This is a genomic window from Micromonospora yongxingensis, assembly GCF_052601155.1.
The window spans coordinates 1-114,996 of record NZ_JBQXEO010000001.1; the positions used below are offsets into that span (position 1 = coordinate 1).

Annotated in this window: 99 protein-coding genes, 3 tRNA genes, 1 other RNA gene and 2 pseudogenes (1 of these 105 only partly in view); 59 read left to right on the forward strand and 46 right to left on the reverse strand. The window is 71.9% G+C overall.

The window, feature by feature from the left end; all coding sequences use genetic code 11:
• Positions 1-389 precede the first annotated feature (389 nt).
• Complete coding sequence (locus tag ACTWLT_RS00005; protein WP_445316616.1) at positions 390-2,207, reverse strand: VanW family protein; 1,818 nt, start codon at positions 2,205-2,207, stop codon at positions 390-392.
• 183 nt (positions 2,208-2,390) lie between these two features.
• Here ACTWLT_RS00005 and nudC point away from each other — a divergent pair, with 183 nt between their 5' ends.
• Positions 2,391-3,311 carry an NAD(+) diphosphatase gene (nudC, locus tag ACTWLT_RS00010; protein WP_445316617.1) on the forward strand — a complete coding sequence of 307 codons (921 nt, stop codon included), beginning with the start codon at positions 2,391-2,393 and terminating at the stop codon, positions 3,309-3,311.
• Here nudC and ACTWLT_RS00015 read toward each other — a convergent pair.
• Positions 3,208-4,479, reverse strand: a complete 1,272-nt coding sequence (locus ACTWLT_RS00015; protein ID WP_445316618.1) for an MATE family efflux transporter — start codon at positions 4,477-4,479, stop codon at positions 3,208-3,210. The two genes, nudC and ACTWLT_RS00015, sit on opposite strands and share 104 nt — an antisense overlap.
• A 260-nt stretch (positions 4,480-4,739) precedes the next feature.
• Here ACTWLT_RS00015 and ACTWLT_RS00020 point away from each other — a divergent pair, with 260 nt between their 5' ends.
• The 5 genes and pseudogenes from ACTWLT_RS00020 to ACTWLT_RS00040 all read left to right on the forward strand — a co-directional run.
• On the forward strand, positions 4,740-6,434 hold the full coding sequence (locus tag ACTWLT_RS00020; RefSeq protein ID WP_445316619.1) for an MmpA family trehalose lipid delivery protein: 1,695 nt from the start codon (positions 4,740-4,742) through the stop codon (positions 6,432-6,434).
• Positions 6,431-6,592, forward strand: a complete 162-nt coding sequence (locus tag ACTWLT_RS00025; protein WP_445316620.1) for a hypothetical protein — start codon at positions 6,431-6,433, stop codon at positions 6,590-6,592. The genes ACTWLT_RS00020 and ACTWLT_RS00025 overlap by 4 nt, the downstream gene beginning before the upstream one ends.
• A gap of 30 nt (positions 6,593-6,622) precedes the next feature.
• Positions 6,623-7,432 carry a glycosyltransferase gene (locus ACTWLT_RS00030; protein ID WP_445316621.1) on the forward strand — a complete coding sequence of 270 codons (810 nt, stop codon included), beginning with the start codon at positions 6,623-6,625 and terminating at the stop codon, positions 7,430-7,432.
• The gene (locus tag ACTWLT_RS00035; RefSeq protein ID WP_445316622.1) at positions 7,429-8,886 is read left to right on the forward strand and encodes a glycosyltransferase family 4 protein; all 1,458 of its coding nucleotides are present in this window, start codon (positions 7,429-7,431) and stop codon (positions 8,884-8,886) included. Before ACTWLT_RS00030 ends, ACTWLT_RS00035 begins: the two co-directional genes overlap by 4 nt.
• A gap of 47 nt (positions 8,887-8,933) precedes the next feature.
• Positions 8,934-12,110, forward strand: a pseudogene (locus tag ACTWLT_RS00040) (alpha-(1->3)-arabinofuranosyltransferase); the annotation flags it as partial.
• Positions 12,111-12,995: 885 nt separating this feature from the next.
• On the opposite strand, the gene ACTWLT_RS00045 reads toward ACTWLT_RS00040, so the two are convergent.
• The gene (locus ACTWLT_RS00045; RefSeq protein ID WP_445317028.1) at positions 12,996-14,468 is read right to left on the reverse strand and encodes an acyltransferase family protein; all 1,473 of its coding nucleotides are present in this window, start codon (positions 14,466-14,468) and stop codon (positions 12,996-12,998) included.
• Between the two features lie 152 nt (positions 14,469-14,620).
• On the opposite strand from ACTWLT_RS00045, the gene pgfA reads away from it, so the two are divergent.
• Positions 14,621-15,661: a cell envelope lipid trafficking protein PgfA gene (gene pgfA, locus ACTWLT_RS00050; protein WP_445316623.1), complete on the forward strand. Its 1,041-nt coding sequence runs from the start codon at positions 14,621-14,623 to the stop codon at positions 15,659-15,661.
• Between the two features lie 93 nt (positions 15,662-15,754).
• On the opposite strand, the gene ACTWLT_RS00055 is transcribed toward pgfA, so the two are convergent.
• A complete protein-coding gene (locus ACTWLT_RS00055) occupies positions 15,755-16,489 on the reverse strand; it encodes a class I SAM-dependent methyltransferase (RefSeq protein ID WP_445316624.1) in 735 nt (244 codons plus the stop codon).
• A gap of 415 nt (positions 16,490-16,904) precedes the next feature.
• Here ACTWLT_RS00055 and ACTWLT_RS00060 point away from each other — a divergent pair, with 415 nt between their 5' ends.
• Positions 16,905-17,519, forward strand: a complete 615-nt coding sequence (locus tag ACTWLT_RS00060) for a DUF6230 family protein (RefSeq protein ID WP_252417457.1) — start codon at positions 16,905-16,907, stop codon at positions 17,517-17,519.
• Between the two features lie 76 nt (positions 17,520-17,595).
• Complete coding sequence (locus ACTWLT_RS00065; RefSeq protein ID WP_445316625.1) at positions 17,596-19,092, forward strand: DUF6114 domain-containing protein; 1,497 nt, start codon at positions 17,596-17,598, stop codon at positions 19,090-19,092.
• Positions 19,093-19,163: 71 nt separating this feature from the next.
• Here ACTWLT_RS00065 and ACTWLT_RS00070 read toward each other — a convergent pair whose 3' ends face one another.
• On the reverse strand, positions 19,164-20,834 hold the full coding sequence (locus tag ACTWLT_RS00070; RefSeq protein ID WP_445316626.1) for a DUF885 domain-containing protein: 1,671 nt from the start codon (positions 20,832-20,834) through the stop codon (positions 19,164-19,166).
• Between the two features lie 142 nt (positions 20,835-20,976).
• On the opposite strand from ACTWLT_RS00070, the gene ACTWLT_RS00075 reads away from it, so the two are divergent.
• Complete coding sequence (locus ACTWLT_RS00075; protein ID WP_445316627.1) at positions 20,977-21,957, forward strand: DMT family transporter; 981 nt, start codon at positions 20,977-20,979, stop codon at positions 21,955-21,957.
• Positions 21,958-21,974: 17 nt separating this feature from the next.
• On the opposite strand, the gene ACTWLT_RS00080 is transcribed toward ACTWLT_RS00075, so the two are convergent.
• A complete protein-coding gene (locus ACTWLT_RS00080; RefSeq protein WP_445316628.1) occupies positions 21,975-23,045 on the reverse strand; it encodes a PHP domain-containing protein in 1,071 nt (356 codons plus the stop codon).
• Between the two features lie 29 nt (positions 23,046-23,074).
• Positions 23,075-23,836 carry a M23 family metallopeptidase gene (locus ACTWLT_RS00085; protein ID WP_445316629.1) on the reverse strand — a complete coding sequence of 254 codons (762 nt, stop codon included), beginning with the start codon at positions 23,834-23,836 and terminating at the stop codon, positions 23,075-23,077.
• Between the two features lie 64 nt (positions 23,837-23,900).
• Between ACTWLT_RS00085 and ACTWLT_RS00090 the strand changes: the two genes are divergently transcribed.
• The 4 genes from ACTWLT_RS00090 to ACTWLT_RS00105 all read left to right on the forward strand — a co-directional run bounded on the left by ACTWLT_RS00090 (position 23,901) and on the right by ACTWLT_RS00105 (position 25,843).
• Entirely contained in the window at positions 23,901-24,293 is a 393-nt protein-coding gene (locus tag ACTWLT_RS00090; RefSeq protein ID WP_445316630.1) for a hypothetical protein, read from the forward strand.
• A gap of 111 nt (positions 24,294-24,404) precedes the next feature.
• Complete coding sequence (locus tag ACTWLT_RS00095) at positions 24,405-24,572, forward strand: hypothetical protein (RefSeq protein WP_252417451.1); 168 nt, start codon at positions 24,405-24,407, stop codon at positions 24,570-24,572.
• A gap of 118 nt (positions 24,573-24,690) precedes the next feature.
• On the forward strand, positions 24,691-25,218 hold the full coding sequence (locus ACTWLT_RS00100; RefSeq protein WP_445316631.1) for a tRNA adenosine deaminase-associated protein: 528 nt from the start codon (positions 24,691-24,693) through the stop codon (positions 25,216-25,218).
• 178 nt (positions 25,219-25,396) lie between these two features.
• A complete protein-coding gene (locus tag ACTWLT_RS00105) occupies positions 25,397-25,843 on the forward strand; it encodes a nucleoside deaminase (protein WP_256482873.1) in 447 nt (148 codons plus the stop codon).
• Between the two features lie 49 nt (positions 25,844-25,892).
• Here ACTWLT_RS00105 and ACTWLT_RS00110 read toward each other — a convergent pair whose 3' ends face one another.
• Positions 25,893-27,047, reverse strand: coding sequence for a sensor histidine kinase (locus ACTWLT_RS00110; protein ID WP_445316632.1), 1,155 nt, complete (start codon positions 27,045-27,047; stop codon positions 25,893-25,895).
• Positions 27,044-27,700 carry a response regulator transcription factor gene (locus ACTWLT_RS00115; protein WP_252417447.1) on the reverse strand — a complete coding sequence of 219 codons (657 nt, stop codon included), beginning with the start codon at positions 27,698-27,700 and terminating at the stop codon, positions 27,044-27,046. Before ACTWLT_RS00115 ends, ACTWLT_RS00110 begins: the two co-directional genes overlap by 4 nt.
• Before the next feature lie 159 nt (positions 27,701-27,859).
• On the opposite strand from ACTWLT_RS00115, the gene ACTWLT_RS00120 reads away from it, so the two are divergent.
• From ACTWLT_RS00120 to ACTWLT_RS00135, 4 genes are read left to right on the forward strand one after another with little or no spacing between them, the layout of a single operon-like run.
• On the forward strand, positions 27,860-28,384 hold the full coding sequence (locus tag ACTWLT_RS00120; RefSeq protein ID WP_445316633.1) for a hypothetical protein: 525 nt from the start codon (positions 27,860-27,862) through the stop codon (positions 28,382-28,384).
• Complete coding sequence (locus ACTWLT_RS00125; RefSeq protein ID WP_445316634.1) at positions 28,381-29,463, forward strand: peptidoglycan-binding protein; 1,083 nt, start codon at positions 28,381-28,383, stop codon at positions 29,461-29,463. Before ACTWLT_RS00120 ends, ACTWLT_RS00125 begins: the two co-directional genes overlap by 4 nt.
• A complete protein-coding gene (locus tag ACTWLT_RS00130) occupies positions 29,460-30,161 on the forward strand; it encodes an ABC transporter ATP-binding protein (protein WP_445316635.1) in 702 nt (233 codons plus the stop codon). The genes ACTWLT_RS00125 and ACTWLT_RS00130 overlap by 4 nt, the downstream gene beginning before the upstream one ends.
• A gap of 32 nt (positions 30,162-30,193) precedes the next feature.
• Positions 30,194-31,396: an ABC transporter permease gene (locus ACTWLT_RS00135; protein WP_445317029.1), complete on the forward strand. Its 1,203-nt coding sequence runs from the start codon at positions 30,194-30,196 to the stop codon at positions 31,394-31,396.
• A gap of 83 nt (positions 31,397-31,479) precedes the next feature.
• Here ACTWLT_RS00135 and ACTWLT_RS00140 read toward each other — a convergent pair whose 3' ends face one another.
• The 3 genes from ACTWLT_RS00140 to deoD all read right to left on the reverse strand — a co-directional run bounded on the left by ACTWLT_RS00140 (position 31,480) and on the right by deoD (position 33,403).
• The gene (locus ACTWLT_RS00140; RefSeq protein WP_252417443.1) at positions 31,480-31,935 is read right to left on the reverse strand and encodes an acyl-CoA thioesterase; all 456 of its coding nucleotides are present in this window, start codon (positions 31,933-31,935) and stop codon (positions 31,480-31,482) included.
• Positions 31,932-32,570, reverse strand: coding sequence for a TetR family transcriptional regulator C-terminal domain-containing protein (locus ACTWLT_RS00145; RefSeq protein WP_445316636.1), 639 nt, complete (start codon positions 32,568-32,570; stop codon positions 31,932-31,934). The genes ACTWLT_RS00140 and ACTWLT_RS00145 overlap by 4 nt, the downstream gene beginning before the upstream one ends.
• Before the next feature lie 125 nt (positions 32,571-32,695).
• Positions 32,696-33,403, reverse strand: coding sequence for a purine-nucleoside phosphorylase (gene deoD / locus ACTWLT_RS00150; protein ID WP_252417441.1), 708 nt, complete (start codon positions 33,401-33,403; stop codon positions 32,696-32,698).
• Positions 33,404-33,478: 75 nt separating this feature from the next.
• On the opposite strand from deoD, the gene ACTWLT_RS00155 reads away from it, so the two are divergent.
• Positions 33,479-33,565: transfer RNA gene (locus ACTWLT_RS00155), tRNA-Ser, on the forward strand.
• Positions 33,566-33,622: 57 nt separating this feature from the next.
• Here ACTWLT_RS00155 and ACTWLT_RS00160 read toward each other — a convergent pair.
• The gene (locus tag ACTWLT_RS00160) at positions 33,623-34,372 is read right to left on the reverse strand and encodes an SDR family oxidoreductase (RefSeq protein WP_445316637.1); all 750 of its coding nucleotides are present in this window, start codon (positions 34,370-34,372) and stop codon (positions 33,623-33,625) included.
• A 128-nt stretch (positions 34,373-34,500) separates the two neighbouring features.
• On the opposite strand from ACTWLT_RS00160, the gene ACTWLT_RS00165 reads away from it, so the two are divergent.
• The gene (locus ACTWLT_RS00165; RefSeq protein WP_445316638.1) at positions 34,501-35,133 is read left to right on the forward strand and encodes a TetR/AcrR family transcriptional regulator; all 633 of its coding nucleotides are present in this window, start codon (positions 34,501-34,503) and stop codon (positions 35,131-35,133) included.
• Between the two features lie 196 nt (positions 35,134-35,329).
• Here the strand turns inward: ACTWLT_RS00165 and ACTWLT_RS00170 are convergent, their stop codons facing one another.
• Both ACTWLT_RS00170 and ACTWLT_RS00175 read right to left on the reverse strand, forming a co-directional pair.
• Entirely contained in the window at positions 35,330-35,824 is a 495-nt protein-coding gene (locus tag ACTWLT_RS00170; RefSeq protein WP_445317030.1) for a hypothetical protein, read from the reverse strand.
• A 92-nt stretch (positions 35,825-35,916) separates the two neighbouring features.
• Positions 35,917-36,471, reverse strand: coding sequence for a hypothetical protein (locus tag ACTWLT_RS00175; protein WP_445316639.1), 555 nt, complete (start codon positions 36,469-36,471; stop codon positions 35,917-35,919).
• 152 nt (positions 36,472-36,623) lie between these two features.
• Between ACTWLT_RS00175 and ACTWLT_RS00180 the strand changes: the two genes are divergently transcribed.
• Positions 36,624-37,859 carry an MFS transporter gene (locus ACTWLT_RS00180; RefSeq protein ID WP_445316640.1) on the forward strand — a complete coding sequence of 412 codons (1,236 nt, stop codon included), beginning with the start codon at positions 36,624-36,626 and terminating at the stop codon, positions 37,857-37,859.
• On the opposite strand, the gene ACTWLT_RS00185 is transcribed toward ACTWLT_RS00180, so the two are convergent.
• The 3 genes and pseudogenes from ACTWLT_RS00185 to ACTWLT_RS00195 all read right to left on the reverse strand — a co-directional run bounded on the left by ACTWLT_RS00185 (position 37,834) and on the right by ACTWLT_RS00195 (position 39,068).
• The gene (locus tag ACTWLT_RS00185; protein WP_445316641.1) at positions 37,834-38,025 is read right to left on the reverse strand and encodes a DUF397 domain-containing protein; all 192 of its coding nucleotides are present in this window, start codon (positions 38,023-38,025) and stop codon (positions 37,834-37,836) included. The two genes, ACTWLT_RS00180 and ACTWLT_RS00185, sit on opposite strands and share 26 nt — an antisense overlap.
• Positions 38,026-38,119: 94 nt before the next feature.
• Positions 38,120-38,311 carry a DUF397 domain-containing protein gene (locus ACTWLT_RS00190; RefSeq protein WP_445316642.1) on the reverse strand — a complete coding sequence of 64 codons (192 nt, stop codon included), beginning with the start codon at positions 38,309-38,311 and terminating at the stop codon, positions 38,120-38,122.
• A pseudogene (locus ACTWLT_RS00195) lies at positions 38,302-39,068 on the reverse strand (Scr1 family TA system antitoxin-like transcriptional regulator). The gene ACTWLT_RS00190 and the pseudogene ACTWLT_RS00195 overlap by 10 nt, the downstream one beginning before the upstream one ends.
• A 218-nt stretch (positions 39,069-39,286) precedes the next feature.
• Here ACTWLT_RS00195 and ACTWLT_RS00200 point away from each other — a divergent pair.
• Positions 39,287-39,553 carry a hypothetical protein gene (locus ACTWLT_RS00200; RefSeq protein WP_445317031.1) on the forward strand — a complete coding sequence of 89 codons (267 nt, stop codon included), beginning with the start codon at positions 39,287-39,289 and terminating at the stop codon, positions 39,551-39,553.
• Between the two features lie 94 nt (positions 39,554-39,647).
• Entirely contained in the window at positions 39,648-39,797 is a 150-nt protein-coding gene (locus tag ACTWLT_RS00205; RefSeq protein ID WP_445316643.1) for a hypothetical protein, read from the forward strand.
• Positions 39,798-39,804: 7 nt separating this feature from the next.
• Here ACTWLT_RS00205 and ACTWLT_RS00210 read toward each other — a convergent pair whose 3' ends face one another.
• Complete coding sequence (locus ACTWLT_RS00210) at positions 39,805-40,641, reverse strand: class I SAM-dependent methyltransferase (RefSeq protein ID WP_445316644.1); 837 nt, start codon at positions 40,639-40,641, stop codon at positions 39,805-39,807.
• A 92-nt stretch (positions 40,642-40,733) separates the two neighbouring features.
• Between ACTWLT_RS00210 and ACTWLT_RS00215 the strand changes: the two genes are divergently transcribed.
• Positions 40,734-41,243 (forward strand): SigE family RNA polymerase sigma factor, encoded by a 510-nt coding sequence (locus ACTWLT_RS00215; RefSeq protein ID WP_445316645.1) that lies wholly within the window; start codon positions 40,734-40,736, stop codon positions 41,241-41,243.
• A 2-nt stretch (positions 41,244-41,245) separates the two neighbouring features.
• A complete protein-coding gene (locus ACTWLT_RS00220) occupies positions 41,246-42,241 on the forward strand; it encodes a hypothetical protein (protein WP_445316646.1) in 996 nt (331 codons plus the stop codon).
• Between the two features lie 143 nt (positions 42,242-42,384).
• Here ACTWLT_RS00220 and ACTWLT_RS00225 read toward each other — a convergent pair.
• Positions 42,385-42,469, reverse strand: a tRNA-Ser gene (locus ACTWLT_RS00225).
• An 82-nt stretch (positions 42,470-42,551) separates the two neighbouring features.
• Between ACTWLT_RS00225 and ffs the strand changes: the two genes are divergently transcribed.
• Both ffs and ACTWLT_RS00235 read left to right on the forward strand, forming a co-directional pair.
• An RNA gene (gene ffs / locus ACTWLT_RS00230) (signal recognition particle sRNA small type) lies at positions 42,552-42,641 on the forward strand.
• A 182-nt stretch (positions 42,642-42,823) separates the two neighbouring features.
• Positions 42,824-45,592 (forward strand): DNA polymerase III subunit gamma and tau, encoded by a 2,769-nt coding sequence (locus tag ACTWLT_RS00235; protein ID WP_445316647.1) that lies wholly within the window; start codon positions 42,824-42,826, stop codon positions 45,590-45,592.
• A gap of 9 nt (positions 45,593-45,601) precedes the next feature.
• Here the strand turns inward: ACTWLT_RS00235 and ACTWLT_RS00240 are convergent, their stop codons facing one another.
• Positions 45,602-46,285: a DUF998 domain-containing protein gene (locus ACTWLT_RS00240; protein ID WP_445316648.1), complete on the reverse strand. Its 684-nt coding sequence runs from the start codon at positions 46,283-46,285 to the stop codon at positions 45,602-45,604.
• 443 nt (positions 46,286-46,728) lie between these two features.
• Between ACTWLT_RS00240 and ACTWLT_RS00245 the strand changes: the two genes are divergently transcribed.
• The 7 genes from ACTWLT_RS00245 (at position 46,729) to ACTWLT_RS00275 (ending at position 53,862) form a co-directional block, all read left to right on the forward strand.
• The gene (locus tag ACTWLT_RS00245; RefSeq protein ID WP_252417486.1) at positions 46,729-47,037 is read left to right on the forward strand and encodes a YbaB/EbfC family nucleoid-associated protein; all 309 of its coding nucleotides are present in this window, start codon (positions 46,729-46,731) and stop codon (positions 47,035-47,037) included.
• 7 nt (positions 47,038-47,044) lie between these two features.
• Entirely contained in the window at positions 47,045-47,638 is a 594-nt protein-coding gene (recR, locus tag ACTWLT_RS00250; RefSeq protein WP_252417424.1) for a recombination mediator RecR, read from the forward strand.
• A gap of 314 nt (positions 47,639-47,952) precedes the next feature.
• Positions 47,953-49,614: an ABC transporter substrate-binding protein gene (locus ACTWLT_RS00255; RefSeq protein ID WP_445316649.1), complete on the forward strand. Its 1,662-nt coding sequence runs from the start codon at positions 47,953-47,955 to the stop codon at positions 49,612-49,614.
• 82 nt (positions 49,615-49,696) lie between these two features.
• Positions 49,697-50,701 (forward strand): ABC transporter permease, encoded by a 1,005-nt coding sequence (locus ACTWLT_RS00260; RefSeq protein ID WP_252417422.1) that lies wholly within the window; start codon positions 49,697-49,699, stop codon positions 50,699-50,701.
• Complete coding sequence (locus ACTWLT_RS00265) at positions 50,698-51,660, forward strand: ABC transporter permease (protein WP_252417421.1); 963 nt, start codon at positions 50,698-50,700, stop codon at positions 51,658-51,660. The genes ACTWLT_RS00260 and ACTWLT_RS00265 overlap by 4 nt, the downstream gene beginning before the upstream one ends.
• Before the next feature lie 8 nt (positions 51,661-51,668).
• Positions 51,669-52,682, forward strand: coding sequence for an ABC transporter ATP-binding protein (locus ACTWLT_RS00270; protein WP_252417420.1), 1,014 nt, complete (start codon positions 51,669-51,671; stop codon positions 52,680-52,682).
• 76 nt (positions 52,683-52,758) lie between these two features.
• Positions 52,759-53,862, forward strand: coding sequence for an ABC transporter ATP-binding protein (locus ACTWLT_RS00275; protein ID WP_445316650.1), 1,104 nt, complete (start codon positions 52,759-52,761; stop codon positions 53,860-53,862).
• Positions 53,863-53,948: 86 nt separating this feature from the next.
• Here the strand turns inward: ACTWLT_RS00275 and ACTWLT_RS00280 are convergent, their stop codons facing one another.
• Complete coding sequence (locus ACTWLT_RS00280) at positions 53,949-54,341, reverse strand: hypothetical protein (RefSeq protein ID WP_445316651.1); 393 nt, start codon at positions 54,339-54,341, stop codon at positions 53,949-53,951.
• Positions 54,338-54,979, reverse strand: coding sequence for an HNH endonuclease family protein (locus tag ACTWLT_RS00285; RefSeq protein WP_252417417.1), 642 nt, complete (start codon positions 54,977-54,979; stop codon positions 54,338-54,340). Before ACTWLT_RS00285 ends, ACTWLT_RS00280 begins: the two co-directional genes overlap by 4 nt.
• 107 nt (positions 54,980-55,086) lie before the next feature.
• On the opposite strand from ACTWLT_RS00285, the gene ACTWLT_RS00290 reads away from it, so the two are divergent.
• Entirely contained in the window at positions 55,087-56,580 is a 1,494-nt protein-coding gene (locus ACTWLT_RS00290; RefSeq protein WP_445316652.1) for an MFS transporter, read from the forward strand.
• Positions 56,581-56,607: 27 nt separating this feature from the next.
• Here ACTWLT_RS00290 and leuA read toward each other — a convergent pair whose 3' ends face one another.
• The 3 genes from leuA to ACTWLT_RS00305 form a co-directional block, all read right to left on the reverse strand.
• Positions 56,608-58,359, reverse strand: a complete 1,752-nt coding sequence (gene leuA, locus ACTWLT_RS00295; RefSeq protein ID WP_445316653.1) for a 2-isopropylmalate synthase — start codon at positions 58,357-58,359, stop codon at positions 56,608-56,610.
• A gap of 295 nt (positions 58,360-58,654) precedes the next feature.
• On the reverse strand, positions 58,655-59,185 hold the full coding sequence (locus ACTWLT_RS00300) for a nitroreductase family protein (RefSeq protein ID WP_445316654.1): 531 nt from the start codon (positions 59,183-59,185) through the stop codon (positions 58,655-58,657).
• Between the two features lie 84 nt (positions 59,186-59,269).
• A complete protein-coding gene (locus tag ACTWLT_RS00305) occupies positions 59,270-60,061 on the reverse strand; it encodes a hypothetical protein (RefSeq protein ID WP_445316655.1) in 792 nt (263 codons plus the stop codon).
• A gap of 275 nt (positions 60,062-60,336) precedes the next feature.
• Between ACTWLT_RS00305 and ACTWLT_RS00310 the strand changes: the two genes are divergently transcribed.
• Together ACTWLT_RS00310 and ACTWLT_RS00315 are read left to right on the forward strand one after the other, a co-directional pair.
• Positions 60,337-61,602, forward strand: coding sequence for an aspartate kinase (locus tag ACTWLT_RS00310; RefSeq protein WP_252417410.1), 1,266 nt, complete (start codon positions 60,337-60,339; stop codon positions 61,600-61,602).
• A gap of 5 nt (positions 61,603-61,607) precedes the next feature.
• The gene (locus tag ACTWLT_RS00315; protein ID WP_252417409.1) at positions 61,608-62,666 is read left to right on the forward strand and encodes an aspartate-semialdehyde dehydrogenase; all 1,059 of its coding nucleotides are present in this window, start codon (positions 61,608-61,610) and stop codon (positions 62,664-62,666) included.
• 156 nt (positions 62,667-62,822) lie between these two features.
• Here ACTWLT_RS00315 and ACTWLT_RS00320 read toward each other — a convergent pair whose 3' ends face one another.
• On the reverse strand, positions 62,823-64,244 hold the full coding sequence (locus ACTWLT_RS00320; protein ID WP_445316656.1) for a GGDEF domain-containing protein: 1,422 nt from the start codon (positions 64,242-64,244) through the stop codon (positions 62,823-62,825).
• Positions 64,245-64,442: 198 nt separating this feature from the next.
• Here ACTWLT_RS00320 and ACTWLT_RS00325 point away from each other — a divergent pair, with 198 nt between their 5' ends.
• From ACTWLT_RS00325 to ACTWLT_RS00335, 3 genes are all read left to right on the forward strand, one after another.
• Positions 64,443-65,222 (forward strand): phosphodiesterase, encoded by a 780-nt coding sequence (locus ACTWLT_RS00325; protein ID WP_445316657.1) that lies wholly within the window; start codon positions 64,443-64,445, stop codon positions 65,220-65,222.
• Between the two features lie 11 nt (positions 65,223-65,233).
• Positions 65,234-65,902, forward strand: a complete 669-nt coding sequence (locus ACTWLT_RS00330) for a histone deacetylase (RefSeq protein ID WP_445316658.1) — start codon at positions 65,234-65,236, stop codon at positions 65,900-65,902.
• A gap of 348 nt (positions 65,903-66,250) precedes the next feature.
• Positions 66,251-67,978, forward strand: a complete 1,728-nt coding sequence (locus ACTWLT_RS00335) for a bifunctional metallophosphatase/5'-nucleotidase (RefSeq protein ID WP_252417405.1) — start codon at positions 66,251-66,253, stop codon at positions 67,976-67,978.
• A gap of 311 nt (positions 67,979-68,289) precedes the next feature.
• On the opposite strand, the gene ACTWLT_RS00340 is transcribed toward ACTWLT_RS00335, so the two are convergent.
• Positions 68,290-69,573, reverse strand: coding sequence for an MFS transporter (locus ACTWLT_RS00340; protein WP_445316659.1), 1,284 nt, complete (start codon positions 69,571-69,573; stop codon positions 68,290-68,292).
• A gap of 151 nt (positions 69,574-69,724) precedes the next feature.
• Here ACTWLT_RS00340 and ACTWLT_RS00345 point away from each other — a divergent pair, with 151 nt between their 5' ends.
• The 5 genes from ACTWLT_RS00345 to ACTWLT_RS00365 all read left to right on the forward strand — a co-directional run bounded on the left by ACTWLT_RS00345 (position 69,725) and on the right by ACTWLT_RS00365 (position 81,161).
• Positions 69,725-70,198, forward strand: coding sequence for a hypothetical protein (locus tag ACTWLT_RS00345; RefSeq protein WP_445316660.1), 474 nt, complete (start codon positions 69,725-69,727; stop codon positions 70,196-70,198).
• Between the two features lie 108 nt (positions 70,199-70,306).
• Positions 70,307-72,922: a right-handed parallel beta-helix repeat-containing protein gene (locus ACTWLT_RS00350; RefSeq protein ID WP_445316661.1), complete on the forward strand. Its 2,616-nt coding sequence runs from the start codon at positions 70,307-70,309 to the stop codon at positions 72,920-72,922.
• 183 nt (positions 72,923-73,105) lie between these two features.
• Positions 73,106-75,721 (forward strand): DUF1565 domain-containing protein, encoded by a 2,616-nt coding sequence (locus ACTWLT_RS00355; RefSeq protein WP_445316662.1) that lies wholly within the window; start codon positions 73,106-73,108, stop codon positions 75,719-75,721.
• Positions 75,722-75,756: 35 nt separating this feature from the next.
• Positions 75,757-78,384, forward strand: a complete 2,628-nt coding sequence (locus ACTWLT_RS00360; protein WP_445316663.1) for a right-handed parallel beta-helix repeat-containing protein — start codon at positions 75,757-75,759, stop codon at positions 78,382-78,384.
• Positions 78,385-78,527: 143 nt separating this feature from the next.
• Positions 78,528-81,161: a NosD domain-containing protein gene (locus ACTWLT_RS00365; protein ID WP_445316664.1), complete on the forward strand. Its 2,634-nt coding sequence runs from the start codon at positions 78,528-78,530 to the stop codon at positions 81,159-81,161.
• An 88-nt stretch (positions 81,162-81,249) separates the two neighbouring features.
• Here ACTWLT_RS00365 and ACTWLT_RS00370 read toward each other — a convergent pair whose 3' ends face one another.
• The 4 genes from ACTWLT_RS00370 to ACTWLT_RS00385 all read right to left on the reverse strand — a co-directional run bounded on the left by ACTWLT_RS00370 (position 81,250) and on the right by ACTWLT_RS00385 (position 84,118).
• On the reverse strand, positions 81,250-82,065 hold the full coding sequence (locus ACTWLT_RS00370; RefSeq protein ID WP_445316665.1) for a class I SAM-dependent methyltransferase: 816 nt from the start codon (positions 82,063-82,065) through the stop codon (positions 81,250-81,252).
• 394 nt (positions 82,066-82,459) lie between these two features.
• Positions 82,460-82,822: a hypothetical protein gene (locus tag ACTWLT_RS00375; protein ID WP_445316666.1), complete on the reverse strand. Its 363-nt coding sequence runs from the start codon at positions 82,820-82,822 to the stop codon at positions 82,460-82,462.
• Between the two features lie 138 nt (positions 82,823-82,960).
• Positions 82,961-83,037 (reverse strand) — tRNA-Pro (locus ACTWLT_RS00380).
• Between the two features lie 187 nt (positions 83,038-83,224).
• Positions 83,225-84,118: a metallophosphoesterase gene (locus tag ACTWLT_RS00385; protein WP_445316667.1), complete on the reverse strand. Its 894-nt coding sequence runs from the start codon at positions 84,116-84,118 to the stop codon at positions 83,225-83,227.
• Between the two features lie 25 nt (positions 84,119-84,143).
• On the opposite strand from ACTWLT_RS00385, the gene ACTWLT_RS00390 reads away from it, so the two are divergent.
• Complete coding sequence (locus tag ACTWLT_RS00390) at positions 84,144-84,599, forward strand: GatB/YqeY domain-containing protein (RefSeq protein ID WP_252417395.1); 456 nt, start codon at positions 84,144-84,146, stop codon at positions 84,597-84,599.
• A gap of 88 nt (positions 84,600-84,687) precedes the next feature.
• On the opposite strand, the gene ACTWLT_RS00395 is transcribed toward ACTWLT_RS00390, so the two are convergent.
• A complete protein-coding gene (locus tag ACTWLT_RS00395) occupies positions 84,688-87,132 on the reverse strand; it encodes a penicillin-binding protein (RefSeq protein WP_445316668.1) in 2,445 nt (814 codons plus the stop codon).
• A gap of 404 nt (positions 87,133-87,536) precedes the next feature.
• On the opposite strand from ACTWLT_RS00395, the gene ACTWLT_RS00400 reads away from it, so the two are divergent.
• A complete protein-coding gene (locus ACTWLT_RS00400; protein ID WP_030328078.1) occupies positions 87,537-87,857 on the forward strand; it encodes a WhiB family transcriptional regulator in 321 nt (106 codons plus the stop codon).
• Positions 87,858-87,863: 6 nt separating this feature from the next.
• On the opposite strand, the gene bagB is transcribed toward ACTWLT_RS00400, so the two are convergent.
• Genes bagB through ACTWLT_RS00415 form a run of 3 tightly spaced genes read right to left on the reverse strand, consistent with a single transcriptional unit; the run spans position 87,864 to position 90,571 of the window.
• A complete protein-coding gene (gene bagB, locus ACTWLT_RS00405) occupies positions 87,864-89,015 on the reverse strand; it encodes an ArsA family ATPase (RefSeq protein ID WP_445316669.1) in 1,152 nt (383 codons plus the stop codon).
• 54 nt (positions 89,016-89,069) lie between these two features.
• Positions 89,070-90,047 (reverse strand): ATPase BagA, encoded by a 978-nt coding sequence (gene bagA / locus ACTWLT_RS00410; RefSeq protein ID WP_445316670.1) that lies wholly within the window; start codon positions 90,045-90,047, stop codon positions 89,070-89,072.
• 26 nt (positions 90,048-90,073) lie between these two features.
• A complete protein-coding gene (locus ACTWLT_RS00415) occupies positions 90,074-90,571 on the reverse strand; it encodes an Rv0361 family membrane protein (protein ID WP_445317032.1) in 498 nt (165 codons plus the stop codon).
• Between the two features lie 691 nt (positions 90,572-91,262).
• On the opposite strand from ACTWLT_RS00415, the gene ACTWLT_RS00420 reads away from it, so the two are divergent.
• From ACTWLT_RS00420 to ACTWLT_RS00450, 7 genes are all read left to right on the forward strand, one after another.
• Positions 91,263-91,745, forward strand: a complete 483-nt coding sequence (locus ACTWLT_RS00420) for a hypothetical protein (RefSeq protein ID WP_445316671.1) — start codon at positions 91,263-91,265, stop codon at positions 91,743-91,745.
• A 44-nt stretch (positions 91,746-91,789) separates the two neighbouring features.
• Positions 91,790-91,945 carry a Sp36 family protein gene (gene sp36, locus ACTWLT_RS00425; RefSeq protein ID WP_007466198.1) on the forward strand — a complete coding sequence of 52 codons (156 nt, stop codon included), beginning with the start codon at positions 91,790-91,792 and terminating at the stop codon, positions 91,943-91,945.
• Positions 91,942-92,403 carry a RidA family protein gene (locus ACTWLT_RS00430; RefSeq protein WP_252417390.1) on the forward strand — a complete coding sequence of 154 codons (462 nt, stop codon included), beginning with the start codon at positions 91,942-91,944 and terminating at the stop codon, positions 92,401-92,403. Before sp36 ends, ACTWLT_RS00430 begins: the two co-directional genes overlap by 4 nt.
• Positions 92,404-92,522: 119 nt before the next feature.
• Entirely contained in the window at positions 92,523-93,359 is an 837-nt protein-coding gene (locus tag ACTWLT_RS00435) for an MBL fold metallo-hydrolase (protein WP_445316672.1), read from the forward strand.
• Positions 93,356-96,976 (forward strand): adenylate/guanylate cyclase domain-containing protein, encoded by a 3,621-nt coding sequence (locus ACTWLT_RS00440; RefSeq protein ID WP_445316673.1) that lies wholly within the window; start codon positions 93,356-93,358, stop codon positions 96,974-96,976. The genes ACTWLT_RS00435 and ACTWLT_RS00440 overlap by 4 nt, the downstream gene beginning before the upstream one ends.
• Positions 96,977-97,101: 125 nt before the next feature.
• Positions 97,102-97,614, forward strand: a complete 513-nt coding sequence (locus ACTWLT_RS00445) for a hypothetical protein (RefSeq protein WP_445316674.1) — start codon at positions 97,102-97,104, stop codon at positions 97,612-97,614.
• Positions 97,615-97,644: 30 nt separating this feature from the next.
• Positions 97,645-99,144, forward strand: coding sequence for a serine/threonine-protein kinase (locus ACTWLT_RS00450; RefSeq protein ID WP_445316675.1), 1,500 nt, complete (start codon positions 97,645-97,647; stop codon positions 99,142-99,144).
• Here the strand turns inward: ACTWLT_RS00450 and ACTWLT_RS00455 are convergent.
• Entirely contained in the window at positions 99,131-99,472 is a 342-nt protein-coding gene (locus ACTWLT_RS00455) for a hypothetical protein (protein ID WP_445316676.1), read from the reverse strand. The genes ACTWLT_RS00450 and ACTWLT_RS00455 overlap by 14 nt on opposite strands.
• Before the next feature lie 169 nt (positions 99,473-99,641).
• On the opposite strand from ACTWLT_RS00455, the gene ACTWLT_RS00460 reads away from it, so the two are divergent.
• Together ACTWLT_RS00460 and ACTWLT_RS00465 are read left to right on the forward strand one after the other, a co-directional pair.
• The gene (locus ACTWLT_RS00460) at positions 99,642-100,583 is read left to right on the forward strand and encodes a transporter substrate-binding domain-containing protein (protein WP_445316677.1); all 942 of its coding nucleotides are present in this window, start codon (positions 99,642-99,644) and stop codon (positions 100,581-100,583) included.
• Positions 100,580-101,755, forward strand: coding sequence for a hypothetical protein (locus ACTWLT_RS00465; protein ID WP_445316678.1), 1,176 nt, complete (start codon positions 100,580-100,582; stop codon positions 101,753-101,755). The genes ACTWLT_RS00460 and ACTWLT_RS00465 overlap by 4 nt, the downstream gene beginning before the upstream one ends.
• A 16-nt stretch (positions 101,756-101,771) precedes the next feature.
• Here ACTWLT_RS00465 and ACTWLT_RS00470 read toward each other — a convergent pair whose 3' ends face one another.
• The 9 genes from ACTWLT_RS00470 to ACTWLT_RS00510 form a co-directional block, all read right to left on the reverse strand.
• Positions 101,772-102,935, reverse strand: coding sequence for an acyl-CoA dehydrogenase family protein (locus ACTWLT_RS00470; RefSeq protein WP_445316679.1), 1,164 nt, complete (start codon positions 102,933-102,935; stop codon positions 101,772-101,774).
• Positions 102,932-104,956 (reverse strand): acetyl/propionyl/methylcrotonyl-CoA carboxylase subunit alpha, encoded by a 2,025-nt coding sequence (locus ACTWLT_RS00475; protein ID WP_445316680.1) that lies wholly within the window; start codon positions 104,954-104,956, stop codon positions 102,932-102,934. Before ACTWLT_RS00475 ends, ACTWLT_RS00470 begins: the two co-directional genes overlap by 4 nt.
• A 74-nt stretch (positions 104,957-105,030) precedes the next feature.
• On the reverse strand, positions 105,031-106,632 hold the full coding sequence (locus ACTWLT_RS00480; protein ID WP_445316681.1) for an acyl-CoA carboxylase subunit beta: 1,602 nt from the start codon (positions 106,630-106,632) through the stop codon (positions 105,031-105,033).
• A gap of 55 nt (positions 106,633-106,687) precedes the next feature.
• On the reverse strand, positions 106,688-107,884 hold the full coding sequence (locus ACTWLT_RS00485; RefSeq protein ID WP_445316682.1) for an acyl-CoA dehydrogenase family protein: 1,197 nt from the start codon (positions 107,882-107,884) through the stop codon (positions 106,688-106,690).
• Entirely contained in the window at positions 107,881-109,590 is a 1,710-nt protein-coding gene (locus ACTWLT_RS00490; protein WP_445316683.1) for an acyclic terpene utilization AtuA family protein, read from the reverse strand. The genes ACTWLT_RS00485 and ACTWLT_RS00490 overlap by 4 nt, the downstream gene beginning before the upstream one ends.
• Positions 109,587-110,396 carry a TIGR03084 family metal-binding protein gene (locus ACTWLT_RS00495; protein ID WP_445316684.1) on the reverse strand — a complete coding sequence of 270 codons (810 nt, stop codon included), beginning with the start codon at positions 110,394-110,396 and terminating at the stop codon, positions 109,587-109,589. Before ACTWLT_RS00495 ends, ACTWLT_RS00490 begins: the two co-directional genes overlap by 4 nt.
• Before the next feature lie 11 nt (positions 110,397-110,407).
• Positions 110,408-111,013, reverse strand: coding sequence for a TetR/AcrR family transcriptional regulator (locus tag ACTWLT_RS00500; protein WP_252417374.1), 606 nt, complete (start codon positions 111,011-111,013; stop codon positions 110,408-110,410).
• 84 nt (positions 111,014-111,097) lie between these two features.
• Positions 111,098-111,841, reverse strand: a complete 744-nt coding sequence (locus ACTWLT_RS00505) for a metallophosphoesterase family protein (RefSeq protein WP_445316685.1) — start codon at positions 111,839-111,841, stop codon at positions 111,098-111,100.
• 132 nt (positions 111,842-111,973) lie between these two features.
• The gene (locus ACTWLT_RS00510) at positions 111,974-112,651 is read right to left on the reverse strand and encodes a Crp/Fnr family transcriptional regulator (protein WP_007466162.1); all 678 of its coding nucleotides are present in this window, start codon (positions 112,649-112,651) and stop codon (positions 111,974-111,976) included.
• Between the two features lie 143 nt (positions 112,652-112,794).
• Here ACTWLT_RS00510 and ACTWLT_RS00515 point away from each other — a divergent pair, with 143 nt between their 5' ends.
• The 3 genes in view from ACTWLT_RS00515 to nth are tightly spaced (at most 56 nt apart) and all read left to right on the forward strand, a layout consistent with a single transcriptional unit that may run on beyond the window.
• On the forward strand, positions 112,795-113,457 hold the full coding sequence (locus ACTWLT_RS00515) for an adenosylcobinamide amidohydrolase (protein WP_445316686.1): 663 nt from the start codon (positions 112,795-112,797) through the stop codon (positions 113,455-113,457).
• Positions 113,458-113,513: 56 nt separating this feature from the next.
• Complete coding sequence (locus ACTWLT_RS00520; protein WP_445316687.1) at positions 113,514-114,692, forward strand: CapA family protein; 1,179 nt, start codon at positions 113,514-113,516, stop codon at positions 114,690-114,692.
• A gap of 40 nt (positions 114,693-114,732) precedes the next feature.
• Positions 114,733-114,996 carry the 5' portion of an endonuclease III gene (gene nth, locus ACTWLT_RS00525; protein WP_445316688.1) on the forward strand. It continues 525 nt past the right edge of the window, so only the first 264 of its 789 coding nucleotides appear in the window; it begins with the start codon at positions 114,733-114,735; its stop codon lies beyond the right edge, outside the window.

A 114,996-nucleotide genomic window follows, 5' to 3' on the forward strand; every position in this document is an offset into this window, starting at 1 on the left:
TCCCCATTTGGGGGTGGCCCTGACGCATTTCCGTATCCAGGGACGCCGGCGTCCCGCAACATCCGGCGACCCGCGACGACCGATGGTGCCGCCAGGAGAACGGCCGGGGACGGCACACCAATGAGCGTGATACCTCAGAGTCATATTTATGCCTCTGAGGTATCAGCCTTCTTGAAGCGTGCGGCGCCAGCGACGTAACCGATAGCGAGAGCGCAGCCCAGACCGTCGCCCAATGCGCCGGCCTCGCCGCGGGAGGACGGCGGACCGAACTCCCCCACCGGCCACTCCGCGCTGGTAGCAATCTCACAGCCGGCGCGCAGGCCACCAGTTCAGGGCCGGTACTGGCGAGACGTGCCCGGTCATCTACCGCGCCTGCGCTGAGCCAGGGATCAGGACGGCTTCGGGCCGCAGACGTAGCGGGGCTCCGCGTCGTAGCGCCAGCTGAACTTCTCCCGCTTGACCACCGCACCGTCCTTCTTGATGACCCGGAAGGCGTCCTGGGTGAAGCCGTTGATGCCGTTGCTCGGGATGCAGGACGGGCCGGGTTCGAGGTGGATCAGCTTCGGCGTGGTGATGTTGCGGCGTGGCCCGTACTCCGTCTTGACGCTGTCGTAGATCTTCGTGCTCCAGATCGACACCGTGATCGTGCTCGACGTGTACGAGGTGTCGATGAGCAGGCCGTACTGGGTGTTGTTGCGGAACTTGAAGTCCAGGTCCGGCCAGAAGATGGTCGACTCGATGACCGCCGGGTACCGGTCGAACCAGTAGGAGTGCGGCTTGTGCTCGACGTCCTCGAGCCCCGCGTAGTAGGTGGCGTTGAACAGCGTGGTGGTGAACTGCGAGGTGCCGCCGCCGACGCCCGGCACCAGTTTGCCGTCCAGGATGACCGGCGCGTCGCGGTAGCCCTGGGCGTAGCCGCGCTCACCGGTGTGGCCGTTCAGCGAGAACGTCTTTCCGGGCAGGACGACCGTGCCGTCCACCTCCCTGGCGATCGTGGCGATGTTCTGGCTGCGTGACGAGGCCATGCCCCCGGTGAACCGGGTCGTGAAGGTGGAGACGCGTTCCTTGATGCCCAGACCGGCGAGCTTCTCCGCGGTCAGCTCGGGCGGCGTCGGCTTCAGCTCGCCGGTCACCTCGCGGCCGTCCGACTTCGGCAGCACGGCCAGCATGTCACGGCCGAGGGTTGCGGTGTCCAGCTGCTGCCCGGCCCTCCCGTCGGTGACCGTGGGACGGCCACCGGCGATGGTCATCGTCGCGTCCTTCGGGGGCACCTCGATGGCGGCCAGGTCGTCGCCGAGCGCCGTGCGCAGTCTCTTGACGTCCACCGTCGGGGTCAGCAGGCCGGTCTTGTCGGCGGTGAACCGCAGGCTCTTCGCGATGGCGGCGGGCGGGATCTTCAGCGAGCCCTTGTCGGTGCGCAGGGTGACCGGTGCGGCGACCGCCGGCTTTGCCAGCTCGGCGACCAGCCGGTCCAACTCCTCCGCGCTGGTCGCCGGGTGGCTCTCCACCAGGGGCACGGTGACCGGGGCACCGGCCAGCCAACCGGCGCGGACCGCGTCCGCGGAGCGCTGCGGGTCGAGCGCCAGCCCCGGCTTGGGCTGGACCACCTTCGGTGTGGTGCCCTGGTAGGTGATCGCCGGCATGGTCATGCCACGTGCCTCGTCGCCGAGCGCCTTGCGGAGCGCGGCGTCCAGCCGGTCCACGTCGACGGTGACCACCGGGTCGACGGTCCGGGAGCCGACCAGTCGGCTGACCGGGTGCGCGTCGGCCTCGGCCGCTGCCGCCACGGTGGCCGGAACGTCGACACCCAGGCCCACCTCGGCCGGGTTGATCTCGGCGGTGCGCTGCCCGACGGTGACCCGCAGCGGCGCGGCGAGGGCCGCCGCCCGCCGGTCCAGTTCCGCCCGCAGCTCCCGGTGCGCGTCAGTGCGACTCCGGCCGCCCAGCTCAGTGCCGAGCACGTTCGTCCCCCGGGGTACGTCACCGGCGTACGCCCAGGCGCCGGCACCCGCCACGGCGGCGAGCACCCCGCCGGTGACGCCGGCGGCGAGCAGCATCCGCATCCGGCGCGGGCGGCGCCGGCCGCCCTCCGGAGCGCCCGTGGGCGCCGTGCCCGGTTCCGGCCCGTCATCGGGCCAGGTGACCGCGGTGACCTGCACGGTGGGCCGGTCGTCGGCGGGTGGACTCTTTTCGCCGTACAGCGTCACTGCAACCTCGATCGCCAGGTGCTGCGGGAGGTCCCCCCTCCCGGAGGACACCTACGGTAACGAATGCCCGGCCGTCCTCGCGGGCTGCGCCCACCCGCGCGGGTACCGCGTGTCGTTCCGGCGTGTCGCGAAACGGCTCGGGGCGGTGGAAGGGCCGGGTCGCGGACGTGGCACGGTGGCCCCGTGGACACTGCGGAGCGCGTGTTGGCGTACGGCGGCGGGTGGCTGGACCGGGCTGGCGCGCTGCGCACCGATCCGACCCGGTTGGGCGAGCTGGTCACCGACCCGACCAGCGTGGTGCTGCCGCTCTGGCGGGACCGCTGTCTCGTCGACGGGGACGGCCCGGTCCGGCTGACCGCTGACCGGGCGGCTCTCGTCCGGTCCGCCGCCGGTGAGACCGTCTTCCTGGGGCTCGACCGGGATGGCGCCGCCGTGTTCGCCGTGGACCTCTCCGGGCTCACCGAGCAGTCCGCCGTCGAGATGGCCGCCGCGGCGCGGGCCGTCGACGTACGGGCTCTGGTCGGGCGGCTCGACGCCGGCGTCGCGGCCGTCCAGGCGTACGCGCGAGGGTTGCTGCACTGGCACCGGCAGCAGCGGTACTGCGGCACGTGCGGTGCCCCGGCCGTCGCCGGCGGTGGCGGGCACGTCCGGACCTGCACCGGCGGGGAGTGCGGGCGGTTGCTGTTCCCCCGGATCGAACCGGCGATCATCGTGCTCGTCGAGGCGCCCGGGCCGCCCGGGCGCTGCCTGCTGGCCCGGCACGCCGGCGCGTCCGAGGACGGGTGGTCCACGCTCGCCGGGTTCGTCGAGGTGGGCGAGAGCCTGGAGGACGCGGTACGGCGGGAGATGGCCGAGGAAGCGGGGATCACCGTGACCGACGTGACGTACCAGGGGTCGCAGGCGTGGCCGTTCCCCGCCGGCCTGATGGTCGGCTTCCGAGCCACCGCCACCTCCGAGGAGGTACGCGTCGACGGCGACGAACTGCTGGCGGCGCGCTGGTTCACCCGGGCGGAGCTACGGGAGCGGGTGGCCTCCGGTCGTACGCTCGGCCGGGTCGACGCCATCGACCACCAGCTGCTCGGCCAGTGGCTGGCGGCAGGCTGAGGACCATCACCAGCGCCGTCGACGCAGCGGTGGCGAGAGCGCACCACATGATTCCCTGGAAGGTGCGCGGCGCGATGAACATCGTCAGGACGCCCAGGACACCTGCGGCCACCCAGAGCGGCGCGGAGGGCCACCGCGCACCCGCCGCGATCTTCGCGTTGACGACCGCGAAGACCAGCGCGTAGAGCGCGCCCGTGGCGGCGAAGAACGGGGCGTACTCGCCCAGCGACGCGTAGTCCTCGCCGCCCACCAGCCGGAACGCGAAGCCGCCGGCCAGAGCCGAGGCGGCGACGAGCAGAGCACCGCAGGCCCCGACGATCGCCAGCAGGACGGTGCGGACCCGGCCTTCCCCGACGGCCAGGCGGGGCAGGGCCAGCACCACGATCACCTGGGGTGCCCAGAGCGCACCCTTGGTGAGCACCGTTCCGACGGCGTACGCGCCGGAGTCCGCGGGTGACAACAGCTGTCGGGCGAAGATCAGGTCGGCGTACGACACCGCGAGCATCGCCAGCGCTGCCGTGCCGGCGCTCGTCACCTGTCGGAGCCGTACGGCGGCCCCGACGATGGTCGCCCCGCCGGTGGATCCCGGTCGGGCGATCCAAGCCAGCCCGGGCAGCACGAGGTACGACGTCACCATGCCGGCCACGAGGGTGTCGACGACATCGGCGCCGAGGAGGAGCGCGATGATCATGCCGGCGTAACGCCCGACTGCGACCATCCCCATTGCCCACGCGAGGCGGAGAAAGCGTTGCTCGCCCTGCAACTCGCCGAGCCAACGGCCGGCCAGGACGACCGCGACGGTCGTGGCGGCGACCAGGGCCACGACCGTCAGGGGCAGTCGGAGAGCGGTCATCATCAGCGGCGCGGCCACGATGACGGCGCCACCGGCGGAGGCCGTGGTGATGAGGGTGACCAGGTTGGTCGGTGCGCCGGGATGGCGGGCGCGGTGCACGGCGACCGCCATCTGCAGGCCCACGCCCGCGACGCTGGCGATCGCGACGAGAGCCAGCACCGTGGCGAGCACGCTCAACTCCTCGACCGCCAGGTGCCGGGCGCCGAGCATCGGCAGCAGGTAGGCCAGGCCGTTCGTCATCATCGCGGCGCCCGCCACCGCGGCGCCTGCCGCTCCCAGGCGGCCCACGCCGGATCCGGCCGTCGTCTCTGTCATCGCGCCTCATGTCGGTTCCGCCGGAGCACGGCTGTCGCCCCGAGCCTCGCGTCGTCGCCGCAGGTCGCTCATCGGCGTCGTCAGGCAAGCTACCGCCCGTCCTCTCCCTGTGCCTAGAGTGCTGTCCGGAGCCCCGGGCGCGACGTCGGGCCCGCTTCACGTCCAGGTTTGTGGGGGTCCGTGTGCGCCGACCGATACCGGAGTTCGGTCCGGCGCTGCTGCGGGCTGCCGTTGTACTCCGTCGTTGGTGGCCTGAGTCGGTGCTCGCCCTCGGCGTGGTCCTCGCGATCCTGGGACCGGTGCTCCGTCGTGGCTACGTCCTCCGTTACGACCTGGTGTTCGTGCCAGACCCGCCGTTCGGCGCGATGGTCTGGGGCAGCGGCTCCGAGTTGCCCCGTGCGGTGCCCAGCGAACTGCTCGCGGTCGGCCTGTCCCAGCTGATCCCCGGCGACGTCGCGGAGAAGGCGCTACTGGCTGGCTGCCTCGCGTTGGCTGCGGTGGGTGCCGCACGGCTGGCTCCCGTCAGCCACCCGATGGCGCGGATCGCGGCCGGACTCGCATACTCCTGGAACCCCTGGATGTACGGGCGGCTGCACCTTGGGCAGTGGGCGATCATTGCCGGGTACGCCGCGTTGCCGTGGGCGTACGCCTGGGTGCTCGGAATGCTGCGCCCTCCGGACGACGGCGCTGGCCCGGGTCGGCGCTCCGCCGTCGCCGGTGGGCTTTCGGTGGTGCTGGGCGGCCCGGCGATGGTGTTGGCCGCGGTGCTCGCCTGCGGTCCGGCGTTGGCCCTGGCCCGGCGCTGGCGGGCGGTGGTCGCGGGTGGGGTGACGCTGACCGGCCTCACCGCTCCGTGGTGGTTGGCGCTCATCAGCCGTCCTGGGGCCGTCGATCTCGACGAACGGGGCGTCGCCGCCTTCGCCGTCCGTGCGGACACCCCACTCGGCGTGCTCGGTAGTGTCGCCACGCTCGGTGGCATCTGGAGCCGGCATGCTGTTCCGGTAGGACGTGACCAGTGGCCGGTCGCCCTGCTCGCGCTGGTGCTCACCGCGGCGGCGCTCTGGGGGTACGTGCTGACCCGTCGCCGTTGGCCGTCGGCGGCATGGTGGGGTCTGCTCGTTGGCGCAGTCCTGGGCACCGTGATCGCCGTAATCCCGGCCTGGTCGGTGGGTGCGCAGTGGATGGTCTCGCTGGTCGAGCACGTTCCACTGGCCGGCGCGGTCCGGGACGGCACCCGGCTTCTCGCTCCGCTGGCGTTGGTGCAAGCGGTGGGTCTCGGAATGCTGGTGGAGTCGCTCGCGACGGCGGGTGCCCGAGCGTTGGCCCCGTTGGTGATGGTCGCTCCGGTCCTGCTTCTGCCGGGGCTGGCGTGGGGTCTCACCGGTCAGCTCGACACGGTGCGGTACCCCGCCGAGTGGTCGGCGGTGCGTGCGGTGGTGAACGGGGATTCGGCCGGAGGCAGCCTGATCTCCCTGCCCTGGTCGTCCTTCCGGGCCTACCCGTGGGCGGGCAACGTGCCCGTGCTCGATCCGGCGTCCCGGGCGTTCCGTCGACCGGTGGTTGGCGACCAGGACGTGTTGGTCGGCCGGGACCGGATCCGCGGGGAGAGTCGCGAGGCCAACCGGGTGGCGGCGGCGCTGGCGGCGCCCGGTGATCCGGGAACAGCCCTGCGTCGGCTCGGTGTGCGGTACGTGCTCATCCAGACCGATCAACCTGACGCTGCCCAGGTGGAGGGCCGTTTCGCGGACGCTGAGCTGGTCCGGCGGGATGCGGTGTTCACACTGTTGCGCCTGGCTGGTAACGATTCTTCGGGCTCAGCCGGACGTATCGGCATAGGTCCTGCGCTGGGGTATTCGGTACTCGGGGCCACCCTGCTGATCAACCTTTTGCACCCCGCGACACGGCAGCGACGCATGTTACTGTGCGGTCACTTTTGTCGAAGGGATCGTCAATGAAGGCATCCTTCAATCCCCTCCTGACCGCGGTCGTCGCCGCGGCGGTGGGTGCCGTGCTGGGAATCCTGGCCGTCTCGATCGGGGCGTCCACCATCGTCAACAGCGACACCAAGCCTGCCAACGTGGAGCAGCCCATCATCGTGTACGGCGAGCGTTGACGGCCCTTCATGGAGGTCCTTCCTCCTGACGTGTCGTCAGATGCGGTCGTACTCGATGTCGTGGTACCCGCCTTCAACGAGGCGCTTCGGCTGCCCCGCACCCTGATCCTGCTCCGGGCGGCGCTGGCCGACCTCGGTGTGCCCTGTCGGGTCACCGTGGTGGACAACGCCAGCACCGATGGGACCGGCGAGGTGGTGACGGGTGCACCGGCCGGCCCGGTCCCCGTCCGGCTGCTCTGGTGCGGCGAGCCCGGCAAGGGCTTCGCGGTGCGTACCGGGGTGCTGGCGAGCGACTCGCGCTACGTCGGTTTCTGCGACGCGGACCTGGCCACCGCGCCGGACAACTTCGGACAGGTGCTCGGTCACCTGGTTGAGGGCGCCGACGCGGTGGTCGGTTCGCGCGCACATCCCGATTCGGTGGTCGAGGAGCGGCACAGCCTGCTCCGGCGATGGGGCGCGGTGGCGTTCCGGGGCGCGGTCCGGCAGGTGGTGCGCGGCGTGGGTGAGACGCAGTGCGGATTCAAGTTCTTCCGCGGCGACGTCGCACGACGGGCGTTCGCGCCACTGCGATGCGGCGGGTTCGCGTTCGACGTGGAGGTGCTGGGGCGCGCCGAGCGGGCCGGAGCCCGGCTGGTGGAGATCCCGGTCAACTGGGTGGACGTGCCCGGCTCACGCTTCTCTCCGGTCCGTCACGGCTGGCAGAGTTTCGTGGACGTCGCGAAGATCCGGTGGCGGCTCCGCAGCGCAGATGTCGCCCCCGTGGTGCCGATTCCGGCAGTTGCTCTTCCGGTCAGCCCCGACGTGACCGGTGGCGCCGCCGCCGTTGGATTGCGGCCGTGAGTGTCGGATCCGCCCGGACCGCTGCGGCACCCGTCACTGACACCGTGGTCGTGGGCCGGCGGATCGCGGTGCTCAACTGGAAGGACCCCTGGCATCCGGACGCCGGGGGTGCCGAGGTCTACGCCTGGCAGGTCGCCTGCGACCTGGTGACCGCCGGAGCGAAGGTCACCTTCGTCACGGCGCGTCCGGACGGCCAGCGCGCCGACGAGATCCGGGACGGAATCCAGATCATCCGGGTCGGCGGCAGGTGGAGCATCTACCCTCGGGTGCTGGGCTGGTTGGTGCGGCGCCGGCGCCAGTTCGACGCGGTCGTGGACTGTCAGAACGGCATCCCGTTCTTCAGCCCAGCGGTCCTCCCGGCAGATGTGCCGGTGATCTGCGTGATCCACCATGTGCACGACCGCCAGTTCCGGCTGTACTTCGGCCCGATCATCGGTCGCTTCGGGGCGTGGCTCGAGGGTCCCGTCGCCCGCCGCGTCTACCGCCGTGGGGTTACGCTCGCGGTCTCACCCTCCACGGCCGTGGCCGTGCGGGACCGGCTCCGCTGGGCCGGCCCGGTGGTCGTGGTGCCCAACGGCGCTGACGCGTCGTCCCCGCCAGCCGTCGGCCCCGGAGGTGGGGCTCGCGACGCGCGACCCCGTCTCGTCTGCGTCGGCCGGGTGACCCGGCACAAGCGGGTGGATCTGGTGCTCGACGCCGTCGACCAGATGCGGACGCAACGGCCCGACCTGCGCCTGGACATTGTCGGTGGTGGGCCGGACGTGGCGACGATCCGCCGGCAGGTCGACGAGCGAGGGCTGGCCGACCTGGTCACGGTCCATGGTCACCTGCCCTCCGACGAGCGGGACGCGCTGCTCGGCGCCGCGTGGTTGCACGTGGCCGGCTCGTGGGGGGAGGGCTGGGGTCTCGTGGTGGTGGAGGCTGCCGCAGCCGGGCTGCCCACGGTCGCCTTCGACGTGGACGGGCTTCGCGACGCCGTGCGATCGGGCCGGACCGGGTGGCTGGTGAGCGAGGGTGAGGATCCCGCGAGCAATCTGGCCGTCGGTCTCGACCAGGCGCTGAACTGCCTCGCGGCGCCGGCGGAGGCCGACCGGATGGCGTCCGAGTGTCGACAGTGGAGCAGCGCGTTCCGCTGGGCCGACACCGGCCAGCGTGTTCGCGCAGTCCTCGGGGATCTCCTAGCGCCGCGCGCGGTGCCGTGGACGGCGGGGAACGCCTGTCTCGTGGTCCGGACGGATCAGCCGGAGAAGCTCCTCGCCCGGGTGGCCCCCCTCCTTCCGCAGACGCGACACGTCGCGATCCACGAGCGCGGTCTTTGGATCCTGGTGCCGGGAGCAGACCCTGCGGCGGTTCGGCGGGTGCTGGTCGGGGCGGGCATCGGAGATGACGACATCAGCGAGCGGGACGTCGGGCCGGACGAACTGCTCACCGGAGTTCCGGTACGGCAGTGCTGACCGCTTGGTCGACCGCTCGTCGCGCCCCCGGGATACCGTCCGCCACGGTGTCCCTAGCGGTCTGGCGCCTGCGTGAACTGCTGGTCTGCCTTGCGCTGATCGGTCTCTGCGTCACCCAGGAGCCCGGGCTCATCGTGCCCGACACGAAGCTGGACATGGCCTTGGACCCGGGCGGCTTCCTCGCCCGGGCGACTCACCTCTGGACTGCGGACTGGCAGTTCGGCACGCTCCAGAACCAGGCGGCCGGCTACTTCTTTCCGATGGGGCCGTTCTTCCTCCTCGGCGACGCGATCGGCTTCCCTGCGTGGCTCGTCCAGCGCCTCTGGATGGCAGCCCTGCTCTGCGTGGCCCTCACCGGTGTCGTGCGCCTGGCCCGCGCCCTCGACCTGGGTGGTCCGGCGTCCCGCCTGGTGGCGGGCGCGGTGTTCGCTCTCTCGCCCCGGGCACTGTCCCTGGTTGGCACAGTCTCGCTGGAGTTGCTGCCGTACTGCGTCGCCCCGTGGGTGCTGCTTCCGTTGGTCAAGGGAGCCGCGGGCGGTTCGCTGCGGCGGGCAGCCGCGCTCAGTGGACTGGCGGTCGTCTGTATGGGCGGAGCGAACGGGGCCGCCGCCGCATGCGCCGTACTGCCAGCTTTCCTCTTCGTGGTGACACGTGCCCCGGGCTGGCGGCGGATCCGCCTGCTGGCCTGGTGGTCGGTCGCCCTGGTCGCGGCCACCTTCTGGTGGCTGGTGCCGCTGGTGCTCCTGCAGCGGTACGGGTTCCCGTTCCTGCCGTACACCGAGAGCGCGGCGGTAACGACGAGCGTGACGTCACTCCCGTCGGCTGTCCGTGGCGCCACCCACTGGGTGGGTTACTTGGCCGTCGACGGAGTGCCCTGGTGGCGCTCGGGATGGGCGCTGGTCACGGTGCCCTGGATGGTTCTGCTCACCGGTCTGATCGCCTGCATCGGTCTTGCCGGCCTCGCCCGTCGGGATCTGCCGGAGCGGCGGTTCCTGCTCATCGGGGCCCTGGTCGGGTTGTTGACCCTGACCGCGGGCAACCTGTCGGACGGGGGGGCGGCCTTCGCGTCCACGGTGCGAGAGGCCCTCGACGGCCCGCTCGCCGCGCTCCGCAACCTGCACAAGTTCGATGTCGTGCTTCGCCTGCCACTGGCCCTGGCTACCGCGCACATGCTGGACACCGTCGGCCGGATCGCCGTCATCCGCCGGTTCACGCGGCCCACCAACATGGCACCGCGGCGGGTGGCGCTGGGCATCACCGCCGTCGCACTCCTTGCGGTCACCACCGGTGCGGGGAGTGCAGGGCTCCCGGCGGGCGGTGGCTTCTGGGCGGTGCCCGAGCACTGGCGGCAGGCAACCGGATGGCTCGACCGGCACGCCGGACCGGGCACGACGCTGCTGGTGCCCGGGTCCAACTTCGCTGAGTACGGTTGGGGGCGCTCGTTGGACGAGCCGGTCCAACCGTTGATGGATTCGCCGTGGGCGGTGCGGTCACTGGTGCCCACGGGATCAGCGGGAAACGCTCGGCTGCTCTCCGCGATCGACCAGCGGCTCGCCTCGGGCACCGCATCGCCAGGGCTGGCGGATGTGCTCGCTCGGCTCGGCGTGCGTTACCTGCTCGTTCGTAACGATCTTCGCCAGCCCGTCGGAGGCATCGCCTGGCCCGTTCTCGTGCACCGGGCACTGGACAGTGCCCCCGGGTTGTTCAGGGTTGCCGCGTTCGGCCCGAGCAGCGGCGTGAAGCCGGATCTTGGTGGCGCGTGGGACTACGGGCTGCACGAGCCGTACCCGGCGGTGGAGATCTATCAGGTGGACCGGCCAACCGCCCGGGCCTCGCTCGCTGACGCGACCCAGCCGCTCGACCTGGTCGGCGCGCCGGAGACGCTGTTGGACCTCAGCGACGCCGGTGTCCTCGGCAACCGGCCGGTGATCCTCGACGGCGACGCCCCTACGGGGACCGGCACGGGCACCGTGCTAGCCGACAGCCTCCGCAACCGCGAGCTCGATTTCGGACTCGTCCGTGGCAACACCTCGCGAACGTTGACCCCCGAGGACCGGCCCCGGTTGGCGCGTACGGCCCATGACATCGTCGACCCCGCATGGAGTTCGTCGGTCACCTCCGCGGGTTACGCCGGCGTGGCCGACGTGCTGGCCTCCTCCAGCGCGGCCGATGTCGCCGGGCCGGCCGGGCTGCGCGACCCCTCCGCCGCGCCGTTCGCGGCCGTGGACGGCAACAGCGGTACGTCGTGGTTGACCGATGGTGCGCGCAAACCCGTGGGCCAGTGGGTGGAGGTCCGGTTCAAGGACAAGATCCAAGCCGGGTCGGTGGAACTGCAGGTGGTCGACGACGAGATCGTCGGGGCGCCGGTGACGCGTGTCGAGGTCAGCACCGCCGGCGGGTCGTACGTGCACCTGGTGGTCGGCGCCGGCCGCGCGCCGCTGCGATTGGCGCTGCCCTCGGGCCGCACCACCTGGCTCCGCGTGACGATCGGGGGTGTCGCGGGTCCGGACGTTCCGGGCCGTCGAGCGGGCATCCGGGAGCTGCGTGTCCCCGGGGTGCGTCCCGAGCGTTACCTGCGACTGCCGGCACTGTCTGATGCTGCCGCCGCCCCGGAGGTCATCGCGCTCGCCCGCACGGCCGGGGACCGGCCAGCCTGCGCCGTCGCCGGTGACCACTACCTTTGCGCTCCCGATCTGATTCGCCAGGGCGAGGAGAGCGGGCTGGTGGCCCGCCGCTTCGAGCTGCCGGCCGCCTCCACCCCTCGCCTCACCGGCCTGGCTCGCGCCACGCCGGCCACCGCGCTAGCCGTGTACGACGAGCTGATGGGCGGACAGACCTTCACCACGTCGAGTTCGTGGTTCGCCGACCCGGTCGCCTCGTCGAGGTCTCTGGGAGACGGGGACGATGGCACAGCGTGGTGGGCGGATCCGAACGACCCGCAGCCGTCCGTGCAGCTGCACTGGGCCAAGGCCCGGAAGGTGAGTTGGGTGCGGCTGCGGTTTGCGGCGAGCCTCGTCGCGGCACCGCCGAAAACGGTCCGGATCACCGGCGACGACGGTATTCGGGAGGTGACGGTCGGCCTGGACGGCGTCGCCCGTTTCCCGGCCTTGCGGACCCGCAGCCTCTTCGTGGCCGTGACCTCGACTGTCTCGCGGGTCAGCCGGTCGACGGCCCTGTTCGAGCCGCAGCCACTCCCCGTAGGCCTCAGTGGTATGGATGTGGAGGGCGCGCCCGAGGCCAACCAGTCCCGCGACCTCGCCCGCACCGTTACGCTGCCCTGCGGTGCGGGGCCGACGATCGTGATCAACGGATTGACGGTGGCAACGACGGCGTCGGGCAGCCTGCGGGACCTGAGGGATCTGCGGCCACTGCGGTACCGGGCGTGCACCCTCGACCCGAAGCCGGGGGCCAAGGCCAAGCCGAAAACGGACGACGACCGGGTCCCACTGCGAGCCGGTCCGAACGAGGTTTCCGCCCCGCCGGACCGGTTCGTCGTCGACAGCGTGATCATGACGGGCGAGCCATCGGACCGACCTGCCGTCGCTGGAGCGGGCGCCGAGCCGCCCCGCAGCAGCTTGACGGTCCTCGGCTGGGATGACCAGCGCCGGTCGGTCGAGGTCGGTGCGGGTGGTGGCGCCTACCTGGTTGTCCCGGAAAACGCGAACCCCGGCTGGCGGGCCACCCTCGACGGTGTCCGGCTCGTGCCGACCCGCGTCGACGGGTGGAAACAGGCCTGGTTTGTGCCGGCCGGGGCCGCCGGCCGCGTCGAGCTCGTCTTCACGCCCGGCGAGCAGTACGGGCTCATCCTGCGCATCGCCGGAGGGCTGGTGCTGCTGCTGGTCGTTGCCGCCCTGCTTCCCGCGCGCCGGCACCGACCGTCGTACCCGGTGGTTCCGGCTTCGATGCCGACCGCGCCGGTGCTCGCCATCGGTGTGCCGGCGCTGCTCGGGGGTCTGGTCGGTCTGGGCTGCGCCGTAGTGGTCGTGGCACTGCATCGGCGCCGCACGCCCGGGCCCGGGTGGATCTGGATGCCCGCCGCTCTTGGTCTCGCGGCCTACGGGTCGGAGCGGTGGTGGCTGCCGAGGGTTGGCTCCGAACGGGTCGGGGAGCTACTCGTCGCGCTCCCGACCGGTCTGCTCCTCGTTGCGGTTGCCGCGCTGGTGCTGCGTTTCCGCCGGGTCCGTGGGAGGTACGAGTCGCGCCGGGAGGGCCGGGCGTTCGGCTGGGCCCGCCGTCGTGGCCTGCAGCGCTGGCACGTGCGCGGGCGACGCGACCGGTTGCCCGGGCACGACCCCGGGCCTACGTTCGGAGCCCCGCCTATCCACGAACCGCCGAAGTCGTTGCGTCGGTCGCTCGATGAGGAAGTAGCTGGCGGTCGCGACCGGGATGGTGAGGACCAGGGTGAGCACGAGGAGCACCCAGAAAGAGCTGTTCATCCGGGTGAATCCAAGCAGGCGGAAGCAGACCTCGAGCGCGAGGAGATGCCACAGGAAGATTCCGTAGGAGATCCGACCGAGGAACTTGATCACCGGCTGGCCGAGGAGCGCGCGCGGTACCCCGCCCGAGCCTGGGCCGACGAGGGGGGCGATCACGCACCAGGCGACGAGCAGGAACACCAGGTGTTCGGTGATCGACTCGATCGGCTTGGCGGGTTCGACCCCGCGAGGGCCGGCGATCGGGGTGCTGGCGATCCAGAGCAGCGCGCCGGCGATGAGCCACGATGTCCCGGGGGCGAACGTGAAGACGCGCAGCCCGCGCGGCGTGGCGGACCACAGGTCCTCGTCGCCTCGCCCGGGCCCGCTTCCGCCCAGTTCCGTGAGGAACGGGAACGAGGTCGTGCTGGAGGGCCACGAGGCGAGCACGGCCAGCATGATGCCGATGCCGAACCAGTCCAGAAAGGCGGGCAGCCAGAGCACCGCGAGTCCCGGTAGTGGCGAGTCGGGACCGTGAGCGTAAACATTCCAGGTGAGACCGACAAGGACGAGTACGGTGCCGAGTGCCAGTTGGCGTCGGGCTCGCCCGAGCGGGGTACGACCGCCCATCCGGCGGCCGAGTACCGCTATCAGCGGCAGTGCCAGGTAGAAAGTCGCCTCCGTGGCCAGGCTCCAGGTCTGCTCCATCCCGACCGGCAGTCGCAATGGCTGATAAATCTGTGTCAACAGGAGGGGGATTGCCCAGTCCCAGAGTGACTTGAGGTAATCGATGTTGAGCCAGGTGAGTGCGACAACCGCCATTGCCCAATACCCGGGCAGAATGCGCAACGCACGATGCCAGAAGTATCTCCGAACTGGCGGGTGTGACTGTGCATGAATGGCGGCGAGTGCGAATGGTCGGTAGAGGAGGAAGCCGGACAGAGCGAAGAAGACTGCCACCCCCACATCCAGTCTGGCCAGCAGACCTCCGAGGCGGGCGAACGAGTTGGTCAGCCCGCTGAGAAAGGCGACGTGGTGGACAACCACCCCGAGCACCGCCACGGCTCGGAGCCCTTCCAATGCGGGCAACCAACCATCCGAACGGCGGGTATTTGGCGCGGACAGGCCCTCCTGTCCGCTGATCGGGTCCGGTCTGACAGGTCGGCTCACAGTTCCTCAACATCCCATTTGATGGGGCAGCCGGACGGCTGCGTGGCACCGGGGTAGACGCGCCTCGGGAGGCCGCATCGGACCATATCCGAAAACGGCCTCGTCATGTACTGTCAGCCGACTAGTCGAGTCTTTACAAGGGGAGGAGTTACATGCGACCCACGTCGGGTGCCATCTTGGTGGCGGCAGGCGCGTTCCTGATCGTCGGGGCCGTGGCGACGCCGCTGATCGTCGCGCCCGCTCTCGTCAAGGTGCCCCTTGACCAGAGTTCGGTAACGGTTTCGGAGGCCAAGAACGCGACTGTCCTTGACTTCAGCACCCTGTCGGAGCGGAGCGGCGCCAACCTGACCGCCCACCGCGCCGTGCGGGGCGATGTCGAGGACGGCAACGCGGACCGAGCGGTCTTCAACGTCGGTGTTCGGGTGATCGACGACGCCGGCAAGGAGATCACGGTCAGCACGGACCGGGTTGCCCTCGACCGGCGGACCGCGGAGGCGGTCGCCTGCTGTGCCGAGGACATCAACGGCGCGCCCTTCAAGCACGAGGGCCTGACCTACACCTTCCCGTTTGGCACCGGGAAGAAGACCTACCAGTACTTCGACAACACCGCTCGGAAGGCGTACCCCGCCAAGTACGTCAGTACCGAGAAGCTGCAGGGGTTGACCGTCTACAAGTTCGAGATGACGGTCGAGCCGATCAAGATCAGCGAGATCCAGGTCCCCGGCAACCTGCTCGGGTCGACGGAGCCCACGGTGACCGCTGGCCGCTTCTACGCCAACACCCGCACGCTATGGGTGGAACCCGACAGTGGCGTGATCGTCAAGGGCCAGGAGAAGCAGCTGCAGACCCTCCGTGACGGGGCTGGCGCGGACAAGATCAGGATTATTGACGCTGACCTCGCCTTCACCGAGGACACTCAGAAGCAGCAGGCCAAGGCTGCCAAGGACGCGCGTAATCAGATCAACCTGTTGACGAACGTGCTGCCGATCGTGCTCGGTCTCCTGGGCCTCGCACTGCTCCTGCTCGGTCTGTTCATCGTCATCCGTGCGAGCCGGCGCGGGCCCGGCCCGGCGCCGGTGGACGCAGACGATCGACCGACCAGTGACCTGCCCTCGCAGGCGTCCACCGAGCCGGTCGAGGAATCCACGGTGCCTGCTGGCGGGCGCCACGCTGCGGAGCGCAGCGAGCCGTAACGCGGCACGCCTACCGGTGCCTGGGCCGGTCGACCTGTAGGGTCGGCCGGCCCCGGCATTTCCCGGGTCTGTCGGGATGGTGCCGCGGCCTGGCTAGCCGCGCCGCACCGCGTACCGGGTGCACACCCAGTCTTCGGTGTACGGCAGATCCGGCCGCTGTGCGACGATGCCCCCGCCATGCGCGGCCATCAGCCGCACCATCTCGGTGTGCGGTACGGCAGTCATGCTCATTGGCGCCGGATAGTTGAGCAGCCGGCGTTGCGCCCAGCTGATGAGGCGAAATGGCACGACCTGCCAGATGATGCCCTTGGCCGTACGCGCCGGCTCGGTCGGCAACCCCACGACCGCGATTCCGCCGGGCCGCAGGACGCGCAGGAATTCGGCCAGGTAGCGGTCGATCGCCGGGCGGGGCAGGTGCTGCAACACCAGAGCGCTGTAAACCAAGTCGAAGTGACCGTCGGGAAACTGGCTCAGGTCCGGCGCGTCGTTGAGGACGAACCGGATGTTTCCGGCGCCGCGGTCCAGTTGACGGGCCGTCTCCAGCATGGATGGAGCGATGTCGACGCCAACTACCATGTCAGCGTGGAGGGCGAGCGCCTGTGACAGCCGCCCGGCACCGCACCCGAAGTCCAACACCTTTCCCCAGTGGGTGGGCAGGCCGAGCTGACCCAGCCAGTCAACCGTCTCCTCGACGTCGGCGCGTCCCGTGGCCAGGAACTCTTCGACATCCCACCGTCTGCCGCGCTTGCCGGGCTGAACGAGTACGGCCCAGAGCGGATCTTCGGTGCCTAGTTTGGTCCAGTCGCGCCGCACGTCGTTCAGATTCACGCCGAAACCCTAGGGCATCAGCGCAGCCTTCGGGATCGACCCGATCCCTGGTCGCTCCGTTGTTCGGACGAGACCTGGCACCCAAACGGCTCGCCCCTGACCCGCCTACTTTACATTCGTTACCTGATTGTAATTCGTCGATGCCTGCTCACTCTGCGTTGCTCGATCGCGGGCCTATGTCGGCTTTGCTGCTGATTCGGGAGTTCTTGGGTGCGGACGATCCGACGATTGGTAACTCCGTGATATCGCTCGCTCGGCCGACTGTTACCGCCGGGTAATCAGGGGCTTGTGAGCTGCGCCTCGACGGGTGCACCATCAAGCTCGGTCGTTACCCGCCGGTAACAGATGACGGGCCCGGTGCGGGCCGCCAGATCGGGACCGGCCACCCCGCGCGCATCCACCTGAGGAGGAACCCGTGCAGGATCGGTTTGACAGTCAGGGTCGTACCCGGTGGCGGCGGTTCGCCGCGATGCTCGTGCCCGCCACGGCCGCCGCCGGCGCCATCCTGTTCGGTATGTCGTCCGGCGCCATCGCGTCCGACATCACCGTGTCCGGTCAGACGTTCAAGATCGGCGCCGACCGCCTTGAGGGCGACGGCTTCACCCAGTACGGCGGGGTCGTCCGGGAGAAGGGCAAGGACGGCAAGGTCCACCCGATCGCCCTCTCCGAGATCAGCAGCGCCGAGCTGTACAACCTCTGCCAGTCCGTCCGCGCCGACCTGCCCGGCATGCCGGTGGTGCTCACGATCAACGCCGGTCAGGGCAAGGAGCCCGCGCGGGCCAAGGACCTGCTGATCGCCATGGACTCGCTCAACGGCAACGCGACGTTCACCAACATCAAGATTGGCCGGGACGCGACCGACCTGAACCCGACGGCGCAGAAGGGTTCGTTCGGCCAGAACTCCGACCACGTCAGCATCACCAACCTCCAGCAGGTGTCCCGATACACCACGGCGGCCACCTTCAACCTCGTCGGACTCAAGCTGAAGGTCAACGTGGGCGACGACGCCAAGGGCAAGGAGTGCTTCTGAGGTGAGTCGTGGCCCGCGGTGGCCGACCACCGCGGACCACGTCCCTGTTTCGCCCCCGCTGCGCCAGGAGGAGTACGTGACAACCGCCAACCCGTCCCACGCCCGGCCCGGCGGTACGGCCCAGGCGTGGCGGACCTTCCGCCGCTGGCAGCGGAGCCGACCGTTCTGGGGTGGCCTCCTCACCGCCCTGGCGGGGGTGGAGATGTTCGCCTCCACCCGCATGACGATCAACGGCCTGAGCTTCCACAGTGGCGCCACCGGCCTGCTCTCGCTGTTGATCCCGATCATCCTGATGACCTGCGGCCTGTTGCTCTGGCTCAGCCCGGCGCAACGACCGTTCTACTCGGTCGTCGCGGCGGTCACCGCTGTCTACTCGCTGATTGGGCTCAACCTCGGCGGCTTCTTCATCGGTCTGTTGCTCGGCATCGTCGGCAGCGCGCTCGCCTTCGCCTGGACGCCGGCCCGACCGTCGCCGGCCGCAGCGGACCAGGCCGACTGCGAACGGGCCGACGCCGACCTGGCCGACGCGGACCAGGCCGACGCCGAACAGGTCGAGGCGGAAGAGGTCCACCCCGAGCAGGTTGGCGTGGTGCCGGCCACGACGTCGGCCGTCGACGAGCGGGTGGATCGCCCGGCGGGCGACGCGACCGGCGCGGACGCCCCGCCCGAGTGGCCGGGACGTTCGGCCGATCCGCGGGCCTTCGGCATCGCGCTGGTGGTGCTCGGCCTCGCCGCCATCGGGCTGGCCACCCAACCCCGAGCGGTGCAGGCCGCACCGAACCGGCCCACCGCGGCCGCCTGTCCCACGCCGTCCCGGACGGCCACGCCGTCGCCCAGCCGCAGCGCGCCGACCGCGACGCCGACGCCCAGCCCGAGCCCGGAGCGGGACGGCAACGTGATCACCGACATCCTGGACGGGATCGGCGACCTGCTCACCGGTGGACGCCACAGGGACACCCCGACGCCCTCGGTGAGCCCCACCGCGCAACCCACCGCGCAACCCACGGCGCAGCCGACCGGCACGCCGACCCGCCCCGGGACAACCGCCTGCCCGTCGTCGACACCGGCCCGGCCGGGCGGCCCGGGCACCACGACACCGCCCACGGTGGAGCCGGGCAAGCCCCTGCCGCGTATCGCCGCCGACCCGAGCCTGCCCAGGGTGGCGCAGACGCCGTCCAAGCTCACCGGTTCCAAGGTGACCATGACCGGGCTGCGGTTCGACGGGACCACCGAGTTGCAGACCGAGAAGGGCAACCTCAAGGTGCTGAAGTTCAGCATGCGCGAGGCGGTGACCGACGACTTCCTGCTGGTCGCGGACGGCCCGCAGGGGCGCACCCAGCGGTACGCGACCGACCGGCTGACCGTCCGCGGTGACGTGGCCTTCTACTCCACCCGGTTCGTCGGCCGGCTGCTCGGCATCAAGATCACGCTCACTCCGGATCTGCCGCTGCCGGACGGTCTCCCGGTCACCTCGCCCATCCCGATCACGTTCACCGACCCGGTCATCGACCTGGCGTTCGTCACCAGTGACACGCTGACCGCCCGGCCGGGGTTGGCCCTGACCCTCGGCTGAGCGGCACGCCCGTCACCACGGCCCCGGGTGCCGGCGCGGTCGTACCGCCGGCGCCCGGAGCCGTGACCGGCTCAGAGCCGGGCCAACGCCCGACGCAGCGGGTCGAGGCCCAGCGCACCCAGGTCCAACGCCTGCCGGTGGAACTCCCGCAGGTCGAAGTCGGCACCCTTGCGGGCCTTGGCGTCCTCGCGGGCCTGCAACCAGATCCGCTCACCGACCTTGTACGACGGCGCCTGCCCCGGCCAACCCAGGTAGCGGTTCAGCTCGAAGCGCAGGTTCTCGTCCGGCACCCGGCAGTGCGCCCGCATGAACTCCCAGCCCAGCTCGGGCGTCCACCGCTCCCCGGGGTGGAAGCCGAACGGGTTGTCCTTCGGGATCTCCAGCTCCAGGTGCATGCCGATGTCGACGATCACCCGGGCCGCGCGCATCGCCTGGCCGTCGAGCATGCCCAGCTTGTCGCCCGGGTCCTCCAGGTAGCCCAGCTCGTCCATCAGCCGCTCCGAGTAGAGCGCCCAGCCCTCGCCGTGCCCAGAGACCCAGCAGAGCAGCCGCTGCCAGCGGTTGAGCAGGTCGGCCCGGACGGCGGTCTGCGCCACCTGAAGGTGGTGACCCGGCACGCCCTCGTGGTAGACGGTGGTCACCTCCCGCCAGGTGGAGAAGTCGGTGATGCCCTGCGGCACCGCCCACCACATCCGGCCGGGGCGGGAGAAGTCCTCGCTGGGCCCGGTGTAGTAGATGGCGCCGTCGCTGGTCGGTGCGAGGCAGCACTCGATCCGGCGGACCTGCTCCGGGATGTCGAAGTGGGTGCCGTGCAGCTCGCTGATCGCCTTGTCGGCGAGCGTCTGCATCCAGTCCCGGAACGCCTCCTTGCCCTGGACGGTGCGCGCCGGGTCGGCGTCCAGCGCCCGTACGGCGTCGTCGACGCTGGCGCCGGAACCCGCGATGCGCCCGGCGACGACGCGCATCTCCGCCTCCAGGCGGGCCAACTCGGCGAAGCCCCAGGCGTACGTCTCGTCCAGGTCGACCTTGGCGCCGAGGAAGTACTGCGAGGCGAGTTCGTAGCGCTCGCGGCCGGCGGCCTGCTTGTCCCGCCCGTGCGGGGCCAGCTCGGTACGCAGGAACTGGCCGAACTCCGCGGTCGCCGCGGTGGCCGCCGCCGCGCCCCGGCGCAGGTCGGCGCCGAGCGTGCCGTCGGCGCCCAGCCGCTCGACCAGCCCGTGGAAGAAGTTGTCCCCATCGGGGTCGACCCAGATGTCGCACTGCTTGGCCACCTCGATGAGCTGCACCTTCGAGCTGACCTGGCCGGCGGCGACCGCCTCGCGCAGCGTGGTCTTGTAGCCCTCCAGCGCGCTGGCGAAGCCGCTGAGTCGGGCCGCGATGTTGGCCTTGGCGTCGGCCGTCTCGGTCGGCATGAGGTCGAACACCATGCGGATGTCGTGCAGCCCGCTGGTGATCACGTTGACCTCGCTGGTCGCCTCGCCCGCGTCGTACCGGGCGAGATCCAGGCCGAGCCGTTCCTGCATGGCCTCCTTGGCGGTCCGTTCCGCCTCGGTGGCCGGCTCGGTCACCTCCAACTCGGCGAGCGTGCGGCGGGTCAGGTCTGCGCGTGCCTGGTAGCCCTCGGGCGACAGGTCGTCGAGCTGGTCGTCATGGCCGGCGATGCCGACGTAGGTGGCGCCGGTGGGGCTCAACGGCGCCCACTCGGCAACGTAGCGGTTGGCGAGTTCATCAATTCGTCCCACGGTGCGACCCTACGTGACCGACCCGCCCCGATGTCGACGCCGTTTGTCGTGTTCGACCAGCAGAACCGGCGGCATGGTGGTGGTCGCCACGGTGTCCGAAAGTCGCGGGACTTTGTCGTACGGCTCCGGCAGAGTGTCAGGGGTGACCGCCGATACCACTCCTGACAGGGCACCGCTGCGCGCCTGGCTGCCCGGCTTCGTCGCCCTCGCCGTGATCTGGGGCTCCAGCTTCCTGTTCATCAAGGTCGGGGTGGCGGAGCTGCACCCCGTCCAGCTCACCCTCTACCGGGTCTCCGCCGGCGCGCTGACCCTGTTGGTGGTGCTCGCGATGCTGCGCGACCGCCTGCCCCGCGAGCCCCGGGTCTGGGCGCACCTGACCGTCGTCGCCGCGTTCGGCGTGGCCGTGCCCTTCACCCTCTTCGGCTACGGCGAGCAGCGCGTCGAGTCGATGCTGGCCGGCATCTGGAACGCCACCACGCCACTGATCGTGCTGCCGCTGGCGGTGCTGGTCTTCCGCACCGAGCGGCTGACCGCGCGCCGAGCGGTCGGGCTCGCACTGGGCTTCCTCGGCGTCCTCGTGGTGCTCGGTGTCTGGGAGGGGCTCGGCGGAGCCCACTTCACCGGGCAGCTGATGTGCTTCGGCGCGGCGGCCTGCTACGGCGTCTCCATCCCGTACCAGAAGCGGTTCGTCGCGGGCAGCGCGCACTCGGGCCTGTCGCTCTCCACGGCGCAGTTGCTGCTCGCCGCCGTGCAGTTGGCCATCGTCACCCCGTTCGTGGCGGGCGCGCCGCCGCTGCCCACCGACCTCTCGCCGAAGGTGCTGGCCAGTGTGCTGACTCTCGGCGCGCTGGGCACCGGGCTCGCCTTCGTCATCAACATGCGCAACATCCGGGTGGCCGGGGCGAGCACCGCCTCCACCGTCACCTACCTGATCCCGATCTTCGCGGTGCTGATCGGGGCCGTGGTGCTCGGCGAGCGGCTCAACTGGCACCAGCCGGTCGGCGCGCTCATCGTGCTGGTGGGGGTCGCGGTCTCGCAGGGCGTGTTCGGCCGGCGGCGGCCCCGACCGGTGGTCGGCGTCGGCGCGCCCGCCGAGCCCGCCGCGGAGCCCGTCGGCCGCTGAGGCTCCGGCGGGGCGCCTCAGGCCCGCGCGCCGGTCCACGCCGTGAGCTGCTCCGCCGACCAGGTGTTGACCACCCGGTCGGCGGGGACGCCGCAGAGGGCGGCCCGCTCACAGCCGAACCGCTGCCAGTCGAGCTGGCCCGGCGCGTGCGCGTCCGTGTTGATCGCGAACCGGCAGCCGGCCTCCAGGGCACGGCGGATCAGCCGCTTCGGTGGGTCCTGCCGCTCGGGCCGAGAGTTGATCTCGACGGCGGTGTCGTGCTCCGCGCAGGCGGCGAAGACCGCGTCCGCGTCGAAGTCGCTCTCCTTGCGGGTGCGAGCGCGGTGCCCCCGATCGCCGGGCCCGGTCACGCCGACCGGTCGGGACGACACCATCCGGCCCGTGCAGTGGCCGAGGATGTCCAGGTGCGGGTTGGCGACCGCGGTCACCATCCGCCGGGTCATCTTCGCCCGCTCGTCGTTCAGGCCGCTGTGCACCGAGCCGACCACCACGTCCAGCCGGGCCAGCAGCTTCTCGTCCTGGTCCAGAGAGCCGTCGGCGAGGATGTCCACCTCGATCCCGGTCAGGATCCGGAAACCCTCCGGCAGCGCCTCGTTGACCTGCGCCACATGGTCGAGCTGGCGGCGCAGCCGGTCGGCGGTCAGCCCCCGGGCCACCGTCAGCCGGGGCGAGTGGTCGGTCAACACCAGATACTCGTGGCCCAACTCCACGGCGGCCAGCGCCATCTCCTCGATCGGAGAGCCACCGTCGGACCAGTCCGAGTGGGTGTGACAGTCGCCGCGCAGGGCGACGCGCAGCGCCGTCGCCTCCGCGTCCAGGTCGCTGCCCTCCGTCGCCACGAGGCGGCGCAGGTAGACCGGCTCCTCGCCGGCCAGCGACTCCGTCACGCAGCGGGCCGTGACGTCACCGACCCCGGACAGTTTGGTGAGCGTGCCGTTGCCGGCGCGCTCGGCCACCTCGGCCGCAGGCAGGCCGGCCAGCGCCTTCGCCGCCGACCGGAAGGCCCGCACCCGGTAGGTGGCCTCGTTCGCCCGCTCCAGCAGGAACGCGATGCGGCGCAGGTCGGCAATGGGGTCCCGGGCCTTCATCCCACCGAACCTAGTCGGTGCGACGTCGGTCAGGGAGCCTTGGGGCAGCCGTGTTCGCGCTGCCACGCGGTCACCTCGGCGGCCGGCTCCCTGTTGCCGCCCCGCCGCCAGGAGTCCAGGTAGCGCGCCGGCCAGAGCACCCCGCGCCGGATCCACCAGCCGTCCCTGCCCGTACACGGGGGTGAGATGCCGAAGTGCACGTGGCACACGTTGTTGGCGTTGCCCGTCCGGCCGACCTTGCCGAGCTGCTGCCCGGCACGGACCCGGACCCCGGCGTCGACACCGGCGGCCACGACGCTCAGGTGTGATCCGTAGTAGCGCACCCCGTCGTCACCGAGCAGGGCGACCGACAGGCCGCCGTTCTCCGGACCCTGTGGGCCGCGCTTGTCGTACCGGTCGGTGCGACTCACCTCCAGCACCGTCCCGTCGGTGACCGCCACGAACGGCTCACCGCAGTCGGCGAAGATGTCCGTCGCCGGGTACGCACCGTGCGTCGGGTGGTAGGCGACGTCGTCGGCGCGTACCGGGAAGACGTGCCGCAGCCCGGTGCGGGGTGTGGTCGCCGACGGCCCGGCCGACGACGGCGCCGGGCGCGCCGGGCCGGTCACCGTCGGCGTCGCCGACGGCGCCGCGGGCTGGTCGCCGGTCGCCCATGCCGCCGGCGTCGTCGGCGCGGCGCCGCCCGGAGGCACCCCCGGCCGGGTGGTCGCGCAGCCGCCGACGAGCAGCGGGGCGAGCAGCAGCAGGATCGGGTACGCCGGACGCGCCCGGCGGATCGTCGGCGAGGGCATCCGGTCATCCTGGCAGACCGGTACCGTGGGCACGAACGACGCGCGTGAGGGGAGGGCAGCGACGGTGACCATCGCCCAGCCCGGCCCCAACCCGGATCCCGGCTTCGCCGATCGTCCGCTGCCGCGTACCCCCTCGGGGCTCTTTCCTGCCGGGCCACCGACGCGCCCCACCTACCGCGAACCGCACCCGGTCACCGGCGGTGGTGTCGCCGCCGGCGGCGGCGCGGCGACCGTGTGGCTGCTGCTGTTCGGCCTCCTCGGCACCGACGTGGCCAGCTACGCCTGGTGGACGGTCCTGGCGGGCCTGCTGGCCTGGCTGACCGCCCTGGTTCTGGTCCGCTTCGGCGACCGCGGGGTGGCCACCGGGGTGGCCATCGTCACCGCCGGTGGCTGGAGCATCGCCGCCGCCGTGGTGGCGGTCCGCTGGGCCACCGGGGGTGACTGGCCGCTCTGGTGACGGGGCCGGATCGGCCGCACATCGGGTGCCGGTGACTGCACCGTGTGCCCGGTTGGCTGCGTAGCGAACGCCGTCTTGACGTGGCCGCCGAGACTCGGCACGCTCGGCACCATGGCCTGGAACACCCCGCGGCAGGACCCCGATCGAAGCCGCCGCCGCCTGCAGCTGCTCGCCGAGTTGGCGGGGGCCCGGGCGGTACGCCAGCGCAACCGGCCACAGCGGCTGCGCACCGAGCGTCTGCGCCAGCTCATCGCCACCCGCCGTCGGGTAGCCGGCTGATCCGATTTTGTCAGGAATGACCGGCCCTTCGGGGCGTTGACCGGTCGCCTGCCGACCCGACCGGCTAACGTGCACGCGTAACGAGTCGGCGCTGTGTCGAGGGGCTATTGGGGGGACCGTGTCGTACTTCGCTGCGGCCGTGGTGCGCGACGACAGTGGCTGGACCGCCGCAGAGGTCAGTCTGCGCGGCGCCACCGACATCGACGAGGTCGCCGATCGCCTGCGCGACGTCGACCCGGAGGCCGACGTGTCGCTGCTCTTCGTCGAGGCCGATGACGCCTACCTGGTGATCCTGCGCCTCGACGAGGGTGAGGACCTGCGGGTGTTCGGGTCGGACTCCGCGTACGCCGAGGAGTCCCCTCTGGGGGCGCTGCTCGTCGCCGACCTGAAGACCTCGGTCACCGGGCTCGACGACGGCGACGAGCCACGCCCGGTGGCCAGCGGCGACGAGGAGAGCGAGCAGCCCGTCGTCGACCCGGAGGCCGATCCGGTGGGCGACGCCGACCTCCTCGCCAACCTGGGCATCTCCGCGCAGAGACTGCTGACCCTCTGCTCGCACGAGGGGATGATGCCGGCCGACGTCACCGCCGAGATCTGCCAGGTGCTCGGCTGCGCCGACCAGGTCGAGGAGTTGCGTGAGGTCTGAGCCCACCGGCGCGGGGGCGGGCGGTGGGACGGAGCCGACCGACGCCACCGATCCTCAGCTCGAGACGATCCGGCCGGGGCAGCCGACCCCCGGGGCGGTGGGCCGCGCCGGCCCCGGCGCCCACGAGGGTCTGGCCGGCCCGGGTGAGGTCGGCCGGCGCCAGCGACACGAGCTGTGGATGCGCCGCGCCCTGGAGGTCGCCGTCACCGGCCCGGCCGTTGACGACACGGGCGCTGCCGACGTGGACGACGTGCCGGTGGGCGCGGTGCTCTACGGCCCCGACGGCAGCGAGTTGGCGATCGGGCGCAACGAGCGGGAGTTGACCGGCGACCCCACCGGGCACGCCGAGGTGCTGGCGTTGCGTCGGGGAGCCGAACGGGCCGGCCGGTGGCGGCTGGACGGCTGCACCCTGGTCGTCACCCTGGAACCGTGCACCATGTGCGCCGGGGCGCTGGTGCTGGCCCGGGTCTCCACCGTCGTGTTCGGCGCCTGGGAACCGAAGACCGGCGCCGCCGGCTCACTCTGGGACGTGCTGCGCGACCGTCGGCTCAACCACCGCCCGGAGGTCTACGGCGGCGTGCTGGAGGCCGAGACCGCGGCCGTCCTCCGCGCCTTCTTCCGCTGACGGTCCGGGCTGAACCTCAGGGTGGCCCGGTGTTCCGGCAGGAGCCGGCTCAGGCCGGCGGCAGGCTGACCGTGACCTCCAGACCGCCGCCGTCGCGCGGTCGGGCGGTCACCGTGCCGCCGTGTGCCCGGGCCACCGCCCGGACGATGGAGAGCCCCAGGCCGAACCCGCGCCCGCCGCCGACCCGCTCGCCGGAGAGCCGGCGGAACGGCTCGAAGATGACCTCGACGTCGTAGCCGGGCACCACCGGACCGGTGTTCCGCACGGTCAGCGTCGGCCGGCCGTCCCGCAGCCCGGTGCTCACGCCGACCCAACCGCCGGACGGCAGGTTGTGCCGCAGCGCGTTCTCCACCAGGTTGGTGGTGAGCCGTTCCAGCAGCACCGGGTCGCCGTGGACCATCGCAGGCGCCAGCTCCCTGGTCACCGTCGGTGCGGCCTCACCCGGGCCGGCCTGGTCCAGCACGTGGTCGGCCAGGTCGGCCAGGTCCACCCGGGACCGGGCGGTCAGCTCGTTCTCCGAGTCCGCCAGGGTGAGCAGCCCGTCGATCAGCCGTTCGTGCCGCTCGTTCACCGCCAGCAGCGATTCGCCGAGCCGGCGTACGTCCTCGGAGGCGCCGGGCCGGGTGACCGCCAGCTCGATGAGCGACCGGTTCAGCGCCAGCGGCGTACGCAGCTCGTGCGAGGCGTTCGCGACGAAGCGGCGCTGCCCGTCGAAGGAGCGGTCCAGCCGTTCCAGCATCTCGTCGAAGGTGTCGGCCAGCTCGCGTACCTCGTCGGGCGGGCCGGGGAGCGAGATCCGTTCGTGCAGGCCGCGACCGCCCACGGCGATCCGCCGGGCCGTCCCGGTGATCTGGTGCAGCGGTTGCAGCGCCCGGCCGGCGATCAGCCAGCCGAAGGCGATGGCCACCACGGAGACCAGGCCGAGCGCGATCCCGCCCTGGGTGAGCAGGGAGTAGAGCGTCTGGTCCCGGGCGTCGTCCTGGGCCTTGTTGACGATGAGGCGCAACTGCTCGGCCTGGTTGCCGGAGAGTTTCGTCCCCACCTCGGGGATGATCGGCTTGGCGTCGCGCAGCGCCACCCCGAACGGTTGCGCCGTCCGCTGTTCGACGAGCACGTAGGTGACCGCGAGCAGGACCAGCCCGGCGACCAGGAAGAGGCCGCCGTAGATCAGGGTGAGCCGGGCGCGGAGCGAGAAGCGCTTCACGGCACCCGGTATCCCACACCGGGCACGGTTTCGACCACCGGCGGTTCGCCCAGCTTGCGGCGCAGCTTCATGACGGTGACCCGGACCACGTTGGTGAACGGGTCGATGTGCTCGTCCCAGGCACGCTCCAGCAACTCCTCGGCGGAGACCACCGCGCCGTCGGCACGCAGCAGCTCGACCAGCACGGCGAACTCCTTGCGGGACAGCGGCACGTACCGGCCGTCACGGTGCACCTCGCGGCGGGCCGGGTCGACCAGGATGCCGGCCCGGTTCAGGGTGGGCGGCGCGGCCCGGCGGGTCCGCCGGCTCAGCGCGTGCACCCGGGCGGACAGTTCCACCAGGGCGAACGGTTTGGTCAGATAGTCGTCGGCACCGAGCGCCAGGCCCGCGACGCGCTCCCGGACGGCCGCTGCCGCGGTGAGCATCAGCACCCGGGTCTCCCCGCCGCTGTCCACGATCGCCCGGCACACCTCGTCGCCGTGCACCACCGGCAGGTCCCGGTCCAGGACGACCACGTCGTAGTCGTTGACGCCGAGCCGTTCCAGGGCAGCGTCGCCGTCGTACGCGACGTCCACCGCGAACGCCTCCCGGCGCAGCCACTCGGCGATGCTCTCGGCGAGCAGGCTCTCGTCTTCGACCACCAGCACTCTCACCCGGCAATAGTGCTCCGCGCCCGGATAACGCCGCCGTAAACGTCGGCGGTTACGCCCGGGATACGCCCCTTGTCGTGGACTGACCGGGACGCCCGGCGGGTTCCGTCGGGCGGATCGGAGCGCCCGGCGGTTTCGCCGGGCCGGGAGAGGAAGCGTGCGATGCGACGAGGACTGTTCGCGTTCCCGCTGCTGCTCGCGCTGGCCGTCGCCGGCTGCGGCGGGTCGAGCGACGAACCGGCGGTGGCGACGGCCGGCGGTGGCGGGGCGCAACCGGCGTCCGCCAGCCCGGCGGCCCAGCTCAGCGACGACGAACGGCAGCTCAAGTTCAGCGAGTGCATGCGGGAGAACGGGGTGGAGGTGCCGGATCCGGAGCCGGGCGGCGGTCGGCTGTTCAAGTTCGGCAAGGACACCGACCCGCAGAAGGTGCAGGCGGCGATGGAGAAGTGCCGCCAGCACCTGCCCAACGGTGGCGAGAAGCTCAAGCTCGACCCGGAGCAGGTGGAGCGGCTGCGCAAGCTCGCCGTCTGCATGCGGGAGAACGGCGTGCCGGAGTTCCCGGACCCGTCGGCCGACGGTGGGATACAGCTGCGGCTGGACCAGGTGAACGTCAAGGACCCGAAGGTGAAGGCCGCGATGGAGAAGTGCCGGCAGTACGCGCCGAAGATCGCCGGAGCCACCCGGTGAGGGCTCGACGCCTTCGGCTCCGGACGCTCGCGCTGACCGTCGCCGTCGTGGTGGCGGCGGCGGCCGGCGTCGCGGCCGCGGTCGGATTCGGCGGCACCGACCGGGGTACGGCAGCCGCCGGCACCACCCCGCCGGCCACCGCCACGGTCACCCGGCAGACGCTGACCGACGCGCAGAGCGTGGACGGGGAGCTGGGCTACGGCAGCACCCGGACCGCCACCGCCCGGCTCGACGGGACGATCACCGCGTTGCCGGAGACGGGTGCGGTGGTGAAGCGGGGCGGCCGCCTGTACGCGGTGGACAACGATCCGGTGCTCCTGCTCTACGGACCGCTGCCGGCGTACCGGGTGCTCCAACCGGGCGTCGAGGGGGCCGACGTCGCGCAGTTCGAGCGCAACCTGCGGGCGCTCGGCCACGACGGCTTCACCGTCGACGACGAGTACACCGGCAGCACCGCCGACGCGGTCCGGGAGTGGCAGGAGAAGCTCGGGCTGCCCGAGACGGGGCGGGTCGAGCCGGGCCGGATCGTCTACGCCGACGGCGCGGTGCGGGTGGAGAGCCACCAGGCGGCGATCGGGGACGCGGCGCAGCCCGGCCAGGCGGTGCTCACGTACACCGGCACCAGCCGGCTGGTCACCGTCGAGCTGGACGTGGACGACCAGCGGCTGGCGAAGGAGGGCGGCGCGGTGAGCGTCGCCCTGCCGGAGGGCGACCCGGTCGCCGGAAAGGTCGAGTCCGTGCAGACCGTGATCGAGGCCGGTTCGGCCGGCGCGACCGGGCAGTCCGAGGAGGCCGAGACGAAGATCGAGGTGACCGTCTCGGTGACCGACCCGGCGACGCTCGTCGGGTACGACCAGGCGAGCGTCGAGGTCACCTTCACCGCCGCCGAACGCCCCGAGGTGCTCACCGTGCCGGTGGCGGCGCTGCTCGCGCTCGCCGAGGGCGGCTACGGAGTCGAGGTGGTCGACGGCGGTCGGAGCCGGATCGTCGCGGTGACCACCGGGCTCTTCGCCGCCGGCCGGGTCGAGGTCAGCGGCCCGGAGATCGTCGAGGGCCTGACCGTGGGGGTGCCGGCGTGACCGGTGACGCCGTGGTGCTGGACGGGGTGAGTCGGACGTACCCGGGCGGGGTCGCCGCGCTGCGCGAGGTCTCGCTGCGCGTCGGGTACGGCGAACTGGTGGCGATCGTCGGCCCGTCGGGTTCCGGCAAGTCGACGATGCTGCACCTGATCGGCACCCTGGACCGCCCCTCCGCCGGCCGGGTACGGATCGACGGGTACGACGTCGCGACCCTGCCGGACCGGCAGCTCTCGGCGCTGCGGGCCCGCCGGATCGGCTTCGTCTTCCAGCAGTTCCACCTGGCCGCCGGCACGCCGGTGGTGGACAACGTGGCCGACGGGCTGCTCTACGCGGGCGTACCGCGAAGGGAACGGCGGCGGCGCGCGGAGGCGGCGCTGGACCGGGTCGGGCTGGGTCACCGGCTGACCCACCGGCCGCACGAACTCTCCGGCGGCGAGCGGCAGCGGGTCGCGGTGGCCCGGGCGGTGGTCGGGGAGCCGGCGGTGCTGCTCGCCGACGAGCCGACCGGCAACCTCGACTCGGTCGCCGGTGCCGCGGTGCTCGCTCTGCTGCGCGACCTGCACGCGGCCGGCACCACGGTCCTGGTGATCACCCACGACCGGGAGATCGCCGACGGGTTGCCCCGGCAGGTGCGGATGCGCGACGGCCGGGTGGTGGCCGACCCGGTCGCCGGCCCCTTCGTCGAGGAGGTGCACTGATGGCGGCGGACACCCGTCTGCGGCTGGTGCCGGTGGACGCGCGGCCACGGCTCACGCCGGCCCGACTGGGCCCGGGCGACGTGTTCCGGGTCGGCGGGGTGGGCCTGCGCACCCGTCCGCTGCGGGCGTTCCTCTCCGCGCTGGGCATCGCGATCGGCATCGCGGCGATGGTCGCGGTGGTCGGCATCTCCTCGTCGTCCCGTGCCGACCTGGACCGCACGCTGGACCGGCTCGGCACCAACCTGCTGACCGTGGCGCCCGGGAACACGCTCTTCGGTGATCAGGCGAAGCTGCCGGTGGAGTCGGTGGCCATGATCGGCCGGATCGGTCCGGTGACCGGTGTCGCCGCCACCGCCCAACTGCCGGACACCCCGGTCTACCGCAGTGATCGCATACCGTCCGGCGAGACGGGTGGCATCGCCACCCGGGCCGCCCACCTCGGCCTGCTCGGCACGGTGGGCGCGACGGTACGCAGCGGCACCTGGCTGAACGAGGCCACCGAGCGCTATCCGGCCGTGGTGCTCGGCGACGCCGCCGCCCGGCGGCTGGGGCTCGGCGCGGCCGGACCGGACGTGCAGGTCCACCTGGGCGGGCGCTGGTTCACCGTGGTCGGCATCCTCGCCCCGGCCCCACTCGCCCCGGAGTTGGACAGTTCGGCGTTGGTCGGCTGGCCCGCCGCGGCGGCGTACCTCGGTTTCGACGGGCACCCGACCACGGTCTACACGCGGTCACGGGAGGCCTCGGTGGAGGCGGTCCGGACGGTGCTCGGCGCGACGGCCAACCCGGAGGCGCCGAACGAGGTGCAGGTCTCCCGGCCCTCGGACGCGCTGGCCGCCGCGGCGGCCACCGACGAGGCGTTCACCGGGCTGCTGCTCGGGTTGGGCGCGGTGGCGCTGCTGGTCGGTGGTGTCGGGGTCGCCAACACGATGGTCATCTCGGTGCTGGAACGGCGGGCCGAGATCGGCTTGCGGCGGTCGCTGGGTGCCACCCGGGGGCAGGTCCGGGTCCAGTTCCTGGCCGAGTCGCTGCTGCTCTCGACGCTCGGCGGGGCGGGCGGGGTGCTGCTCGGCATCCTGGTCACCGCCGGCTACGCCCTCTGGCGGCAGTGGCCGACCGTGGTGCCGGTCTGGGCGATGGCCGGCGGCGTCGGGGCGACCCTGCTGATCGGCGGTCTGGCGGGTCTCTACCCGGCCGTCCGCGCCGCCCGGCTCGCCCCCACCGAGGCGCTGGGCTGAGCCTCGGCCGGGACGCCTCCATCGGGTGCGTCTGTTGTCGCTCCGGCGACAGTGGACGCACCCGAAGGCGTTGCCGGAGCGCGTCAGGCGGCGGGGCGGAGCAGGGTGGCGGCCACCGCCCGGGCGGCCTCGGTCCACGGTGCGGGCCGCAGGGTGGCCGGGTCGAGGCGGACGATGGCCCGCCGGCCCTCGGCGTGCACCGTCGCGCCGTCGACGGAGCGGAACTGGAAGGCGTACTCGGCGCTGCTGGTGCCGAAGTGTTCGAGCCAGAAGTGCACCGCCACCGGGCCGGTGGCGGCGATCGGCGCCCGGTAGGTGATGGTGAACTCGCGGACCGCGTGGAACAGGTCCGGCGGGGTGGCGCCGCCCCGGTAGGCCAGCCCCCGCTCGGTCCAGTACGGCGTCAGGGCCCGTTCCAGCAGCACCGCGTAACGAGCGTTGTGCAGGATGCCCATCGCGTCGAGGTCGTCGAAGTGCACCGTGACGTGCTCGACGTGTCCGAACTCGACGGTGGGCTGGTCGGCGACGGCGCGGGTCATGGGGAGCCTTCCGTTGGCAGGGTCGGGTCGGGGCAGAGCGCCCGCAGGCGGTCCAGCAGGCCGGCGCGGGCGTGCCGGTAGGCGGCGTCCGGGTCGAGCAGCCGGGAGTGCATCGCGGCACCCATCCCGAGGGCGTCGATCTCGTACGCCAACTGGGGGACGTCCAGGTCGGCGGGGAGTTCGCCGGCGTCGACCGCTTGCTGGACGAGGCGTTCGAGGAACGCCGTCCACTGGCCGTACGTCTCGGCGAGCCGGTCCCGGACCGGGCCGGGGCGGGCGTTGAACTCGAACTGGGTGTTGGCGAAGAAGCAGCCCCCGGGGAGGACCCCGGTGGCGTAGAAGTCGAGCCGAGCCTCGTGCAGGGCGCGGAGCCGCCGTACGCCCCGCGGGGCGAGCAGCGCCGGCGCGACGATCCGCTCCTGCCAGAGGGCCACCGCGCGGTCGATCGCGGCGAGCTGGAGCGCCTCCTTCGACCGCCAGTGCGCGAAGAGGCCGGATTTGCTCACCCCGAGCGTGTCGGCGAGCTGGGCGAGGCTGAGCCCGTCGAGGCCGGCCTGGGTGGCGAGCACGACGGCCGCGTCCAGCGCGGCGTTGCGGGTGCGCTCGCCCCGGGCCAGGCGTCCGTCGACGGTCATGCGGACACCGTACTAAACAAGCACGACCGGTCGTATTGTTTTCACCCGTGATCGCCGTCACCTCGCCCCACAGCGCACCGCCCCGCCGTCCGGACGAACGACGGGGCGGCGGGTACGACGAACGGTCAGGCGATGATGGTGTCCAGGGCGATCTCGACCATCTGGCTGAAGGTCTGCTCCCGCTCCTCCGAGGTGGTCTTCTCGCCGGTCTTGATGTGGTCGCTGACGGTCAGCACGGTCAGCGCGCGGGCCTTGAACCGGGCGGCGATCGTGTAGAGCGCCGCGCTCTCCATCTCCACCGCCAGCACGCCGTAGTCGGCCAGCGTGTCGTAGAGGTCCGGCCGGTCGGTGTAGAAGGCGTCCGCCGCCAGGATCGGCCCGACGCGCATGGCGATGCCGCGCCGCTCGGCCACCTCGACCGAGGTACGCAGCAGCCCGAAGTCGGCCACCGGCGCGTAGTCGATCAACCCGTCGAACCGCATCCGGTTCATGTTCGAGTCGGTGGACGACCCGATCGCCGCCACCACGTCGCGCAGTTGCAGGTCGGTGCTGAGGGCGCCACAGGAACCGACCCGGATCAGCGTCTTCACGCCGTACTCGTTGATCAGCTCGTGGGCGTAGATGGAGGCGGACGGCATGCCCATGCCGGAGCCCTGGACGGAAACCTCGACGCCGTTCCAGCGGCCGGTGAAGCCCAACATGCCCCGAACCGTCGAGTAGCAGGTCGCGCCCTCGAGGTAGGTCTCCGCGATCCACTTGGCCCGCAGCGGGTCGCCCGGCATCAGGACCCGCTCGGCGATCTCGCCCGGCTTCGCGCCGATGTGCGTACTCATGGCAAAGATCCTGCCAGGCCGGTGCGGGCGATACCGGTTCGGCGTCGGAACCAGGGGTCCTGTACCCTCGTCGGCGGTGGCGTGTCCGAGCGGCCTAAGGAGCACGCCTCGAAAGCGTGTGAGGGTTAACGCCCTCCGAGGGTTCAAATCCCTCCGCCACCGCTCCTGAAATGCAGAAACGCCCGGTCGATCCGCGAGGATCGACCGGGCGTTTCCGCGTCAGAGCTGCTGCTCGCCGCCGTCGACGAACAGCTCGCCGCCGGTCATGAAGCTGCTCTGGTCGGAGGCGAGGAACAGCGCCGCGTTGGCGATCTCGTCGGGGTGTGCCATTCGCTTCATGGGCACGCCCGAGGCGATGGCCTCCAGCAGCCCGGGGGCATCCTCGGGGCTGGGTGCCAGGCCCGCGAGCCCGGGGGTCTCGGTCGAGCCGGGAACCAGGGTGTTGACCCGGATCTTCCGGCCGATCAGTTCGGCGGCCCAGGTGCGGCCGAACGAGCGGATGGCGGCCTTGGACGCGGCGTAGACGCTGAACGCCGGGGTCCCGTTGCTCGCGGCCGTCGAGCCGGTCAGCACGATCGAGGCGCCCTCATTGAGCAGGGGCAGGGCCTTCTGCACGGTGAAGACGGTGCCGTGGACGTTGGTGTCGAAGGTGTTCGCGATGTGCTCGACCGTGATCGAGTCGAGCGGACGGAACTCGCCGCCCCCGGCGTTGGCGAACACCACGTCAAGCCCCGCGCCCCGGTCCTGGATCGCCCGCATCACCCGGTCCAGGTCGTCGAGCTTGCTGACGTCGCTGGCGATACCGGTGACGTCGGCGCCGATGCTGGCCACCGCCTCGTCCAGCGGGCCCTTGCGTCGGCCGGTGACGAAGACGTACGCGCCTTCGGCGGCGAAGCGGCGGGCGGCGGCCAGGCCGATGCCCGTGGTTCCCCCGGTGACGAGGGCGGTCTTGCCGTCAAGCTGTCCCACGATCGATCTCCTCACGATTTCTGTACCGATCGGTACTGATCCGACCGTAGCAACCCCCCGGCTTGGCCCGCAAATTTCTGTACCGATCGGTTTCACGATGGGTAGCATGGTGGGCGGAGGTGGTGGCTGTGCCGCAGCGAGGGCGACCACGCGGGTTCGACGCCGACGAGGCGCTGGAGCGCGCGTTGGAGGTTTTCTGGCGTCAGGGATACGAGGGCGCCTCGGTGACCGACCTCACCGCCGCCATGGGCATCAACAAGCCCAGCCTCTACGCCGCCTTCGGTGGCAAGGAGGAGTTGTTCCGCAAGGTCGTGGCCCGCTACGCCGAACAGGACATGGAGTACGCGCGCACCGCGTTCGCCCAGCCCACCGCGTACGAGGTCGTCGCAGCCCTGCTCCGCGAGAACGTGCTCGCCGTGACCCGACCCGACCGCCCGGCCGGTTGCCTGTCGATCCAGGGCGGCACCGCCTGCTCCACCGAGAACGCCCCGGTCGCCGGGTTCCTCGCCGCCAGCCGCCTGGCCGGTGAACACGCCCTCGCCGACCGGTTCGTCCGCGCGGTCGCCGAGGGGGACCTACCGGCCGACGCCGACCCCGCCGCGCTCGCCCGCTTCGTCATGATCGTCACCGAGGGTCACGCGATACACGCCGCCGCCGGGGTCAGCCGCGAGGATCTGCGGCAGGCCGCGGAGATCGCGCTCGCCGGTTTCGCCGCCGCGTCCGGAGCACGGCTGCCCCAGCACGCCACCAACCCGGCCTGAGCGTTCACCGAATGAGACGCGCCGGTCGGGCCGACGGACTTCGCGGCGGCTTACTCGTACGACTTCTGGCGGTCGTTGCGCGGCTGACACCGGCGCTGCCCTGGCGGGCCGAGCGGACCGGGTCCCCGGACCTACCGTCCACCCGGGACACACACGAGCGGCCGGCCCTCGCGTCTCGCTCGGGGTCCGAATGCCGTCAGCAGGGGCCGGTGCCCTCGTCGAAGAGGCGGCGCGCCCATTCGGCGTACCCGGCGATGGTCTTGCGGACGGTGAGCCCGTCGTGCAGGAAGAGGTACGCGCGATCGCCGCTGCGGGCCAGCAGCCCGTCGAACCGGTGTGTCCCCTGTGGAGCACGCAGCCGGGTGACCGACGGGTAGCGCGACCACACCTCGTCGACGGGTGAGCCCACCGTGATGCCCTCCGGCGTCCGCATCGGGTCGCCGACCCAGAGCAGCACCAGTTTCTCCTCGGCGAAGACCGGGCTGACCATGTCGTGGCCGGCGAGCACCGGCCCGCAGGCGTCCATGTCGGTGCGCAGGATGCCCCGGCGGGTCAGCTCGTCCTCGGTGTCGCCGAACTCGATGTTGCGCAGGCCGTTCAGGTCGATGACCTCCACGCTGCCGGCGGGTCGCCCGTCCGGGATTGGCCCGTATGGCGGCGCGCCGCTGCCCGAAATCCAGGCAGCCGTCAGCAGCGTGGCAATAAAAGCAAATTGTCGCAATTTCATGGAATCCCCCAGTCCCCAACGGGACCAGGCCGTTCAGGTTGCTGCCGATCGCCGGATTACTGGTTTTCCCACTCCTCGACCAGCTCATCCCAGTAGTCGGCGCTGAGCCGTCGCCGCCCGTGCGCCAGCCAACCGTCCGTGTTCCGCTCCAGGTGCAACCCCAGTTCCGCGAACGGGTCGATCCAGGTGCCCGGCTCGACACCGAGCCGGGTCAGCGCCGAGTTGATCGGCCACCGGTCGCGCGGCGCGTCGAGCACGTCGTCGAACCGCGGCCCCCAGGACAGCGCGCCACCCAGCCACACCGCCGCCGACTGGTAGCCGGCGCCGCCGAAGAACTCGGCCTCCAGGTATGCCACCGGCCCCTGCAACGACCAACGGACCAGCACCTCGACCAGCGCCGACGACAACACCAGCCCGAACGGATGCTCAGGGCTCCGGTCGTCCACCGCGAAGTCCGGCAGCGACCCGGTCAGCTCCACCACCAACTGCGGGGTGACCGGCAGCAGCGCGAAGTCCTGGCGCAGCTCGCCGAGGACCGCGTGATCCAGCTCGGCGGTCTGCTCGCGGAGCAGTTCGGCGTCCGCGACCACGGCGCTGAGCTGGTAACCCATCGAACCCTCCGCCGTCCACAGGCTGTGGATAGAACATGTGTACGACGGATTCCGGCCGCGCCGGCGTCGATCCTCGGACCGTACCCGCCGGGCGGCGAGGCACCCGCCGCAGCCACCGCTGGGGCAGAATCGGCCGCTGGCGGGGAGGTGCGATGAGCTGGGGTACGGCGAGGGTGCTGACCGATCGCGACGCCGGCCGCTATCTCGGCGGGGTGCTGGTGTCCGGCTTCGGCACCGCGGCGATGCTGCTGGTGGCCGGCATCTGGGTGAAGGAGCTGAGCGGGTCGAGCAGCCTCGCCGCCCTGGTGACCCTGGGCGTGTGGGCGCCCACCCTGGTCGGGCCGCTGCTCGGGCTGCTCGCCGACCGGTTCCGTCGCCGGCCGCTGCTGATCGTCCTGCACGCGGTGATGGCGGCGTTGCTGCCGGTGCTGCTGCTGGTCGACTCGGCAACCCGGGTGTGGTTGATCTTCGCGGTGATGACCGCGTACGGGATCACCTTCGTGCTGACCGACGCGGCCGAGGCAGCACTGGTGCCGGCGGTCGTCCCCGGCCCGTTGCTCGGAGACTTCAACGGGCTCCGCACCACGATCAACGAGGGGATGAAGCTGCTCGCCCCGCTGGCCGGGGCGGGACTGTTCGCCGCGTACGGCGCCCACCCCGTGGTGCTCCTGGACGCGGCCACCTTCGTGCTGGCCGGCATCGTCTTCTGGTCGCTGCGGGTCCGGGAGCAGCCACCCGGGCGTCCCGAGCGCTGGACGCGGCAGCTCGCCGATGGTTGGGGGCACCTGCGCCGACATCGCGCGCTGCGGCACGTCGTCGGCTGCGCCGCGCTCACCATGGTGCTGATGGGGCTCAACGGCGCCGTCGCGTACGCCGTGGTGGACGCCGGCCTGGGACGGCCGCCGGAGTTCAACGGTGTGCTCGCCACCGTGCAGGGCGTCGGGTCGCTCATCGGCGGGCTGGCCGCCGGATCACTGCTGCGCCGCTTCGGCGACCGGCGGGTGGTGGCCGGGGCGGTCGCCGTCTTCGCCATCGGGCTGGCCCTACGGGCTACGACCTCGATCGCACTGGTGGTCGCCGGCGGGCTGGCGGTGGGGCTCGGCGTGCCACTCGTGCTGGTCACCGTCTGGACGGCCGTCCAGCGGGAGACGCCGGGCGAGCTGGTTGGCCGGGTGGCGTCGACAGTCAACACACTGACCTTCGGCCCGTCCACCGTGGCCCTGCTGGCCGGCGCGAGCCTGCTCGAACTCGTCGACCACCGCCTGATCCTGCTGACCGCCGCGGTCGCCGCCGTACCCCTGGCGCTCTGGTCTCTCCGCACCCCGCCTGTGCTGCCGAACCGACCGGTCGAGCCGGTCCCGGTCAGGCCGGCGGAGCGAGCCGGGTGACGAACGCGCGCCAGGCGGCCGGCGTGAAGGTGAGGGCCGGACCGGTCGGGTCCTTCGAGTCCCGTACGCCGACGACGCCGGGCAGGTTGTCGGCGACCTCGACACATGCGCCGCCGTTGCCGCTGCTGCGGCTGCTCTTGCGCCACCGGGCGCCGCTCAGCTCCATGTCTCCGCCACTTTCGTGATGAGATCGACCGATTGCGCTGGACCTCGCACACGCCTGGAGCGTGCGGCTGACGCTCTCGCGCTCCGATGTTCGATCAGGCCCGCTCGACCACCTGGGCGACGAACATGCGCCAGGCGGCCGGGGTGAAGGTCAGCGCCGGCCCGGAAGGGTTCTTCGAGTCGCGGACGGCGACGACGCCGGGCAGGTTGTCCGCGACCTCTACACAGTCACCGCCGTTGCCGCTGCTGCGGCTGCTCTTGTGCCACCGCGCGCCGGTCAGTTCCATGTCTTTGCCACCTCCGTCAGTAGGTCGACCGATTGCCAGTGGGACAGCGCCTCGCCACGCACGTTCTCCCAAGCCGTCAGTATTGCGGCGACGTCTTCGGCGTCGGTGACGACCTGCCCCTGAAGCTGATTGTCGAGGTAGCCCGCGGTCCGGTGCTCCGGCCCCACTGCGATCACGAACGGGCCGTTCAGCCCAGCGTACGCACCGACCGACGACGGCACGATGTGCATGCGGACGTGCGGGGCCTCGCACGCGACGAGGAGTGCTTGAAGCTGCTCACGCATCGTCTGCCGTCCGCCGACCGGCCGCCGCAGAACGGCTTCGTCAACCACGGCGGTGAAACGCGGCGGGTCGTCGCGCGACAGGATGCTCTGCCGGGCGAGCCGAGAAGCCAGGTGTCGTTCGACGTCTCCCCGGGCGATGACGTCAGAGCCTGCGAGCACGGCTCGGGCATAGGACTCCGTCTGAAGTAGACCCGGTAGGACGACCGACTGATACGACCGCAGCGCGACAGCTTCACGCTCGATCTCCTGCCAAGGCCGGAACCAGATGAGGTCTCGACGTCTTGCGGTGTCCGGCCATATGTCTCCGATGGGTCGCCGGAGAGCAACCGCCGCCACTCCCGGTGTCGGGGGTGAGGTATGCGGTCCTCGTTCAGCCACCGCGCGACAGTCTTTGGATCTACCCCGACCTGCTCCGCGAGTGACTCGATCGTGTGCCCGGTGTCGCCAAGGGCGGCGCGTAGGGCGTCGTTCACGGCGTCTCCCGTCGGATGTTCGGAATGTCTGGCGACCATATCTTCTACGGGCTGTTGATGTCTCGTCACGCTTCGCAGGGTGTTTGTGGACGGCGCGGCCGGCAGGGAGCGAAACCCGGCGGACGCGTTCGTGCCGGGGTCGCCTCGTGGGCGAGCACTCAGGGGCGGCCCCTCCCGACGAGGAGGGGGGAGACGTGCTGGGCAAGCCGGAGCCGCGGATGAGGTCGGGCGATCTCCTGCGCTTGACCCGGGCGGCGAGTCCTCAGTACGTCCGGCCGATCGTGGTCCGCGTGATTCGGGTCCTCGACTGGCCGACCTACCACGGATGGCTCTGGATCGACGCGTACGAGCTGGACTCGAAGGGGGACGCGGTAGCGCGCCGGTCTCTGTACGTCCTGGTTGAGGGTGTGCAGCGGATGACCGCCCCGACGTCCGCGGCTACCACCCGCCGGTCGCTCCGGGGTGGCTCTGTAGGGGTCGGATGAGATGAGAGGCCGCCATTCGCCTCCGCACCTACCCAGCCGCCCGACCTGGCGTTGCCATGCGTGCGGCATCGCCTGGCCCTGCTCGGCGGCGAAGGTGCGCCTGCTTGCCGAGTACCGACACGATCGGTTGGCGTTGCTGGTCTACCTGGCGACGCTCCAGGCCGAGGCCGGCGAACAGCTCACCGGCCTGGATCCGGCTCGGCTGGCCGAGCGTTTCCTCGCCTGGGCACGCCCTCGCGGGTGACGCGGTGTCAGAGGCGCCAGATCGCGACGCCAACCTCTCGTCTCCGTTCGGCGAAACGGCCGTCGCGTGCCGTTTCGGACAGGAGGCGACGGAGATCCGCCTCGAAGGCGGCGAGCCGGTCGGCGAACAGGTGCGGTGCCGAACTGGACAGGGAGAACACCGCCGAGACGATCTCGTCCACGGAGCGCTCCGCCACCGTTCCCCCGTCGATCTCGATCCGGGTGGGGCCGGTGAAGCCGGCCTGCCGCATGATCTCTTCCTGCCCGCCCGGCGTGCCGGCGGGCAGCCACCCCTGACCGGCCCGGCGGACCGGTCCCAGGTAGCTGGCGACCAGGTCGTCGATCTGCCGCCACGGCGGCCGGAGGTACGGCAGCGGGTCGTCCCCGGTCACGCCCTGATGGGTGTTGGCGCTGACGTGGACCCAGGCCCCGCCGGGCGCGAGCATGTCGCGGACGCGACGGGCCACGAGGAGCCGATCCATCCAGTGGAACGACTGGGCGAACGTGGCCACCCGGAACGTGCCCAGGCCGGCCGGCAGGGCCTCGGCGCGGAGGTGCCGCCACTCGACGTTGGCGACCCCGACCTCGTCGGCCCTGCGCCGCGCCTCGTCGATCATGCCCTGGTCGGCGTCGACGCCCACCGCTGCCTCGAACAGGGGCGCGAGCAGGAGCGTCACCGATCCGGGTCCGCAGCCGACGTCCAGCAGTCGGCCGGTGCCGTCGAGGCCGAGTGCCTCTCCGACGGCCTCGGCGAGGCCGGGCGGGTAGGGCATACGGCCGACGCTGTAGTGGCTCGCGCTGCCCGCGTACAACGTCTCGTCCCATTCCCACGTCGTCGCTGCCACGACGTCGATGAGACCACATGATCCGAGAAAGATCCGACACCCTTGACAACGTCCGCGCCCACACGGGTGTCTTCCCCCATGTGACGACCGCAATGAAGCACCGACCAGCCGGGACGGCGAGCGACTCGGAGCACGATTTTCGGGTTTTCGTCCAGGGGATCGCCCCATCGTTGCACCGCACGGCGTACCTGCTCTGCGGGGACTGGTACCTGGCCGACGACCTTGTCCAGGAGACCCTGGCGAAGGCGTACAGCAATTGGCGCAAGGTCCAGAGGGCCGACAGCCCGTCCGCGTACGTGCGACGCATCCTGATCAACGAGTCGCGACGCGGCTGGCGCCGGGTCCGGAACATCACCGTGCAACCCGACATCGACAGCACCGTCGCGGACATGTCCGACGAGGTCGTGAACCGCGCCGAGCTGCTCCAGGCGTTGCAGTCGCTGCCCGCGCGGCAGCGGGCGACCGTCGTCCTGCGATTTCTCGAAGGGCTCAGCGAGCGGGAGACCGCCGCGGCCCTCGGGTGCAGCGAGGGCACCGTCAAGAGCCAGACGAGCCGGGCGTTGATCAAGCTCAAGTCCGTACTGAACCGAGGAGAGATCTGACCATGCCACACGACACCGAGGCACGTCTGAGCGCGACTCTGCAGGGCATCGTCGGGGACCGGTCGTACGCGCCCGACCTCGAGCAGATCGAGAGCCGCGGACGGAAGCTGCGGCACCGCCGCCTGGCGTGGCGCGCGACCGCCGGCACCGGCTTCGCCGCCGCGGTCGCGGCGGTCGCCGTGGTCACCGCCGGCACCGGCACCCAGGCCCCGGCGCCCAACCTCGCCGCCCCGAAGCCCGCGGCGACCAGCGCGACCACCCAGAACGCCCCGCTGGTGAAGCTGGTCGGCTATCTGACCACCGCCCCGCAGCCCGAGGGCGACGCGACGCTCGTGCTGCGCGACCAGGTCTACACGGACGGCCTCAAGGTCGATGTCTGGGACCTGTTCGCCGACAACGGCGACCTCTACTTCGCCAAGACCCGGGGTGCCCTCCCTGCACAGGTGAAGGGGAAGCACGCGACGAGCGGCGAGGACGAGGCCGGGAGGAAGAAGGCGGTCGCGGCGGCGGAGTACGCGGCCAAGGGCGACCTGAACGAGGCCCGCAAGAGGATGGCGCTCGCGTACGTGAAGGACCCGAAGACCGCGCCGACTCTCGAGGCGCCCGGCGCCAAGCCGTCGATCGACGCCAATATCGCCGCGAAGCTCAAGGCCACGGGTCAGGACGCGTCCACCGTGGGCAACCGGACCGACAACTGGGTCTGGGAGAACTCGATGGACGCCCTGAAGGCGGGCGCCGGCAGCCCGACGGTCCGCGCCGGGGTGGTGCGGCTGCTGGGGCAGATGCCCGAGGTCAAGGTCACGGAGGGCACCCTCGGCGGCCAGCCGGTGATCACCCTTGCCGCCGGCGCGCTGATCACCAGCGGCGGCACTGACAGCCTGACCATCGACGCCGACACCGGCCTGCTGATCAAGTACGTCTCGGAGAGCGTGGGCGTGACCGTCAACTACACGGTGACCCGCGTGACTCTCGCGGACGTGGCCGAGGGCAGGTTCTGACCCGCACCGACTGACGCCAGGGCCGGCCCGTCCGCCGGCCCTGGCGTCCTCGTGTCGTCCCGTTGCCGGACGACGGAGACCACAAGACGAACGCCCGGCGGGTCCATGCGGACCTGCCGGGCGTTCACGTCTGCTCAGGCGAGCGGAGGATACGAGATTCGAACTCGTGAGGGTGTAAACCCAACACGCTTTCCAAGCGTGCGCCCTAGGCCTCTAGGCGAATCCTCCGCGAGCCAGGATACAGGCCCCCACGGGCAGGGTCACCCCACCACCCCCTGAAGATCGACGGGCCGTCGGGTAGGCTTGGCGTCACCTCCCGTGCGGCGGTATCTCGTGAACCTCCCCAGGGCCGGAAGGCAGCAAGGATAAGCGAGCTCTGCCGGGTGCACGGGAGGCCTTTTTGTCTGTGGGCCTGGTTGATCCACTCGACATCGGTGATGTCGGGGCATCCCGGGCATGCGGACACCCCGGTTTCCAGGAAGCCGAGTCGATCAAGCGCGGTAACCCACGGTGCCCGGCGGGGTGGGTGGTCACCCGCGCCCGACCGGCGCAGAATGGCTCGGTCGAGAGGAGGCGGGACGAGTGACGCTGGCGCTCTACCGCAAGTACCGGCCGCGTACCTTCGCCGAGGTCATCGGGCAGGAGCACGTCACCGAGCCGTTGTCGCAGGCCCTGCGTAGCGGGCGGCTCAACCACGCCTACCTCTTCTCCGGCCCCCGTGGCTGCGGCAAGACCACCAGCGCCCGGATCATGGCCCGCTCGCTCAACTGTGAGCAGGGCCCCACCCCCGAGCCGTGCGGCAAGTGTGCGTCCTGCCGCTCGCTGGCGACCGACGGCACCGGCTCCATCGACGTGATCGAGATCGACGCGGCCAGCCACGGCGGTGTCGACGACGCCCGCGATCTGCGCGAGCGTGCCTTCTTCGCGCCGGCCAGCAGCCGCTTCAAGATCTACATCATCGACGAGGCGCACATGGTCTCGACGCAGGGCTTCAACGCCCTGCTCAAGCTCGTCGAGGAGCCCCCGGAGTACGTCAAGTTCATCTTCGCCACCACCGAGCCGGAGAAGGTCCTCGGCACGATCCGGTCGCGGACCCACCACTACCCGTTCCGGCTGTTTCCGCCGAAGGTGGTCCGCCCCTATCTGGAGCAGCTCTGCGAGGCGGAGGGAGTCACCGTCGAGCCGGCGGTCTTTCCGCTGGTGGTGCGCGCCGGTGGCGGCAGCATGCGGGACAGCCTCTCCGTGCTCGACCAGCTCATCGCCGGCGCCGGCGCGGAGGGGGTCAGCTACGCCCGGGCCGTCGCCCTGCTCGGGGTCACCGACTCGGCGCTGATCGACGAGATGTGCGACGCGCTGGCCGCCGGTGACGGCGCGGCCGCGTACGCCACCGTCGACCGGGTGGCCGAGGCCGGGCACGACATGCGCCGGTTCGCGTCCGACCTGCTGGAGCGGCTGCGCGACCTGATCGTTCTCCAGCAGGTGCCGGACGCCGCCGCGAAGGGCCTCATCGACGGCCCCGCCGACCAGATCGAGCGGATGGCCGCCCAGGCTTCGCAGCTCGGCTCGGCCACGCTGTCCCGCTGCGCCGACATCGTGCACAACGGGCTGGTCGAGATGCGCGGCACCACCGCGCCCCGGCTGCTGCTGGAGCTGATCTGCGCCCGGATGCTGCTCCCCGGCGCGGACGACACCACCGGCGGCCTGCTCCAGCGCCTGGAGCGGATGGAACGCCGGCTCACCCTGGGCGGCGCCGACGCCGGCTCCGCGCCGGCCACCAACCCGCTGGTACGCCCACAGCCGGCCACTCCGTCCCCGGCTACCGCCGCCCCGGCACCCGCCGCCGCCCCGACCTCGGCACCCCCGTGGAACGTCGACCCAGCCCCGAGCGCTCCGGCCCCGAACGCCGCAGGCTCGAACGTTCCGGCCCCGAACGCCGACTCCCCGATCCCGGTGTCACCCGGCGCGTCGGCGACCGCCGCGCCGACCTCCGTCGACCGGGGCGCACCCGCCGGCACCGTTTCGCCCGGGGGGTCGTCGGCCCCACGTCGCGCGGTGCCGCCGTCGGCGGTGCTCCCCGACCCGGTGACGCCGGAGCCGCCCCGACCCGGTGCCGCGCCGGCCGCGCTGGACGCGGTCACGGTCCGCAGGGCGTGGCCCGACGTGATCGGCAAGGTCAACCGGACCAACAAGCGGATCGCCGCCCTGATGCGTGACGCGGTGGTGCGCGAACTCGACGGCGACATGCTGGTGCTGACGGTGAAGTCCACCGTGCTGGCCAAGATGATGGCCGACCACGCGGCGGTGCTGACCGACGCGCTCTACGAGGAGTTGGGCGGGCGCTGGCAGATCCGCTGCGAGGTGGCCGGCGAGCGGGGCGGCGTGTCGTTGTCCGGCCCGCCGCGCTCGCAACCCGCCGCGCCGGCCCGACCCGCCGCGGTGGACACCCCTCCCGCTCCCGCCACCCCGCCGAGCACCAACGCCGCACCCGTCCCGAGCGGCGCCCCGGGTGACCTGCCCGGCGGCCCGTCCGGTGCGCGCGGTGGCCCCGGTGTCTCTTCCGGCGGTCAGGCCGCGGGTCCGCACGGCGGCCAGTCCGTCGGTCACGGCGCGGGTCCGCAGGGCGCTGCCCAGCCCGTCGGCCACGGTGCGAGTGGGCAGGGCGCAGCCCGGCCCGTCGGCCACACTGCGGGTCGGGAGGGCGGTGGCCAGCCCGGCGGATCGGCCGCGCCGGCCGACGCCGAGGACGACTGGCCGGAAGCGGCCCGACCCGGCGGCAGCGCCCCCGCCGCCGAGGCGACGGACGACGAGGACTGGCCGGAGGCCGCCCGGCCGGGCGGCTCGGCCGTGGACGACCCCACCGGCGGTTCCGGCGCGACCGGTGCGAATGGCGCCGGCCCGGGGCGTACCAACGGGACCGGCGCCCAGTCGAACGGGCACGGCTCGGGTGCGGCGGCCGGCGACGGCAGGCCGGGCGGCCGGGCCAACCCGACGCCGGCGGCCCGCCAGCCGGCCACCGGCGGTGCCCCGGTGAGCAGTGCCATCGCCGCGGCCCGCGCTGCGGCGGCGGGGCGCGGTCCGCGTACCGGAGCGGCGGCCCGGCCCGTCGCGGACGCCGAATGGGCCGGCGAACCGCCCTACGACCCCGAATTCGACGGTCCGGGACGCGGCGGCAAGCCGGGTGGCGCGGCGCCTGCCGCGACCCCGACCTACGAGGGGTTCGATCCGGGCGACGAGCCGCTGGACGAGGTCATCGACGAGAAGACCGCCCGGGAGTCCAGCGAGGAGCAGGCGGTACGGCTGCTCCGCGAGACGTTCGGCGCCGAGAAGATCGACGAGGTCGACGCGCGCTAGCGGCGCTGGTCACTCGGCGGTGGCGCCGGTCGGCGCGTCACGCCGTCCCCGGTCGGCGGACGTCTCGGCGAGCAGGACGCCCAGGCAGCAGGCCCAGAGCGGGAAGGGCAGCACGGCGACCCGTTCCATGCCGCCCACCCCGATCCCCATGCCCTGTTGAGCGAAGAACAGCACCGTGCCGGCCAGCGCGGTCAGCCCGGCGACGAGGGTGAGCCGTCGCCACCGGCCGAGCAGCGTGGTGCCCGGTGCGAAGCCGGCGAGCAGCAGCCCGACGTTGCCCAGCCCCATGATCAGGACTGCGCCGAGGACGTGCAGGTTCTCGTCGACATCCGCCGGGTAGAGGGCCGCCAGGGCGTACCCGCCGGTGGCCAGCAGCAGGAGCGCCTGGGTCGACCGCACCACGCCACCCCGACCGAGGAGCCGCCAGGTCAACAGCAGCCCGGCCGCGAGCAGCACGGCGGTGGCCAGCGTCGCGATGTTCATCACCGGGTGCCAGGGGGAGCAGACGTAGCGGGGTCGGGTGGTGTCCCAGGTCCCGCAGTGGACGTTGCCGAGGTCGCTGATGTTGTGGATGGCCCAGCTGTAGGTCGGCTGACGCCAGCGCAGGCCGGTGACGAGGCTGGCAACGAGGAAGACCGGCGCGGCAGCGGCCCAGCACAGCGCGCCGATCCGTCCGGTGCGGTTGAGGTTCATGCCGTCGAGCAGACCAGTGCGCCCGACCCCGGCGCACTACCTCCAGATGGCCGGTTCGGGGTGGTGGTAGCCGTACCCCGGCAGGCCGTTCGGGCGGGGTGGACGGTGTCCGCGGACTCCGCCGACACCAGTTCAGGTCGGCGGCCTTCGTCGGTGCCGAGCGGGCCGGCGTGTGGGCCGTCACGGGCCGGGACGAGATCGTCGTTATCGTCAGCGCGGTTGGCGGTTCGTCGGACACCGTGCCCGTCGTCGAGTCCCTGGTCCGCGAGCAGTACGACCGGCTCTGAGCCGCGCCGTCCCCGGTCCCGGAAAAGGGCGCGGAAGGCCCGGCGTGGGCGGACGCACCGGGCGGGGCGGGGTCGGTCACAGCGGTTAGGCTGGGCGGCGGCCCAGCAGACGAGTGCGAGAAGGAGCCATCCGTGCGCCCAGGTGGACAGCCGAACATGCAGCAGATGCTGAAGCAGGCGCAGAAGATGCAGCAGCAGATCGCCACCGCCCAGGCCGAGCTGGCCGAGGCGGAGCTGACCGGCACCGCCGGCGGTGGGCTGGTCACCGCGACCGTCTCCGGTGCCGGCGAGCTGAAGGCGATCAAGATCGACCCGAAGGCCGTCGACCCGGACGACGTGGAGACCCTGGAGGACCTGGTTGTCGCGGCCGTGCACAACGCCGCCGAGGCGGCACGGGAGCTGACCGAGCGCAAGATGGGCCCGGTCACCGGCGGCATGGGCGGCCTCGGCCTGCCCGGTTTCTGAGCGGCAGATGTACGAAGGTGCCATCCAGGATCTGATCGACGAGCTGGGTCGGCTGCCGGGCGTGGGCCCGAAGAGCGCCCAGCGGATCGCGTTCCACGTCCTGTCGGCCGATCCGACCGACGTCAACCGGCTGGCTGGCGCGCTGCGCAAGGTCAAGGAGCTGGTCCGGTTCTGCACGACCTGCTACAACGTGGCCGAGTCCGAGCAGTGCCGGATCTGCCGCGACCCGCGCCGCACCAACGAGGTGCTGTGCGTGGTGGAGGAGCCCAAGGACGTGGTGGCCATCGAGCGGACCGGTGAGTTCCGCGGCCGCTACCACGTGCTCGGTGGCGCGATCAATCCGCTGGAGGGGATCGGGCCGGACAATCTGCGCATCCGGGAGCTGATGATCCGGCTCGGCGAGGGCACGGTCCGGGAGCTGATCCTGGCCACCGATCCCAACACCGAGGGCGAGGCGACCGCCACGTACCTGGCGCTGATGGTGAAGCCGATGGGGATCTCGGTGACCCGGCTCGCCAGCGGCCTGCCGGTCGGCGGCGACCTGGAGTACGCGGATGAGATCACCCTCGGCCGGGCCTTCGAGGGTCGTCGGGCCGTCTGAGTCAGACCACGTACGACCGGTGGTCGGTGCCCTGTCCGGGTGCCGGCCATCGTCGCGTCGATGCCCGGAAATGATCTGACACCTGCTTCCTCCTGCGGCCTGTTCGACGTAACAGTTTGGCATCGCGGGTGCGGATTGCACGGTTTCAAGCCCTGTTGACCTTCGAATCGAATGTCAAGCGACGATTGAGGCACGATCCGATACCAACCGTCCACCCGGCGGTTTCCGGGTGGACGCAACGGGAGCTATGGTCACCGCCATCGGTGACCCCTGTCACCACGTTGTCCGTACCCCCAAGGACGAGGTGAAGCACGATGCGTGCACCCAGGCCGAAGGTCGCGATCGCGGCCGTCGCGGTCGCGGCCCTCGCGGTAGCAGGCTGCGCCGAGAGCAACCGCGACGACAGCTCCAGCGGTAGCAAGAAGGACACCCTCGTCTTCGGCGTTGCCGGAGACCCGAAGGTGCTCGACCCGAGCTTCGCCAGCGACGGTGAGTCGCTGCGTGTGGCGCGTCAGGTCTTCGAGACCCTGGTCCGACCGGAGGAGGGTGGCACCAAGGTCACCCCCGGCCTGGCCGAGTCGTGGACCCCGGACGCCGCCGGCACCACCTGGACCTTCAAGCTCCGGTCGGGCGTCAAGTTCCACGATGGCACCGAGTTCAACGCCGAGGCCGTCTGCGCCAACTTCAACCGGTGGTACAACGCCAAGGGCCTCATGCAGAGCCCGGACGTGACCGCGTACTGGCAGGACGTCATGGGCGGCTTCGCCAAGAACGAGGACGCGGACCTGCCGCCGAGCCTCTTCAAGTCCTGCGCCGCCAAGGACGCCACCACTGTGGACCTGTCCTTCACGCGGGTCTCCAGCAAGATCCCGGCCGCGCTGATGCTCCCCTCGTTCTCCATCCACAGCCCGAAGGCGCTGCAGGAGTTCGACGCCAGCAACGTCGCCGGCACCGCGGAGGACATCAAGTACCCGTCGTACGCGACGGAGCACCCGACCGGCACCGGCCCGTTCAAGTTCAAGGCCTGGGACGTCGCGAACAAGACGCTGACCCTCGAGCGCAACGAGGACTACGCGGGCACCAAGGCCAAGCTGAAGACCCTGATCTTCAAGACGATCTCGGACGAGAACGCCCGCAAGCAGGCGCTGCGCTCCGGTGACATCCAGGGCTACGACCTGGTCGGCCCGGCCGACGTCGAGCCGCTGAAGGGCGAGGGCTTCAACGTCCTCACCCGCCCGGCGTTCAACGTGCTCTACCTGGCGATCAACCAGAAGGGCAACCCGAAGCTCGCCGACCCGAAGGTCCGGCAGGCCATCGCGCACGCGCTGAACCGTCAGCAGCTGGTCGACTCGAAGCTGCCCCCGGGTGCCAAGGTCGCCGACAACTTCATGCCGGACACGGTCGAGGGCTGGAACGGCGACGTTCCCAAGTACAACTACGACCCGGCCAAGGCGAAGGCGCTGCTGGCCGAGGCCGGCGCGTCGAACCTGACGCTGAAGTTCCACTACCCGACCGAGGTCACCCGGCCGTACATGCCGAACCCGAAGGACATCTTCGAGCTGCTCTCGGCGGACCTGAAGGCCGTCGGCATCACCGTCGAGGCGATCCCGCTCAAGTGGAGCCCGGACTACCTCAACGCCACCACCTCCGGCAGCAAGCACGACATCCACTTCCTGGGCTGGACCGGTGACTACGGCGACGCCTACAACTTCATCGGCACCTTCTTCGACCGGCCGAAGGACGAGTGGGGCTTCAACAACAAGGCCCTGTTCGACCAGTTCAAGGACGCGGACACCACCGCCGACATCGCGGCCCGGACCGAGAAGTACAAGGCCCTGAACAAGTCCGTGATGGAGTTCCTGCCCGGTGTGCCGATCTCGCACTCGCCGCCGGCGATCGTGTTCGGCAAGGACGTGACCGGCGTCAAGGCGAGCCCGCTCACCGACGAGCGGTACGCCACCGCCGAGTTCAAGTAAGTCCTGATCTGACGCAAGGAACGCGGGCGGGCGCTGTCGCACAGCGCCCGCCCGCAACCCTCCGCACCCCTTCGAGGCCGCCGTGTTCCGGTTCATCGTCAGACGCCTGCTTCAGCTGATACCCACGCTGTTCGGGCTCTCCCTTCTGCTCTTCATCTGGCTCCGCCGGCTCCCCGGCGGCCCCGAGACCGCCATCCTCGGCGAGCGCGGCACGCCTGAGATGCGTGCCGCCATCCGCCGCAACATGGGCCTCGACGAGCCCATCCTCGTGCAGTACGGACGGTTCGTACGGCGGATGATCAAGCTCGACCTGGGCACCTCGACCTCCACCAAGCGGGCGGTCACCACGGAGTTCATCGAGCGCTTCCCCGGCACCGTCGAGCTGACCATCACCGCGATGATCATCGCGATCGGTATCGGCATCCCGCTGGGCTACCTGGCCGCCCGCCGTCGCGGCCGGTTCCTGGACCACGCCTCCGTGGGCGGCTCGCTGATCGGCATCTGCATCCCGGTCTTCTTCCTGGGCTACGTGCTCAAGGCGATCTTCTCGGAGAACCTGCACTGGTTCCCGTCCAGCGGCCGGCAGGACCCGACGCTCGGCGCGACCCGGGTGACCAACTTCTTCGTCCTCGACGGGTTGATGACCCGCGAGTGGGACGCCGCCGCCGACGCCCTCTGGCATCTCGTGCTGCCCGCCATCGCGCTGGCCAGCATCCCGCTGGCGATCATCGTCCGGATCACCCGGGCGAGCGTGCTGGAGGTGCTCAACGAGGACTTCGTCCGGACCGCCGAGGCCAAGGGCCTGACCGAACAGACGGTCCGTCGCCGGCACGTGCTGCGTAACGCGATGCTGCCGGTGGCCACCTCCATCGGCCTGCTCGCCGGCGGTCTGCTCTCCGGCGCTGTGCTGACCGAGACCGTCTTCGCCTTCAGTGGCATCGGAGCTTTCGTCGCCGAGGCCATCGGCCAACGCGACTATCCGGTGCTGATGGGCTTCATTCTGATCATCGCGGTGGTGTACGTGCTGGTGAACCTTCTGGTCGACCTCTCCTACAGCTTCATCGACCCGAGGGTGAGGGTGCGATGACCCTCAGCCCGGGCAAGAAGCGCGAAAAGATCGACCGGCTCTCGGAGCTGGCTGCCCGCGACGACGAGCGTGGGGTCAGCCTCTGGCAGGAGGCGTTCCGCCGGCTGCGGGGCAACCCGGCGGCGATCGTCGGCGCGATCATCCTGGCGCTCTTCGTGCTGGTCGCGGTGGTCGGCCCGTTCCTCGTGCCGTACGCGCCGACCGACACGATCGGCATCCGCGAAGGGCTGATCAAGCCGGGTGTCATTCCCGGCGTCAACGGCGATCACTGGTTCGGTTACGACCACCAGGGCCGGGACGAGTTCAGCCGGATGATCGTGGGTGCCCGGCAGACCCTGCTGGTCGGCGTGGTCTCCACCCTGATCGGTCTGGCGATCGGTGCGCTGATCGGCGGCGTCTCCGGCGCCGCGGCCGGCCTCGGTGGCCGGTGGGGGCGGTGGATCGACACCACCCTGATGCGGTTCATCGACATGCTGCTGGCGATGCCGAGCCTGCTGCTGGCGGTCAGCATCGCCGCCCTGCTCGGCGCCAGCCTGACCACGGTGATGATCGCCGTCGGCGTGGTCTCGGTGCCGGTCTTCGCCCGGCTGCTGCGCGGTTCGATGATCTCCCAGGCCAACAGCGACTACGTGCTGGCGGCCACCTCGCTCGGCGTGAAGAAGTCGAAGATCGCGTTGACCCACGTGGTGCCGAACTCGCTCGCCCCGGTGATCGTGCAGGCCACCCTGACCCTGGCCACCGCGATCATCGAGGCCGCGGCACTCTCCTTCCTCGGCCTGGGCAACCCCGACACCGCCGTTCCGGAGTGGGGGGTCATGCTCGCCGACGCGCAGCAGTACCTCGGCATCCGGCCGTCGTTGGCGATCTACCCTGCGGTCGCGATCATCATCACCGCGCTCGGCTTCACCCTGCTCGGTGAGGCGATGCGCGAGGCCCTCGACCCGAAGCTGCGGAAGTAGGCCCAGTAATGGCACTGCTCGAAGTGGACGACCTTTCCGTCACGTTCGCCCGGCGCGGCCAGCGCGCCGTGCACGCGGTCGACGGAGTGTCCTTCTCGGTCGACGCCGGTCAGGTGGTCGGCCTGGTCGGCGAGTCCGGCTGTGGCAAGAGCGTCACCTCGCTGGCGATCATGGGACTGCTGCCGAAGCAGCCCGGTCTGCGAGTTGGGGGCAAGGCCGTCTTCGACGGCACCGACCTGCTCCAGCTCGACGACCGGTCCCGGCGGGACATCCGCGGCCGGGACATCGCGATGATCTTCCAGGACCCGCTGTCGTCACTGAACCCGGTGATCCCGATCGGGTTGCAGGTGACCGAGGTGCTCACCCGGCACCGGGGGATGAAGGGCGACGCCGCCGCGAAGGAGGCGGCGTCGCTGCTGGACCGGGTCGGCATCCCGGACCCGAAGCGCCGCCTGAAGGAGTACCCGCACCAGCTCTCCGGCGGGATGCGGCAACGGGCGCTGATCGCCATGGCGGTGGCCTGCCAGCCTCGGCTGCTGATCGCCGACGAGCCGACCACCGCCCTGGACGTCACCATCCAGGCCCAGATCCTGGAGCTGCTCAAGGGGTTGGTCCGGGACTCCGGCACCGCCCTGCTGATGATCACGCACGATCTCGGTGTGGTGGCCGGCATGTGTGACACCGTCAACGTGCTCTACGGCGGCCGGGTGGTGGAGACGGCTCGCCGTCGTCCGCTGTTCCGCGAACCGCGCCACCCGTACACCGTGGGTCTGCTCGGCTCCGTGCCGCGCCTGGACGCCGGGCGGGGCGAGAAGCTCAACCCGATCCCCGGTTCGGTGCGTGACCTGCTGCCCTGGCCGGACGGCTGCGCCTTCGCCCCGCGTTGCGCCCGCCGGATCGACGACTGCGTGGGTCAGCCACCGGAACTGGTGCACACCTACGACGGGCGGAGCTACCGGTGCGTCAACCCGGAGCCGGTGCCCGGCACGGTGCCCGCTCCGCGCGAGGAGGAATCAGCGTGAGCGAGCGTAGCGAGCGAACCATCAGGCACAGCAGCGTGGCGTCTCGCGCCGGCGCGGAGCGAAGCGGAGTGCTGGCGTGAGCGACAACGACATCCTCGTCGAGGTGCGCGACCTGAAGGTGCACTTCCCGATCAAGCGGGGAGTGCTCTTCGACCGGGTGGTCGGCCACGTGAAGGCCGTCGACGGGGTCGACCTGAGCATCCCGCGCGGCAAGACGTACGGCCTGGTCGGCGAGTCCGGCTGCGGGAAGTCCACCCTCGGGCGGGCGCTGCTCCAGCTCAACCCGCCGACCTCGGGCGAGGTCAGCTTCGACGGCGTCGAGCTGACGACCCTGCCGGCGGGCAAGCTGCGCAGCATGCGTCGCCGGATGCAGATGATCTTCCAGGATCCGATGTCCAGCCTCGACCCGCGGCAGAACGTCGAGTCGATCCTGACCGAGGGTCTCCAGACCCACGGGATCGGCACGGACCGTACCGACCGGCGTCGGATCATCGGCGAGACGCTGGACGCGGTGGGGCTGCCCCGCTGGGCGCTGTCCCGCTACCCGCACGAGTTCTCCGGTGGGCAGCGCCAGCGCATCGGCATCGCCCGCGCGCTGGTGCTCGGGCCGGAGCTGATCGTCGCCGACGAGCCGGTCTCGGCGCTCGACGTCTCGATCCAGGCCCAGGTGGTGAACCTGCTGGACGAGCTGCAGGACAGCCTGGGGCTGACCTACCTGGTGATCGCGCACGATCTCGCGGTGGTCCGGCACATCTCCGACACGGTCGGCGTCATGTACCTGGGCGCGCTGGTCGAGGAGGCGCCGAGCGACCGGCTCTACACCGAGCCGCTGCACCCGTACACCCGGGCGCTGATGTCCGCGGTGCCGGTGCCGGACCCGGACGTGGAGGACAACCGCGAGCGGATCCTGCTCGCGGGCGACCTGCCCTCGCCGGCCAACCCGCCGTCCGGCTGCCGCTTCCACACCCGCTGCCCGTGGGCGCAGCCCACCCGCTGCAAGGACGAGCGGCCGGTGCTGCGGGAGATCGGCGCCAGCCGGGTCGCCTGCCACTGGGCCGAGCAGATCGCCACCGGCGAGCTGCGTCCGCACCAGGTCAGCGTGGAGATCGTCCGCCCCGAGGGCGAGGGCGAGTCGCCGGGCGTGGTGTCCGCCCCCAGCGAGCCCGGCTCCTACGTCTGAGCCCCACCGTCCCGATGAGCGTGACACCTCTCAGGCATCGACATTCCTGAGAGGTGTCACGCTCGACGGACCGCCGCCCAGGGGGATCAGCCCTCCGGGCGGTGCAGCAGGGCCACCGCGATGCCGTGCACCGCGTCCAGCCCCGCCGGGTCGGCCAGCCCGACCGTCCCGCCGGTCACCACGTACCACTCGTCCGCGTCCTTGTACTGCACGCGCAGCGTGACCCGGCCGTCCGCGTACTCGGTGCGCAGGGTCAGATCGCCGGTCACGACCCCGACCTCGTCGGTCATCACCCCGCCCGGCCCGGGCACGATGTCGGCGGTCCGCGCCTGCGCACCGCCGGCGCCGTCCGCATCAGCCACCATGCCGGCCCCCGGCACGGCGGCCGGCGTCTCGGCCGTGCCGTCGACGGTCATCCCGGCGGTGGTCGGGGCGGTGTCACCGGTCGCCTCGCCGCCTGTCCCGGCTTGTTCGCTCATGTGCAGCCCTCCAGCATGTCGGTCAGGGCGGTCTTCTCGGCACTGGTCACCGTCAGCCGCCAGTGGTGCTTGACCGTCACCCAGTTCTTGGCGTACTGGCACCAGTACGACCGGTTCGCCGGCTTCCACTGGGACGGGTCCTGGTCACCCTTTGCCCGGTTGGAGGACGCGGAAACCGCGATGAGCTGCGGACGTGTCGTGTCGTTGGCGAAGTCGCCGCGCTTCGCGTCGTCCCACTCGTTGGCACCCGAGCGCCACGCGTTGGCCAACGGCACCATGTGGTCGATGTCCACGTCGGAGGGATCGGTGGCGCTGCGACCGTCGTACACGCTCTCCCAGCGACCGCCGACCACGTTGCAACCGGAGAGCTTCACGTCCTTGCCGTCGCGCTGCAGGATGCTGTCCCGCACGTCGCAGTTCTTGCCGGTGTCCCGCCAGTGCGGGAAGTGGTCGCGGCTGTAGCCCTTCATCGAGCCGGCGGTGGCGACGGTGAGCTGGCCCAACAGCTCCACGGCATTGCCACCGCCGCTCGGTGGCGGCGTGTCCGGCTCAGCGGGCGGGACGCACCCGGCTACGCCGAGCGCCAGCGCGGCGACGAGCGCGGCCACCGCCACGCGCGGTCCTGATCTGGTACGCACAGACGACACCTCTCCAGCTTGCGGGCTCCCGGCGATTGCGCACAGTACCCGGGCATGGTTTCGGCGTTTCGTGGCGTCTCCCACATGGTGCAAGGCAGATTGGTGGGATGACCGCTCCCGTACCGGCGCCCTCGCTGCGGATGGGCACCGCCGCCGGCCGGGGCACCCTGCTCGCCGCGGTGCTCGCATCCGGCATGGTCTTCCTGGACAGCACGGTCGTCAACGTCGCCCTGCCGAAGCTCGGCCAGGACCTCGGCGCGAACGTGGCCGATCTCCAGTGGACCATCAACGGCTATCTGCTGATGCTGGCGGCGTTCGTGCTGCTCGGCGGGGCACTCGGCGACCGGTTCGGCCGGCGGAGGGTCTTCCTCCTCGGGGTGGTCTGGTTCACCGCCGCCTCGGTGCTGTGCGGGTTGGCCCAGGGGACCAGTTGGCTGATCGCGGCCCGGTTCCTCCAGGGGGCCGGCGGCGCCCTGCTCACCCCCGGATCGCTGTCGGTGCTCCAGGCCAGCTTCCACCCCGACGACCGGGGCCGGGCGATCGGCGCGTGGGCCGGCCTGTCCGGCGTGTCCACCGCCCTCGGTCCGTTCATCGGCGGCTGGCTCATCGACGCGCTCTCCTGGCGGTGGATCTTCTTCCTCAACCTGCCGGTGGCCGTGCTGGTGCTGCTGGCCGCCCTGCGCTGGGTGCCGGAGAGCCGGGACGAGAGCGCCTCGCGGACCGCCGGGCCGGGTCGGACCAGGCACCGGTTCGACGTGCTCGGCGCGCTGCTCGGCGCACTCGCCCTCGCCGGCGTCACGTACGCCCTGATCGACGCGCCGGCCCGCGGCTTCGACTCGGCGCCGGTGCTGATCGCGGCGCTGGTCGGGGTGCTGGCCGCGGTGGCCTTCGTCGTGCTGGAACGGCGGCGCGGCGACGCCGCGATGCTGCCCACCGGGCTGTTCGGCAGCCGGCTCTTCTCGGTGCTGAACATCTTCACCGTCGTCGTCTACGCCGCGCTGGGCGGGTTCACCTTCTTCTTCGCCGTCTACCTGCAGAACGTGGTCGAGTGGTCGGCCTTCCGCACCGGGATCGCGCTGTTGCCGATGACGGTGCTGCTGCTGGTCGGATCGGCCCGGGCCGGCGCACTCTCGGCGCGGATCGGCCCCCGGCTGCCGCTGAGCATCGGCCCGGTCGTGGCCGCCGTCGGTCTGCTGCTGCTGCGCGGTGTCGGCCCGGGCGCGTCGTACTGGCGGGACGTGCTGCCCGGGGTGCTGCTCTTCGGCATCGGCCTGACCCTGGTGGTGGCCCCGCTCACCGCGTCCGTGCTGGCCGCCGTGGAGGACCGATTCTCGGGGGTGGCCAGCGGCTTCAACAACGCCGCCTCCCGGGCCGGGGGCCTGCTCGCGGTGGCCGCGCTGCCGTTGCTGGTCGGCCTCTCCGGGGGCGGGTACGAGCAGAAGGCCGAGCTGACCGACGCGTTCCGGGGCGCGATGATCTGGTGTGCCGGGCTGCTGCTGGCCGGTGCGGTGCTGGCCCTCGTCCTGGTCCACCGACCGCCCCGGTCCGCTCCACCGTCGCAGCCCCGCCACTCGATGCCCACCGCCACACCCCCGCACTGAACACTGCGGGGGTGTGGCTTGGGTGTCTCAGCTGCGGGCGCGGTTGACGGCGCTGGTGACCGCCTTGATCGACGCGGTGACGATGTTGGCGTCGGTGCCGACGCCCCAGACCGTCCGACCGTCGACCTCACACTCCACGTACGCGGCGGCCTGAGCGTCACCACCGGAGGAGAGCGCGTGCTCGTGGTAGTCGAGCACCCGCACGCCCACCCCGACCGACTGGAGCGCGTTGACGTACGCGTCGATCGGGCCGTTGCCGACCGCCGTGAGCGACCGCTGCTCGCTGCCCACACCGACCTGGGCCTCGATCTCGACCTTGCCGTCGGTGGTGCCGAGCGTGTAGCCGGCCATCCGGAACGCCGGGTCGGGCTGGTGGTCGAGCAGGTAGTGCGTCGCGAAGATCTCCCACATGGCGGTCGGGTCGACCTCGCCGCCGTCGTGGTCGGTGACCTGCTGCACCACTCCGGAGAACTCGATCTGGAGCCGGCGGGGCAGGTCCAGCTGGTGCTCGCTCTTCATGATGTACGCGACGCCGCCCTTGCCGGACTGCGAGTTGACCCGGATGACCGCCTCGTAGGTGCGGCCCAGGTCCTTCGGGTCGATGGGCAGGTAGGGCACCGCCCAGGTCTGCTCGTCCACCGGTACGCCGGCGGTCGCCGCGTCGACGGCGAGGGCGTCGAAGCCCTTCTTGATGGCGTCCTGGTGGGAGCCGGAGAAGGCGGTGTAGACCAGGTCACCGGCGTACGGGTGGCGCTCGTGCACCGGCAGTTGGTTGCAGTACTCCACGGCCCGCCGGATCTCGTCGATGTTCGAGAAGTCGATCATCGGGTCGATGCCCTGGGAGAAGAGGTTGAGCCCCAGCGTCACCAGGTCCACGTTGCCGGTGCGCTCGCCGTTGCCGAACAGGCAGCCCTCGATCCGGTCGGCGCCGGCCAGCAGACCCAGCTCTGCGGCGGCCACCCCGGTGCCCCGGTCGTTGTGCGGGTGCAGGCTCAGCACCAGGCTGTCCCGCCGCGGCAGGTGCCGGTGCATCCACTCGATCGAGTCGGCGTACACGTTCGGAGTGGCCATCTCGACGGTGGCCGGCAGGTTGATGATCAGCTTCCGGTCCGGCGTCGGGTCGATCACGTCGATCACCCGGGAGCAGACCTCGAGCGCGTACTCCAGCTCGGTGCCCGTGTAGGACTCCGGCGAGTACTCGTAGTAGATGTCGGTGTCCGGGGTGTGGATCTCCGCGTACTTCTGGCAGAGCCGCGCGCCGGTGGTGGCGATGTCGGCGATGCCGTCGCGGTCCAGGCCGAAGACCACCCGCCGCTGGAGCGTGGAGGTCGAGTTGTAGAAGTGCACGATGGCCCGCTTCGCCCCGCGCAGCGACTCGAACGTCCGGTCGATCAGGTGCTCCCGGCACTGGGTGAGCACCTGGATGGTGACGTCGTCGGGGATCATGTCCTGCTCGATGAGCTGCCGGACGAAGTCGAAGTCGGTCTGGCTGGCCGACGGGAAGCCGACCTCGATCTCCTTGTAGCCCATCTGGACCAGCAGTTGGAACATCCGGCGCTTGCGCTCGGGCGACATCGGGTCGATCAGCGCCTGGTTGCCGTCGCGCAGGTCCACGGCGCACCAGCGCGGCGCGGTGTCGACGTGCCGGGTGGGCCAGGCGCGGTCGGGCAGGTCGACCCGGAACTGCTCGCGGTAGGGCTGGTAGCGGTGGTACGGCATCCGGCTGGGGCGCTGCCGGGCGATCGGATCGGTCTCAGCGTCGGTGGCAGGTTGAGCCATCTCAGAGTGCTCCCTGGAACATGTGGCGTCAGCAGATCGGAAGGTGTCGGCGAGATGCCGGGCGACGGTGCGCGGCGGTGCCGAGGAGAAGTTCGGATGTGCTGGACGGCGCGATGCGACTCCGCGACGAGGTGCCGGCCGGTTAGGCCTCGTCGCGGCGGCTAAGGAGAAGCAGCGCCTGCCACATGACCAGGTCACCCTACGTGATGGAACGGGGGGTGGGAAGGTAGGTCCGGACTATGGGACCGGCGTCATGGTCAGCTCGGAACTGCACCTGCGTGCCGAGCCGGGGTGATCAGGCGAGCAGCAGGTCGGCGACCGGGCGGCGGTGGCGCAGACCGGTCTCGCGGGCGCGCAGCTCGGCCGGGAGAGCGAACGGGTCGCCGAGCCGGCCGACGGCGGCGACCACCAGCGGTCGGACGCCGCCGGGCAGGTCGAGTTCGGTGGCGAGGCCGGCCTGGTCGAAGCGGGTGAGCTGACGTACGTGCAGGCCGAGCGCGGTGGCCTGCAGAGTCAGGTGGGCCATCGCCTGACCGAGGTCGTACGCGGCCCGCTCGGCGTCGCCGCCGGTGTGCGCGCCGACCACCAGGGTCGCGGCGTGCCGGGCCCACGCCTGGTCGCCGCCCGGGAGGCTGATCAGGATCCGCTTCCAGTTGTCGTCGTCCCGGTGACCGAGGGCGAACCGCCAGGGCTGCCCGTTGTCCGCCGAGGGTGCCCACCGCGCGGCCTCCAGCAGCGAGGCCGCCTCGTCCGGGGTCAGTTCGGCGCTGGGGTCGAAGGCCCGAGGGCTCCAGCGGAAGGCGAGCAGCGGGGTCAGGTCAGCCATGGCGAGAATCGTCCCGTATGGGTGATTCGCGGCTCAGGCCAGCCTCGCTGAATGTGGGCAAACGCACCCGTAACGGGAAGAAGATCAGCGCGTTCCCGCGCTCGGGCTGTCGGACGGATCCGGTGTCGGTGGCGCGGCGGTGTCCAGCGGTTCCTGGTCCACCACCACCGGGCCGGCCAACTGAACGCTGGCCGGCGCCGGTCCAGGCGGGGCGGCCAGCTTCAGCGACCCCGCCTCGGTCCGGACACCGGTCGGTGTGCCGTCCCGGTCGTAGCAGTAGATGCCGACGTCCAGCGGGGCGTTGAGCGAGGCGGACGTGGAGTCCACCGAGTAGCAGGTGCCGGTGAAGCCCCGGGGCGTGTCGGCCGGAGCGACGGCGAGCGGCGCGCGCCGGTCGGTGAGCACGTCCAGCCAGTCGGTCAGCGGGTGCTGAACCCGGGGATCCAGCTTGCGCGGGAGGGCGTCGTCGCGCTCGCCGAGGCGTACGCAGTGCGCCGGCTCCGGCCGCCCGGCCGACGGCAGGGCGCACTGGAACAGCCCGTCGGCGGTGGCGGCCAGCGAGACGTCGACGGTGCCGCCCAGCGCGCCACCCGGCACGTCGACCCGCCAGCCGCCGTCGTTGGCGCTGGTGAACACGATCGTCCGGTCCGGTTGGCCGGCCTGGCTGTACACGTACTGCGCCACCAGGTGGCGGTCCTGGGCAGCGGCGGCCAGCGCGGCCAGCTCGTCGCGCGCGGCGGCCACCTCGACCGGTCCGGGATCGGTCGGCGGCGGCGGGGACGGGGGCTGCTCGCTGGTGCAGGCGACCAGGAGAGTCGGCAGGGCGAACACGAGCGGCCCGAGCACGCGGCCGGCCGAGCGGGTGAGGACGGGCACCGGCCCATTCTGGTGGGTGCGGACGGGCGGCGGGGGCCGCCGTGCACCGGGCCCGGCCCGGCGTGTCGGGCGGGCCGGGGCCGGGCCGGCGTACCTCGGGGACCTGGTGGGGCGCGGCAGGTCGCCCCGCCCTGGGGCCGTGCGGGCCGGATGGTGGGATCACCTGACCCGGCGTCGTTACCCGCCGGATACCCTCAAGGGGTCTGACACGCGCCGCCGGCCCCGGTTCCGGCGGCGTCGGCACGCTCAGGGTCGCTGGGAGGGAGTGCACCGTCGTGGCACTCGTGGTGCAGAAGTACGGCGGGTCCTCCGTCGCCAACGCCGAGCGCATCAAGCGGGTGGCCGAGCGCATCGTCGCCGCCCGCAAGGCCGGCGACGACGTGGTGGTGGTGGTCTCCGCGATGGGGGACAGCACCGACGAGCTGCTCGACCTGGCCAACCAGGTCAGCCCGCTGCCGCCGGGCCGTGAGCTGGACATGCTGCTCACCGCGGGCGAGCGGATCTCCATGGCGCTGCTGGCCATGGCCATCCACAACCTGGGGTACGAGGCCCGGTCGTTCACCGGCTCCCAGGCCGGCGTGATCACCACCTCGGTGCACGGCCGCGCGCGGATCATCGACGTCACCCCCGGGCGGCTCAAGGGCGCGCTCGACGAGGGTTCGGTGGTCATCGTGGCCGGCTTCCAGGGCGTCTCGCAGGACACCAAGGACGTCACCACGCTGGGTCGGGGCGGTTCGGACACCACCGCCGTGGCGCTCGCCGCCGCGCTGCACGCCGACGTCTGCGAGATCTACACCGACGTCGACGGCATCTTCACCGCGGACCCGCGGATCGTCCCCAACGCCCGGCACATCCGGCAGATCACCTACGAGGAGATGCTGGAGCTGGCCGCGTGCGGCGCGAAGGTGCTGCACCTGCGTAGCGTGGAGTACGCCCGGCGGGCGGGGTTGCCGATCCACGTCCGTTCGTCATACTCGACCAACACCGGCACGATGGTCACCGGATCGATGGAGGACCTTTCCGTGGAGCAGGCACTGATCACCGGCGTTGCGCACGACCGCAGCGAGGCGAAGATCACGATCGTCGGCGTGCCCGACGAGCCGGGCGCCGCCGCGCGGATCTTCGACACCGTCGCCGGCGCCGAGATCAACATCGACATGATCGTGCAGAACGTCTCCACCGAGGGCACCGGCCGGACCGACATCTCGTTCACCCTGCCCAAGACCGACGGCCCGACCGCGATGGCCGCGCTCAGCAAGATCCAGGAGTCGGTCAAGTTCAAGGGCCTGCTCTACGACGACCACGTCGGCAAGGTCTCGCTGATCGGTGCCGGCATGCGCTCGCACCCAGGCGTGGCCGCCGGCTTCTTCGCCGCCCTCGGCGCGGCCGGGGTCAACATCGAGATGATCTCCACGTCCGAGATCAGGGTCTCCGTGGTCTGCCGGGACACCGACCTCGACGCCGCGGTCCGTGCCATCCACGACGCCTTCGAGCTGGGCGGCGACACCGAAGCCGTGGTCTACGCGGGGACGGGTAGGTAGCGCCGATGACGGCGCTGCCCACCCTCGCAGTGGTCGGAGCGACCGGTGCCGTCGGCACCGTGATGTGTGAGCTGCTCACCGGGCGTCGCAACGTCTGGGGTGAGATCCGGCTGCTCGCCTCCGAGCGTTCGGTCGGAAAGCGGGTGCGTTGCCGGGGCGAGGATCTCGTCGTCCAGGCGCTGACCCCGGAGGCCTTCGACGGCGTCGACGTGGCGATGTTCGACGTACCCGACGAGGTCTCCGCCGAGTGGGCGCCGATCGCCGTCGCCCGCGGTGCCATCGCGGTGGACAACTCCGGTGCCTTCCGGATGGACCGGGACGTCCCGCTGGTGGTTCCGGAGATCAACCCGGAGCAGGTCCGCAACCGGCCCCGGGGCATCATCGCCAACGCCAACTGCACCACCCTCGCGATGATCGTCGCGGTCGCGCCGCTGCACCGCGAGTACGGCCTGCGCGAGCTGGTCCTCGCCTCCTACCAGGCGGTCTCCGGGTCCGGTCAGGCCGGCGTGGACATCCTGCACGACCAGCTCGCCAAGGTCGCCGGGGACCGCGCGCTCGGCTCGCGCACCGGTGACGTCCGGCAGGCGGTCGGCGACGACCTGGGTCCGTTCCCGGCGCCGCTGGCGCTCAACGTGGTGCCCTGGGCCGGCTCGCCGGCCGACGGTGGCTGGTCGTCGGAGGAGATGAAGGTCCGCAACGAGTCGCGGAAGATCCTCGGCCTGCCCGACCTCAAGGTCTCCGCCACCTGCGTGCGGGTGCCGGTGGTGACCGGTCACTCGGTGGCCGTGCACGCGGTCTTCGCCACCGAGGTCGACGCCGAGGGCGCCCGCGAGGCGCTTCGCAACGCCCCCGGGGTGATCCTGGTCGACGACCCCGCCGCCGGAGAGTTCCCGATGCCGATCGACGCGGTGGGCACCGACCCGTCCTGGGTCGGCCGGATCCGCCGCGCCCTCGACGACCCGCGCGCCCTCGACCTCTTCATCACCGGCGACAACCTCCGCAAGGGCGCCGCCCTCAACACCGCCCAGATCGCCGAACTCCTGGCCAAGGACCTGACGGCCTAACCCCCCCTCTCCCTCCCCCTCTCCCGCGCCCCCGCCCCACCCCCGCGATCTTGCAGTTTCTGCCCTGACAAACGGGGTGAACCTCGCAAAAGCAGGACCTCAAGTGCAAGATCGCGTGGGTGGGTGGGGTGGGGTGGGGTGGGCGGGGCGCAGCGGTCAGGCGGCGGCCAGGTGGACGCCGTCGCGGCCCTGGCGCTTTACGGCGTAGAGGGCCTGGTCGGCTCTTCGTAGGGTGAGGTCGGGGGTCTCGCCGGGGCGGGGCAGCGCCACGCCCACGCTGATGGTGCGGCCGGTACGGCGGGCCGCCTCGGTCAGTCGCTCCGCGATCCGGACCGCCTCCTCCGGGCGGCTCACCTCGATCACCGCGACGAACTCGTCGCCACCGATCCGGTACAGCTCGTCGCCGTGCCGCAGCGCACCCTCCAACGCCCGTGCCAACCCGACCAGCACCTGGTCGCCGGCCTGGTGGCCGTACGTGTCGTTGACAATCTTGAAGCCGTCCACGTCGATCGCCAGCAGGGCCGTACGCCCCGGGGTGGCCGCCGCGATCCGCCGCCCGAACGGGCCGGTGTGCCGCAACCCGGTCAGCGGGTCGGAGCTGGCCTGCTCGCGCAGCCGTGCCAGCGTGCGCAGTCGGTCCAGGCTGGTCCAGGCCTGCCCGGCAAGCAGTTCCATCAGACTGACCGTGGTCGGGTCCGGGCGCAGCAACCGCTCGTCGGCGACCAGCAGCACCCCGCCGGCGTCCGACGGCCCGACCGGTACGGCGATCAGAGTGCGCACCCCGGCCCGGGTCAGCGGCCGGTAGTCCTCGGTCGGAGGGTGCCCCGCCTCGCCCAGCGTGTACCCGGCGCCGTACCGGTGCGCCCGGTCGACCATCCGGCCCAACGCGGCCGGACCCGCCTCGGCCAGCTCGGCCCGGATCCGCGTCTCCAGCTCGCCCGGAACCAGCGGAGACGGCCCGAGCCCGGCACCCTCCGGGCCGGCGACCAGCAGTATCGCCGCGGAGAGGGTGGAGACCTCCCGGGCCGCGCAGGTCGCCGCGCCCATCACGTCCAGCTCGGTCGGGGCCGAGGAGAGCGCGGCGGCGTGCCGGAGCAGCTTCTCGCTGCGACTCTCCGCTGGCGTGCCGCCGAGTGCGACGATCCGCGCGCCCAACCGGACGGCCACCCGCTCGGCGGTCTCCCGCCACGGCTCCAGGTCGACCGGCTCGCTCCACTGCAGGTCGAGGACACCGATCGCCCGGCCCGCCGGGTCCAGCACCGGCACGCACAGCTCCGCGGTCACGTCGGGGCGTATCGGCAGGTAGTCCGGGTCGGTGGAGACGTCCTGGACGGCGGCGGTGCTGCCGGTGGCGTACACCCGGCCGACGATCCCGGTCCGCGGCGGCACGGTGGCGAAGACCTGCCACGCACCGGTCGCCGCGACGCAGCGCAGCCGGTCGTGGACATCGAGCAGCACGGAGATGGTCGCGGGGGTGTGGCGGGACAGCGCGTTGACCGTCCACCGGCAGGCCTCGAGAGCGCTCGACGCCATCGGCAGGCGGACGGTGACGTCACGGATGACTCGCTGATGATCCACTCGCACGTCGTTCCAGGTAGGGGAGGGGCCGGCCGGCGCCGAGCCGCGCGATCAAGCGTACTCACGGTGGCTCGGAGTCGATCTGTCTTCGTACACATGTGCCATCCACAGGCTGTGGACACGGCCTGTGGGCGCAGGGACCCCGGAGGATGTCGACCAGCGATAGCGTGGAGCTCCCGGCGCCGAGGAGGCGGGCTCATGCTCATCGCCCAGCTCAGTGACCCCCACCTGACCACCGGCGTGCTCGCCGCCGAACCGGCCGCCGGGCTGCACCGCGCGCTCGGCCGGGTGCTGGCGTTGCGTCCCCGACCCGACTGCGTCGTGATCACCGGTGACCTGGTCGACCACGGTCGGCCCGACGAGTACGCCGCGCTCCGCGAGCTGATCGGCCGGTTCCCACTGCCGGTGCACCTGGTCACCGGCAACCACGACGACCGGGAGTCGCTGCTCGACGCGTTCGGCGGCACGCCCTGGCTGGGCGGCGGGTTCTCCGCGTACTACCACGTCGACCACGAGGCGGCGACCGTCGTGGTGCTCGACTCGCTCGTCCCCGGCAGCGACGGCGGTCAACTCGGCGAGGAGCAGCTCGGCTGGCTCGACGGGGTGCTGGCCGGGCGGCCCGAGGTGCCCGCCGTGGTCTGCCTGCACCACCCGCCGGTCGTCGTCGGCATCCCGGTGGCCGACGGCATCCGCCTCGCCGACTCCGACGCGTTCGCCGAGGTGATCGGGCGGCACCGGCACGTCGTCCGGGTCGCCGCCGGGCACCTGCACCGGCCGGTCACCACGGGGTACGCCGGCACGGTGCTCACGGTGGCGCCCAGCACCTGGCGGCAGAGCACGCTCACCATGAGTGCCGACGAGCAGATCGGCTGGGTCGCCGAGCCGACCGCCTTCCTGCTGCACCTGGTCGAGCAGGGCGGCTGCGTGACGCACACCGTCCAGGTCAGCCACTCCGCCGGCCAGATCTGCGGCTTCTGAGGACACCTGTCGTGGTCGGCGCCGAGGAGCGGCTGGTCTGGTACGTCGCGTACGGCTCGAACATGCACGCCGCCCGGCTGGCGTGGTACATCGGCGGTGGCTGCCCGCCCGGCGGGCGACGGACGTACCCGGGCTGCCGGGATCCCCGTCCACCGAGCCGATCGGTGCCGGTGTCGCTGCCCGGCGGGATCTACTTCGCCGGCGAGTCCGGCGCCTGGACCGGCGGCATGGCGTTCTACGACCCGCAGTTGCCGGGCGTGGCCGCGGCCCGCGCCTACCTGGTCACCGTCGAGCAGTTCACCGACATCGCGGCGCAGGAGATGTACCGGCCGCCCGGCGACACGGCCGACCTCATCCCGGCGACCGGTGCGGCGATCGATGCGGCCGTCGCCGACGGACGGGCCACGCTCGGCCCGGGCCGCTACGAGACGCTGGTCTGCCCGGGCCACCACACCGGGCTGCCGATGCTCACCTTCACCGCTCCGGAGCCGGCGTCCGCCAGGCGGTGCCGGCCACCGGCGCCGGTCTACCTCGGCATGATCGCCCGAGGTTTGCGCGAGTCGCACGGCTGGCCGGCCGAGCGGATCGCCGACTACCTGGCGCAGCGCCCCGGGGTCGCGGACGGCTGGCCGCCCGACACCGTCGCGACGCTGGTCACCGAGGCGCTGACCACGGCCTGACGCGGGGTCACGGTGCCGGCCGGCGTCGCGGCCCGACAATGGGGCGGCGCGGGCGGTCGGCTCACAAGGTCGCGTGCGCTCGCACCGCCTGTCCCGTCCTCTCTGGACCAGCGGCGGGGTCCACCAGCAAAGGACCCTGTTGGCGCCGATGGATGCGGGCGGTTGTGCATATCCGCAGCTCTGATGTGCTGCCCGGCTCGACCGGTCGGCGTCCGGATGAGAGGCTGTCCGGGCGGGCGGCGATCCCCACCGCCGGCATCCGCGATCGACCCTTCCGACGGCGTCGGTCGGCGGCCCGGTCGACCCACAGTCCGGGCACCGCACGCGCCGATTCTCACGAGGAGTTCCATGTCCATCCCCGGGATGCGTCGGGCCGGCATCGGCCTGACCGCACTCGCGGTGGCCGCGCTCGGCGCGGTCGCCACCACCCCCGAGCAGGCCGACGCGAGGCCGAAGCCGGTCGACGTCACCCTGCTGGCCCTCAACGACTTCCACGGCAACCTCGAACCCCCGACCGGCTCCAGCGGCAGCATCGCCGGGCAGGCGGCGGGCGGCGTCGAGTTCCTTGCGACCCACCTGGCCGAGCTGCGCGCCGCCGCCAAGAAGCAGAACACCATCACGGTCGCCGCCGGTGACCTCATCGGTGCGTCGCCGCTGCTCTCCGCCGCGTTCCACGACGAGCCGACCATCGAGGCGCTGACCATGGCGGGGCTGGACTACGCCAGCGTCGGCAACCACGAGTTCGACGAGGGCGCCGCCGAGCTGCTGCGGATCCAGAACGGCGGCTGCCACCCGGTGGACGGCTGCGCCGACGGCACCCCGTACCGGGGCGCCGGCTTCCAGTACCTCTCCGCGAACGCGTTCAAGACCGAGACCGGTCGTCCGCTGCTGCCCCCGTACGCGATCCACAAGGTGCAGGGCGTCAAGATCGGCTTCATCGGGATGACCCTGGAGGGCACCCCGCAGATCGTCAGCCAGCAGGGCGTCGCCGGGCTCACCTTCGCCGACGAGGCGGTCACCGCCAACCGGTACGCCCGCGAGCTGCGCGCCAAGGGCGTGGAGACGATCGTCGTGCTGCTGCACGAGGGTGGTGCCCAGGCCGCCACCGGCGGCATCAACGACTGCGTCGGTCTCACCGGCCCCATCGTGGACATCGCCAACCGGATGGACCCGTCCATCGACGTGGTGGTCAGCGGGCACACCCACCAGGCGTACAACTGCGACATCAACGGCAAGCTGGTCACCAGTGCCAGCTCGTTCGGTCGCCTGGTCACCGACATCGACCTCAAGATCGACCGTCGGACCGGTGACGTGCTCTCCGCCGGCGCGGAGAACGTCGTTGTCACCCGGGACGTCGCCAGGGACCGGAAGCAGACCGACCTGATCGACCGCTACAAGACCGTGCTCGGCCCGGTCGCCGACCGCCAGGTCGGCGTGACCGCCACCGCGATCCCGACGACCCAGGAAAACCTGCTCGCCACCTGCTCGGTGCAGGTGCCGAACTCGTGCGGTGAGTCGCCGCTGGGCAACCTGATCGCGGACGCTCAACTGGCCGCCACCGACGACGAACAGAACGCCGTCGCGGCTCTGATGAACCCGGGCGGGGTCCGCGCCGGCCTGGACGCCGGTCCCGTCACCTACGGCGAGGCGTTCACGGTGCAGCCGTTCGCCAACAACCTGGTGACGCTCGACCTGACCGGCGCGCAGCTCTACTGCGTGCTGGAGCAGCAGTTCGTCACCGGCCGGACGCTCTACCCGTCCTCGACCCTGCGCTACGTGGTCGACCTGAATGGCACCACCGCCACCGCGGCCGACCCGTGCGCCGGCACCCGAGTGGTCCGGGGCAGCCTCACCATCGGCGGCACCGCCGTCGACCCCGCCGCCACCTACCGGATCACGGTGAACAACTTCCTGGCCGGCGGCGGCGACGGGTTCAGCGCGCTCACCGCGGGCACGAACCTGGTCACCGGCATGATCGACCTGGACGCGTTCGTGGCGTACCTGACCGCGCAGTCGCCGGTCTCCGCTCCGACGCTGGACCGGATCCGCACCACCGCCGAGGTCCCCGCCGCCTGACGGACGACCCCGCGACGACCGGGCCCCGGAGCATCCGCTCCGGGGCCCGACCCGTCTCGAACGCACGCCGTATGCCCCCGCGCCCGGTCGATGCGCGGACCCGCCCGCGGAGGCCGGCCCGCTGGCCGGGCGGCGTCGTCGCAGCGGCATGATCACGCTCGAACATGGAAGTAGTGGCTCTCCCTGGCGCGGGGGCAACTACATCCAGGATCACGCACGATCTTCAGCCGCAGCCACCGGCGGCTTCGGCCTCGGCGTCCGGTGGGCGGGCCCGATGTGGCGTGAGGCGGCGCCGCGTGGCCCGGCCCGAGTCAGGCCGGGACGGAGGCCGGGTCGGGTGCGGTCGGTGCCGCCGTCGTCCGGCCGTCCTGGGCGGCGGTGAGCAGTCGGCGCAGGGAGAGCGCGACCAGCGAGGCGACCAGGCAGCCGCCGACGACCGTCGCCACCCAGACCTTGCCGTCGGCGGCGCCGAGGAGCGGGCCGGCGGTGACCGGACCGATGACGCCGCTGATCCCGAAGATCATCGAACTCATGGCGTTGTACCGCCCGCGCAGCTCGTCGGTGGCCAGCGCATTCGTGAGCGCCGGCATCACCGGCGAGAGCATCGTCTCGCCGAAGCCGAAGATCGCCGAGCAGGCCACCACGCACAGGGCGGCCACCACCGCGTTGCCCGCGCTGACCAGGCCGCCGGCGCCGAGGACCAGCCAGGCGGCGGCGAACACCGCCCCGACCACGGCGAGCGCACCGGTGCGGCTGCGCCCCTCGATCCGGCGGATGACCAGGAGCTGGGCCAGCACGATCATCACCGTGTTGGCCGCGAGCGCCCAGGCGACCACCCGGGGCGTCACCTCGACGACCCGCACGGCGTACGCGGCGAAGCCCACCTCGATCTGGGCGTACCCGCAGGTGGTGAGGACCAGGCCGAAGATCACGAGTCGGCGGAACGGACGGTCGCGGAGCACGGTCAGGTAGCCGCCGGGCGAGGGTTCGTTGCCGGTGCGGCGCTTGCCGAGCCGGTGGCCGACGCCGGGCAGGGTGAGCAGGATCAGCGCCGGCATCAGGTAGCTCACCGCGTCCAGCACGTAGATCGCCTGGAAGGTGCCGGGTCGCGCCGTGTCGACGATCGCGCCGGAGGTCATGCCGCCGATACCGATGCCGAGGTTGAGCAGGGCGAAGTTCAGCCCGAAGACGCGCTGCCGTTCGTCGTCGTCGGTCAGCGACGCGAGGATGGTGTTCTGCCCCGACCAGATCGCCGAGCTGCCGATCGCGACCACGGTCATGACCAGCAGGGCCGACCCGGTCGAGTGGACCAGCGCCAGCGAGCCCGTGCCGACCGCCTCGATCAGCAGGCACGGCACCACCACCCGGCGGGCACCGAACCGGTCGATCAGCGTCCCGCCCAGCGGCGACAGGGCCAGGGTGACCGCGCCGTACCAGCCGATCACGAGCCCGGCACGGGTGTCGGTGAGCCCCCGCACATCGGTCAGGTAGATGAACAGGAACGGCAGGGTCAGGCCGCGCCCGATCGCCGACAGCAGGGTGCCGATGAGGAGCCGGCGAGCTTCCGAGCGGCGGGGTAGGGCGCGACGCAGCATGACCCGCATTCTGTTCGCCGGGTGTGACGTCGCGCGAACCGTTTTGGCGGCACCACACTGCGGTCGGGGCCGGCGGGTGACCAATCGCACGGTGATCCACTCAGCTCGACGACGGTCCGTCGGTGTCCGACGGGTCTGCGATGCTGGCCCGATGAACGGCACCTGGCGACACCTGCCCGCATCGGCCCGCGAGATCGCCGGTGCCGCCACCGAGGCGGTCGAGGCCGCGAAGACCCAGGACAGCGAGGCGTACGAGGTGGCGGTGGCTCGCCTCGCCGCCGCCGAGCGCTCAGGTCTGGTCCTCGGTGCGGTGGTGCGGCTGCTGCTGGAGGAGACCCACCCGGACGGGCTGGACGGCGACGATGTCCGTCAGGTGCTGGAGCAGTGCGTCCGGGCGGCTGCCCCGTGGCGACCGGACGTCGACCCGCATGTCGTGCTGGTCCTGCTGGCCGGGGCGCTCGGCGTGTACGACCCGGGCGACGACGACTCCCCACCCGACCCGGTTGCGCTCGCTCGGCACGCCCCGCTGCTCGTGGCCGATCTGCTGGCGCTGACAGCTCGGCCGGTCGATGCGTACCTGAGCGCGGCGTTCGCAGAGATCGAGCGCACCGAACGCCACGACTGACACCTCGGGCCAAAGGGCCGAGGGCATCGACCGATCGGTGCTGCTCGCAGCGGGCGGTGTCACGCTACGCTCACGCGCACTTGATCGACTCTGCCACGGGGGCTGTTGATGGACAAACGTAGATGGACTGGGCTCGCGGTCGTACCGCTGCTTGGTGGCGCGAGCCTGGTGGGGCCGGTGGCGCCCGCGGTGGCGGCAGCCCCGGGGCCGGCTGCCCGGGCGGCGGCCGCTCCGGGCAACGAGCTGTACGTGAGCAGCCAGGACTGCACGCCAGGCGCGGACGGCAGCGAAGAGGCGCCGTATTGCACGATTTCGGCTGCGGCGGCTGTGGTGCAGCCCGGCCAGACGGTACTCGTGCGGCCGGGCAACTACCCGGAGTCGGTGACCGTGACGCGGTCGGGCGCCGAGGGTGCCCCGATCACCTTCCGCGCCGTCAACGGCGGGAATGGCCCGATCATCGTCGGCAACATCGGTGACACCGTCGTGGGCACCGTCTTCACTCTCACCGGTGTGCATGACGTCGTGGTTGAGGGCTTCGTTCTCGAGGACACCGCCAACGCGGCGCCCGTCGTGGTCAACGCCTCGACGAGAGTCACCGTAAACGACATCGCCGCCCACGGGTCGCGTGCCCCGGCGGTCGTGCACGTCACCGGTAACTCCAGCGATGTCACCATAAGCCGGGCGTGGCTGGTCCAGTCGGGAGGCCCCACCATCCGGATCGATCCGGGTGTCAGTGGGACCGTGGTCGTCAACAATCAGCTCTACTTCGGCGGTTTGCTGGCCACCGACGCCACCGGGACGGTCGTCACCAACAACACGGTGCTCACCAACTGCGTGCGGGGAATTGACGTGGTCGGCAGCTCGACCGGGCTCTCGATCCAGAACAACGTCGTGCGTACCAACCTGTTCCACAGCGCCTGCAGGACGCCGCAGGACGCGGTCGCGATCGCGGTCGCCGTGCCGTCGCCCACGGGGACCGTCACCGACTACAACCTGATCGACCCGATCAGCGGCGGCCCTGTCTACCAGTGGGCCGGGATCGCCTACTCCGACCTGTCGTTGTTCCAGGCGACGATCGGGCAGGGCGGGCACGATCTCGCTGCCGACCCGCTGATCGGCGGCGGCGCAACCGCGGGTGGCCTCAGAAGCTACCTTCCGGCCAATCCGGCGTCACCCGCCGTCGACTCGGCGAACGCCTCAGCACCGGGCGTGACGCGTACCGACATGTTCGGCAACCCGCACAGCGACAATCCCGCGGTGCCGAACACCGGCACCGGCAACGGATTCCACGACCGGGGTGCCATCGAGACCCAGGATTCCCCCAAGGACGGGCAGTACGATCTCCGGCAGAGGCCCGGCGACGACTCGTTCGCCGTGACGGCGACCGGGATCCCGCAGTACGGCTGGCCGGTGGACGGGGAGGGTGCCGCGATCGCCTACGGGTTCGACGGAGCGCGTTACTCGCGAGTCACGTCGGTCCGCACGCTCCCGCACTCGTTCCGGCAGGCGGGCCAGGGCTGCGTCTACATCGCGATCAGCTATGACGGGTTCCGGGGAACCGAACCGAAGAGAGGCACCCGCTGCACGACGGTCGGAACGCGGTACACGCCGTCCGCCCCGACACGGTTGCTGGACACCCGGGCGGCGATCGGCACCGCCACCACCACACCGGTGCCGGCCAACGGCGAGGTCAATGTGCCGATTCCGGCCGTCGATGGCGTACCGGCCGCCGACATCATCGCGGTGGTGCTGAACCTGACCGTCACCGCCCCCACGAGGCCGGGCTTCATCAGCGTCCGCGCCTCCGGCGGGGAGATCGGTTCGTCGAGCGTCAACTTCGTCGCCAACGAGACGGTTCCGAACCTGGTCATGACGAAGGTGCAAGGTGGAGTGGTCCGGCTGGTCAACCGCAGCGGCGGCACGGTCCACCTGATCGCCGACCTGCAAGGCGTCTACGGCCGGCAGGGCTCCGGTTTCAAGTCGCTCGACCCGGCCCGGGTGCTGGACACCCGTACCGGCACCGCCATCCCACTGGCTGCCAACGGTGAGCGGCGGCTGGACCTCTCCGGAAAGCTGCCGGCGGACGCCACCGCCGCGATCCTCAACATCACCGTCACCGGGCCGACGACGGCCGGTGTGCTCAGCGTCTACCCGGACGGTGCACCGGTGCCGCTGGTCTCGAACCTGAACTTCGCGGCCCGGCAGACCATCCCCAACCTGGCCGTCGTGCCGGTGGTCGCGGGAAAGGTCGTGATCCGTAACGCCAGTTCGGGGACGACCCACGTGGTCGCCGACCTGGCCGGCTACTTCGGCTCGGCCGCCTCAGGAGCGGACCAGACCTACGTGCCCTGGGAGGGCCGGATCGCGGATTCCCGCGACGACTCCGGATGGCTCAGGGTGATGCACCCCGGCCCGTTCCCCGCCTTTGCCGCGGGCGGCGCCCCGCTGTGCAAGAGCTGGTGCGGATCGCCAAACGTCCCGGTGACCGCAGCCGTGTTGAACCTGACCGTCACCGGGCCGACGGTGGCGGGCGTGCTTACCGCGTATCCGCGCGGGGCGGTGAGACCGACCGCGTCGAACGTCAACTTCGTGGCCGGGGAGACCGCCTCCAACCTGGCCGTGGTCAGGGCCGCCGACGGGTACGTCGATGTCTTCAACAACAGCTCCGGTACGGCTCACCTCATCGCCGACCAGGCCGGATACTTCGTCGCCCCCGCCTTCTGAGGCGGGGCGGGGGTCCGCAGCGGCCGGGTACCGGGTCAACCCGGTACCCGGCCGCTGCGCCGTCCGACTCTGTTGTCGAGCCGATCGGTCCTGACGCGCGACCCGGCCAGCGCTGCCCACATCGGTGTCTGTCACGGTATTCTCCGCGAACTTGCATGATCGACATTTGCACGGGGGCCCTTGATGGACATGCGACGTTGGGCGCGACTCGCGCTCGTACCACTGATCGGTGGCGCGGCCCTGGTAGGCCCCGCGGCGCCCGCCGCCGCGGCGCCCGCGCCCGCCGCGGCCGCACCGGTCACCGCGGCGGCGGTCGCCAACGAACTGCACGTCAGCGATACCTGGTGTCAGAGCACCGGAGACGGCAGCGAGCAGCGGCCGTTCTGCACCATCTCGGAAGCGGCGGCGGTGGCCGGCCCGGGCCAGACGGTGCTGATCCACCCAGGGGAGTACCGGGAGAGCGTGCGGTTCACCCGGTCCGGCACCGAGGGCGCGCCGATCACCTTCCGCGCCGTCAACGTCAACTGGCAGATGGCGCGGGTCGGCAACTTCGACACCACGTCCGTGACGGGCACCGTCCTCGATCTCGCCGATGTGCACGACGTGACGGTGGAGGGCCTGGTCGTTTTCGGGGCCAACCTCGCTGACGCCGTGACAGTGCGGGACTCCCGCCGGGTTCGCCTTGACAAGCTCACCGTCCACCTCGGCCTCGGCGGCCTCACCGGGGTGCGGATCAGCGGCCAATCCGACACGGTGATGCTCAGTCGGAGTGTCATCCGGGCCGCACAGAATCCATCCGTGTCCATTGAGCCCGGCGTGACCGGTACGACCGTGACCGCGAACCAGTTCGACAACTCCGGCCTCGTCGCGACGGACGCCGTCGGCCTGGCCGTCACCGGCAACACGGTCTACGTCGACTGTCGACGCGGCATCGATGTGGCCGGAAGCTCCCCGGGCGCCTCGATCCGCAACAACATCGTCGTCACCGCCCGGCAGCGCACGCGCTGCGCCACCCCGGCGAACGCCGCCGGCATCCGGGTGTCCGCCGAGTCCGTGCCCGGGACCAGCACCGACTACAACCTGATCGAACCGCTCAGCGGCGGGGCACCCTACAACTGGGCGGGCATCGACTACCCGGACCTCGCCTCCTTCGCGACGGCGACGGGGCACGCCACCCACGACCTCGCGGCTGACCCGAAGCTCACGTGGACGAACGCCCTGCACCGTGACTACCTCTTCACCCTGGGCGGGTCGCCGGCCCGGGACTCCGCCGACGCCACCGCCCCCGGTGCCCTGGACACCGACATGCTCGACGGATCCTTCGCCGACGATCCGGGCGTGTCGAACAGCGGCACCGGCAGCGGCTACCGCGACCGGGGAGCGGTGGAAGCCCGATCGGCTGTGACCCAGGATCCGGTACGTGTCGAGCGCAAGGTGGGCGGCGGACCGCTCGACATCGTCGCGCGGGCCGGCTGGCACCAGACGTGGCCGGTCGAGCAGGATCGGGCCCAGTACGCGTATCACCTCGACGGTGGGCACCTGTGGCGGGTGACCGACTCCGCCACTGCGGAGTTCACGCTGCGACGGGCCGGTGATGCCTGCGTCCAGGTGCAGATCAGCGTGTCCGACTTCCGGTCGCCCGCCGGAGGCGACGAGCGGGTCTGCACCCAGGTCGGCGCGCGTTACGTACCGGTGGGCCCGACCCGCCTGCTGGACACCCGAGCCAAGGTCGGTGTTCCCATTTCCCAGCCGGTGGCACCCGATGGAGTGCTCGAGCTGCCGATCGGCACCCTCGGTGGCGTCCCGAACACGGACATCAGCGCGGTCGTCCTCAACGTGACGGTGACCCAGCCGGCGTCCGCCGGCTTCGTCAGCGTCTTCCCGGCCGGCGAGCGGACCTCCGCGTCCAGCGTCAACTTCGTTGCCGGGGAGACAGTGCCGAACCAGGTCACCGTACCCGTCCGCAACGGGTCGGTCATGTTCCACAACGCCGGCTCGGGCAGCGTCCACCTGGTCGCCGACCTCCAGGGTTTCTATGCCGCGACCGGTTCCGGCTTCGCCTCGGCACCACCGGTGCGGGTCCTCGACACCCGGGAGGGCGTTGGAGCCCCGATCGCCGCCAAGGGCACCCGGACCCTCGACCTCTCTGGGCGGCTGCCCGTCGGCGCGACGGCGGCCGTGCTCTCCGTGACGGTCACCGCGCCGAGCGCGGGCGGGGTTCTCACGGTCTTCCCGTACGGCTCGACGGCACCCACCGCGTCCAACCTCAACTTCGTCGCCGGGCAGACCATCCCCAACGTGGTCACCGTGCCGGTGGTGAACGGTCAGGTCAACATCTTCAACAACAGCTCCGGCACCACGCACGTCGTCGCGGACCTGGCTGGTTGGTTCAGCCCGGACGCCACCCAGACGTTCGTACCGATCACGCCGACGCGGATCGTGGACTCCCGGGACAGCACCGGGCTGGCCGGCCGCGTGCCGGCCCCGCTCGCCGCGCGGGAGACCGTCCGGTTCGCGCCGTTCCGGAGCAGCGTGACCTGCGTGCCGGCCTGCCCGGCCCCGACCGCGATCGTGGGCAACGTGACCGTTACCGCACCGACCACGGCGGGCTTGCTCACCGTCTATCCGGGCGGGGGGCAGCGACCCACCGCCTCGAACGTCAACTTCGTCGCTGGGGAAACCGCGTCGAACGCCGCCGTGGTCGCGGTGGGCTCCGGTGTCGACCTCTTCCACAACAGCGGGGGTACGTCCCACGTCATCGTCGACCAGTCGGGCTACTTCATCGCCGCCGCGTCCTGACCGTTGCTAGAGATCTACTTTTCCTGGGGTTATCGATGACACGATCTGTGATGGCGCGGTTCGCGCTCGTACCGTTGATCGGTGCCGCCGGCCTGGTCGGCCCGGCGGCGCCCGCCGCCGCTCGTACGCCGGCATCCGTGCCCGCCCTCGCACCAGCCGCCGCTGCCTCCGGCACCGAGCTGTACGTCAGCAAGGTGGGCTGCACCGTGGCCGGCAACGGCACCATCGAGGCGCCGTTCTGCACCATCACCCAGGCCGCGGCGGTGGCCGGGCCCGGCCAGACGGTCCTTGTGCAGCCGGGGGACTACCGGGAGTCGGTGACGCTCACCCGGTCAGGTACGGACGGCGCCCCGATCACCTTCCGGGCGGTGAACGGGCCGGGCCTCAGCACCGCCGTGGTCAAGGTCGGCAAACGACGCGGTGCCAATGGCAACGAGAGTGCCTTCACCCTCACCGGGGTCCACGACGTCGTCCTCGACGGCTTCCTGGCCGCAGGTGATGGACCGGCCGAGGGGGTCCTCGTCAACGGTTCCAGCCGGATCACCCTCGACCGGCTCGTCGCCTCCGAGTACGACGCCCCGGCAGCGATCCGGATCACCGGCGCGTCCGAGCACATCACGGTGAGCCGTAGCTACGTCGGACCGGGCAGGGGTCTGGTGGTGGATCCGGGAGTCGCCGGGGCGCTGGTCACCGCCAGCACCTTCACCCAGAGCGGGATCACGGTGCGCGACGCGCCCGGTACGAAGATCGTCGGCAACACCCTGGAGACCGACTGCACCCTCGCCGTGGACGTCACCGGCACCTCGCCGGGCGTGTCGATCCGGAACAACATCCTGGAGACCGCAACCGGTCCCCTCAGTGACGCCGTGGCGTGCGAGGTGCCGTCGGAGGCGACCGCCATCGCCGTCTCAGCCGAGAGCGTTCCCCAGACGGTGGCGGACTACAACCTCATCGAGCCGGCCAGCGGCGGGCCGCTCTACCGCTGGGGTGCCACCGAGTACACCGGCCTGCCGGAGTTCGTCGCCGCCACCGGCCAGGGTGGTCACGACATCGCCGCCGTGCCGTGGCTGACGGCGACCCAGGCGTACGAGCGGCCGTACTACGAGATCTCCCGCCACTCTCCGGCCGTCGACTCGGCCGACGCCACCGCCGAGGGTGTCTCCCGTACCGACCTGCTGGACAACCCGCACACGGACAGCCCGGAGACGCCCAACACCGGCACCGGTCCCGGCTACCACGACCGGGGTGCCGTCGAGGCGCAGGGCCTGGTGACGGTGCGGGAGATCCCGGTCCACCACAAGCCCGGTGGCTCGCCCCTGGACGTGACCGTCGGTCTCTCGGTCACCGCCGCGTGGGCCACCGACGGCCCGGTGGGCAAGGTGTCCCGCAGTTGGAGCGACGAGCCGTTCCGCCGGATCGGTCGGGTCGGGCCGGAGGACCGTCAGTTCCGCAGGGCCGGCAAGGTCTGCGAAACCCACCAGGTGAGCTTCAACGACTTCCGGAGGGTCTTCGGGACCCCGGTCCTCACCTGCACCGTGGTCGGTGCCACCTACACGCCTCTGCCACCGCAGCGGGTGCTGGACACGCGCGCCGCGATCGGGGTGCCGGGCACCGTGCCGATCCCGGCGAACGCCGAGGTCGTGCTCGCGCTGCCGCAGGTCAACGGGCTCCCGGCGGCGGACATCAGCGCCGTGGTGCTGAACGTGACCGTCACCGCGCCGACCACCGGCGGGTTCCTGCGGGTCTATCCCGACGGCGCCACCCTGCCGGACGTGTCGAACGTCAACTTCGTGCCCGGTGAGACCGTGCCGAACCTGGTCACCGTGCCGATGACCAACGGCAACCTGCGCATACGCAACACCGCCAGCGGCACCGTGCACGTCGTCGCCGACCTCCAGGGTTACTACTCGGCCAGCGGCTCCGGATTCCGGTCCATCGCCCCGCTGCGGGTCCTGGACACCCGCAACGCGGGCAACTCGCCGCTCGCGCCGAACACCGGCCGGACGCTGGACCTGACCGGTCGGATTCCGTCGGGGGCCACGGCCGCCGTGCTCAACGTGACCGTGACGGCGCCGACGACCGGCGGTGTGCTCACCGTCCACCCGTACGGCACGGCGGTGCCGGTGGCGTCGAACCTGAACTTCGTCGCCGGGCAGACCATCCCCAACCTGGTGATGGTGCCGGTGGTCGACGGCAAGGTGGCCATCCAGAACGTCAGCTCCGGGCGTACCCATGTGGTGGCCGACCTCGCCGGGTGGTTCGGCGGCGGTGCCACCGACGTGTTCGTGCCGTTCGGCCTGCGCCGGATCTACGACAGCCGGGGAGAGGCCGGAGAGGGATGGCCGCAGTCGCCCTACAGCTCGGCGGGGATCCCCGTGCCGTTCCTCGACCCCCTGGGCGACAAGACGGCACCGCGGCCGACGGCGCTGGTGGCGAACCTGACCGTCACCGCACCGACCAAGGGCGGCGTGCTCACCGCCCACCCGAACGGGTCGGACCAGCCGACCGCGTCGACCGTCAACTTCGTGGCCGGTGAGACCGCCGCCAACCACGCCATCGTGGGCGTCGGGGATGAGGGAGCCATCGTGCTGTTCAACAACAGCTCCGGCTACATCCACATGATCGTCGACCAGGCGGGGCACTTCATCGCCGGCACGCCCTGACCCGCGATACCCCCGGAGCCGGCGTCCCCCGCGACCAGCGGGTGGGCGCCGGCTCCCTTCGTGCCGGCGGCGCAGGCCAACCGCAATGGTCTCTGTGGATATAGGCTGCGCCGAGAAAACTCGACTTCCACGGGGGATGGTTGATGAATAAGCAAAGGTGGGCCCAGCTCGCGCTCGTGCCGCTGCTGGGAGGTGCGGGCCTGGTCGGGCCGGCCGCGCCGGCGGTGGCGGCACCCGCGCCGGCTGCGGCCGAGGCCGCGACCGCCGGCACCGAGGTGTACGTCAGCCAGCGCGACTGCAAGCCGGCTGGCGATGGCAGCGAGGCCGCGCCCTATTGCACGATCGGTGCCGCGTTGGCTGTCGTCCAACCGGGACAGACGGTGCTCGTGCTACCGGGGAACTACGCCGAGAAGGTGACGTTCACCCGGTCCGGCACCGAATCCGCGCCGATCACCCTGCGAGCGGTCAACACGCCGTACGGCATGGTCCGCGTCGGCCACTACAACGTCAGCGGGACACCGCTGACCATCTCCGGCGTGCACGACGTCGTGGTCGAGGGCCTCACGCTCACCGGCCGCGCCGACGCGGTGCCGGCCCTGATCCACGGGGCCCAGCGGGTCACCGTGGACGGCATCGCCGCAGGCGCTGGCACTCTGCCCGCCGTCCGGGTGACAGGCTCGTCCAGTGATGTCACGGTCAGCCGGGGTTGGTTCTCCAGCTCAGCCACCGGTGCCACCGGCGTGGCCGTCGAGGCGGGTGTCTCCGGCGCGGTGGTCACCGCCAGCACCTTCTTCAAGACCCGGGTCGCCGTGACCGACGCGCCGGGAGCGCGGATCACCGGCAACACCGTGGTGACCGACTGCGCGACCGGGATCGTGCTGGCCGGTGCCTCGACCGGCGCGAGCATCCGCAACAACATCCTGCGCACCGGTGCCGGTCCCGTCCCGCAGCCGGGGGCCTGTGCCGACCCGACGACAGCGCCCGCGATCTCGGTCTTCTCCGCCGCCACCTCCGGTACCGAGGCGGACCACAACCTGATCGACCCGGCCAGTGGCGGGGCCGTCTACCGATGGGGCGGCACTGATCATGCCGATCTCGCGTCGTTCCGGGCGGCGACGGGGCAGGGCGGGCAGGACATTCTGGCCCCAGCCCTGCTGGGCGAGCAGCAGGGCACTGAGCGGGGCTGGTTCCCGCTGACCGCCGCCTCGCCGGCAGTCGACTCCGCCGACGCCGCAGCACCCGGAGCCACCCGCACCGACCTGCTGGACAACGCACACGCCGACGCGCCCACTGTGCCCAACACCGGTACCGGTAACGGCTACCACGACCGTGGCGCGGTGGAGCTCCAGGGCAGTTCGACAGTGACCGGCAACGACGAGATTCGGCGCAAGCCGGGCGGTTCCTCGCTGGAATTCGTCCACCCCCTGACGGTCACCCACGCGTGGCCCACCGACGGCCCGGTGGGCAAGGTGATCCGCAAACTCACCCCGGATCGGTTCTACCGGGTGGGGCCGATCGAACCGGCGGAGCGGCGGCTCTCCCGCGCCGGTGGGGCGTGTGTACAGAGCCCTGTCATCCGTTTCGACAACTTCCGGGTGCTCCCGGACGTCGTGTTCGAGCCGCACTTCGCGTTCTGCACGGTCCTGGGCGCGATGTTCACTCCGGTGACGCCGACCCGTCTGCTGGACACACGCGCAGCCGTCGGAATCAGCACCACCGTTCCCATCGCGGCCAACTCCGAGATCGTCCTGCCGATCATGTCGGTCAACGGTGTCGCGGCCTCGAACATCACGGCTGTGGTGCTGAACGTGACCGCCACCCAGCCGACCAGCGCCGGTTACCTCACCGTCTACCCCGATGGCGCGACGGCGCCCGCGGCGTCGAGCGTCAACTTCGTCGCTGGTGAGACCGTGCCGAACCTGGTGACCGTGCCGATGTCCAACGGCAACCTGCGCATCCGCAACAACGCCGGTGGGACGGTGCACGTCATCGCCGACCTTCAGGGCTTCTACTCCGGGGTGGGCGACGGCTTCAAGCCGCTGCCGCCGACCCGGGTGTTGGACAGCCGGGCCAACGGGGGTACGCCGATCGCCGCGAACAGCGGTCGGGTGCTGGACCTCTCCGGGCGGGTGCCGTCGGGTGCCAAGGCCGTCGTGCTGAACGTGACGGCCACCCAGCCGACGGCGGGCGGGGTCCTGACCGTCTTCCCGGCCGGGTCGACGAGCGTGCCGGTGGCGTCCAACCTGAACTTCGTCGCCGGCCAGACCATCCCCAACCTGGTGACAGTGCCGGTGGTGAACGGCCGGCTCGTCATCCAGAACGTCAGCTCCGGCACCACCCACGTGCTCGCGGACCTGGCCGGTTGGTACGGCACCGGTGCCACCGACGGCTTCGTGCCGCACGGTCCCCAGCGGGTGCTCGACACCCGGACCGCGATCGGCGGCAACGCGGACCCGACCCTGGCGCCCTTCTCGTCGATCGACCTCTGGGTGCCCTATCTCGACCCGAACGGCAACGACAGCGCGCCGAAGCCGACCGCGTTGGTGGCCAACCTGACGGTCACCGCGCCGACCGCTCCCGGTGTCCTCACCGCCCACCCCAGGGGTGAGGCGCCGTCGGCCACCTCGAACGTCAACTTCGTGGCCGGTGAGACGGCATCGAACGCCTCGGTGGTCCGGGTGGGTGCCAACGGGTCCGTGACGTTGTTCAACAACAGCGGTGGCAGCACGGACGTCGTGGTCGACCAGGCCGGCTACTTCGTCGCCACCACCCCCTGACCGAACCGATCCGCCCCGGAGCCGGCACCACATGATGGTGCCGGCTCCGGCCGTTCCCCCCGGGTGACCGATCGTGTTCCGACGCGGATCAGGCCGACCGCTCGGCCACCACCTCCAGGTACTCGGCCGGAATCCGCACGGTGCCGTCCGTGGACCGGTTGTGCGTCCGCGCCAGCTTCACCAGGTCGGCCTGCAGCTCCGGTCGCCGCTCTTCGGGCAGCGCCTCGAACGCCTTCAGCGTCGGCCCGTAGTTGGCTCGGAAGAAGTGCGCGAACTCCTCCGGCGTACCGAAACGGAAGACGAACTCCCGACGTACCGCCCGCAGTTCTCCGACGGCCCCGCCGAGCAACTCGCGGACCCGGTCCTCGTCTCCCCACTGAACCGGCGGGCGCATCCCCGCCGGCGGCGGCACGTGCCGCCCCACCGTGCGGAACAGGTCGCCGATGAATCCCTGCGGCGTCCACGACGCCAGCGCCACCGTGCCGCCGGGCCGGCAGACCCGGACCAGCTCCGCGGCAGCCCGCTCCTGGTCGGGCGCGAACATCACGCCGACGACGGAGAGCACCGCGTCGAAGGAACCATCGGCGTACGCCAACCGCTCCGCGTCACCGGCCACGAAGGTGACCGGCAGTCGCTCCGCCGCCGCCCGGGCGTGGCCGCGCTCCAGCAGTTCGGGTACGTAGTCGACGCCGGTCACCAGGCAGCCGCAGCGCGCGGCGGCGATGGCGGCGTTGCCGGTGCCGGTCGCCACGTCCAGCACCCGGGAACCGGCCGACAGGTCGGCCGCCGCCACCAGCCATTCGGAGATCGGATGGATGAGCGCGGCGACAGCGCCGTAGTCGCCGCTGGCCCAGGTCACCTGCTGTCGTGCCTTGACGGTGCTGAGATCGATTGCGGTGCTCATCGGTGGTCCCCCCTCGGACGGTTCGCTGTGCCACCGACGCTAGGTGCCGCCCGAGGCCGGGGGATCGGCAGAAACACCTATCTTGGCCGCACCAGGCCGCCGCACCATCGGTTCTGAGCCCCCGCCGGGCGGTGCCGCTCGGTGCCCCGGTCATCAGACGGCCACGTCCTGATACCTGCCCCCGGGCACTGCAGGTCCCGGCCTGGTGGCAGTCGTTGCGGTGGTTGCGATACCTGAGAGGCATAAATATGCCTCTCAGGTATCACGTTTTGCCGAGACAGGCCGGGGGAGCGCCTCGTGGTGCGTGGTCGGCTCGCTTTCAAGGATGTCGCGGTGTCCCGAGGTGGGAACGCCCCGATGTCAGGGATACCGAGTCGATCACCCTCGAGCGGAGTTACCGGAACTCGTGAACCACTTCAATCTTGCCGATGATGTGGTTGTTGAACTCTTCCAGCTCCTCGGCTGGCACCCACAACTCCAGGATCGTCTGCCCACCGACCTGCTGGACGGGATAGCGAGCAACGAAGGCGGAATCCACGGCGAACCTCGTCACGTAGCCCACGCCTGAGGCCGCGACGTTCCAGTCGCGGGCGATCTTCACCGCGTAGTCCTCGTTCAGCACGGGGTAGAAGATCGGCTGGTCCGGCAGTCGCGGCGGCCAGCGACGCCAACCGGAAGCAGCGACCAACTCAAGCTCCCTCGGCCCTGTCGGACGCCACAGGACCGTCACATCACGCTGCCCACCGCTGCCAGACACGAGCAGAGTCTCGCAGATGATGATCTACAGGTCGTGCGGAAAAGAGCGTCCACTTCGCCGGGGCAGCTGAGACCCCACATGATCCACCCGACAGAAAGCACTGAGGGCACATCCATGGATCGGATGTGCCCTCTTGCCTGGTCGGGGTGGCCGGATTCGAACCGACGACCTCTTCGTCCCGAACGAAGCGCGCTACCAAGCTGCGCCACACCCCGAGGCGTGCCGACAAATAGTAGCCCACCCGCCCCGATGGTCAAACTCGGTACCCCCGCGCACCGGACCGCGCCCCGAGCAGCCAAGATCCGCGCAACTTCAGGGATGTAGTGGCCTCCCGACGCCGCGAGGCACCTATATCCCTGATGTTGCGCGGATCTTGACGGGGCCCGCGCGCGTCGGCGCCGATCAGCGGGGGATCAGCGTGAGGATGCTCGCCTCCGGGGGGCAGGCGAAGCGGACCGGGGCGGTCGGGTGGGTGCCGAGGCCGGCGGAGACGTGGAGCCACGAGTCCGAGCCGGGCCACCGGTGCAGTCCGCGCGCCATCGAGCGGGGCAGCCCGCAGTTGGTCACGAGCGCCCCGGCGCCCGGTACGCAGACCTGCCCGCCGTGGGTGTGCCCGGCCAGCAGCAGCCCGAAGCCGTCGGCGGCCATCTGGTCGAGCACCCGGGGCTCGGGGGAGTGCGCCAGCGCGATGGACAGGTCGGCCGAGGAGGAGACCGCGCCGGACACCGGCTCGTAGTCGTCCCGGTCGATGTGGGGGTCGTCCACGCCGACCAGGTCGAGCTGTCGGCCGCCGGCCTTCAGCGTGGTCCGGGCGTTGTTGAGGTCCACCCAGCCGGCACCGGTGAACACCTGGCGCAGTTCCTCGTAGGGCAGTTCGGTGCCCTCGGTGTACTCCCGGTCGGGCAGGAAGTAGGTGAAGGGGTTCTTCCACACCGGCCCGGTGTAGTCGTTGGAGCCGAACACGAAGGCACCCGGGTAGTCGAGGAGTGGTTGCAGCGCCCGCAGCACCCCCGGCACGGCGCCCGGGTGGGCCATGTTGTCGCCGGTCACCACGACAAGGTCCGGGTCGAGGGCGGCCAGCGACGCCACCCAGCGCTGCTTGCGCGCCTGGTCGGGCATCATGTGCAGGTCCGACAGGTGCAGCACACGAAGCGGTTCCGCGTCGGCCGGCAGCATCGGCACGTCGTACCGCCGCAGGGTGAACATGTTGCGCTCGATGAGTGACGCGTACGCGAGGGTGGCCGCGCCGACTGCGGCGGTTCCGGCGGCGAGTCGGAATAGTGTGCGCTTTCGCATGGCGTTCAGGGTAGTTTGACCGTCCATGAGCACGCTGAAGGACCGCCTCACTGCCGACATGCGTTCCGCGCTCAAGGCGCGCGACGAGCTGACCACCTCCACGCTGCGGATGGCCCTGGCCGCCGTCGGCACCGCCGAGGTCGCCGGCAAGGCCAAGCGCGAGCTCACCGACGACGAGGTGCTCGCGGTGCTGACCAAGGAGGCCAAGAAGCGTCGGGAGGCGGCCACCGCCTTCGCCGACGCGGGCCGCGCCGAGCAGGCCGCGAAGGAGACCGCCGAGGGCGAGGTGCTCGACCGCTACCTGCCCAAGCAGCTCTCGGACGCCGAGCTGACCGAGCTGGTGTCGGCGGCGCTCGCCGAGGGCGGCTTCACCGGCAAGGCCCAGATGGGCCCGGCCATGAAGGCGGCCCAGGCCGCGGTGGCGGGTCAGGCCGAGGGTGGCCGGGTGGCCGCCGAGGTACGCCGGCAGCTCGGCCTCTGAGCGATCGGCGCACGCCGGCGACAGTTCTCGACAGGCGAACGGGCGGGCACCCGGAGTGGGTGCCCGCCCGTTCGTACGTCTGCCCTGCTCAGCCGCCGGGGCGGCCCGTGCCGGGTCGGCCGGGCGGGTTGCCGGGCTGCCCGTTGCCGGGGTTGGTGCCCGGCGGGGTGGCTCCGCCGCCGCTGCTGACCTGGATGGTCACCACGCCGCCCTTGATGGTGCGTCCGTCCGGGCTGGTGCCGGCCGCGTCGCCCGCCTTGCAGGACGAGGGGACCTTCGTCTCGGAGACGATCGGCTCGAAGCCGGCGCCCTTGAGTCGGGACTTCGCCGTCTCCACCGACTGACACTTCACGTCGGGGATGCTGCGCTGGTCACCTTCGGAGATCTTCTGCCCCGGCGGTTCGAAGTTGATGCGGGGCTTGCCCTTCATCGCGTCCCGCAGCGTCTCGTACACCGGCGGGTTGATGCCGTCCTTCTCCTTGTGCTTCATCTTGACGTTCGTCTGCGGCCAGTCCGGGTCGGCCATGATGCCGGCAACCGCGTACTGCTTGGTCATCGCGACCAGGGCGGCCGTCTTCTCCGAGTCGGTGGTGCCGGACTTGCCGGCCACCGGCGCGTCGACGACGCTCTTCACGATGGCGGCGGTGCGGCTGCCGCCGCACTTGCTGGTGCTGGAGTTGTCGCCGACCGGGCAGCGGGCGGCGTCCACGGCGGCCCGGGCCACGTCGGTGCTGAACCGCTTCTCGCAGCGCGGGTTGGCGATGTCCAGCTTCTTGCCCTCCGGGTCCCGGATCTCCTGCACCGGGATCGGCTCGCAGTACTTGCCGTCCGCGGCGAGGGTGGCGTACGCGTTGGCCAGGTCGAGCGGCGTGGTCGAGGAGACACCGAGCGTGAAGGCGCCCCACTGGTGGGCGTAGTCCTTCGTGGAGGCGAACTTGGCGTCGCTGCTGGCCCGGAACTGGATGCCGGCCCGCTTGGCGACGTCGACCACGTTCTCCGCGCCGACCTGCTGTTGCAGCGGCACGAAGTAGGTGTTGACCGACTGGGCGAAGGCGCTCCACATGTTCTGTACGCCGCCCGCCTTGTTGTTCGAGTTCGTCGGGCAGTAGAAGTGCGTCCCCTTGCAGGCCGCCGGGCTGCTGCTGTCGATGATGTATTCCGACTTGAACTGCTGCGGCGCGTTGATCTGGTAGCTGAGCGGGATGCCCTTCTCCAGTGCCGCGACGATGCTGAAGATCTTGAAGGTCGAGCCGGCCTGGTATCCGGCGATGCCGTCGCCGCCGGTGAGCAGCGGGTTCACCGTCGCCGGGTAGTTGCCCCGGATGCCCTTCCTGCTCTTCGCCGGATCACTGGAGATCTTGTTCTTCGGCTTCTTCGGGTCGTCGAGCTTGAACTGCCGGTTGACCGCGAGCGCCCGGACCCGGCCGGTGCCGGGCTCCACCACGGCGACCATGGCGGCTTCCTTGCTGTTCTCGCTCTTGGCCCTGCGGACCGCCGCGTCCGCGCCCTTCTGCGCCTGAACGTCGATCGAGGTGACGACGGTGTAGCCGCCGCTCTTGAGTCGCCGCTCCCGGTCGTACGACGTCGAGCCGAACGTCTCCTGCTGCATCCACCAGCGGTAGAAGTAGTCGCAGAAGAAGCCCCAGCTGTTGACGTTGGCGGCGACGCAGCCGTTCGGGGTGCGCTTGTCCTTCACTTCCAGCTTGGTCGCCTTGGCCGCGTCGGCCTCCTGCTGGGTGATGGCCTTGATGTCGAGCATGTTCTGGATGACGTAGTTGCGTCGGTCCAGCGCGAGCGGGTAGCCGGCCTTGGTGGTCGGGTCGTTGGTGGTCGGCGCCTTCACCATGCCGGCCAGCAGCGCCGCTTCCTCGATCTTGAGCTTGCTCGGCGGCTTGCCGAAGTAGACCTGGCTGGCGGCGTAGATGCCGTACGCGCCGTTGCCGAACGAGGCGAGGTTGAGGTAGCGGGTCAGGATCTCGTCCTTGGAGAACTCCTTGTCGACCTGCAGGGCCAGCCGCATCTCGCGGAGCTTGCGGGCGCTGGTGTCCTCGGTCGCCGCGACCACGTCGGCCGGGTGGGTCGCCGAGTAGGCGATGGCCAGCCGGACGTACTGCATGGTCAGCGTCGAGGCGCCCTGCCGGCCGGCGGCCTCGTTCTGGTTGTTCACGAACGCGCGGGCGACACCGTTGATGTCGACGCCGTTGTGCTTGTAGAAGTCGTGGTCCTCGGCCGCGATGATGGCCTTCTGCATGTACGGCGAGATGTCGGCGAGCTTCACGTCCCGCCGGTTCTCGTCGTACATCGTCGCGAGCGGCGTCTTGCCGTCCGAGGCGAGCAGGTAGCTGATCTGCGGCGCGCGGGCCACCGTCAGCTCCGTGGGTAGGGCGCCGAAGGTTTCGGCACCGGCCTTGGCGGCCAAGCCGGACATCGCCACCGCGGGGAAGGCCGCCGCAGCGACCACCACGCCAGCCAACAGGCCACATATGAGCAGCGATGCGGCGTTGGTCAGCACATTGTGGTCACGTTTCCGCATCCAGGTCACCTCAGCAGGGTACGCGAGTAGGGAACGAGGGGCGCTGGGGCGTTCTTTCCCCATTTCCTGCGCGCGCTGCCCTCGTTGTGCTAAACGCACGACCCCCGGTGCGTGGTTGCGTCTGACCTGGCGTGAGTCTCCTCCGATTGGCGGAGACGGCGCAGCGTTTTCGTCGACCTCGGAGGGGTAACCGGCGGTCGAGAGCCCGGGAAGCCGGGAGTGTCCGGAATGATGGATTTCGCCGACAACGTTGCGTAATCAGTCGACTACAGAGCATGATGAGGGCGGCGACAGCGCCACATGTCGTCCGCGCCGCCTTGGGGAAGGCCGGCCGGGCGATCGGGGGGAATTGCCGGCTGACGTGCAACGAGGTCGGTAGGTACTGCAAGGGGGGACGAGTACACATGGGCATGATCACTGACTGGCCGTCGCTGGCGGCGTGTCAGAACGGGGACCCGGACGCGTTGTTCGTACAGGGCGCCGAACAGAACGTGGCGAAGCGGATCTGCCGGAGCTGCCCAGTTCGGTACGAGTGCCTGGCCGACGCGCTGGACAACCGGATCGAGTTCGGTGTGTGGGGTGGCATGACCGAACGCGAACGGCGGGCGCTGCTGCGTCGTCACCCGCAGGTGACGAGCTGGCGCAAGATGTTCGAGGCCGCGATGAAGAAGAACAGCAAGGACAAGGCCGGCAAGGACAAGATTCTCGTTAGCGCTGCCAACTGACACCGGTCACGGCCGGCTGATCGCCGCGCCGATCGTCCGCAGCCCGTCGACGTCGTGCACGTCGGCGGGCTGCGCCGTCACCGACACCGACGGCACCGCCGGGAACGCCTCGGTGAACCGCGCGGCCACCTGCTGCTCGCGTACGGCCTGACGGGCCAGCGCGGCGTGCGCCCGCAGCACCTCGGCGGTGGCCTCGTGCCCACCCAGCTCGGCCAGTCGCTCCGCGGCGACCCGGCTCTGCTCGGCGTCCAGCTCCGGCACCGCCGGCCGGTGCACCCGGTTGAGCACGAGGCCGGCCAGCGGCATCTTCTCCTCCCGCAGCCGGCCAGCGAAGTAGGCGGCCTCCCGGACCGCGTCCGGCTCCGGCGCCGCGACCAGCACGAAGGCCGTCTCCCGTGCCTGCAGGATCCGGTACGTCTGCTCGGCCCGCTGCCGGAAACCGCCGAACATCGAGTCCAGGGCGGCCACGAAGCCGGACAGATCGGTGAGCAGCTGTGCGCCCAGCACCTTCTGGACCACCTTCGAGAACATCCCGAACGAGGCCGTGACCAGGCTGAACATGCTTCGGCCGCCGCTGCGGGCGGGAGCCAGCAGCAGTCGCAGCATCCGGCCGTCGAGGAACCGGGAGAGTCGGGCCGGCGCGTCCAGGAAATCCAGTGCCGAGCGGGACGGTGGGGTGTCGACGACGATCAGGTCCCACTCGCCGCGGGCGTGCAGCTGACCCAGCTTCTCCATCGCCATGTATTCCTGGGTGCCGGCGAAGGTCGAGCTCATCGCCTGGTAGAACGGGTTCGCGAAGATCTCCGCCGCCTTCGCCGGATCGGTGTGCTGGAGCACCACGTCGTCGAAGGTGCGCTTCATGTCCAGCATCATGGCGTGCAGCTCGCCGCCACTGGTCTCGACGTCGATCCCCTTGACCTGGCGGGGGGTGTTGTCCAGCTCGGTAAGGCCCAGCGACTGGGCCAGCCGGCGGGCCGGGTCGATGGTGAGCACCACCGTGCGCCGGCCGTGCTGCTCGGCGGCCCGCAGCGCCAGCGCCGCGGCCGTGGTCGTCTTGCCGACCCCGCCGGCCCCGCAGCACACGATGATCCGCACGCCCGGGTCGGCGAGGATCTGGTCGACGTCCAGCCGCGGCGCCGCGTCTTCGGAAGGCACCAATCGAGCGTATCGGGCCGGCTGGGTCCGCGCGCCCGTGCGGAGCTCAGGTGTGAGTCAATCGGCGCTGACGAGGGCCTGGGCCAGCGTCGCGAGCCCCGCCCGGTCCACCCCGTCAGGCAGCAACGGCAGCTCTGTCATCGGCAGCCCCAGCTCCACCAGGTCGGCCCGGAGCGAATCCTCCAGCTCGCGCCGGATGAGCTGGTCGCGTGCCTCGTCGTGCAGGCCGGCGACGGTCTCCCGGTCAGCCGGCAGCCCGGCGGCGACCAGCCCGCGCCTCAGCTCGGCCGCGCTGACCGTCCGTCCGGCCGGCAGCGGTGGCCGGGTGGCGTTGACGATCACCTTCCCGACCCCGAAGCCGAGGGCGGTCAGGTCGGCGATGGCGTCCACCGTCTCCTGCACCGGCATCTCCTCCAGCAGCGTGACCACGTGCACCGCGGTGATGGGGGAGCGCAGCAGAGCGGCGACCCCCTCGCTCTGGGTCTTGATCGGGCCGACCTTGGCCAGCCGGGCCGTCTCGGCCGTGACGTTGAGGAAACGCCCGATCCGCCCGGTCGGCGGGGCGTCCAGCACCACCGCGTCGTACACACGCCGCTGCCCGGAGGTGCGGGTGGTGGCCTCCTTGACCTTGCCGGTGAGCAGCACGTCGCGCAGGCCGGGGGCGATGGTGGTGGCGAAGTCGATGGCGCCGAGCTTGCGCAACGCCCGACCCGCCGCACCCAGCTTGTAGAACATGTCCAGGTACTCGAGGAGCGCCTCCTCGGCGTCCACCGCCAGCGCACGCACCTCGCCGCCGTCCGGGGCGTCGGCGAGGTGCCGCTCCTCGTACGGCAGCGGGTCGATGCCGAAGAGCTGAGCGATGCCCTGCCGCCCCTCGACCTCGACCAGCAGGGTGCGCCGGCCGCCCGCAGCCAGCGCCAGAGCCAGCGCCGCCGCCACGCTGGTCTTGCCGGTGCCGCCCTTGCCGGTCACCACGTGGAGGCGGGCCGACCATCCGGTACCGGCCGGGTCGGACGGCCGCTCAGCTGCACGCACCCGTCGAGCCTATCCAGGGTTGGCCGTCACGCGACCTCGCAGACCCACCAACCTGTCTTCTGCACCACCGTGAAGCGCAGGTCCTGGTCGGCCACCTTCTCGTCCGCGGTGGTCATGGTGACCCGCGTGGAGACGGTGGCCCGGTCTCCGGTCTGGTTGTCCACCTTCGGGCTGGTCCACCGGAAACGGGGGTTCTGGTACTCGGTGGCGTACTTCTGCACCTCGGCCACCTTCGCGGCGATCTTCTTGTCGTCCCGGGAGGCGGCGCAGACGCGGCTGGCCGCCTTGGTCGCGTCCCGATCCTTGTAGACCGCGGTGAGGAACTCGTCGACGGCGACCGCCGGCTCCTTGGCGCCCTCGCCGTTCTCGGCGTTGCGCAGGGTCAGGAACGCCACCGCGCCGCCGCCCACGCAGAGCACCATGATCACGACCAGCGCGATCGCCGCGATGAGCAGGCCCCGCTTCTTCTTCGGCTCGGCAGCGCCCGCGTAGGGCGGGTAACCGGGAGGGGGTGGCGGAACCATCGACGGGTCCTGAGTGCCGGGCGCCACCGGTGTGGCGGCGCCGACCGGGCCCTCGGGCTGACCGGCACCGGCAGCTCCGGCAGTCTGCCCGGGGAAGGTCGTCCCACCGGACTGGGTGGGGAAGGTGGACCCGGCGGGCGACGTGGGGAAGGCCGGCGAGGCGGGAAAGGCCGGCCCGGCTGGCGAGGCCGGGAAGGTCGGCTCGGCCGGCTGCGCAGGGACGGCCGGTCGGGCGGGCTGCGCGGGCTGGCCGGGGACGGCCGACGTCTCGGGCTGGTCGGCCGGAGCCGGGTGGGCCGGCGGGTGTGCGGGCGGGCCGGCCTGGTCGCCGCTGGGCGGTTGGGTCATCTCTTCCCCCGGGGGTGCGGCGCCCGCCGCCACCCCTGGCGCCGAGCGTGATCGAGCGGGCGTCCGGGCGCTGCGCGACCGTCCGACCGGAAGGGTAGCGGTCAACCTCCGCATCGATGTCGCCCGTGTCGCGTCGAAGCCGGCCGGCGAGACCCTGCCGGTTCGGCACCGTCAGGCGTCCGACCTGCGATGTGTCGCATATGTGACTATCGGTGACCGGGCGTGCGCGTCCTGTTGGCGGGACTGCGGCCCGGGACCTACCTTCGTCCGGTGCGGGGGACCGGAACGGACGAATGGTTCGGACCGGAAGCGTGATCCGAGAGGTACGACCCGGAGGCAGTGCATGCGCGACGCGGACAACATCCCTCGCACCCAGTTTCCGACCAACGACCGGTCGCACCGGCCCGGCGCCGTCGGCCAGGTCGACGCGCCGGTCGGCAGCCTGCCGGTCAACGAGCGGTCGTACCGCCGGGTCCCGGAACCGACGGAGGTGGCCCGGGTGACGAGCCGCCCCGCCGAGCGGGCCCGCGACGACGACGAGCCGGGCTTCGTCATCCACCTGCCGATCCGGGTGCCCGACCTGGCGGCGGCGACCGCGCTGGCCGGTCGGGTGGCGGTGTCCCTGGGCTTCCTGCCCGAGCTGGACGCCGGCGAGACCACCGTGTCCAACGCCGACGACCAGAACAACCGGCACCGGGTCTTCTGCGACCTGCTGCTGCCCGACCGGTCCCGCTGCCCCCAGGGGTACGAGCACCAGGGACCCTGCGGAGAGCTGCCGACCGCGCCGGAGCAGCGTCCCGCGCCCCACCCGGCGAGCGGACCGTAGGCTGTGCCTCGAAGAAGTCCGCACCGAGAGGGAGCCCTCCAGCGATGCAGAAGTGGGAATACTCCACGGTCCCGCTGCTGGTCCATGCGACCAAGCAGATCCTCGACAACTGGGGCGAGGACGGGTGGGAACTCGTCGCCGTGGTCCCCGGGCCCAACCCGGACCAGCTGGTCGCGTACCTGAAGCGGCCCAAGGCATGAGCAACGGTCCGCACGCGAAGCTCGCCGAGCTGGGTCTCGAACTGCCCGAGGTGGTGCCGCCGGTGGCCAGCTACGTGCCGGCCGTGCAGTCCGGGCAGCACGTGTACGTCTCCGGCCAACTGCCGATCGCCGAGGGGAAGCTGTTGGCCACCGGCAAGGTCGGCGCCGGGATCTCCGCCGAGCAGGCGAAGGACCTGGCCCAGCGGTGTGGCCTCAACGCGCTGGCCGCGGTCGACTCACTGGTCGGCCTGGAGAACGTGGTCAAGGTGGTCAAGCTGACCGGTTTCGTGGCGTCCGCGCCCGGGTTCACCGGTCAGCCCGCCGTGGTCAACGGCGCCTCCGACCTGTTCGGCACCGTCTTCGGCGAGGCCGGCAGGCACGCCCGCAGTGCCGTGGGGGTGGCCGAGCTTCCCCTCGACGCTCCGGTGGAGATCGAACTCATCGTCGAAGTCGCCTGACCGTCGCCACGTCGCGATCGTGCACGTCCGGCCCGGATGAAAGCCCTGAACGGGGATGAATCAGGGGCGGCACGTGCATGATCGCGGGGTGTGGCGGGCGGGGTCGTACGATCGCAGCCATGAGCGGGCACGTGACGGCGCCGGCGGCGGCGCTCGCCGACGAGCTGCCGAGCTGGGTGACGTTGCTGCGCGCGCCGAACCCTGGCCCGATGACCCTCGACGGCACCAACACCTGGGTGCTGCGCGCCCCGGCGTCGGAGTACGGCGTCGTGGTCGACCCGGGACCGGCCGACGAGGGGCACCTGGCGGCGATCGCCGCGCACGGCCCGATCGGGTTCGTGTTGATCACCCACGGCCACCCGGACCACACCGAGGGCTCGGCCCGCCTGAGTGAGCTGCTCGGCGGGGCGCACGTCCTGGCCGCCGACCCGGCGCACACCATCGGCGGGGAGCCCCTCACCGAGCCGGCCGAGCACCTCGGCGGCTTCGGCCTGGAGATCCGCCTGCTGAACACCCCCGGGCACACCGCCGACTCGGTGTGCTTCCTCGTGGAACACGACGACGAGCGGGTCGTGCTGACCGGTGACACCATCCTCGGCCGGGGCACCACCGTGGTGGCCCATCCGGACGGGCACCTCGGCGACTACCTGGCCAGCCTGGAGCTGCTGTCCGCGTACCGGGGGGTTCCGGCGCTGCCCGGGCACGGCCCGGCGCTGGCCGACTGCGCCGCCGCCGCCGACTTCTACCTCGCCCACCGTCGTGCCCGGCTCGACCAGGTCCGGGCCGCGGTCACCGCCGGCGCCCGCACCCCCGCCGACGTGGTCGCCGCGGTCTACGCGGACGTGGACCGCTCGCTCTGGTGGGCAGCCGAATGGTCGGTCCGCGCACAACTGGAGTATCTGGGCGTCGGCACCGGGGAATCTGAGCGCGGGGTCAGCGGGTTGGAGCAAGCGTGACCTGCCCCGTGTGTGGAACCGTCGCCGTTCCCGGTGCCCGGTTCTGCCACAATTGCGGCGCCGCGCTGCCGGCCGCCGCGACGTTGCCGGCGGCCGAGCGCCGGGTGGTCACCGTGCTCTTCGGCGACCTTTCCGACTTCACGTCCTGGTCCGAGGATCTCGACCCGGAACGGGTCGGTGCCGTCACCGACCGGGTGCTCGCCGCTCTCGCCGGTGCGGTGAAGACCTTCGGCGGGCACGTCGACAAGCTCACCGGTGACGGGATCATGGCGGTCTTCGGCGCCCCGGTGGCGCACGAGGACGACGCCGAACGGGCCGTCCGTGCCGCCCTGTCGATGCAGCGGGCGGTCCGCCGGGTGCTCGACGACGAGCGGGGCGGCGGTGCGCCGCTGGGGCTGCGGGTCGGGCTGAACACCGGTGACGTCATCGCGGGCATCCAGGCGGCCATCGAGTACACGGTCATCGGGGACACGGTGAACACCGCCGCCCGGCTGGCCGACGCCGCCGCGGTCGGCGCCGTCTACGCCGGCGCGCGGACCGCCGCCGCCACCCGGCACGTCGCTTCCTGGCGGGCGCTACGCCCGCTGCGGCTCAAGGGCAAGCGCGAGCCGGTCGAGGCGTACGAGCTGCTGGGTCTGCTGGACGCGCCGGGCACCCGTTCGGGCCTCGGCGACGAGGCACCCTACGTGGGCAGGGAGACCGAGATCGGCCGGGTCGCCGGCCGGCTCGCCGAGGTGATCGACCAGGGTGACCCGAGGGTGCTGCTGATGACCGCCGAGGCGGGCATCGGCAAGTCCCGTTTCGCCGCCGAGGTGGAACGCCTCGCCGCCGGGTACGACGTGGGCGCCGGCCGGTACGCCGCGCACACCGGCGCACGGGTGCTGTCGGTGCGCTGCGCCGCCTTCGGTGAGCGGCGCCGGCTCGCGCCCCTGGCCGACCTGGTCCGCGCGGCCGTCGGCCTGCCCAGTGACGCGTCCACCGCCCTGACCCGGCCGGCGGTGGAGGAACGGCTGCGCCGGCTCGGCCAGCGGCTCGCCCGGGCCGGGGGTGAACAGCCGCCGATCGTCACCGACCAGCTGCTCGCCCTGCTCGGCTACGCCGAGCTTCCCGCGCACGGCGGCACCGACAACGGCGAGTGGACCGGCGCGACCGTCCCGGCGGCCGACGCCGAAGCGGTGCCGAACGCCGTGGCCGACCTGCTCAGCGGGCTCGCCACGGAGGCGCCGCTGGTGATCGTGGTGGACGACCTGCACGACGCCACCTCCGAGACGATCCGGGCGCTCGGGCTGACCCTGTCCCGACTCACCGGCCCGGTGCTGGTGCTGCTGCTCGGCCGTCCCGAGCTGGTCCGTACCGCCGGCGCGCTGACCCGGGTCGCGGACGCCGAGGTGCACTCCCTGCCTCCGCTGCGCGGCGCCGATGCCGCCCGCCTGCTCACCAGTTACCTCGGCGGCGGCAAGCTGCCGCCGGCCGACGCGGACCGGCTGCTCGCCACCGCCCAGGGCAACCCGTTCTACCTGGCCGAGCTGGTCACGCTGCTGATCGAGCGCGGAGCGCTCACCACGGTCGAACCGGGGCGCGGCGGCCGGACCGCAGCCGGCGAGCGGGACCAGGGCGCGGCCGGCTGGCGGCTGGTGCCCGGCTCACTGGGCAGCCGGCTGCTCTCCCGGGACCTCGCCGCCGTGCTCGCCGCACGCATCGACGCGCTGCCGCCGGACGCCCGCTCGGTGCTGCGCGACGCCGCGGTCATCGGTGACACCGTGCCCACCGGAGCCCTGGAGGCACTGCGCGATCAGCGGGCCGGCCGTGACGGCCGGCCCTCGGCCGTGGTCGCCGTCGAACTCGACCGGGCCGTCGAGGAACTGCTGCAACGACGGATGCTGCACCGCACCCGGACGGGCTACGCGTTCGCCACCCCGCTGATGCGGGAGGCCGCGTACGCCGGGGTGAGCAAGGCCGAGCTGGCCGAGCGGCACGCCGCGCTGGCCCGCTGGGCGGCGCCGGGGGACGAGACCGCGGCCGGGGCACCGGGCGGGTTCACCGAGGAGGCCCGGGACGACTTCGTGGCGACGCACGTCGAGCGGGCCGCCACGCTCGCCGACGCGGTGAAGCTGCGCCCGGACGCGCCAGCCCGGGCGGTGGTCCCGCTCGGGGTCGCCGCGCTCGGCCGGGCCGCCCGCCGGTCGTTGTCCGCCGGCGAGCCGGCGCTGGCCGTGGAGTACGCCGAACGCGCCAACGAGCTGGCCCGCGACGGGGTCCCGGCGGCCGACCGGGTCGTGCACGCCCGGGCGCTGCTCCAGATCGGTCGGGTCGTCGACGCGCTCGCCTACGCCGAGAAGATCGCCGCGAACGCGGGGGACGAGGCCGTCCGGGGCAGCGCACTGCTGCTCGCCGGGCAGGCCCAGCAGACCCTCGGCGACCAGGCCCGGGCGGTCGCCGCCTGGCAGGAGGCCCTGCAGGTGGCCACGGCCGGCGGCCTGCCCACCCTGCGCGCCTCGGCGATGCGCCGGCTCGGCATGGCCGACTTCGTGGCCGGCCGGCTGAGTCAGGCGAGCAGCCGGCTGGCATCGTCCTACCAGGTCAGCCTCGGCGCGCAGGACCGGCGCGGGCAGGCCTGGTCGTTGCAGAACCTGGCCTGGGTGACCACCACCCGTGGCGACTTCGCCGGCACCGACGCGGTGCTCGGCCGGGCCGCCCGACTCTTCGCCGAGCTGAAGGATCCGTACGGGCGGGCCTGGCTGCGGGGCACCACGGCGTTCGCCCGACTGCTCGCCGGCCGGTTGCGCGAGGCGTGTCGGATGGCGCAGGTCTTCCTGCCCTTCGGTGAGCGGGTCGGCGAGGCGTGGGCGGTGGGCACGCTGCGAGCGGTGGCGGCGTTCGCCACCGCGGAGCTGGGTGACCTGGCCGAGGCGGACCGCGAGGCCCGCCGGGCGTACCGCGAGTTCGCGGCCGCCTCCGACGACTGGGGGCGCGGGTTCGCACTGGTGGTCCGGGCCGTGGTGGCGCGCGGGCTGGGCGAGCCGGAGCACGCGGCCGACCTGCTCACCGACGCACTGGCGTACGCCGAGCGGACCTCGCACCCGTTGCTCACCGGGATGGCCGGCACGCTGCGCGGCTTCGTGGCACTGGACATGGGGGACTGCGAGACCGCCGAGCAGGTCGCCCGCGCGGTGCTGACCGCCGTCGAGCCGCACAACCCGCAGGCTCCTGCGCAGGTCGCACCCCGGGTGCTGCTGGCCACCGCCCGACTGGCCGCGGGCGACCCGGCGACCGCGGTCGGGCTGCTCGCCCCGGTGGCGACCGCCGCCGCGAGCGCACCCTCGCTGCTCTTCTCCCGCCGCCAGACGATGGCCCGGTACGCGTCGGCGCTGCTCGCCCACGGTCAGCGGGACCAGGCGCTGGACTGGGCCCGGCGAGCGGTCACCGCGCCGGCCGAGGACGTGCGCAGCCAGGTGATCGCGGCCAGTGTGCTGGCCGAGGCGCTGGCTGCCTGTGGCCGCCCGGCGGAGGCGCTGTCCTGCGCGGAGGAGGCGGTCCGCCTGGCGTACTCCACCGAGCAGCGCAGCGAGCGAGCCGCCGCCGACGCCCTGCGCGCCCGTCTCGCCGCACCCCTCTGACCCTCCGCCCGCGCGAGGGCGGATTTTGGCGGTTTTGGGGATGTGGTGGTCGGGGGTAGCGGCTAGCGTGTCAACACCGTGCGGCGGTCCACAGGTGACCGTCGCCGCGCCTGGGGAGGCACTCCATGAGGTTGCCGCGTTCCGTCGCGGGCTGGACCATCGCGGTCTTCGGCGTGTTGGCGCTGATGATGGGCACGCTCGGGCTGCTCTGGCCGGAGGCGATGCTGCGCATGCTCGGGCTGGAGGTGCCGGCCGCCCGTTCGACGGGTGACCACACCGGCACGTTCGTTCTCGCGTCGTCGATGGCGTCGTTCAACATGGGGGTCTACTACCTGCTGGCCACCGTCACCGAGTGGCGGGCGTTCTACCGGTTCACGGTGGTCTTCCGCCTGGTCACGTTCACCGTGTTCAGCATCGCGGTGCTGGCCGACATCGCCCCCGACCGGTTCTTCGGGGTGGCCGCCTGGGAGGGGCTGGGCGCGCTGGCCACCGCCGTCGGTCTGCGCCTGGACGCCCGCAGGGGCGCGCCGGTCGGCAGTGACGCGACGCCCGATGGCACCGACCCGGTGCCGCCCGCGGCCGACGCCGGGGAGGGTACGGGCTCGGCCGGTGCCGCTCCGGCGGACGCGGTGCGCTGAGCGACCGGCCGGGTTGGGTATTTTCGAGCAGTGACCGACACTCCGACCGGCGGCCTACCGGTGCCGATCGTGCCCGGTCTGACCGATTTGCGGGTCTTTGCCCGAGGTGGTTACGCGACGGTCTACCAGGCCACCCAGATCTCGGTGGGCCGTGAGGTCGCCGTCAAGGTGGAGAACCGCACGCTGGACAGCGAACGCGACCAGGCGCGATTCCTCCGCGAGGCGCGGGCGGCCGGGCGGATGTCGTCGCACCCGCACGTGGTGGACCTCTTCGACGTCGGGGTCACCGTCGACCAGCACCCCTACCTGATCATGGAACTCTGCGACGGGTCGTACGCCGAACGCATGCGCACGTCGCGGCTGGGCCCGATCGAGGCCCGCGACCTCGGCATAAAGATCGCTGACGCGCTGGCCCACTCGCACGCGGCCGGCGTGCTCCACCGCGACGTGAAGCCCGCGAACATCCTCTACTCCCACTTCAACCCGGCCGTGCTGGCCGACTTCGGGCTGGCCGTGCTCGCCGAGGCCCGGGACGCCTCGGTCACCCTGGAGGTGCTCACCCCGGCGTACGCGCCACCGGAGATGTTCAGCCACAGCCCACCGTCGCCGTCCGTCGACGTGTACGCGCTCTGCGCCACCCTCTACGCGGTGATGCACGGTCGGCCGCCGCGCTGGCAGTCCGAGCGCAACCCCAGCCTGGTCACCGTGCTGGAGATGTTCAACCAGCCGGTCCCCGGCCTGCCCGGCGTGCCGGACGAGCTGATCGACGTGCTGCGCGCCGGCATGGCCAACGACCCGGCCGAGCGGCCCTCCGCCCTCGAACTGCACGACCTGCTCGTCAGCCTGCCGTTCGGCTCGCCGTCGGCACCCGTCAGCGGTGCCCCGGTCAGCGGCGGCGCCACCCACACCGGCCCGTACGCGGCCGGTCAGCCGGTGCCCCGACCTCCGGTCGAGGACGTCCACCCGACGGTCCCCGGCGGGCGGCGCTCGCTGCGACGCTGGTTCCTCGGCGGCGCCGGGGTGCTCGCGCTGGCCGCCTCGGCCACCGCCGGAGCCCTGGTGGCCGGCAATCCACAGTCGCCCGGACCCACCCCCTCGGTCAGCCGGGTCGCCGCGCCGGCCACCGGTCCACTACCCGGCTGCACCACCGGCGCGGGCGCGCCGAGCGCCCTGCCCGACGGTGCGCGGTGCCTGCCCGAGCTCGAGTGCTTCGGTCCGGTGCGAATCCGCGGCACCAGCGCCGAGGCGGCACGTGTGCCCTGCGCCGGGCGGCACACCTGGGAGACGTACGCCGAGGGCATCCTGCCGGTGTCGCTGATCGGCGCGGAACACGCCGAGGTGGTCGCCGCCGAGCCGGTGCGCCAGGTGTGCAGCATGACCACGTTCCGGCTGACCACCGGGATCACCGAGTCGACCGGCTGGCACCTGGAGGTGCTGCCACCGGTGGACGGCAGCATCGACCGGACGTACCGGTGCCTGGCCGGGCGGGGCGTGGACGCGCTCGCCGCGCCCACCCTCACCGGTCGCTGACCCCGCCCCGCCCGCGTCGCCGGTCACGCACCGCACGCAACGCGTCCCGGCTGTCCAGGGCGTCGAGGGTGTCCGCGTCGAGCCCGTACGGCATCAACTCCGGCGGCCCGGCGGCCGCCGGGCGGTCCGTCGGCTCCGGGTCGTGGCCCTGACGGGCGGCGGAGACGGCCACCCCGGTGACCATGGCCAGCAGGACGCAGAGCAGCGCCAGGACGACGCCGAGAAGATCCTGACGGCGCCAGACGACCAGCATGACCAGCAGCGCAAGGGCTCCCAGCGCCGCGACGGCAGCCACGACCCGCGCGTCGGGCCTGGACAGTCTGCTCACCCCACCAGCATGTCGCGGGTGGGCCGGCTGTCAACCGCGGAGCCGCCCCGGCGCGCCGATCACGTCGCCCGACCGGTCGCCCGACGCGGGCCGATCGGCGTCCACACGGAATGGACCGAAGCCGCTACTCTCGGTGTCCCACAGGGCCGTTCGGTCAGCGAGGTCGCCCATGAACGCAGGCAGTTCCCAGTCCCGGCTCCGCTCGATCGCGACGACGGTGGCGGTCGCCCTCACGCTCACCCTGGCCGCCGCGGCCGGGTGCGACAGTCGACAGGAACCGGAACTCCCGTCGGTGCAGGAAAAGCTCCGCGAGTCGCACATCTACGGGCAGTCGAAGCTGCGCATCGGGGTCGCCACCAACGAGCCACTGATGGGTGAGCTGCGCAACGGCCAGCACTACGGCTTCGACGTGGAGATCGGCCGGTACGTCGCGGCCTCGCTGGGCTACGAGGGCGACCAGCGGCTGGAGTTCGTGTCCGTGTCCACGGAGGACCGGATTCCCGCTCTCCAGGGCGGCACGGTCGACCTGGTGGTGTCCAGCTTCTCCATCACCGAGGACCGCAAGAAGCTCGTCAGCTTCGCGGGGCCGTACCTCGTCACCACGCAGGAGGTGATGGTGCCGACCCGGCTCAACGACAAGATCCGCACCATCGAGGACCTGCGTGACCCGACGTACAAGGTCTGCACCAGCGGCGGCTCCACCACAGAGGCCGAGCTGGAGAAACATCAGGTCAGGACGTTCGTGGTGAAGGACGTCGGCGACTGCGTCGACGGCATCCGCGAGGGCCGGTACGACGCGGTCAGCTCCGACGAGGCGATCCTCGCCGGCTTCCTGGCCAGCTTCCCCAAGGAGTTCGAGCTGGTGGACATGCCGTTCGGCACCAGCGAACTGCTCGGCATCGGTGTGCCGATCGGCGACCCCGCACTGCGCGACCTGGTCGCGTTCTTCCTGCAGAAGAGCTACGAGCAGGGTCGGGACGGGCAGGCGAGCCCGTGGCAGACGGCGTACAACCGGACACTCGGCCCGTGGCTGCGGGCCGAGAAGCGCCAACCGCAGCCGCTGGAAGTGCCGAAGCTGGTCGACTTCGACGACAAGGCGCCCCGGAGGTGAGCACGACGCCGACCGCCACCGACGGCCCGGTCCCGCCGCCCCGGGCGTCCGTGCCGGGCGACACCGCCGCCACGCCGGGTGTCGACGCTCCAACCGCTGCCGACGCGGACTCTGCCCGCTGGCCGGCGGGTGTGCCGGTCGCCGAGCCCGCCGAACCGGTCGTCGCGGCCGTCGAGCCCGGGCGGGTGCGGTGGGACCCGGCGGAGCGGCGCGCGCGGGCCAGCCAGTCGTTCTGGACGGCGGTGGTGGGCGTACCGGCGATCTTCTCGGTCCTCCGGCTCGGTGTGGAGGCGGGCGGTGAACTCCAGACCACGCTGCTGCTGGTGGCGAACGTGGGGCCGGTCAACCTGCTCGCCGGCTTCCTGACCACCGCGGCCCGACTGCTCTCCACCGGGCTGGTCGCCGTCTTCGCGCTCGGTGCCGTGCTGGCGGTCAGTGTGGACCGGTTGCCGCCGGGCACCCGCCGCCCGCTCTTCGCCCGCTGGGCCGACCTCACCCCGGCCTGGGTGGTGCTGGCCAGCTTCCTGCTCGCCCTGCTCACCTGGCCGCTGCTCTACCTGCCGCTGCTGCTGCCGGCTTTCGTGGCCGCCTTCCAGCTCCGCCCCGGGCGGCTGCACGAGCGGGTCGCGCCACGGGTGCTGCTGATCGTCGCGCTGCTCGCGGCGTACGGCTGGCTGGTGCTGCCCACCCTGCGCGACGCGGTCGAGCAGGGCGGCGAGCGGCTGGTCCTGGCGCTCATCGTGGTGCCGCCGGTGCTGGCCCTCTTCATCGCCGGCCCGCTGCCCGGGATGGTGATCCGGCCGCTGGCGTCGCTGACCGAGGTGGCGGTGCTGGCCATGCTGGTCTGGGCCGCCCTGCCGGTGATCAGCACGCCGGTGCTGCCGCTCACCGTCACGACGGTGGGCGCGGAGAGCGGACCCACCGAGGACGTGCGGGGGCATGTCGTCACCACCGACGACGTCAACATGGTGATCCTTCAGGAGCGGGGCGGCGTGCGGTACGTCCCGGTCGACCTGGTTCGCGCCCAGGTGCTCTGCCCGAGCGAGGAGGAGCTGCCCCGACACCGGCTGCGCATCCACGACTTCCACGTCGAGGACTCGCTGCTGGAGGGGATGGGCCGCCGCGTCCGACCGGTGCACCGCATCGACGCCGCCTGCCGCGCCCCCGGCTGACGACCCCGCTGGCCGCTCAGTAGGACTTGTCCTGGCCGAGGACGTGTTGGGCGACGAAGTTGAGGATCATCTCCCGGCTGACCGGGGCGATCCGGCCGGCCCGTACGGCGCCGAGCAGGGTGGCCACCCCGTACTCGGTGGTCATCCCGGCCCCGCCGAGCGCCTGGACGGCGGTGTCCACGGCGAGCGCGGCGGCCTCCCCGGCGGCGTACTTGGCCATGTTGCCGGCCACCCCGGCCTCCAGGTCGCGGCCCGCGTCGTACAGGGTGGCCGCCTTCTGGATCATCAGTCGGGCCAGCTCCACCTGCACCGCCGCGTGTGCCAGCGGGTGCGACACCCCCTGGTGGGAGCCGATGCTCCGGCCACCCCACACCTTGCGCGTGGCGGTGTACCCGCTGGCGCGCTCGATGGCGTACCGGCCGGTGCCGGCGCCCATCGCGGCGACCGTGATGCGCTCCGGGTTGAGACCGGCGAAGAGCGCCGGCAACCCGGCGTCCAGTGACTCACCGACCAGCGCGTCGGCGGGCAGCCGCACGTCGTCCAGGTAGAGCAGGAACTGGTTCTCCGGGGACACGATCTCCATGTCCAGCTTGGACCGGGTCAGCCCGGCGGCGTCGGTCGGCACGATGAACAACGCCGGCTTGAGCTTTCCGGTCCCGGCATCCTCGGTACGGGCGACGACCAGAACGTGGCCGGCCTCGTCGACCCCGGAGATGTAGCACTTTCGGCCGGAGAGCAGCCAGCCGTCACCGTCGCGGCGGGCCACCGTGCCGAGACGGTGGAAGTTGGACCCGGCGTCCGGCTCGGTGATCGCGAAGACGATCTTCGCCGACCCGTCGGCGAGGCCGGGCAGGTGCCGCTTGCGCTGCTCCTCGGTGCCGTGCCGGTTGATGACGGTGGCCGCGATGGCGGGGGAGACCACCAGCAGCAGCAGCGGGCAGCCGGCCGCCGCCAGCTCCTCGCAGACGATGGCCAGCTCGGTGATGCCACCGCCGCCACCGCCGTACTCGGTGGGGATGTTGACCCCCAGGTAGCCGAGCCGGCCGGCCTCGGCCCACAGCTCGGTGGTGTGCTCGCCGGCCTTGGCCTTCTCGACGAAGTAGCCGTGGCCGTACCGGCGGCCCAACGCCCGTACGGCGTCACGCAGCTGGTCCTGCTCGGAGGTGAGGTCGAAGGTCATCGGGAGTCCTCCTCAGAAGTGACCACGGCCAGTACGGCGCCGGTGCGCACCTGACCGCCGGCCGGCACCGGCAGCTCGGCGACGACGCCGTCGGTCGGGGCGAGCACGGGATGTTCCAGCTTCATCGCCTCCAGGGTGAGCAGCGGGTCGCCGGCCGCGACCCGCTGACCGACCTGGACGTGCACCCGGGTCACCGCGCCGGGCAGCGGCGCGAGCAGCGACCCGGCGGCCAGCTCGGCGGTGGGCAGCGGGAAACGCGGCAGCTCGGTCAGGCTCGCCGCCCCGTCCGGGCCGTCCACGAAGATCTCCGACCCCACCCGGTGTACGCGGTACGCGCGCCGCACGCCGTCGACGTCGAGCACGACCCGGTCCGGGGCGGCCTCCACCAGCGCCACGATGGGCGTGGCAGCCGCCTCCCGTAGGTCCGGGGAGCCACCGGCAGCCGCCGGCGTGCTGGACCAGTCGGCGAGCCGGCCGGTCCGGTCCAGGCGGTAGCGAATCTCCATCTCGTCGCCGTCGGGGCCGGCGAACCGGGCCACCTGCGGAACGGCGGGCACGTTGCGCCAGCCGGAGGGGAGCCCGGAAAGCACCGGTGCGGTCGCCCGGCGGTGCGCGGCGGCCGCCAGTGCCGCGGCGAGGGCGGTGACCGGAAGTTGATCGGCGGGGAGCAGCGGTTCGAAGACCTCCGGGTGCCGGTCCAGGAACCCGGTGTCGATCTCCGTCGCCGCGAACTCGCGGCTGCGCAGCACCCGGACCAGCAGATCGCGGTTGGTGGCCACCCCGTGCAGCTCGGCCCGGGCCAGGGCGCTCGCCAGCGCCCGGGTCGCCTCCGCCCGGGTCGGCGCCACGGCGATCAGCTTGGCGAGCAGCGAGTCGTAGTGCACGCCCACCACCGAGCCCGCCACCACGCCGGAGTCGAGCCGCAGGCCCGCCCGTTGGAGCCAGCCGAACTCGCGGTCCACCCCGGGCACGCTGAACCGGTGCAGGATGCCCGTGGCGGGCCGCCAGCCCTGCGCCGGCTCCTCGGCGCACAGCCGCACCTCGATCGCGTAGCCGCGCGCGGCGGGATAGTGGGCGTGCTCGGGTAGCGGGGCGCCCTCGGCCACCAGCAGTTGCAGCCGGACCAGGTCCAGCCCGACCGGGGTGATCAGCTCGGTGACGGGGTGCTCCACCTGGAGGCGGGTGTTCATCTCCAGGAAGAAGAACTCCCCGCTCGGCGCCAGCAGGAACTCGACCGTGCCGGCCCCCACGTAGTCGACCGCCCGCCCGGCGGCCACGGCCGCCTCGTGCAGCCGCTCCCGCAGCTCCGAGGGGATGACCCCGGGCGCCTCCTCGATGATCTTCTGGTGTCGGCGCTGGATGGAGCACTCCCGCACTCCCAGAGCGGCGACCGTGCCGTGGACGTCACCGAAGATCTGCACCTCGACGTGCCGGCCGCGCTCGACGTACCGCTCGATGAACACCGTGCCGTCGCCGAAGGCCGCCGCCGCCTCGCGGCGCGCGGACGCGACGGCCTCGGGCAGCCCGGCGGCGTCCCGGACGATCCGCATGCCGCGCCCACCGCCGCCGGCGGATGCCTTCACCAGCACCGGGAAGTCGGTGATCTCGTCGGTGGCGGTCCAGCTGGGCAGCATGGGCACGCCCGCCTCGGCGAGCAGCGCCTTCGCCGCCAGCTTGTCGCCCATCGTGGCGATCACCTTGGCCGGTGGCCCCACCCAGGTCAGCCCGGCGTCGGTCACCGCCGCCGCGAACTCGGCGTTCTCGGCCAGGAAGCCGTAGCCAGGGTGGACCGCGTCCGCGCCGCTGCGGCGGGCCGCGTCCAGGATCAGATCCACCCGCAGGTACGTCTCGGCCGGCGTGTCCCCCGGCAGCCGGACCGCCTGGTCCGCCTCGGCGACGAACGGCGCGGCGGCGTCGGCGTCCGAGTACACGGCGACCGTCTCCACGCCGAGCGACCGGCAGGTCGCGAAGACCCGACGGGCGATCTCCCCCCGGTTGGCAACGAGCAATCTCGAGATCACTGTGCCTGCCTTTCGTCGTTCGCGACTGCGGGACTCCGCCTCGCTGCGTTCCTCGCGCTCACGGCTGTCAGCCCCTACATCCGGAAGACGCCGAAGCCCTCGGCGCCCTTCACCGGTCCGTTGTGGATCGCCGAGAGGCAGAGCCCGAGGACGGTCCGGGTGTCCCGAGGGTCGATCACCCCGTCGTCGTAGAGCCGGCCGGAGAGGAAGAGCGCCCCCGACTGCGACTCGATCTGCTGCTCGACCATCATCCGCATCGCCGCGTCGGACTCCTCGTCGTAGTCGCGCCCCCGGGCGGCGGCAGCCTGCCGGGCCACGATGGACAGCACGCCGGCGAGCTGCGCCGGGCCCATCACCGCAGACTTCGCGTTCGGCCAGGTGAACAGGAACCTCGGCTCGTACGCCCGGCCGCACATGCCGTAGTTGCCGGCCCCGTACGAGGCGCCCAGGTTCACCGTCAGGTGCGGCACCGTCGAGTTGGACACCGCATTGATCATCAGTGCGCCGTGCTTGATGATGCCGCGCTGCTCGTACTCGGTGCCCACCATGTAGCCGGTGGTGTTCTGCAGGAAGATCAGCGGGGTGTCGGCGGCGTTCGCGAGCTGGATGAACTGCGCCGCCTTCTGCGCCTCCTCGCTGAACAGCACGCCGCGGGCGTTGGCCAGCACACCCACCGGATATCCGTGCAGCTCGCCCCAGCCGGTGACCAGGGCGTCCCCGTACGCCGGCTTGAACTCGTCGAAGTCGCTGCCGTCCAGGATCCGGGCCAGCACCTCGCGCGGGTCGAACGGCACCTTCAAATCGGCGCTGGCGATGCCGAGCAGCTCCTCCGGGTCGTACCTGGGTGGTTGCGGAACGCGCGTACGCGGCTGCGGGCCCTGCTTGCGCCAGTTCAACCGGCGGACGCACTGCCGGGCCAGCCGGATGCCGTCCCGCTCGTCCTCGGCCAGGTAGTCGGCGAGCCCCGAGGTGCCGGCGTGCATCGCCGCGCCGCCCAGCGACTCGTCGTCGGTGACCTCGCCGGTGGCCATCTTCACCAGCGGAGGCCCGGCCAGGTAGACCTGCGACCGGTCCCGGATCATGATCACGTGGTCGGACATGCCCGGCACGTACGCCCCACCGGCCGTGGCGTTGCCGAAGACCACGCTGACCGTGGGGATGCCCGCCGCGGAGAGCCGGGTCAGGTCGCGGAACACCCGGCCGCCCGGGATGAAGATCTCCGCCTGGGTGGGCAGGTCCGCCCCGGCCGACTCGACCAGGTTGACCATCGGCAGCCGGTTGGCCAGGGCGATCTCGCCGGCCCGCCGGGTCTTCGCGAGCGACCACGGGTTGACGGCGCCGCCGCGTACCGTCGGGTCGTTCGCGACGATCAGGCACTCCACGCCCTCGACCACACCGATGCCGGTGACCACGCTGGCGCCGACCGGGAAGTCCGTGCCGTACGCGGCGACCGGCGACAGCTCCAGGAACGGGCTGTCGGCGTCCACCAGCAGCTCGATCCGCTCCCGGGGGAGCAGCTTGCCGCGGGCGTGGTGCCGGGACACGTACTTCTCGCCACCACCGGCCCGAGCCTGATCCAGTGCGGCGTCCAGTTCGGCCAGCCGGTCCAGCAGCGCCGCCCGGTTCGCCGTGTAGTTGGCCGCGGACGGGTCGATCGCGCTGTCCAGGGTGCTCACCGTGCCTCCTTCGTTCGCGACTGCGAGGCTCGCAAACCCGGCTCACTCCTCGCGCTCACAGACCCATGCCTTTCGCGATGATCTCGTTCATGATCTCGGTGGTGCCGCCGCCGATGCCGAGGATCCGGGCGTCGCGGTAGTGCCGCTCCACCTCGGCGTCGCGCAGGTAACCGAAGCCGCCGTGCAGCTGCAACGCCTGGTCGACGACGTGGTCGCAGGCGGCCACCGCCACGTTCTTGGCCATCGCCACCTCGGTCACCACCGGCTCCCCGGCCGCCACCCGCGCGGCCACCTCGTGCACGTACGAGCGGGCCGCCTCGGTGCGGGTGTGCATCTCGGCCAGCCGGTGCCGGACCAGTTGCCTGCTGGCCAGCGGGCGGCCGAAGGTCTCCCGGTCCCGACACCAGCGCACGGCCAGCTCGACGCAGCGCTGCGCGGTGGCGTACGCCTGGGTCGCCAGCGACAGTCGCTCCGCCGCGAAGTGCTGCATGATCGCCAGGAATCCGGTGTTCTCCGCGCCGATCCGGTTCGCCACCGGCACCCGGACGTCCACGAAGGAGAGCTCGGCGGTGTCCGAGCAGTGCCAGCCGAGCTTCTCCAACCGGCGGCCCACGGTGAAGCCGGGTGTGCCCTTGTCGATCACCAGCAGGGTGAGCTCGCCGCTGCCCGGAAACTCGGTGCAGACCGCCGTGGTCACGAAGTCGGCCCGGTGCCCGCTGGTGATGTACGTCTTCGACCCGTTCACGACGTAGTGGTCGCCGTCGCGGCGGGCGGTGGTGCGGATTCCGGCCACGTCCGAGCCGCCGTCCGGTTCGGTGATCGCCAGCGCGCCGATCGTCGTGCCGGCCAGGGTGGGCCGGACGTACCGGTCGATCAGGTCGTCGCCACCGGGTGTCGACGCGCCGCCGAGCCGGCCGCCCAGCGACCCGCCGGAGCGGGCGCCGGCCGCAGCGACCATGTGCGGCAACGCGATGCCGTGCGTGAACAGGGCGGCGACCAGGCCGGACGAGCCGCCGGAGCGGATCAGCTCCTCCGTCACGAGGATGGAGTCGAGCAGGTCACCGCCGCTGCCGCCGACCGACTCGGGGAAGCCGATGCCGAGCAGGCCGAGCTTCGCGGCGGTGGCGTGTAGTGCGCGGGGCACCTCACCGGCGCGTTCCCACTCGTCGAGGTGCGGCAGCACCTCGCGGGTCACGAAGGCCCGGGTCAGCTCGCGCAGTTGCCTCCGCTCCGGTGTGTCCACGATGCTCACGCGGTCACCTCGCCCGTCCCGACCGGCGTCGCCGGGCCGCTCGGCACGTCCACCGGCAGGTCGACCACTCGGGAGCGCAGCAGCTCACCGAGTGCCTTGGCCTGCGGGTCGAACCGCGTGGACGCGGCCACCCCCGCCCCGAGCAGTCCCTCGATCACGAAGTTGACGGCGCGCAGGTTCGGCAGCTCGTACCGCCGCACGCCCAGCGGCGACGTCTCCGGCAGAAGTTCGGCCAGCCGTTCGACGGTCAGCCACTCGCGCAGCCAGGCGTACCCCGCGTCCGAGCGTGCCCAGACGCCGAGGTTGGCGTCCCCGCCCTTGTCCCCGGAGCGCGCGCCGACGAGTTCGCCGAGCGGCCCCCGCCGGGTCGGACCGTCGACCGCCGCCCCGCCACCCGGTGACGTCTCGGCGTCGGGGGCGGGCGCCGGTACGGTCCGGATCGGTGGGGCGATCGGCACCCGCTCGCCGCCGGGCAGCACCGCCACGTGCGCCACCGCGTCCTGCGCCACGGTGTCGGCGGTGAACACGCCGTACGGTGTCGCGTCGCCCGGCAGGGTGGTCAACGTGCAGCCCGGGTAGGAGGCCAGCGCCAGTTCCACCGCGGCGGCCGAGAAGGCCCGCCCGGCCCGCGTCCGGTCGCTGTCGCGCAGGTGTACGTGGAGCAGGGCGCTGGCCGCCTCGGTGTCGACGGCATCCGGATGGTCGGTCCGGGCCAGTGTGAACTCCAGCCCGTCCTTGCCCACCGCCTCCTCGACCTGGCCACGGACCAGGGCCGCCTTCGCCTCGATGTCCAGCCCGCAGAGCACGAACGTCATGGAGTTGCGGAAGCCACCGAGGTTGTTGACGCCCACCTTCAGCGTGGCGGGCGGCGGGGTGCCCCGGACGCCGGAGACCAGCACGCGGTCCGGCCCGTCGGGGCGCAGCGTCACGCTGTCCAACCGGGTGACCACGTCCGGCCCGAGGTACGCCGGCCCACCGATCTCGTAGAGCAGTTGGGCGGTGACCGTCTCCACGGTGACCGCTCCGCCGGTGCCCGGATGCTTGGTGAGCACCGTGGAGCCGTCCGGGTGCACCTCGGCGATGGGGAAGCCGGGCCGGTGCCCACCGTCGGGCAGCTCGGTGAAGAAGCTGAAGTTGCCACCGGTGACCTGCGCGCCGCACTCGACGAGGTGCCCCGCGACGGTCGCCCCGGCCAGCTCGTCCAGGTCGTCGCGGCCCCACCCGTACCGGGCGATGGCCGGGCCGACGACCAGCGACGCGTCGGTGACCCGTCCGGTGACCACCACGTCCGCCCCACCGTCGAGGCAGGCGGCGATCCCGAACGCGCCCAGGTAGGCGTTCGCCGTCAGCGCGTCGGGCCGGGTGATCGCGTCGCCCTCGACGTACCCCACCCGGGCCGGCAGGCCCAGCCGGTCGGCGAGCCGGTCGATGGCGGCGGCCAGGCCGGCGGGGTTCAACCCGCCGGCGTTGGTGACGATCCGTACCCCCCGGTCGAGGGCGGTGCCGAGGCAGGTCTCCAGCTGCCGCAGGAAGGTCTTCGCGTAGCCGAGGTCGGGGTCGCGCAGCCGGTCCCGGCCGAGGATCAGCATGGTCAGCTCGGCCAGGTAGTCACCGGTCAGCACGTCCAGCTCACCGCCGTCGAGCATCTCCTGCCAGGCGGTGAACCGGTCGCCGTAGAAGCCGGAGGCGTTGCCGATCCGGATCATGCCCGCGCTCCGTCGCCACCCGCCGTCGCGGCGGCCGGCTCGCGGCCGGCACCCGGCGGACCGGCGAACGCCTGCGCCACGTCGAGCCACTCGTCGGCGACCGGGCCGCTGGCCAGCAGGGCGAGGTCGGAACGGTGCCGGCGCTGGGTGACCAGGAGGCAGAAGTCCCGGGCCGGGCCGGTCACCCGGTCGGCGGCCTCCGCCGGACCCCAGCTCCACGTGTCGCCGCCGGGCCCGGTCAACTCCACCCGGACCGGTGCCGTCGGCGCCGGCCGGCCGTGCGCGGCGAAGCCGTGCCCGAGGGTACGCACGCCGAGGTGCGCGACGTGCCGGAGCCGGTCGGTGGCGGGGCGGACGACGCCGAGCGCGTCGGCAACGTCCTCGCCGTGCGCCCAGGTCTCCATGATCCGGGCGGTCGCCATCGAGGTGGCCGACATCCGGGTGCCGTACCAGGGCAGCTTCTCGCCCGTCGGGACGGCGGCCAGGGCGGCGGCGAGCGCCGTCCGACCGGTGCGCCAGCGGGCCAGCAGCTCGACCGGCGGGGCGAGGAACTGCTCCACGCCGTGGTCGACGAGTCGGGCCGGATCCGGGGCGGCGGTCACCGACGCGAAGAAGGCCGTCGCGTCGGTGGCGGCCAGCAGCGCCACGTGGTCGGTCCAGGCGAGGTGGGCGACCTGGTGCCCGATGCTCCAGCCCGGTGCGGGGGTCGGCCGCGCCCAGTCGGTCGTCGGCAGCTCGCTGACCAGGATGTCCAGCTGATCGGACTCGTCGGCCAGGTCCGCGAGTAGGTCCTTGAGGTCGACCATGATGCCTCCGGTCAGGGCGTGAGCAGGGTGGCGAGCTGGCGTTTCCAGGTGGCGAGCAGGGCCGTGCGGCGGGCGGAGTCGTCGGTGAGCAGGTTGGCCACCCCGAGACCGCGCAGCAGGTCGAGCGTGGCCTGCACCGCCTCGCGGACGCCGGGCCGGCGCTCGTCCACGCCGAGCAGGGCCACGGTGAGCCGGTGCATCTCCCGGCCGACCGTCGCCTCCAGGGGCACCAGGGCGTCGCGAAGCTCACGGTCGGTGCGGGCGGCGACCCACAGTTCGAGAGCGGCGACGAAGAGCGGTCCGGTGAACGCGGCCCCGAGCAGGTCGATCACGCCGTCCAGCCGCCGCGGCCCGGTGGGCAGCGCCTCCGCTTCGGTGCGCAGCTCGTCGGCCCGGCGCTCGGCCAGGTGAGCGACGGCGGCCGTGACCAGCGCGGCCTTGGTGGGGTAGTGGTGCAGCTGAGCGCCGCGCGAGACGCCGGCCCGGGCGGCGACCACGGTGGTGGTGGTGCCGGACCAGCCGTGCTCGATCAGGCAGTCGACGGTCGCCTCCAGCAGCCGGGCCTGGGTGGCTCGGCTGCGTTCCTGCTGAGGGACGCGCGTCGATGCGGTGGACACGGGGACAGCCTGCGGCCTACGAAACAAACAGTCAAGACTGATTTTTTACCCCGTGGTCGGCGCTGACCCGGGTCGGTGCCGGCGTCAGCGGCCGTCGCGCGGGGCGAAGACGGCCAGCGCGTCGGCGTCACTGTGCTGGGAGCGCAGGTACTCGTCCGCCCAGGCCGCGGCGTCCGGGAAGGTCGACTCCGCAGCGACCCGGGCGCACGCGGCGTCCACGTCGAAGTCCGTACGGCGCAGGTGCACACCCGGCCCGAGCAGCGCCCACCACGCGCCCGCCCCGCCGTACGGCATGCCGATGCTGCCGGGGTTCACCACCAGCCGGCGGTCGACCAACCGGGTGAACGGCATGTGCGTGTGGCCGCAGACCACCGTGGTCACCTCCGCCGGCAGGGCGGCGAAGACCTCCGCCCAGCGCTCCATCCGGGTGTCGACGAGCACGACCTCCTCGTCGTCCCGGGGAGTGGCGTGGCAGAAGAGCACCGGGCCCAGACCGTCGATCTCCAGGGTCACCGTCAGCGGCAGCGCCGCCAGCCGCGTGAGGTGGTCATCGCGGAGCTGCCCGGCGGCCCAGTTCGACACCTCGATCGACGCGGCCCGGCCGGCCCGGGCCTCGACCAGCTCACGGTCCGCGTTGCCGCCCACCCAGCAGACGCGGTCGCCGAGGCCGGCGAGCACGTCCAGCACCTCGACCGGCTGCGGACCGGCCGCGATGTCGCCGGTGAGCACGATGAGGTCGGCTGCGGCGACGTCCGGCTCGGCCAGCACCGCCTCCAGAGCGGGGAGCGCCCCGTGGATGTCGGACAGCACCGCGACCCGGTTCAGCATGGCCCCACCCTCTCCGCCGTCGCTGCGCCGAGTCCAGCGATTCTGCGCCGGGCAGAGAGGGGCGGGAGGCGGGTCGGGAACGAAACGTCCCCGCCCACCGTCGGTGACGGTGGTCGGGGACGAAACGTGCTGTCAGACGCGGGCGCGGCGGGCGAGGCGCTCCGGGTCCAGGATGATGATGCTCTTGCCGTCCAGGCGCAGCCAGCCGCGCGAGGCGAAGTCGGCCAGTGCCTTGTTGACCGTCTCCCGCGAGGCGCCGACGAGCTGGGCGATCTCCTCCTGGGTGAGGTCGTGCGTCACGCGCAGCACGCCGCCGTCCCGGGTGCCGAACCGGCCGGCCATCTGGAGCAGGTTCTTCGCGACGCGACCCGGCACGTCCGTGAAGATCAGGTCGGCGAGCGAGTCGTTGGTCCGCCGCAGCCGCCGGGCGAGCACCCGGAGCAACTGCTCGGCGATCTCCGGACGGTTGTTCAGCCACGGCCGCAGCGCCTGCTTGCGCAGTCGCACCAGCCGGGTGTCGGTCACCGCGGTGGCGGTCGCCGTACGCGGACCCGGGTCGAAGAGCGACAGCTCACCGACCATGTCCGACGGGCCCATCACCGCGATCAGGTTCTGCCGGCCGTCCGCCGCGCGGCGACCAACCTTGATCTTCCCGGACAGCAGGATATAGAGGCTGTCACCGGGCTCGCCCTCATTGAAGACGATCTCGCCCTTGCGGACCTCGATCGTCTCCATCTCCTTGGCGAGCGCCTCGGCAGCTTCCGGGTCAACACCCTGGAAGATCCCGCTGCGGGCCAGTACCTCGTCCATCGCGCACCTCCGGTTGCGCGTGCCGTCCGTCGGCCGGGGCCGCCGTCCGCTGATCCCCTCGCGCGCCGCCAAGTCTAGGCGCACGTGAGCATGAATCAGAGGTCGCCCCTGGAATCTTGATCGGTGGGCGTAACCTGCCCGACGTGCTGAGCGACCCGACCCTGACCAGCCGCGCCGAAGACGGGCGGCACATACCGCTGCTCGTCTGGCGCGCCGACGCGCCGTTGCGGGCGGTCAGCAGCGGCCCGCTCGGCGGCGGCATCGGCGTCCGGCACTGGGTGCTGAACGCGACCGTGCCCATGTCGTACGACCGCGACGACCCCGCCGGGCACCTGGCCGCGCTCGCCGCCGACCTCACCCTCGACGGGCCCGGAGTGGGTCTGCTGACCGGCGTCGATGTGGCCGAGGTGGTGGCCCGGACCGACACTGGGGTGCGGGTCTGGGCGACCGTCGGGCTCGGCATCCCGGTGCTCGCCGCCGCGCCGGCTCCGGCCGCGCTCACCCAGCGGGTCGGCACGGTCAACATCGTGGTGTACGTGCCGGCCCGGCTCGCCGACTCGGCCCTGGTCAACGCGGTGGCCACCGCGACCGAGGCGAAGACCCAGGCGATCGGGGAGCTGGGACTGTCGGGAACCGGCACCCCGACCGACGCGGTCACCGTGCTCTGCCCGATCGACGGGCCGGAGGCCGCGTACGGCGGACCGCGCTCCACCTGGGGCGCCCCGCTGGCCCGGGCGGTGCACGCCGCGGTGCTCGCCGGTGGTGGCCGGCCGGTGGTGCCCTGGTCGGAGCGGTTGACCGGCTGAATTTCCGACCGATCGGCCATCGTTGGCGCGTTTACGGCCCGGTAGGGTCGCGAACGATGTACGCTCCCGAGTTCCTCTCGCCCCGACCGCGCCGCCGTGTCGCCCTCGGCCTCGCCGCGCTGCTGGCCGCCCTGCTCGTCGCCGGTTGCGCCGAGTCCGGTGACGCGCCGGTCTGGCAGCCGGGCGCCGGCGGCGGTGGCACCGGCGCGCCGGTCGCCACGGCCGGCCCGACGGCCAGCGGCGGGCCCTCGGCCTCCGGCGGGGGCGACGCGATCTCGCTCTCCGCCACCGGCGACATCATCATGGGCAACGCCCCGAGCCGGCTGCCCGCCGCCGGAGGGAAGGGTTTCTTCGCCTCGGTCACTGAGGCACTCAAGGCGGACCTGGTGATGGGCAACCTGGAGGAGCCGCTGACCGTGGACACCGGCACCGGCAAGTGCGGCGCCAACTCCACCCGCTGCTTCCAGTTCCGGGCGCCGCCCGAGTACGCCGCGCACCTGCGCGACGCCGGCTTCGACGTGCTCAACCAGGCCAACAACCACGGCTACGACTACGGCCCCAAGGGCTACCGCAACACCCAGCAGGCGCTGGAGAAGTACGACCTGGAGCACACCGGCGCGCCGGACCAGATCACCGTGGTCGACGTCAAGGGCGTCAAGGTCGCGGTGGCCGGCTTCTCGTCGTACGTCTGGTCCAACAGCCTGGTCGACATCGCCAAGGCGAGGACGGTGGTCGCCAAGGCCGCCACCCTGGCCGACCTGGTCGTGGTGCAGGTGCACATGGGTGGTGAGGGCGCGGACAAGACCCGGGTGAAGCCCGGCACCGAGATGTTCCTCGGTGAGAACCGCGGTGACCCGGTGAAGTTCTCGCACGCCATGATCGACGCCGGCGCGGATCTCATCGTCGGCCACGGGCCGCACGTGCTGCGCGGGATGGAGTTCTACCAGGGGCGTCTGATCGCGTACAGCTTGGGCAACTTCGCCGGCGGTGGCAACTCGCTGAGCAACACCGGCCGGCTCGGCTGGGGCGGGGTGCTCAAGGTGTCGTTGAAGCCGGACGGCTCCTGGGCAGGCGGCTCGTTCACCTCGACGTACATGAACTCGGCCGGCAAGCCGACGATGGACCCGGACGACCGGGGCCTGGGGCTCGTCACCGAGCTGAGTCGCAGTGACTTCCCGAAGGGCGGTGCCCGGTTGGACGGGCAGGGCAGGATCTCGCCGCCGACCGCCGGCTGACCCGACGGGAACGTCCGGGGCGCGACGTAGGCTGACCGTCGTGACCAGTAGCCCTCCCGGTGCCAGCGAGACCGACCTCGGGCGCAAACGTCGCGCTCGGAAGATCGGCCGGGTGCTGGCCGAGACGCACCCCGACGCGCACTGTGAGCTGGACCACTCCAGCCCACTGGAGCTGGCCGTCGCCACCATCCTCTCCGCGCAGTGCACGGACAAGAAGGTCAACGAGGTCACTCCGAAGCTCTTCGCCCGCTACCCGTCCGCCGCCGCCTACGCCGGCGCCGACCGGGGCGAGATGGAGGAGCTG

Bases quoted from the DNA above. Each gene is read 5' to 3' on its own strand.
- ACTWLT_RS00015 (WP_445316618.1), bottom strand. From the start codon at position 4,479: ATGACAGAGACGACGGCCGGATCCGGCGTGGGCCGCCTGGGAGCGGCA.
- ACTWLT_RS00025 (WP_445316620.1), top strand. From the start codon at position 6,431: ATGAAGGCATCCTTCAATCCCCTCCTGACCGCGGTCGTCGCCGCGGCG.
- pgfA (WP_445316623.1), top strand. From the start codon at position 14,621: ATGCGACCCACGTCGGGTGCCATCTTGGTGGCGGCAGGCGCGTTCCTG.
- ACTWLT_RS00080 (WP_445316628.1), bottom strand. From the start codon at position 23,045: ATGAAGGCCCGGGACCCCATTGCCGACCTGCGCCGCATCGCGTTCCTG.
- ACTWLT_RS00085 (WP_445316629.1), bottom strand. From the start codon at position 23,836: ATGCCCTCGCCGACGATCCGCCGGGCGCGTCCGGCGTACCCGATCCTG.
- ACTWLT_RS00095 (WP_252417451.1), top strand. From the start codon at position 24,405: ATGGCCTGGAACACCCCGCGGCAGGACCCCGATCGAAGCCGCCGCCGC.
- ACTWLT_RS00105 (WP_256482873.1), top strand. From the start codon at position 25,397: ATGCGCCGCGCCCTGGAGGTCGCCGTCACCGGCCCGGCCGTTGACGAC.
- ACTWLT_RS00120 (WP_445316633.1), top strand. From the start codon at position 27,860: ATGCGACGAGGACTGTTCGCGTTCCCGCTGCTGCTCGCGCTGGCCGTC.
- ACTWLT_RS00140 (WP_252417443.1), bottom strand. From the start codon at position 31,935: ATGACCCGCGCCGTCGCCGACCAGCCCACCGTCGAGTTCGGACACGTC.
- ACTWLT_RS00145 (WP_445316636.1), bottom strand. From the start codon at position 32,570: ATGACCGTCGACGGACGCCTGGCCCGGGGCGAGCGCACCCGCAACGCC.
- deoD (WP_252417441.1), bottom strand. From the start codon at position 33,403: ATGAGTACGCACATCGGCGCGAAGCCGGGCGAGATCGCCGAGCGGGTC.
- ACTWLT_RS00175 (WP_445316639.1), bottom strand. From the start codon at position 36,471: ATGGGTTACCAGCTCAGCGCCGTGGTCGCGGACGCCGAACTGCTCCGC.
- ACTWLT_RS00180 (WP_445316640.1), top strand. From the start codon at position 36,624: ATGAGCTGGGGTACGGCGAGGGTGCTGACCGATCGCGACGCCGGCCGC.
- ACTWLT_RS00185 (WP_445316641.1), bottom strand. From the start codon at position 38,025: ATGGAGCTGAGCGGCGCCCGGTGGCGCAAGAGCAGCCGCAGCAGCGGC.
- ACTWLT_RS00190 (WP_445316642.1), bottom strand. From the start codon at position 38,311: ATGGAACTGACCGGCGCGCGGTGGCACAAGAGCAGCCGCAGCAGCGGC.
- ACTWLT_RS00200 (WP_445317031.1), top strand. From the start codon at position 39,287: ATGAGGTCGGGCGATCTCCTGCGCTTGACCCGGGCGGCGAGTCCTCAG.
- ACTWLT_RS00215 (WP_445316645.1), top strand. From the start codon at position 40,734: ATGAAGCACCGACCAGCCGGGACGGCGAGCGACTCGGAGCACGATTTT.
- ACTWLT_RS00220 (WP_445316646.1), top strand. From the start codon at position 41,246: ATGCCACACGACACCGAGGCACGTCTGAGCGCGACTCTGCAGGGCATC.
- ACTWLT_RS00240 (WP_445316648.1), bottom strand. From the start codon at position 46,285: ATGAACCTCAACCGCACCGGACGGATCGGCGCGCTGTGCTGGGCCGCT.
- ACTWLT_RS00245 (WP_252417486.1), top strand. From the start codon at position 46,729: ATGCAGCAGATGCTGAAGCAGGCGCAGAAGATGCAGCAGCAGATCGCC.
- recR (WP_252417424.1), top strand. From the start codon at position 47,045: ATGTACGAAGGTGCCATCCAGGATCTGATCGACGAGCTGGGTCGGCTG.
- ACTWLT_RS00255 (WP_445316649.1), top strand. From the start codon at position 47,953: ATGCGTGCACCCAGGCCGAAGGTCGCGATCGCGGCCGTCGCGGTCGCG.
- ACTWLT_RS00265 (WP_252417421.1), top strand. From the start codon at position 50,698: ATGACCCTCAGCCCGGGCAAGAAGCGCGAAAAGATCGACCGGCTCTCG.
- ACTWLT_RS00270 (WP_252417420.1), top strand. From the start codon at position 51,669: ATGGCACTGCTCGAAGTGGACGACCTTTCCGTCACGTTCGCCCGGCGC.
- ACTWLT_RS00280 (WP_445316651.1), bottom strand. From the start codon at position 54,341: ATGAGCGAACAAGCCGGGACAGGCGGCGAGGCGACCGGTGACACCGCC.
- ACTWLT_RS00290 (WP_445316652.1), top strand. From the start codon at position 55,087: ATGACCGCTCCCGTACCGGCGCCCTCGCTGCGGATGGGCACCGCCGCC.
- leuA (WP_445316653.1), bottom strand. From the start codon at position 58,359: ATGGCTCAACCTGCCACCGACGCTGAGACCGATCCGATCGCCCGGCAG.
- ACTWLT_RS00300 (WP_445316654.1), bottom strand. From the start codon at position 59,185: ATGGCTGACCTGACCCCGCTGCTCGCCTTCCGCTGGAGCCCTCGGGCC.
- ACTWLT_RS00315 (WP_252417409.1), top strand. From the start codon at position 61,608: ATGACGGCGCTGCCCACCCTCGCAGTGGTCGGAGCGACCGGTGCCGTC.
- ACTWLT_RS00325 (WP_445316657.1), top strand. From the start codon at position 64,443: ATGCTCATCGCCCAGCTCAGTGACCCCCACCTGACCACCGGCGTGCTC.
- ACTWLT_RS00335 (WP_252417405.1), top strand. From the start codon at position 66,251: ATGTCCATCCCCGGGATGCGTCGGGCCGGCATCGGCCTGACCGCACTC.
- ACTWLT_RS00340 (WP_445316659.1), bottom strand. From the start codon at position 69,573: ATGCTGCGTCGCGCCCTACCCCGCCGCTCGGAAGCTCGCCGGCTCCTC.
- ACTWLT_RS00345 (WP_445316660.1), top strand. From the start codon at position 69,725: ATGAACGGCACCTGGCGACACCTGCCCGCATCGGCCCGCGAGATCGCC.
- ACTWLT_RS00350 (WP_445316661.1), top strand. From the start codon at position 70,307: ATGGACAAACGTAGATGGACTGGGCTCGCGGTCGTACCGCTGCTTGGT.
- ACTWLT_RS00355 (WP_445316662.1), top strand. From the start codon at position 73,106: ATGGACATGCGACGTTGGGCGCGACTCGCGCTCGTACCACTGATCGGT.
- ACTWLT_RS00360 (WP_445316663.1), top strand. From the start codon at position 75,757: ATGACACGATCTGTGATGGCGCGGTTCGCGCTCGTACCGTTGATCGGT.
- ACTWLT_RS00365 (WP_445316664.1), top strand. From the start codon at position 78,528: ATGAATAAGCAAAGGTGGGCCCAGCTCGCGCTCGTGCCGCTGCTGGGA.
- ACTWLT_RS00370 (WP_445316665.1), bottom strand. From the start codon at position 82,065: ATGAGCACCGCAATCGATCTCAGCACCGTCAAGGCACGACAGCAGGTG.
- ACTWLT_RS00385 (WP_445316667.1), bottom strand. From the start codon at position 84,118: ATGCGAAAGCGCACACTATTCCGACTCGCCGCCGGAACCGCCGCAGTC.
- ACTWLT_RS00390 (WP_252417395.1), top strand. From the start codon at position 84,144: ATGAGCACGCTGAAGGACCGCCTCACTGCCGACATGCGTTCCGCGCTC.
- ACTWLT_RS00395 (WP_445316668.1), bottom strand. From the start codon at position 87,132: ATGCGGAAACGTGACCACAATGTGCTGACCAACGCCGCATCGCTGCTC.
- ACTWLT_RS00400 (WP_030328078.1), top strand. From the start codon at position 87,537: ATGGGCATGATCACTGACTGGCCGTCGCTGGCGGCGTGTCAGAACGGG.
- ACTWLT_RS00415 (WP_445317032.1), bottom strand. From the start codon at position 90,571: ATGGTTCCGCCACCCCCTCCCGGTTACCCGCCCTACGCGGGCGCTGCC.
- ACTWLT_RS00420 (WP_445316671.1), top strand. From the start codon at position 91,263: ATGCGCGACGCGGACAACATCCCTCGCACCCAGTTTCCGACCAACGAC.
- sp36 (WP_007466198.1), top strand. From the start codon at position 91,790: ATGCAGAAGTGGGAATACTCCACGGTCCCGCTGCTGGTCCATGCGACC.
- ACTWLT_RS00430 (WP_252417390.1), top strand. From the start codon at position 91,942: ATGAGCAACGGTCCGCACGCGAAGCTCGCCGAGCTGGGTCTCGAACTG.
- ACTWLT_RS00435 (WP_445316672.1), top strand. From the start codon at position 92,523: ATGAGCGGGCACGTGACGGCGCCGGCGGCGGCGCTCGCCGACGAGCTG.
- ACTWLT_RS00445 (WP_445316674.1), top strand. From the start codon at position 97,102: ATGAGGTTGCCGCGTTCCGTCGCGGGCTGGACCATCGCGGTCTTCGGC.
- ACTWLT_RS00460 (WP_445316677.1), top strand. From the start codon at position 99,642: ATGAACGCAGGCAGTTCCCAGTCCCGGCTCCGCTCGATCGCGACGACG.
- ACTWLT_RS00470 (WP_445316679.1), bottom strand. From the start codon at position 102,935: ATGACCTTCGACCTCACCTCCGAGCAGGACCAGCTGCGTGACGCCGTA.
- ACTWLT_RS00490 (WP_445316683.1), bottom strand. From the start codon at position 109,590: ATGATCCGGATCGGCAACGCCTCCGGCTTCTACGGCGACCGGTTCACC.
- ACTWLT_RS00495 (WP_445316684.1), bottom strand. From the start codon at position 110,396: ATGGTCGACCTCAAGGACCTACTCGCGGACCTGGCCGACGAGTCCGAT.
- ACTWLT_RS00505 (WP_445316685.1), bottom strand. From the start codon at position 111,841: ATGCTGAACCGGGTCGCGGTGCTGTCCGACATCCACGGGGCGCTCCCC.
- ACTWLT_RS00510 (WP_007466162.1), bottom strand. From the start codon at position 112,651: ATGGACGAGGTACTGGCCCGCAGCGGGATCTTCCAGGGTGTTGACCCG.
- ACTWLT_RS00520 (WP_445316687.1), top strand. From the start codon at position 113,514: ATGTACGCTCCCGAGTTCCTCTCGCCCCGACCGCGCCGCCGTGTCGCC.